Origin of the sequence: Pseudomonas sp. D3-10, assembly GCF_051132175.1 — a bacterium.
Lineage (GTDB): Bacteria > Pseudomonadota > Gammaproteobacteria > Pseudomonadales > Pseudomonadaceae > Aquipseudomonas.
This window is the reverse complement of sequence record NZ_CP071668.1, coordinates 1,766,907-1,882,249: the sequence shown is the minus strand read 5'-3', so window position 1 is coordinate 1,882,249 and position 115,343 is coordinate 1,766,907. Positions and strand designations below refer to the sequence as shown.

Genomic DNA, 115,343 nt, shown 5'->3' with positions numbered 1-115,343 from the left:
CATGCGCTCGTAGAAAGTCACCGAGGTCGGGTTCTTGCGCTTGGACAGCTTGCTCTTGTCCGGATTGCGTAGCAGCGGCATGTAGCACAACTGCGGTTGCTCCCAGCCGAAGTACTCGTAAAGCAGGATCAGTTTCGGCGCCGACGGCAGCCACTCCTCACCGCGCAGGACGTGGGTGATGCCCATCAGGTGGTCGTCGACCACGTTGGCCAGGAAGTACGTCGGCAGGCCGTCGGTCTTCATCAGCACTTGCATGTCCATGCGGTCCCATGGGATCTCGACATCGCCACGCAGCATGTCCGGCACCACGCAGACGCCCTCGGTCGGCACCTTCATGCGGATCACATGGGGCTCGCCAGCGGCCAGGCGACGGGCGACTTCTTCCTTGGACAGCAGCAGCGCGCGACCGTCATAGCGCGGGGTTTCGCCACGGGCGATCTGCTCGGCGCGCATCTGGTCGAGCTCTTCGGCGGTGCAGAAACAAGGGAATGCGTGCCCCATGTCCACCAGTTGCTGACAGTACTGCTTGTAGATCTCGCCGCGCTCGCTCTGGCGATACGGGCCATGCGGGCCGCCAACATCCGGGCCTTCGCTCCAGTCGATGCCGAGCCAGCGAAGGGCGTCGAAAATCTGCTGTTCCGACTCGCGGGTCGAGCGCAACTGATCGGTGTCCTCGATCCGCAGGATGAACTCACCACCGTGCTGCTTGGCAAAGCAATAGTTGAACAAGGCGATGTAAGCGGTGCCGACATGGGGATCGCCAGTGGGCGAAGGCGCGATGCGGGTACGGACGGTGGTCATGGCATGTCTCGGAAAGAAGATAAAAGCGAAGATCAAACAGGGGGCGAATGGTAACAGGCGATGGTGGGCGGGCTCCAGTGAGAGGCCGATTTGAGTAAAGCCTGCCAGACCGAGTCGCCCTCATCGCGAGCAGGCTCGCTCCCACAGGAAACCGAGTTGTCTGGACTGGATGCGGTCCACTGTGGGAGCGAGCCTGCTCCGGGCGGCGTTCCGACGATGAGGCCTTCGAAGCCACTGCAAGAGTCAGACAGTCAGCAACCGCTCGCGCAACTTGCCTATCTCATCGCGCAACTGCGCCGCGGCCTCGAACTCCAGGTCACGGGCCAGTTGGTACATCTTCTCTTCCAATTGCCGGATACGCTTGGTGATTTCGCTCGGCGAGCGCAGTTCGGCTTCGTAGCGGGCGCTTTCCTCGGCGGCTTTGGCCATGCCCTTGCGTTTCTTGCTGCGCGAGCCAGGCACCGTGGCGCCTTCCATGATATCGGCGACGTCCTTGAACACGCCTTTAGGCGTAATGCCATTGGCCAGGTTGAAGGCGATCTGCTTGTCGCGGCGGCGCTCGGTCTCGCCGATAGCCCGCTCCATGGACCCGGTGATGCGATCGGCATACAAAATCGCGCGGCCGTTGAGGTTTCGCGCCGCGCGACCGATGGTCTGGATCAACGAGCGCTCGGAGCGCAGGAAACCTTCCTTGTCAGCGTCGAGGATCGCCACCAGCGACACCTCCGGCATGTCCAGACCCTCGCGCAGCAGGTTGATGCCCACCAACACGTCGAAAGTGCCCAGGCGCAGGTCGCGGATGATCTCGACCCGCTCCACCGTGTCGATGTCCGAGTGCAGGTAACGCACCCGCACGCCATGGTCGGCCAGGTAATCGGTGAGGTCTTCGGCCATGCGCTTGGTGAGCGTGGTGACCAGCACCCGCTCCTCTAGCGCCACGCGTTTCGTGATTTCCGACAGCAAATCATCGACCTGGGTCAGTGCCGGGCGCACCTCGACCTGCGGGTCCACCAGCCCCGTCGGCCGCACTACTTGCTCGACCACGCGACCGGCATGCTCGGCCTCGTAATTGCCAGGAGTGGCCGAGACGAAAATCGTCTGCGGGCTGACGCTTTCCCATTCGTCGAAACGCATCGGCCGGTTATCCAGTGCCGAGGGCAGGCGGAAACCATATTCCACCAGGGTTTCCTTGCGCGAACGGTCGCCTTTGTACATGGCGCCAACTTGCGGCACGCTGACGTGGGACTCGTCGATCACCAGCAGGGCGTCAGGCGGCAGGTAGTCGTACAAAGTGGGTGGCGGTGCGCCCGCCGGACGGCCCGAGAGGTAGCGCGAGTAGTTCTCGATGCCGTTGCAGTAACCCAATTCCAGGATCATTTCCAGGTCGAAGCGGGTCCGCTGCTCCAGGCGTTGGGCCTCCACCAGCTTGTTGTTCGAACGCAGGTATTCCAGGCGTTCTTGCAGCTCGGCCTTGATCCCCTCGATGGCGCCCAGCAAGGTTTCCCGTGGCGTTACGTAGTGGCTCTTGGGATAGAAGGTGAAGCGCGGCATCTTGCGGATCACTTCGCCGGTCAGCGGATCGAAGGCCGAGATGCTTTCCACTTCGTCGTCGAACAGCTCGATGCGGATCGCTTCCAGGTCCGACTCTGCCGGGTAGATGTCGATCACATCACCCCGCACGCGGAACGTCGCCCGGGCAAAATCCATGTCGTTGCGGGTGTACTGCAAATCCGCCAGGCGCCGGAGCAAGGCGCGCTGGTCGAGCTTATCGCCCCGATCCACGTGCAGCACCATCTTCAAGTACGTTTCCGGGCTGCCCAAGCCATAGATGCACGACACCGTGGTGACGATGATCGCGTCCTTGCGCTCGAGCAACGCCTTGGTCGCCGACAGCCGCATCTGCTCGATGTGGTCGTTGATCGAGGCGTCCTTTTCGATGAAGGTGTCCGACGACGGCACATACGCTTCGGGCTGGTAGTAGTCGTAGTAGGAAACGAAGTATTCCACCGCGTTGTTCGGAAAAAATGCCTTGAACTCGCCGTACAACTGCGCCGCCAGCGTCTTGTTCGGCGCCAGCACCAGCGTCGGGCGCTGCACCTGGGCGATCACGTTGGCGATGCTGAAAGTCTTGCCCGAGCCGGTCACACCCAGCAACGTCTGGTGCGCCAGCCCGGCCTCGATGCCTTCGACCATCAGGCGGATGGCTTCCGGCTGATCGCCGGCGGGCTGGAAGCGGGTGACTAGCTGGAATTCAGACATAACATAACCCCTGGGTTCACTCCTGTCGGCCAGCCGACGGGAACGAGGAAGACCGAATTGACTGACGTCGGCCGATGAAAAAGCTGGAATTCACACAATGTGGAGGTGAATGCCTTCGCTTTCAAGACGAGCGTCCTACACGCCTTGCAGACTTTGACGCGGCGAAGGGACTAACGATCGGAAAAAAAACGAAAATACTTACGGTAAAGACCGATTAGCCTGTCGCCCTGCCCGGTGATGGCCTCTATACTAGCTCCCCGTTTGTGCACCGCTCTAGTGCATCCGGCTGGAGCGCGACACGTCCCCTCACTCTCCATTCAGAGCCGCGCACTAATGAGCCTGTTTTCCGCTGTCGAATTGGCACCACGCGACCCCATCCTGGGCCTCAACGAAGCTTTCAACGCCGACACCCGTACCAACAAGGTCAACCTGGGCGTAGGTGTTTACTGCAACGAGGAAGGGCGCATTCCATTGCTGCGCGCCGTGGTTGAAGCCGAGACAATTCGCGTGGCTCAGCACGTGTCCCGTGGCTACCTGCCGATCGACGGCATCGCCGCCTATGACCAGGCGGTCCAGACCCTGCTGTTCGGCAAGGACTCCCCGCTGATCGCTTCGGGCCGCGTCATCACCACCCAGGCCGTGGGCGGCACTGGCGCACTGAAGATCGGCGCCGACTTCCTCAAGCAACTGCTGCCAGACGCGGTCGTGGCCATTAGCGACCCAAGCTGGGAAAACCACCGCGCCCTGTTCGAAACCGCCGGTTTCCCAGTACAGAACTATCGCTACTACGACGCCGCCACCCACGACGTGAACCGCAGCGGCCTGCTGGAAGACCTCAACGCCCTGCCCGACCGCTCGATCGTTGTGCTGCACGCCTGCTGCCACAACCCGACCGGCGTGGACCTGAGCCCCGAGGACTGGAAAAACGTGCTGGCCGTGGTCAAGGCCAAGAACCACGTGCCGTTCCTGGACATGGCCTACCAGGGCTTTGGCAAGGGTATTGATGAAGACGCCGCGGCGGTGCGCCTGTTCGCCGAGTCGGGCCTGACCTTCTTCGCCTCCAGTTCGTTCTCCAAGTCGTTCTCGCTGTATGGCGAGCGCGTCGGCGCCTTGTCGATCGTCAGCGAGTCGAAGGAAGAAAGTGCCCGCGTCCTGTCCCAGGTCAAGCGCGTGATCCGCACCAACTACTCCAACCCGCCAACCCACGGCGCCAGCATCGTCGCCGCCGTGCTCAACAGCCCTGAGTTGCGGGCCCAGTGGGAAGAAGAACTGGCCGAGATGCGCCTGCGCATCCGCGGCATGCGCGACCAGATGGTGGACATGCTGGCCAAGGCCGCGCCGCACCACGACTTCAGCTTCGTCGCACGCCAGAGCGGGATGTTCTCCTACTCCGGCCTGACCGTTGAACAAGTGACGCGCCTGCGCAACGAGTTCGGCATCTATGCCCTGGACACCGGCCGCATCTGCGTGGCCGCGCTGAACCAGAACAACATCGATGCGGTAACCAAGGCCATCGTCCAGGTGATCTGACACCCCGGCGCTGGATGAAAAGCGGGAAGCCATCGAGCTTCCCGTTTTTTTTGGGTGTCCCCTGTGGCCAGGGATTTATCCCCTCGCCACAGTGGTCAGCGTCCGGCCGGTAATGTGTGGAGCAGTAACATTTGCTACCTGAACACCTCAACCAGGAAAATCCCGCCCAATCATCAACCCAAGCTTGACTTCTCTTTTCCAATCAGTAACATACGCGTCATTCCGCGATAGCTCAGTTGGTAGAGCAAGTGACTGTTAATCACTGGGTCCCTGGTTCGAGTCCAGGTCGTGGAGCCAGACAGCAAAAATCAAAGCCCTTGAATCGAAAGATTCAGGGGCTTTTTTATGGGCGCCTTTCGGCGGTCAGAGCCCGCTGATGGCCGTAGAGCGCCTGTCTGAGGTCGCTACCAGAACAATAATTTGGCGCCAATGCGGCATCATGGTCTGAATCCTGCTTTGTTTTTCCCAATCCCAAGCTGTCACCTGAGCGTCATGGCCGTGCCGCAAACTGTCCCGGTCCGCCATTGCAGCTTCATAACAACAAGGACGAAGCCATGCCAACACAAAACCCTCACCGCATCGTGGGACTGTGCACCTCGAGCAAGGTGTACAACGCACTGACCGAGCTCAAGCACCTCGAAGGCCACCGCAGCGCCAAGTTCCTCTCGCTGCTCGCGGAGAGCCTGGTCCGCAAGGGCCTGCTCAACGAGCAGGAAGTGGTGCACATGCTGGACCTGGTGGTCGATTGAGCGGCATCGATTCCTACTATTGAAGCCGTTGATTTTTCCCCATCCTTCATGAGACGTAAGGTAGCCCCATCGATTGATGGAGGTTTCCCATGCCCAAGGTTCAAATCATGTCTGTCATTGGCAGCGCCGTCCCCGCCCCGCTCAGGGAACGAGGCCTGCTGGCTTGCTGGTATCTGGTGCAGGACGGCGTGACCATCAGCGGTCCGCTGACTTCACTGCCCGCTGCCCAGGCCATGTCGCAACGCATCGGTCCCTATCTGCTGCGCGCCTAAGGCAATTGCACCCGAGGCGTATTTTCGACGAACAACGCCCAGCACGACAGGAACAGTGCCGCGATCAACGGGCCGATGACGAAGCCGTTCAGGCCAAACACCGCCAGCCCGCCCAGTGTCGAGACCAGGACCATGTAGTCGGGCATCTTGGTGTCCTTGCCCACCAGGATCGGCCGCAGGAAGTTATCCACCAGGCCGATCACGAATACACCGAACAGGGTCAGCACGACGCCCTGCCAGATCGCCCCGGACAGCAGGAAATACACCGCCACCGGCGCCCAGACGATGCCCGCTCCCACGGCTGGCAGCAGCGACAGGAACGCCATCAGCACCGCCCAGGGCAGCACTGTCGGAATGCCAAGCACCCAAAAGATCAAGCCGCCCAGTGCGCCCTGGGTAATCGCTACCAACAGGTTGCCTTTCACCGTCGCCCGCACCACCCGGTTGAATTTCAACTGCAGGCGGCGCTTCTGGTGCTCCGCCAATGGCACGGCAAAGCGAACCTTGCGCACCAGTTCCGGACCGTCGCGCAGGAAAAAGAACAGCAGGTAGAGCATCACGAAAAAGCTCACCAGGAATTGGAACGTCCCCTGGCCGAAACTGAACGCCTGGGTGGCGAAGAATTCGCTGCCCTGCATCGCGCTCTTGACGATCTTGTCCCGCAACCCGCTCAGGTTGCCCAGGCCAAAACGGTCCAGCAGGTGCTGGAAGTACGGGGGCAATGCTTCCTTGAAGCGGGCCAGGTAATCGGCAACGTCCAGCTCGCCACTTTCCAGGCTCTTGTAGAGTGCCGCGCCTTCCTGGACCAGCAAGGTGCTGATGACGATGACCGGCAAGACAGCGATCAGCATGCAACTGGTCAGGGTCAGCAGCGTCGTGAGGTTGCGCGGCCAGTTGAGTTTCAATTGCAGCCGCCGCTGCAGCGGCGCGAAGACGATGCCCAGGATGACGGCCCAGAACACCGCTCCGTAGAACGGCAGTAGGATCCAGACGAAGGCGATGCTGACCAGGATCAGCAGCAACATCTGCGATTTGTTTTGGAGGTTCTTGCGGTTCATTTGCTTTCCATGTCCTTGGCAGATACACATTAGTCCGCCAGGACTCGCCGGAGTGCCGTCGCGTCTGCTGCGCGCCATGAACCCAAATCAACACCGCCTGGCCGGACGTGGCCTACCCCGCCGCTTTTCGACCCGACATTGCGGTGGATGTGCCGTTCGGCGTGTTGATACAGGGTGCGCGAGCCATAGCCCAGGCACTGATCCGGCAATGCAGGCGGCGAAGAACAACTGTGGGAGCGCGCTTGCTCGCTCCCACAGGATGACCGACAGAAACTGCCGAAGGCTGCGATCCTCCGCTTCCGATAGGGCCTGGCGAGCCAGGCGGCACATCTGGATCGAAAGCGAAAGATCGCAGCCTTCGGCAGCTCCTGCTGCCCGGATCAGATCCGGAACTGCCCCACCAGCTTGCCCAGGCGCTGGCCCAGGTCGGCCAGGCTGCGGGAGGTCTGGGCGCCGAGTTGGGTTTCGTCGGCAACGCTGTCCACGGCCACGGCGATCTGGTGAACGCTGCGGTTGATTTCTTCGGCTACCGCGGTCTGTTCTTCGGCGGCACTGGCGATCTGGGCGTTCATCGAGTTGATGGTGCCGATCAGCTGCGCCATGGTGTCCAGTGAAGCGCCGGCCTCATTGGCCCGTTCCGACGTGCCGTCGCCGGCCTCACTGGAACGGCGCATCGCTTCCACCGCCGCATGGGTGCCGGACTGCAACCGGTCGATCATCCCCTGAATTTCCTGGGTGCTTTGCTGGGTCCGGCTGGCCAGGGCACGGACTTCATCGGCGACCACCGCAAAACCGCGTCCCGCTTCGCCGGCCCGCGCGGCCTCGATGGCGGCGTTAAGGGCCAGCAGGTTTGTCTGCTCGGCGATCGAACGAATCACTCCCAGGACACTGACGATCGAGGCCACGTCCTGTTGCAGACTGTCCAAGGACACGCCGCTGCTGCGGATATCGTTCACCAACGCATGGATCTGCTGGATACTGCCGGCCACCACGCGCTTGGCCGACTGGCCTTCTTCGTCGGTCTGCTGGGCCGCGACGGCGGCGCCCTGGGCACTGCGGGCGACTTCCTGGGCGGCGGAGGACATCTCGTTGATCGCGGTGGCGACCTGGTCGGTTTCGTGGCGCTGGCGTTCCATGGCCTGCTCTGAACGCTGGGCTTGCTCGGAGACTTGCGTCACCAGCCCGGTCAGCTGCGAGGTCATGTCGGTGATCTGCCGCACCAGGCCGTGGATCTTGTCGACGAAACGGTTGAACGAACCGGCCAGTTGGCCCAGTTCATCCTGGCTGGTAATCGCCAGGCGCCGGGTCAGATCGCCCTCTCCCGCCGCGATGTCGTCGAGGTTGTCCTTCATCAGGTGCAACGGACGCAGGATGGTGTTGGCGAGCACCAGGCCCACCACCGCGATCACCAGCAACACCACGGCGGCAATCCCGACGATGCTGAGGATCACGCCTTGCAGCCGATCGTGGACCTTGGCTTCCACCAACGCCACCTGACCTTCGATGCCATCCAGATTCACCGAGCTGCCCACCGCCAGGTCCCACTTGGACAAGTATTCGGTGTAGCCGAGCTTCGGCACCAGGTCTTTGCTGCCCGGCAGCGGCGAGCTGTATTCGAGGTAATGCGTGCCGTCCTTGGCGACTTTCACCAGGTCACGGTTGACGTAGACACCGTTCGGATCGCGGTTGTCCTTGAAACTCTTGCCTACACCATCAGGGCTGTTGGCCTTGAACAGACGAATGGTCTCGGAGTCATAGCCGAAGAAATAGCCGTCCTTGCCGTAGCTGATATTGGACAGCAACTTGATCGCCTGGGCACGCGCCTCGTTATCGCCGGGCGCGGCGGCATCGTAGAGCGGCTTGATGGCCGTCAGCCCGACCGCGACATAATTCTGTAGGGTGGCCTTGGCCTCGCTGAGCAGGCGCTCGCGGGTTTGCTGGACTTCTTTGCTGGCCTGTTCCTTCAAGATGAACGCAGTGGTCAGGCTGATGATCACGGCGGACAGCAATACCGGCAGTATTGCCAGGGACAGGACTTTAGCCTTCAAGCTCAGGCGCATGCTGTTCACTCTTGTAGGTTTTATGGTGTGGTTAGCTGGGTTAACGGCAGCCCACGGCAAAACTGTAGGACAAGGTGAACAGTCAGTTGGCAGGGTCGCTGAATTCAAGGGCCCCATCGCGAGCAAGCTCGCTTCCACAGGAAAATGCGATCCAATGTGGGAGCGAGCCTGCTCGCGATGAACGCAACGCGGTCTTGGCCTACAACACCATCGCCGCCACCCAACCAAACACCAGCAACGGCAGGTTGTAATGGATGAAGGTCGGAACCACGGTGTCCCAGATGTGGTGATGCTGGCCGTCGATGTTCAGGCCGGAGGTCGGGCCCAGCGTCGAGTCCGAGGCAGGCGAGCCGGCATCGCCCAAGGCGCCGGCGGTGCCGACGATGCAGACGATCGCCAGCGGGCTGAAACCCAGTTGCAGGCACAGCGGCACAAAGATAGTCGCCAGGATCGGCACCGTGGAGAACGACGAGCCGATGCCCATGGTCACCAACAATCCCACCAGCAACATCAGCAATGCGCCGACGCCCTTGTTGTGGCCGATCCAGGCCGCCGAGGTTTCAACCAGGCTCTGGACTTCACCGGTGGCCTTCATCACCTCGGCGAACCCCGACGCGGCGATCATGATGAAGCCGATCATCGCCATCATCTTCATGCCTTCGGTGAACAGGTCATCGGTCTCGCGCCAACGCACCACACCCGAGACAGAAAAGATCAGGAAGCCGGCCAGGGCGCCGATGATCATCGAGTCGAGCAGCAGCTGGATGGCAAAGGCCGCCGCGATCGCCAACCCCGCCACCAACAGGCTGAGCGGGTTATAGCGCACCGCCACCTGCTCGGCGCGACCGATTTTCTTCAGGTCATAGACGCGTTTCTTGCGATAGGTGATAAACGACAGCGCCAGGCCAAACACCATGCCCAGCGCCGGGATGCCCATGGCGTGGGTGATGTTGATGCCGCTGACGTCCACGCCACTTCTCGCGACGTTGGCCAACAGGATTTCGTTAAGGAAAATATTGCCGAAGCCCACCGGCAGGAACATATAGGGCGTGATCAGGCCGAAGGTCATGACGCAGGCGATCAACCGGCGGTCCATCTGCAACTTGGTCAGTACATATAAAAGTGGCGGCACCAGCAGCGGGATGAAGGCGATGTGGATCGGCAGGATATTCTGTGAAGCGACCGCGACGGTACCCAGCAGGCCGATCAGCACCCACTTGACGCCCGTGCCGCCGGCGGCGTCCTGGCGGTCGACCATGGCCAGGGCTTTGTCGGCCAAGGCGTGAGCCATGCCGGACTTGGCGATCGCCACGGCGAAAGCACCCAGCAATGCGTAGGACAGCGCCACCGTAGCGCCGCCACCCAAGCCTGCATTGAACGCCTTGAGCGTCGCCTCGATCCCCAGGCCGCCCGTCAGGCCGCCCACCAATGCGCCGACGATCAGCGCGATCACCACATGCACGCGGGACAGGCTGAGCACCAGCATGACGCCAACCGCCGCAATTACTGCATTTATCATCGTTACCTCAAAGCACAGCGATGGAAAGCCACCGGACAAAAAGGTCGCGACTTTGCAGGAAGCGGCGGCAAGCTGCAAGGGTCATGCGGCGGGTTTCGCATTCACTGCCGATCCAGTGTGGGAACGAGCTTGCTCGCGATGGCGGTGGGTCAGTTGATATTCATTTGGCTGAACTGACGCTATTGCGAAAAAGCTCGCTCCCCCAGGGCTCAGCGGCACCATTAGCGTGTTTCAGCGCTTGGGCAAGTCGATCACGACCTTCAAGCCGCCCCACTCGCTGTCACCCAGCGCCAGCGTCCCGCCCCAGGTGTCGACGATGTCGCGCACGATGCCCAGCCCCAGGCCGTGGCCGTCGGTTTGCTCATCCAACCGCGTGCCTCGGCTGAATACCTGGTCGCGGCGCTCCGCGGGGATGCCCGGCCCATCGTCTTCCACCACCAGGCTGAAGCCCTCGACCGTCTCGCTCACGCTCAGGCGCACTTCGGCGTCGGCCCATTTGCACGCGTTGTCCAGCAGGTTGCCCAGCAGTTCCAGCAGGTCTTCACGATCCCAAGGCAGGTGCAAGCCGGGCGGCCCGACGTAGGCCAGATGCAGATGCTCGCCATGGATCATGTTCAGCGTCGCCAGCAATCCCGGCAGTTCGGCGTCGCAGTCCAGGTGCGCCCCGGGCAACGCATCACCGGACAACCGGGCGCGATTGAGTTCGCGGTTCAAGCGCTGGCGAACCTGCTCCAGTTGTTCGAGCAGCAACTTGCGCAGTTCCGGATAAGGGTCGAGCTTTTCGTTCGACGCCAGGCTTTGCAGCACCGCCAGCGGGGTCTTCAAGGCATGGCCCAGGTTGCCCAGGGCGTTGCGTGAGCGCTTGAGGCTGTCTTCGGTGTGGGCCAGCAGATGGTTGATCTGCGCCACCAGTGGCTCCAGCTCCCTGGGCACTTGCTCATCGAGCTGCGAGCGCTGCCCGCGCTGCAACTGGGCAATCTGCTCCCGAGCCTTTTCCAACGGACGCAACGCGCGATGTACCGTGAGGCGCTGGAGTAACAGGATCAGCAGCAACCCGGCCAGGCCGAGCCCCAAGCCGACCTGCTGCATCCTCAGGAAGCTGTCGCGCACGGGCGTGTAGTCCTGGGCCACGCTGATGGAAATCGCCTGGCCCAAGCGCCGATAGTCGGTGCGCAGTACCAGCAGCCTCTGGCCTTCGGGGCCCAGTTGCAGATTGCTGTGCAGGCCCGGATGGTCGAGCCGGGGCAGTTCCTGGTCCCACAGGGAGCGGGAGCGCCAATGCTCGTTGGCGAAATCGATGCGGAAATAGTGCCCGGAAAACGGCCGCAGATACGCCGGTGACAAGCGCCGCTCGTCCAACTGCAAACCTTGCGGGCCACGGACCAAAGCCACCAACAGGTTCTCGCTGTCGTTACGCAGCCCCGCTTCCAGATAACGCTGCAAGCCCAGTTCAAACAGCCACAGGCTAGTCTGCGCCAGGACGAGGCCGACCACGACCATCACACCGATCAGCCCAAGGCTCAGGCGCCGTTGGATGGATCTCACTGCGTTTGCCCGCCGAACAGGTATCCCTGGCCGCGACGGGTTTCGATCACGCTGCGCCCCAGCTTGCGCCGCAAGTGGTTGACGTGGACTTCCAGCACATTGGAATCGCGCTCGGTTTCTCCGTCATACAGGTGCTCGGCGAGATGACTCTTGGAGAGGATTTGCTCGGGGTGCAACATGAAATAGCGCAACAAGCGGAACTCGGCGGCGGTCAGCTGGATCTCCGCTCCGTCACGAATCACGCACTGGCGCCCTTCATCCAGGTGCAACCCGGCCGCCTGGAGCGTCGGTTGATTGGCCTGGCCGTGGGAACGACGCAGCAGCGCCTGGATGCGCAAGTGCAGTTCTTCGGGGTGAAAGGGCTTGGTCAGGTAATCATCGGCCCCGGCCTTGAGCCCTTCGATGCGCTCGGCCCAGGAGCCGCGGGCGGTGAGGATCAACACCGGCGTGGCCAGGCCACCGGCTCGCCATTGCGTCAGCACCTCAAGCCCAGGAACGCCCGGCAGGCCCAGGTCCAGAATGATCAGGTCGTAGGGCTCGCTGCTGCCCTGATAGATCGCATCACGACCATCGGCCAGCCAATCCACCGCATAACCCTGCCGCGCAAGCCCGGCCATCAGCTCATCGGCCAGGGGAACGTGGTCTTCCACCAGGAGCAGGCGCATCAGTCTTCCTTATCTTTGAGTAAACGGCCGGTAGCGGCCTCCAGGTCCAGTTCGCGCACTACGCCGTCGGTATCCAGCAGCTCGACCTCATAAATATAGACGCCGTGCTTTTCCTCCAGCTCGGCCTCCAGCAACTTGGCGCCAGGATGGCGGTCCAGCGCTTGTTGGAGCAATTGCTCCAGCGGCAGGATCACGCCCTGTTGGCGCAGTTGCAGGGCCTCGTCCTGGTCCAGGTCCCGGGCCATGGCGAGTGAACAGAACGCCAGCAGCGCCAGCGCCCAGCGGCTGCGGGCGCGTAAACTAAGCTTCATTACGTATCCTGATGATTCTTGAGCACCTTGCCGCTGACGGCGTCGAGTTCCAGTTCCCATTCGATGCCATCCGCATCGCGCAGGTCCACCTTGTAACGGTACTTGCCGTATTCATCTTCCAGCTCTGAATCAATCACGGTGCCGTCAGGGTGTTCGGCCAGGGCCGCTTCGTTGAGCTTGTCAAAAGGCAGGATGGTACCAGCGTCCACCAGCTTTTTGATCTCATGGCGATGGAGATCTCGTGCTTGAGCCAGGCCAGCGCCAAAGGCCATGAGCGTCACGAGAATAAAGGCAGTCAGGCGGTTCACGGATTATCTCCTTCTTATAATCTTCACCGGGAAACTTTATCGGGATGAACTTAACTGAAACTGAATTGCCATCATTGGACACACATCAATTGAGAGCGAGCCTGCTGGCAACAGCGGTTTTTGCGTTGCCATCGATGCAACTGGGCTGACGCTATCGTGAGCAAGCTCGTTCCTACGGGGTTTTGTGTCGTTATAATTCATCGCTTGCCAGTATCAGAGACCGGTATGACCGCCATCCATATCAAATTCCCAGCCCTCACCGTCAAGGCCGGCTCCCGCGCCTTCAAGCGTATCCGCGAGGCGGGCCTCAAGGCCGCCGATGTTGGCATCCTGCCGGGTGCCGCCGGTGGCCCGAAAGCCTTGGGCATCCAGGGATTGGACCTGGCCCTGTTCGGCGAATGGCTCCCCGCCGCGCCGCGAGAGCGGTCGCTGATCGGCGCTTCGGTTGGCTCCTGGCGCTTTGCCAGCGCCTGTCTGCCGAACGCCGCCGAGGGTATCCGGCGCCTGGGCACTTTGTATAACGAACAGAGCTTCGCCAAAGGCGTGACCATGGCCGGCGTCAGCCAAAGCTCCCAGCGCATGCTCGACGACCTGCTGGAAGGCCGGGACCTGACGATCCTCGACAACCCGCTCTACCGGCTCAATATCATGGTGGTCAAGAGCCACGGCTTGCTGGCACTGGACCACCGTGGCCGGCTGGGCCTGGGCTTGTCGTCGGTGATTGCCGACAACTTGCGGGGCCGCGCACGCTTGTCGCGGCATTTTGAGCGGCTGATCGTACACGATCCTCGGTTGGCGCCTCCGCTGAATCCGCTGACAGACTTCCCGTCGCGCTTCGTGCCGCTGGCCGCCGATAACCTGCGCCAGGCGTTGCTGGCGTCGGGCTCGATCCCGATGGTAATGGAAGGCGTGCGCGACCTCCCCGGCGCCGGCGCCGGCACCTACCGCGACGGCGGTCTGCTGGACTATCACCTCGACCTGCCCTACAGCGGCGACGACATAGTCCTCTATCCACACTTCACCGATCGGGTCATTCCCGGCTGGTTCGACAAGGGCCTGCCATGGCGCAGGGGCAACGCCGAACGCCTCCAGAACGTGCTGTTGCTCGCGCCATCGCGCGAATACCTGGCTCGCCTGCCCTACGGCAAACTGCCGGATCGCAACGACTTCAAGCGCTTCATGGGCGATGACCCGAGCCGCCGTAAATACTGGCGCACGGCGATGGACGAAAGCCGCCGGCTCGGCGATGAGTTCCTTGAACTGACGGCCAACGGTGGATGGGGCGAGCGTTTGCTGACCCTTTAGTCAGCATGCTCGCGCATCACACGGATCAACCTGATAAACTCCGCCGCCTGCCTCGCGACCGCTACCTTAAAGAGCCTGAACCTGTGGAAATCTTCAAAGAATTCACCTTCGAATCCGCCCACCGCCTGCCCCACGTACCCGAAGGCCACAAGTGCGGCCCGTCTTCACGGTCACTCGTTCAAGGTGGCTATCCACCTCAGCGGTGACATCGACCCGCACACGGGATGGATTCGCGACTTCTCGGAAATCAAGGCGATCTTCAAGCCGCTCTACGAGCGCCTGGACCACAACTACCTCAACGACATTCCTGGCCTGGAAAACCCGACCAGCGAAGTCCTGGCCAAGTGGATCTGGAATGAGTTGAAGCCGCTGCTGCCGGAACTCAGCGCCATTCGCATCCACGAGACCTGCACCAGCGGCTGCATCTATCACGGAGAGTAACCAAACCTGCTGTGGCGAGGGAGCTGCAGCTTTTGTGTCTATGCTCTCTGGCTTAAACATGCCAAGAGGATACGATCATGACCCATTGGCCGCTGGATCAGGTCTACCAGTTCAACGGACACCCCGTCCGCTACGCCATCCACGGCGACGGCCCGCCGCTGGTGTTTGTCCACGGCACGCCCTTTTCTTCCCATGTGTGGCACCGCATCGCCCCGCTCTTCTTCGCCACGCACAAAGTGCACTACTTCGACCTGCTGGGGTATGGCCAATCTGCGCAACCGGACGCCGACGTGTCCCTGGGCGTGCAGAACACACTGCTTGCCCAATTGCTGGAACACTGGAACCTGGAGCGTCCAGACGTAGTGGCCCATGACTTTGGCGGCGCCACCGCGCTGCGTACACATCTGCTCGATGGCAAGGATTACCGAAGCCTGACCCTGATCGACCCGGTGGCCCTGTCGCCCTGGGGTTCGCCTTTCGTCCAGCATGTGCGCCAGCATGAAGCGGCGTTCAGCGGCCTGCCCGATTACATCCAGCGCGCTATCGTGCCGACCTATGTCCGCGGCGCGATGAAACGAGACATCTGCGACGCAGAACTGGCGCCCTACGTGAAGCCGTGGCTTGGCGATCCGGGCCAGGCGGCCTTCTACCGGCAGATTGCGCAGATGGACGAGCGCTACACCCGTGAGGTCGAAGGGCTGTACCCCAGCGTACGCTGCCCGACCCAGATATTGTGGGGTGAAGATGACCAGTGGATCCCCATCGAGCGTGGCCGCGCGCTGCACAAAATGATTCCGGGGGCGCTGTTTCAGGCCGTGCCGAACGCTGGACATCTGGTTCAGGAGGATGCGCCGGAAGCCATCGTCGCGGCGGTGTTGCGGTTCTTAGGGCCGCTTTCCCCTACCTGAAATCTTTACGGTGTGGGAGCGAGCTTGCTCGCGATAGCGATTCGTCAGTTGATGGGAATGTGGCTGACCTGACGCTATCGCGAGCAAGCTCGCTCCCACACGGCCCCTCCGTGTTCCAACGTGAACCATCCCTGCACCACTTTTGTTCCTCGAAACCCACCCAACCCAACGGGATTGTCTATAAATAACCGGCGATCGCTCGCTTGGCACGGCCGCTGCACGCTTGCGCTTTTTCTCTCTCCGCAAGGACCCGCCACATGACCCAGAACGATCCCGGTAATGACTACCCCTTGAGTGAAGTCCCGATGAGCGCACGCAAGGGCCTGGCTTCCACGGCCATGGTGCTGCTGGGCTTTACGTTTTTCACCGCCACCATGTTTGCCGGTGGCAAGCTGGGCGTGGCGTTCGGTTTCGCGGACATGCTCGGCGTCATCGTCATCGGCAATCTGTTGCTGGGCCTTTATGCCGCGGGCCTGGGTTACATCGCGTTCAAGAGCGGGCTCAATTCAGTGTTGATGGGCCGCCTCTGTTTTGGCGAAGTAGGCAGCAAGCTCAGCGATCTGATCCTGGGCTTTACCCAGATCGGTTGGTACGCCTGGGGCACGGCCACCGCTGCGGTGGTGCTGGGCAAGTACTTCGAGTTGGGCCAGGGCACGGTGCTGGGGCTGATGGTGCTGTTCGGCCTGGGATTCTGCGCCACGGCTTATATCGGCTATCGCGGGCTGGAGATCCTGTCGTACATCGCCGTACCGGCCATGCTGTTGTTGCTGATGCTCTCGATGTGGGTCGCGACGCAGAAGGTCGGCGGCCTCGATGGCCTGCTGGCGGTTGTGCCAACGGGTAATCTGGATTGGTCTACGGCAATCACCCTGGTTTTCGGCACGTTCGTCAGCGGCGCCACGCAGGCGACCAACTGGACACGTTTTTCCCGCTCGGCGAAGGTCGCGGTGCTGGCGAGCCTGATCGGCTTTTTCCTGGGCAATGGCCTGATGGTGTTGATCGGCGCATACGGTGCCATCGTCTACCAGCAGCCCGACGTCGTCGAAGTCCTGTTGTTGCAGGGCTTCGCCATGGCCGCGATGGCAATGCTGCTGCTCAATATCTGGAGCACCCAGGACAACACCATCTACAACTTCGCCGTGGCCGGTTGCAACCTGCTGCGCACTCGCCGACGCAGGGCGGTCACGCTGGTCGGCGCCGCGATCGGCACCCTGTTGGCGTTGCTGGGCATGTACGATTTGCTGGTGCCTTACCTGATCCTGCTCGGCACCGTGATTCCACCGATTGGCGGGGTCATCATGGCCGACTTCTTCTTCCGCTGGCGTGGGCGCTATCCTCGCTTGGCGCAGGCGCAACTGCCTGCGTTCAATTGGCCTGGGCTGGGTGCCTATGCCGTCGGCACCGTTGCGGCGTTCAATTCGCCATGGATCGCACCGCTGGTAGGAATCGCCACCGGCGCGCTAACGTATGTGCTATTGATCGGCGTAACAGGCACTCGCACCGCTGACGCGCCCCTACAAGACCTCTAAAGGATTCGCCTGATGCACATCATCAACGCCCGCCTGCGCAACCGCGAAGGCTTGCATGAATTGCACCTGGAAAACGGCCTGATCGCCAGCATCGCCCGCCAGACCGAAGCCCCCAGCCTGGGCCCCGAAGACATTGATGCCGGAGGCAACCTGGTGGTGCCGCCTTTCGTCGAGCCGCACATACACCTGGACGCCACACTGACCGCCGGTGAACCGCGCTGGAACATGAGCGGCACGCTGTTCGAGGGCATCGAATGCTGGGGCGAACGCAAGGCCACCATCACCCAAGAAGACACCAAGACCCGCGCCAAGAAGACTCTCCAGGCCCTGGCCGCCCATGGCATCCAACACGTGCGCACCCACGTCGACGTGACCGATCCGGCGCTCACGGCGCTCAAGGCAATGCTCGAAGTGCGCGAGGAAAGCCGCCATCTGGTCGACATGCAAATCGTCGCGTTCCCCCAGGAGGGCATCGAGTCCTACCGCAACGGCCGCGAGCTGATGGAAGAAGCGATCCGCATGGGCGCCGACGTGGTGGGGGGCATTCCGCATTTCGAATACACCCGCGACCAGGGTGTCAGTTCGGTGAAGTTCCTGATGGACCTGGCCGAGCGCACCGGCTGCCTGGTGGACGTGCATTGTGATGAAACCGACGACCCACACTCGCGCTTCCTCGAAGTGCTCGCCGAAGAAGCGCGCAGTCGCGACATGGGCGCGCGGGTGACCGCCAGCCATACCACGGCGATGGGCTCCTACGACAACGCCTACTGCGCCAAGCTGTTCCGCCTGCTCGGCCACTCTGGAATCAGCTTCGTATCGTGCCCGACCGAAAGCATCCATTTGCAAGGACGCTTCGACAACTTCCCCAAGCGTCGCGGCGTCACCCGGGTCAATGAACTGCTCGAAGCCGGAATGAATGTGTGTTTCGGCCAGGATTCGATCGTCGATCCATGGTACCCGCTGGGCAATGGCAACATCTTGCGCGTGCTCGAAGCCGGGCTACACATCTGCCATATGCTCGGCTATCGCAACCTGCAAAGCGCCCTGGACCTGGTCACCGACAACAGTGCCAAGGCCATGGCCCTGGGCGAGCGCTACGGGCTGGAGCCTGGGCGTCCGGCGAACCTGCTGGTCCTTTCGGCCGACAGCGACTACGAAGTGATCCGCAGCCAGGGCCTGCCGCTTTACTCGATTCGCAAAGGCGAAGTGCTGATGAAGCGGCAGATGCCGGTGGTAGAGTTCGGGCCGCAGTAGACCTGAAATCCCCTATACCTGTGGAAGCGAGCCTGCTCGCGATAGGGGGCTGTCGGTTGATATCTATGCGGCTGAGCTGACGCCATCGCGAGCAGGCTCGCTCCCACAGGGGATTGGTGTGATACCTGAAATCTGCGCCCGCTGGAGATCTACTGTGGGAGCGAGCTTGCTCGCGAAGACGTCATCGGCCGCGCCGCGCCAAACAACCTGACCCGCACCAGCTCGCCTGCCTCTTCCTCCAGCAGGATCGGCGCCGTACCGCCGGGCATCACCACCCTCACCACCCCCGCCCTCACCCACCCCAACCGCCAGGCGGCACTGGCCACGGCGCTGGCGCTGGTGCCTGATGACGCGGTAGGGCCTTCGCCCCGCTCGAACACCCGCGCCGCGACTTGCCCTTCGCCCGCGCGCCACGCCCATTGCAGATTGATCCCCGCCGGACAAGGATCGCCCGCCCCGCCGGGGGTGGCATAGGCAATGGCGGTCAGGCTCTGCGACAGCATCGGCGCGCGCATCTGTGAAAGATTCGGCAATGCCTCCACGTCATCGACCAACGTCACGCAGTGGGGGTTGCCGATGCGCACGAACTGGCTATTGCCCCACGCCGGATCCAACGCATGAAGCGCAGGCACCCGGCTTGTTTCGCACCGGCCGGACGTTACTTTTTCCACCCCTTGGGCAGCGACGGCGCGGGGTCCGAACAGCGGTTTGCCCAGATCCAGCCAGAACCCTTGCACGCCTTCGAACTCGGCGGCGCGAACCGTCGTTTGCAGCGGTGAGACACCTTCGGGTTTGTCGTGATGGACCCTTAGCAAAAAGTCCATGTCCTCCGGCAGCAGACCTCGCTCTTGCAGGGCCAGGGAAAAAATCGTCAAGCCATTGCCACTGCGCTCGGCCAGCGTTCCATCGGTATTAACGATCAACACATCGAATGGCGGCTCGTCCTGGAACGGGCCAATCAGCAGGCCATCACTGCGATGGGCCTTGGCATCCGGCGGCGCTTCGCCCGGCGCCCATGCGCAAAAATCCTGCACCGCGGCACAACTCCAGGCTTGGCGCGTTCGCGCTGCCTGGACGGCAGACGGCGGAAGATCGATCCCCTCGGCACGGATTTGCTGCGGGGAAACGACTCCATAAACATTGCCGCGTGCGTCGTAGAACTGTGCCATGCGTCGGTCCGGAATAAGCCTGGGGAAGTCGCTACTCTAGGCCAATCCACCGACCGAGCACACACGGATATAGCATCAATAACCCTGTCATCGGTTCTGCACATCCTCCAGCGCCAATCGGATCTGCCGATGGAAATGCTGCAATGCCGGTTCGGTACACGCAAAACACCGGGGCGTCACCTGTAAGGTCCGACAGGTGCGACTTGGCTGGCTAGCTCGTAACGTAGGCAAGTCACGCCCGGACAAGGACTCATCATGAAAGACAAGCGCACCTCAACGCCCATGGCAGAGCTCTACAGCGAAGGCCGAAAACACTTCATCGAACTGGTACCCGACGGCGGCGCGCGCCTCGACGCGTTGTTCCACGCTGCTCCGGCGCTTGGCGAACTCGCCGTCGGTGTGGTGTACGGTCATTTGCAGAGTCGTCCCGGCCTCGACCCGCGCCTGCGAGAAGGCGCAACGCTGGCCGCCATCGTGGCGGCCGGAATGGTCGGTCCTCCCCTTAGCGTGCATTTGATAACCGGGCTCGCATCAGGGTTGGCGCCGGGAGAGATGATTGAGCTGGTGGTACAGGCCTCGGCGTTCGCGGGTTTTCCGCGAGCCGTCTCCGCGGCCGATCAGCTCAATCGGTTGTTCGCAGAAGCGGGCCTCGCCTCGCCACCGCCACCCACGCCCCGGGAAGCGACGCTGGACTTTTGGGAACGGGTGCGCAAGGGCCGTCCGCCCATCCCGGTCCAACCTCAGATCAAGCGGTTGCTGCGCAAAGCCCTACGCTTGTCGGTTCATGGAACGTCGGCCCGGAATGTGGTCGTCGAATGCTTCGATGCAGAATCCGACGTCCCCACCGCCCTGGTGTAATTCGAGGTGGAGGCTGACCATGTGATCAGCCTCAGGTTGTATCACGCGCGATGACTCGCGCGGGTTCCGACAGGACACGTCCAGTGCCTTGGCACGTTGGGGTCGCGGTGCGGTCAGTGGATATGCAAGCATAGGCGCCTCCCTGCCCGCTTGACCGCACCGCACGAACGCCAAGGACGATTCATGACCGCTATCACCCCTCCACCTACCTTTGTTCCAGGGCGCCTGGAGCAGATGTCCACCCGTGTCGCCTACCTCATCGCCGGAATCGGCATCGCCGCGTGGGCACCGCTGGTGCCTTATGCCAAGGTGCGGGCGAACCTCGATGAAGGCACCCTCGGTTTGCTGCTGCTATGCCTTGGAGTCGGATCGATCCTGGCGATGCCGATTTCCGGCGCGCTGGCGACACGGTTCGGTTGCCGTCGAGTACTCAGTGGCGGCACGCTTCTGGTCTGCCTGGCGCTGCCATTGCTGGCGACCATGAGTTCCTTGCCGTGGCTGGTGGCGGCGTTGTTCCTGTTTGGCGCCGGGCTCGGCACCGTGGACTCGACGGTGAACCTGCAAGCGGTCATCGTCGAGCGCGCCAGCGGCAAGACCATGATGTCGGGTTTCCACGGCATGTTCAGCCTCGGCGGGATCATTGGCGCCGCCGGTGTGAGCGCCCTGCTCGGCCTGGGACTTTCGCCGCTGGCGGCGACGCTTGTCGTCAATGGCGTGCTGTTGGTGGCGCTGTTCAAGGCAGCGCCGCACCTGCTGCCCTATGGCAGTGAAAGTGCTGGGCCGGCGTTTGCCATTCCCCACGGCGTGGTGCTGTTTATCGGCATCCTGTGCTTTATCGTGTTCCTGGCCGAAGGCGCGGTGCTGGATTGGAGCGCCGTGTTCCTGACCGCCGAACGCGCAGTGGATACCGCTTATGCCGGGCTGGGTTACGCCGCGTTTGCCTTGACCATGACCATTGGCCGGCTGACGGGCGATTCGGTGGTGCATCGACTGGGGGCCAAGCGGGTGATCATTTACGGCGCAACGATGGCCGCCGCGGGATTTCTGATGGCGACCGTCGCGCCCATGTGGCAAGCCGCGCTGCTGGGTTATGCATTGGTCGGTGCCGGGTGCTCCAACATCGTGCCGGTGCTGTACACCGCCGTTGGCAAACAGACGCTGATGCCCGAAGCCATCGCCGTGCCGGCTATTACCACCATCGGTTATGCCGGCATTCTCGCAGGGCCGGCATTGATCGGCTTCGTCGCCCATGGCAGCAGCCTGGGCATCGCGTTCTGCTTGATTGCGCTATCGCTGGTGGCGGTGGCGTTTAGCGGTAAGGTGTTGAAAGTCTGAAGCCTTGAGACGTCCCCGTGGCGAGGGAGCTTGCTCCCGCTCGGCTGCGAAGCAGTCGTAAACCGGTGAACGCGCTGTGCCAGGGGCTTCGCATTCGAACGAGCCTGCTCGCGATGGCGTCGGGTCAGTCGACATCGAGGGATGACTGACAATCTGCCATCGCGACCAAGCTCTCACAGGGCGCGGCTTACGTCACGTATCGGTCAGAACCGGCACACCGCGGCTGCCCCGGTGTCGGTCGGCATGACATGCTCGGGCGGCACCACGACCACTTCAGCGCCTTGACGCGTCACCGCGAGGATCAGTTCGTCCAGCACATCCGGAGCCTGTTCATCGCCCGTCTCGTCGATGATCAACCGGCCTTTGTCCGGGTCCAGCTGGCCGGGAACCTGGCGCTCCGCCTCCACCAGCAACATCGCGACACGGCCCTCCCAAGCGGCCTTGGCGATGTCGGCCAGCTTGTCCAGGGCGCGTCCCTGGCCGACCGCGACGCCATAGCGATTCAGGCTATCGACCACTTGGTCGGCGTGACTGTGGGCCATGAGCTTGGCGCATTGGACCCGCAACTCTTCGACGCTCAACCGCGAAGGATCGCCCTCGATACCCTGCGTCAGCAGGTGCTGGTTATGACTGACGGCACGGAACACTGCCTGGTTTTCCGGCAAGGCCACCAGGATCATCGGCAGGCCCGAAGGCTGCGAGTGATGTTGCAGGATGGCTTTGTCCACCGCGCGGAAAAACCGTTCGCGATCCAGGTTGATTTCGTCCTGCTTACCGCCACCGGCGGACTCATGCATCATCGCATCGCCACGCTCGCCGCTGCGGCTGAAACCATTGGGGAAGCCCTGCTGGTCACCAGACGTCAGCTCATCGCCCAACGCCTCGTTCTGGTTGCGCGGGACCGGTTCGGCCAGCTCGATTTTCTCCAACTGCTCGCTGGAACCTTCATACAACCAGATCTCATTGCGGGTCAGGCACAACGCCTGGTAACGCTCGGTGGACTGCACCAGACGCAACAACGGCTTGAGATAAGGATGGCTGTTGGCGAACGCGCATTCCGGCAAGCGCTGGCTCACCGAAACGACTTTGAAATAGTCACGGGCACCGAACACCGCGATGCCGTCGCGGTTGGAATTCCAGAAACCCTGGTCCTCCACCAAGGCCAGGAACGGAGCCAGCAACGGCGCGCAGTCCATGCCAGGGTGCTGTTGTTCAAGTTGGGTTTGCAGGTCACGCACCAGGTTCTTGTAGCGGATCGGGTCCTGGCTACGCTCGGGGAATGTGCGATGGGTGGGCATGTACAACGAAAGGCTCGGCTGTTCGTCGAACGCCAGGAGCTCGGCCAGCACCTGCCGGCTGAAGGGTTGATGAGCGGTCATGATCGTCTCCTTTATTCTTTACCACGAGCCTCTTGGTTTTCGAGGAAGTCCTCCTCCAGCATGGCGTCCACCATCTCCGGCGGCGCCTCATCGACGGGTGCGGTCACGCGGCCCATCGATTCGACGGCGGGGTTGAGCTTGCCGATCTGATGATCGAGCGCGTGCAGCATTTTCTCGGCAGCGCCCTCCACGGCCAGCTCCAGGCTCTCGGCCTTGTGACTGACCGACAATGATGAATGGCCCTGTACGCGTGCCTCGATCTGGCAACGCTTGTCAGCGGCACCGCCCTTCTGGGCATTTTCATCACTGACGTGAATCTCGACGCGGGCCAACTGATCTTCGAAACGCTGCAACGCGTCCACCACCGTACTGCCAACCCATTCCTGCAAACGGGCACTGCCTTCAATATGGTTGCTGTTGACTTGAACTTGCATGATCGACTCCTTTGCAAAAGACGGCTGACGCCGCCTGTTGTAGGTAGAAGAAGATCAAACGGGCGAAGTTCCCGGCGCGGGATGACTGGAGCCTGAGAGGCTGTTGATTACCCTTTGTGGGAGCCGGTATTACCTCGCTTTTCAGACCTCCGGCATTTTTCGGAAGCCCACCGCCAAGCGGTTCCAACCGTTGATGGCGTTGATCGCCACGGTCAGGTCGACCATTTCCTTGGGCGTAAAGTGCTCGTTCAGCAGCTCGTAGTCGGCGTCGGGCGCATGGGTCTCGCTCAGGCGCGTCAGGGCTTCGGTCCAAGCCAGCGCGGCGCGTTCACGGCCGGTGAAAAACGGCGCCTCGCGCCAGGCGGTCACGGCATACAGGCGCCGCTCGGTCTCGCCGTCCTTGCGCGCATCGGCGGTGTGCATATCGATGCAGAACGCGCAGCCATTGATTTGCGAAGCGCGCAGCTTCACCAGCTCGATCAGGGACTTTTCAAGGCCCAATCTGGAGACCGCGTTCTCCAGGGCCAGCATGGCTTTGTAGGCATCAGGGGAAGCGGCATAAAAATCGATACGCGGTTGCATGGGGGAACTCCTGAACAATTGGGTGTGGCGCTACGTTAGCCCTGCACTGGCGCAGGACAAATAGCCAATTGTGGGGAAGTTCGAGTGACCAATGAAGCGTCGTTGCCTGCCGGTGGAGATAGGTCAGGCCCGGCTGCGCAACCATTGCAGAAAGCGCTTCTTGGCGACCGGCTTGGGTATGTCACGGGTCAGGTTCTGAGCCAGGTGGATGCGTACGTCCAACAGGTTTTTCATGGCGTCGCCGATGTCGCGACGGGCCTCGAGACAGGGTTTGAGGTAACTGTTCTCGATGCGATACAGGGTGCAGAACGTCTTCGCGGTGAAACTCGCCAACGCCGCTTGCTCGGCGACGACCCCGGCTTCGCCGATGACTTCACCCGGCCCCATGCGCCCGCCCTCGATGGGCTGGCCATTACGCATGAGGCTCGCGCTGACCACGCCGGACTCAATGATGAACAGGTGGTCGCTGACCTCTCCGGCTGCCAGGATCACGTCGCCGGCGCGGAACGTCTGCAGGGTCATGTTCTGGCTGAACGTGTCTTTCTCGTCCGGGCGCAGCGTGGAAAAGATGCTGGAGCTTTCCAGCAATGCCCGAGGACGCGACACCGCCACGGCCGCCGCGCTTTCGCCAGTAGACAGCAGGCTCACGCCCGATGCATGCAGATGCCGGAACGCCAGATCGAACAGTTGGTTGCGGACTTCGCGTTTTTGCCCCATCGAGGCCACAAAACCGCTGATCTCGTATTCCGCTCCGGCGCTGCCGGCGCTCTTGAGCGTGACGCTGGGCGCCGGGCTGGCGAGCAGCGCCCGGCAGCCGATCATTGCCCGCTCCAGCGCTTCGATCACTTTTTGTGGGCGCGCATGCGGGCTGATCTGGAGGCTGATGGACAAGCCATGCATGTCGCTGGGACGGCTGAAGTTGACGATCTTGGCTTTCGCCGCCAAGGAGTTGGGAATCACCGCCATGCTGCCCTGGGAGGTCTGCAATCGCGTGGCCCGCCAGTCGATGTCGGTGACCCGGCCCTCGGTGCCGTCGATGGAAATCCAGTCATCGACTTGATAGGGCTTGGTGGTGTTGAGCACGATGCCGGAAAACACATCGCTGAGGGTGCTCTGCAAGGCCAGGCCGACGATGATCGCCATTGCGCCGGACGTCGCGAGCACGCCCTTGACCGGCAGATCCAACACATAAGCCAGCGCCGCGATGACAGCGACCAAGAAAATCACCGCCCCCAGTAGATCCTGCAACAGCCGTCCCGTATGGCCGACCCGTTGCATCATGACCGCGCCGATCATCACCGTCAGGGTTCGCGCGGCGAACAACCACCACGCAATCTGCAGGCCGGTCGCCGCCAGGTGCCGAGGTACGTCGTCGACCCACTGTGCGGTCTGCATGGGGTTGAGGCCTTCGTTGAACAGCAGCATGCTGAACAACATGAAAATCGCCAGCCGCACGCCGATTTTCCAGTACGTCCGTTCGGCACTGACCAGCCGCCACGCCAGCAAATCGAGCACGAGCAATGCCAGGGCACACAGCAGCGGATGGTCGGTGATCGGGGCGAGCATCGGGACAGCTCCAGGAAGGCGATTGGCGAAGATTGGCACAGATTCAAGCGGCTGTAGAGATCACCCCCACAATGGTTTCGCGTTGCTGCTTGACTAGCCATCCATCCGGCCGAAGCGCCCGGAATGGAAATCCTCGAAGGCCCGGTGGATTTCCTGCTCACTGTTCATCACGAACGGACCATGGCCGACGATGGGCTCATCGATCGGCTCGCCACTGAGCAACAGCAGTACCGCGTCGTTGTTGGCTTGCACCCTCAACTGGTCGCCTACCCGATCAAACAGTGCCAGTTGCCCGGCTTCGACCCGTTCGCGGCCGTTGGCCTGGATCGAACCTCGCAGCACGACCAACGCGCTGCTGTGGCCGTCATGCAGGTCCAGGGTCAGCTCTTTCCCGGCGTTCAGTCGGATATCCCAGACGTCGATGGGTGTAAAGGTTTTCGCCGGGCCTTGGTGCCCCTCGAAGCGCCCGGCGATTACCCGCACGCTGCCGGCCGCATCTTCTAGCGTGATGTTCGGAATGTCCTGCTTGAGAAGGGTCTGGTAGCCGGCCGGCGCCATCTTTTCCTTGGCTGGCAGGTTGACCCATAACTGGACCATCTCCATGAAGCCACCCTGCCGGGCGAACGCTTCGGAGTGAAATTCCTCATGGATGATTCCTGAGGCAGCGGTCATCCACTGCACGTCGCCGGGGCCGATCTTGCCGCCACTGCCGGTAGAGTCGCGGTGCTCCAGTTCGCCCTGGTAGACGATGGTCACGGTTTCGAAACCCCGATGAGGATGCTGGCCGACGCCACGGCGCTCGGTGGTGGGCGTGAATTCGCTGGGGCCGGCGTGGTCCAGCAGCAGGAACGGGCTGATGTGCTTGCCCAGGTTGTCGTAGGAAAACAGCGTACGGACCGGGAAGCCGTCGCCAACCCAATGCGGCCTTGGACTGGTATAGAGGCCTATGATTTTTTTCAAGCTGCGTCTCCAAATCAAAGGTTGAGATTCGATGGACACAGCTTAAAACCCATACCAATAACGCACCAGACTGCAAAAACCGGCCTTAGCGTTCTACCTATGGAACGACGATCGACACTGCGAGGGCGAACTCGGTTCTGACGCTCAAAGCTGATTGCGCTTGGCAAATTCCGACAGGCCCACCAGGGAACTCAAGCCGAGCTTTTCCAGCAAACGGGTCTTGTAGGTGCTGACTGTCTTTGGGCTCAGGAACAAAGTCTCGGCGATGTCCTTGCCACGCATGCCCATCGCCAGCATCCGCAGGATGGATAGCTCCCGGGTGGAAAGACTCTCGAGTGCTTTCTGCTCGGAACGTTGTTGAAAGTCCAGCCTGACGGACATCTGCGGAAAATAGGAATAGCCGGACTTCAAGGCGTGGATGGCCTTTATCAGCTCCTTCAGGTCACTTTTCTTGGTCACGAACCCCCTGGCCCCGGCAGAAATGCAGCGGTTGCAGAAATGCTGGGCATCCTGGGAGGTGAACACCAGCACAGCGCAACCGGGAAATTGGCCGGTGATCCAGACAAGCAGGTCCAAGCCATCGAAACCATTCATGACCAGGTCCAGGATCACCACGTCCGGGATATCCTGCTTGATACATGCCCGAGCATCGGCCACGCCGCTGACATCAGTGACCTGGCTGAATCCCTCGTTCTGGCATACAAGCCGCAGCGCCCCCCGGATGACGGGGTGATCGTCCACAATCAATACGTTTTTCAAGGCAACTCCCCGGGGACAATGCAAACGGCGCCGACGCCATGACCGCATCGACGGTGACACAAATGGCTGACCCAGCCACCTGTAAGATCTGACAGTGCGGACTAACGGTGCCGTCAGGTTCCGTGACGCTGTCCAACGGTGCGAGCCCAGGACGGAACCGGTTCGTTGGCCGCTGGATCGACGCTTTTCATCAAGCGCTGCACGGAAATCGCATCGGGCAGTCGGGCGTTGCTTACCTGGAGAAAAGGCTGGCGAGTCGCCGGGGTGCCCTGCTGGGCGTTGTAGATCAAAGCATGACGAACCAGAGGGTTGTCGAGGAAGAATCCGGGCAGGTCCAAGGCGTCATCCGCCACGCTGGCATTGACGATGACCAGGTCGAACGGCTCACAGCCGCAGTCCACCAACGTCAGGAGTTCATGCACGTCGCTCACCGGAGCGATGCGGAAATAGCCTTGGTGATTAAACAGGCGTTCTAGTTGCAGTCGATGATAATGCTCAGGATCGGCAATCATGATGCGTAGAGCTTTATTTGGCATGGCAGGCATTCCAATGGCAACGCGGCAGGTACGAACCGGCTCGGGAACGTTAAGTCGCGTCAGGCTAGAGGAAGGTCTTTAGGCACGCTGTAGGACAAATCTCAAAAACAGGAAGAAAAATCGCCTGTCGACCTGCGGCAGTGTGCGTTTTCTATCAATGCCGGTCGCGCGCAGGGTCGATGGCGCCGGCGTCGCCTTGCGCAATGGGCTTGCTTGTCATGTAAGCCTGGAGCCGCCCAGTCAGGTGCTCCATCACCTCGTGCAACTCATCCGCCGCAGCAGCGAGCGATGACGTTTCGCCCGCGCGGCAGGCGTTTTCCAGTATTTCGCAAGCGGCAATCAAGCGCTGTGCCTGGATCAACCTGGCCCCGCCCTTGATCCGATGCGCCAGATCGGACAGCCCGGACACGTCATGGCGCGAAAATAATGTCTGCAACCGCGCCTTGTCCTGTCCATTGCTGTCGATCAGTTCCAGCAACAGGCCCTGGGTGGAAACCCAGTCGCCGCCGGTCAGTTGTTCCAGGCTGGTCAGGTCGAAGTCTGCGTCAGCAACACGCGGTTCCACCGCACCGTTGGGCACGACCGATGCCAGACGCGCGTTCAATTGGTTCAAGCCGATGGGTTTGAACAGACAGTCGTCCATTCCCGCCGCAAGGCAACGGGCCTTTTCCTCGGGCTGGGCATTGGCCGTGAAGCCGAGAATCGTGGTCGGCGCCAGGCCTCGGTCCCGCTCGTCGTCGCGAATGGCGCGGGCCAATTCATAACCGCTCATCCGCGGCATGTTGCAATCGGTGATGACGGCGTCGAACTGCCCGGCGCGCCACGCCCGCAACCCCTCGGCACCGTCCTCGGCCTCCCGCAGCCGGTGGCCCAGGTAGTTTATTTGCTGGACCAGCAACAACCGGTTGGCCGGGTAATCATCGACCACCAGGATGTTCAACGGCCGTGCGGGCATCACCGGCTCGGTCTGCACCACCGGCGCTTCGCCCACCGTTTCAGGCAATGGCAACTCCAGGCGGATCTCGACCTGCGTACCCTGTCCCGGCACGCTATCGAGCAGCAATGTGCCGCCCATCATGCCGCATAAGGTTCGGCTGATGACCAGCCCCAACCCCGAACCGCTGCGCGCCGCCTGGGTGCTGTCGCCGACTTGAGCGAAGGGGCTGAACAAGCGTTGCTGGTCGTGGACTGAAATTCCGCGGCCGGTGTCTTCGACCCGCAGACGGATGGCCAGGCGCTGCCCTCCCTTTCCCGGTTCGGCTCGCAGCACCAGGCGCACGTGGCCCTGCTCGGTGAACTTGATGGCATTGCTCAGCAAGTTCGAGAGCACCTGCTTGAAGCGCATCGGGTCGATCAATACGTCCTGATTGCTCGCCGCGTCCACATCCAGTCGCAGGTTCAATTGTTTTTGCCGGGCCAGGCCCTCGAACATCCTCGCCACGGCCTCGACCATCGTGCGCAGGTTGGCGCGCTCAGGTGTCAGCGACAGCCGCCCCGACTCAATGCGGGCGATGTCGAGAATGTCGCCGATCAAATCCAACAAGCCTTGGGCGGCGCTCGACGCGACTTCAAGGGCGGCCCGGTCCATGACGCCTTGCTCGGCTTTTTTCAGCGCCATTTCCAGCATGCCGATCACGGCGTTCATCGGCGTGCGGATTTCGTGGCTCATGGTCGCCAGGAACGTGGTCTTGGCCCGGTTGGCATCATCGGCGCTGGCCTTGGCCACGCGCAATTGCTCGAGCAGGCGCCGCAGGTAGACAACCCAGCCCAATGCCAGCAGCAACAGCAGCGCGGCGATGGCGAAACCCTGGACAATCGCGGTGCGATGGCGCAGCCAGTAGCTGTCATCGATTACCACTTCACTGCGCCAACGGTTGGTCAGCTCATCCATTTCCTCGGGGGAAATACTCAGCAGCGCCTTGTCCAGGATCGAATAGAGCTGCGCTGCGTCATGACTGGTCGCCAGCGCGACGCGGGCGGGCACCGTGCCGACGGTGCTGGTGACTTGCAGCTTCTCGCGGTACTGGCGAGAAATCATGTAGCGAGCGCTGATCAGCGAACTGATCGCGCCGTCCGCCGCGCCTGTGGCGACCATGGACATGGCCTCGGCCAGGTTCTGCGCCGGCACCAACTGCACCGTGGGAAACTGCTCCAGCAGGTATTCGCGCAGCATGTTCCCGCGCACCAGCGCCAGCCGTTTGCCGGCCATCCGATCCATCGTCAGCGAGTCATTCGCCTTGACCGGCACCACCAGCACGAAGGGGTTCGTCAGGTACGGACGGGTAAAGCGCAACTCGTCTTCGAGTTCCGCGCTGGGAATCGCGGTTGCCAGAACGTCGGCCTTGCCGCTGGTGATCCTGCCGACCAGGTCATCCACCGAATCGCCATGCTGGACGTCGAATTTCAGGCCGGTGCGCAAGCTGATCCTGGCCAGCACATCGGCCCCGATGCCGCGGAGTTGGCCGTGCTCATCGAAAAACGTCAACGGCAGGAAATTTTCGCTGACAGCCACCTTGATTCGCGGATGGGCATCGAGCCAGCGCTGTTCATTCACACTGAAATGCAACGCCTGCTGGCCCGGCACGCTTGCCCCGCCGGCATTCCAACGCCGCAGGATGCCCATGCGTTCGCCGATGGGGATGGCCTGTAACGCGGCATTGACGATGCGCAACAGCTGCTTGTTGCCACGACTGACCGCGAAGGCGAACGGTTGCACTTCCATGCGGGAAAGATCCACCAGCTGGACATTGTTCAGGTAGTTCTTGCTGATCAGGTAGTGGGCGCTGATCGAATCCCCCAGGTAGACGTCGGCCTGGCCGAACGCCACGGCGCCGATGGCGCTCAAGGTCGAGGGAAACAACTGCAAAGTGGCGTCGGGATAAAAAGCCTCGACCTTGTCCGGGGGCAAGTAGTGATACAGCATCGCCACCCGTTTGCCCGCCAGGTCCGCGGGCAGTTCGTCGCCGGCATCGACCCTGGCCACCAGCGTAGGAATGTCATCGGCATAGGCCTGGGACATCGCCAGCCCCGGATCGCTGGCCTCGAAGCCATTGGCGGTGCCGAGCATATCGATTTCCCCGCTGCGCAGGGCCTGGAGCGATGCATCCCGCGAGGCGTACCGCTGCACCCGCACCTCGACGTGCAACAACTGCCCCATCAACCGGGCGTAGTCAGCGGTCAAGCCTTCGTAATCGTTGCCATTGCCGGTGATGCTGAACGGCGGATAATCCGGTGCCGAGGTGCCCAGCAGCAACGTGCCCTTGCGCCGCAGCCAGGCCCAGTCGGCTTCGTCCAGGCTCACCGAATAATCGCTCACAGTGGATCGTCCGAGCACCTGCAGCGACTCGGGTTTAGCGCCCACCTGTGGCGCCATACAGGATAGACCCAGCCATATCGCCGCCAGGCCCGTGCGCAGCAACAGCATCATTCGATCAGGTTTCGCTTGGCGAAATCGGCCCGGAACGCTACTTCAGCGACCGGCTGATCGGTTCGGACTGCCAATGCGAGGGAACAGCGAACCGTTTACGTTCCTCCCGGGGCTACCGAGAGGGACGTAAGATGAGTGTAGGAAGTTTCTCAAGAATTTCCTGAGGAATGTGCAAGCTCGGTGAGACTTAAGCCGTGGCCAGCTTCAGGTCTCGCACCGAATGCCCCTGGCCACGATGCCTTGCGTGCTCATAGAGCGAGCCGGCGATCTCATCGGCGCGCACCGGCAGGATCGAAAGCAATGTGTCGCTCAGGCCATGGCTGGCCTGGCAGAAGCCCTGCATATAGATCGCGGCCTTGCAGCGCTCATCGGTGATCAGCTTGTAGTTGCGATCCACCTCGAAATCCCCCAGGTATTGCGCCAGCGGCTCCAGCAAGGTGCGATGCATCTGGCGTTCGTAGCCGGTGGCGAGCACCACCGCGTCATAGCAGCGTACCGTCAGCTCGCCGGTGGCGTTGTTGCGCACCGCCAGCTCCACGCCCGCGTCGGTGGCCGTGGCTTTCTCAATGGTGGTGAGGGTGCGGAACGCATGACGGGCGATGCCAGAGACTTTCTGGCGGTAAAAAATCCCGTAGATGCGTTCGATCAAATCGATGTCCACCACCGAATAGTTGGTGTTGTGGTACTCGTTGACCAGGCGCTCGCGCTCGCTGTGGGGTTGCTGGAACACCAGGTCGGTGAACTCCGGCGAGAACACTTCGTTGACGAACGGGCTGTCATCCGCCGGCTTGAGGGCCGAGCCCCGCAGAATCATGTCGACCTGCACCGACGGGAAGCTGTCGTTGAGGTCGATGAAAGCCTCCGCCGCGCTCTGTCCGCCGCCGATGATGGCGACCTTCATCGGCTGACCGCTCACGCAGGCCTGGTTCGCCATGCGCGCCAGGTACTGCGAATGATGAAATACCCGGGCGTCGTTCTGGAACGACTTGAACGCATCGGGGATGCGCGGCGTGCCACCGGCACTGACCACCAAAGAGCGCGTGGCGCGCACCAGCTCTTCGCCCTGGGCACCGCGGGAAATCACCCGCAGTGCTTCGACCTGCTGGTCATGCAGCACCGGCTCGATGCGCAGCACTTCTTCGCCATAGCGGCTCTGCTCGGTGAAGTGCCCGGCCACCCAGCGCAGGTAGTCGTTGAACTCCATGCGGCACGGATAGAAGGTGCCAAGGTTGATGAAATCCACCAGGCGGCCGTGGTGCTTGAGGTAGTTGACGAACGAGTACGGGCTGGTGGGATTGCGCAGGGTCACCAGGTCCTTGAGGAAGGAAATCTGCAGTTCGCTCTGGGTCACCAGGGTGTTGCCGTGCCAACGATAATCGGCCTGTTTGTCGAGGAACAGCACGTCCAGTTCACCCTGGACCGGCCCTCGTTCCTGTAGCGCGATGGCCAGCGCCAGGTTCGAAGGGCCGAAGCCAATGCCGATCAAGTCGTGAACGATGGGCGATGCAATTGCCTGTGTCATGTCCAGTGTCCTCTGGAAAAGTCCCTCAACAGGGCGCGGAAAGCCTGGGGAACCGGCCGGCATTTCAAGCGCCGGCGAGTCGTCTGTTGAGTGGAACGAGGACAATGAAAAAAAATTTACCGCCTTGCGACCGGCGAGGGACGAATCAGGTCGCGTCCCACTGCCGCACACGAACGCGGCAATGCTTCATGGCGTTGACGATGTGTTTCTCCACCAACGCCCTGGAAATGCCCAGGCGCTCGGCGATTTGCGGGTGGGACAGGCCTTCGAGCTTGCGCAGCAGAAAGCTCTCGCGGCACATCGGTGGCAGCTCGGCCAGGGCGCGTTGCAGCATGTCCAGGCGCTGGCCATGGTCGAGGCTGGTGTGGGGCGATGGCGTGAAGAAGCGTTCTTCACTGTCCAGGACATCGAGGGACTCGACCTGGCGCAAGGTGTTGCGCCGATGCCCGTCGATCACCAGGTTCAACGCGGTGCGATAAAGGAACGCACGGGGTTGCTCGATGGGCGTATCGCTGACGCGCTCCAGCACCCGCACATAAGCGTCATGCACCACGTCTTCGGCCGCCTGGCGGTTGCCTAGCCTGGCGTTCAGGAAACACACCAGTTCGCGATAGTAGTTTTCCAACATGACTCCCGTGCGCAATGACTGCGCCAGCTATCCCTGTGCCACCCCGGCATGCCTGAAACGGACATGGCACGATGGTGGCAGATTCAATTGCGTAATTTATAGTAATTCTCATATAGATTTAAAGCTTTGGTTTGTATCGGGGCTCAATCGTTCAGGTCATCGGGCATCGGAACCCGCATTTGTGGCGAGGTAGCTTGCTCCCGCTGGCCTGAGCAGCAGGCCCAGGGCAGGCGACACATTTCAGGGGGAGAACTCAGGTTTTTGGCCGCTTCGCGGCCCAGCGGGAGCAAGCTCCCTCGCCACGGGGTGGGTGTCGTTCAAGCGCTACCAGGTGTTCCCCTCGTTAAATTCCCGCCCACAACGCTCGTTTACCAGAACAGCCACCCGTCCCGGCCTTCCGTGCGATGGGCCCGATATCACCGGCCGGAACCCTGCATGAAACGTCCCCGCCCTACCCGACGCGCCTGGCTTCTCACCTTCGCCCTGCTTCCGGCCGTGGCTTTCGCTGCGTGGCAAGTGGTTGTGCCGGACCGCGCGCCGCTCGACACCGTCCCGGTCACCCGTGGCGACATCGAAAACAGCGTAACGGCCCTGGGCACCTTGCAGCCCCGGCGCTACGTGGACGTCGGCGCCCAGGCGTCCGGGCAGATCCAGAAGATCCACGTCGAAGCCGGCGACGAAGTGACTGAAGGCCAGCTACTGGTGGAAATCGACCCCTCCACGCAAAAAGCCAGGCTCGACGCCGGGCGATTTTCCATCGAGAACCTCAAGGCCCAGCTTCAGGAACAGCGCGCCCAGCACGACCTGGCGCAGCAGAAATTCCGTCGCCAGCAACAGCTCAAGGCCGGCGGCGCCACCCGCGAAGAAGATGTGCAGACTGCCCAGGCCGAGGTGCGCGCGACCCAGGCGCGCATCGACATGTTTCAGGCCCAGATCCGCCAGGCCCAGGCCAGCCTGCGCAGCGACGAGGCGGAACTGGGCTATACGCGCATTTATGCGCCCATGGGCGGCACCGTGGTCGCGGTCGGCGCCCGGGAAGGTCAGACCCTCAACGCCCAGCAGCAGACGCCGTTGATCCTGCGCATCGCCCGGTTGTCGCCGATGACGGTCTGGGCCGAAGTCTCGGAAGCCGACATCGGCCACGTCAAGCCGGGCATGACCGCGTATTTCACCACCCTGGCCGGCGGCAGTCGCCGCTGGAGCAGCACCGTTCGCCAGATCCTTCCCGTGCCGCCGCGCCCATTGGAAGCCAGCCAGGGCGGCAGCCCCACTGGCGGCCGCAGCGGCAGCGAGCGGGTGGTGCTCTATACCGTGCTACTCGACGTGGACAACGCCGACCGCGCCTTGATGGCCGACATGACCGCACAAGTGTTTTTTGTCGCCGCCCAGGCCAAGGACGTGCTGACCGTGCCCATCGCCGCCTTGCAAGAGGCCGACCAGGTACGCGTGCTCGCCGACAATGGTGATGTCCAGCCGCGCACCGTCCGTACGGGCGTCAGCGATCGCCTGCGCACCCAGGTCCTCGACGGCTTGAGCGAAGGCGAGCGCGTGCTGATCGGCCCATCCAGCGCAAGCGGAGGCTGAGTGGACACGCCCCTGATCGAACTGCGGGACATTCGCAAGGCCTATGGCGGCGGCGACAGCCCCCGGGTGGAAGTGCTGCGCGGCATCGACCTGTCCATTCATGCCGGTGAGTTCCTGGCGATTGTCGGGGCGTCCGGCTCCGGCAAATCGACCTTGATGAACATCCTCGGCTGCCTCGACCGTCCTACCAGTGGCGAGTACCGCTTCGCCGGCGAAGACGTCGCCGGCCTGGGCAGCGACGAACTGGCCTGGCTGCGGCGCGAAGCATTTGGCTTCGTGTTCCAGGGCTACCATTTGATTGCTTCCGGCACCGCCCAGGAAAACGTCGAGATGCCCGCAATCTATGCCGGCACCTCCGCCGCCGAGCGCCACGCCCGGGCCAGCGCCCTGCTCGACCGCCTCGGCCTGGCCAGCCGCACCGGCAACCGCCCCCATCAACTCTCCGGCGGGCAGCAGCAACGAGTGTCGATTGCCCGGGCCTTGATGAACGGCGGCCACATCATCCTCGCCGACGAGCCCACCGGCGCCCTCGACAGCCAGAGCGGGATTGAGGTGATGGCGTTGCTCGACGAACTGGCGAGCCAGGGGCACGTGGTGATCCTGATCACCCACGATCGTGAAGTGGCGGCCCGGGCCAATCGCATCATCGAGATCCGCGACGGTTTGATCATCAGCGACACCGCTACGGCCGCACCGCAGGCCAATCCGAACGCCTTGCACGCCGTGGACCTGCGCCAACGCCTGAGTGCCGGCAGCGAACACAACGGCGCCTGGAAAGGCGAGCTGGTGGACGCGGTGCAGGCCGCGTGGCGGGTGATGTGGATCAATCGCTTTCGCACCGCCCTGACCCTACTCGGCATCGTCATCGGCGTGGCCTCGGTGGTGGTCATGCTGGCCGTGGGCGAAGGCAGCAAGCGCCAGGTCATGGCCCAGATGGGCGCCTTCGGCTCGAACATCATCTACCTCAACGGCACGGCCCCCAACCCGCGGGCCGCCAAGGGCATCATCAGCGAACAGGACATTGCCGCCCTCGCTGCCCTGCCCGAAGTGCAACGCATCATGCCGGTCAACGGCAAGAACGCCAGCGTGCGGTTCGGCAACCTCGACCACACCAGCTACGTGGGCGGCAACGACACCCACTTCCCGATCATCTTCAATTGGCCAGTGGCCGAGGGCGCCTACTTTAGCGACGCCGATGAACGAGGCGCCGCGGCAGTGGCGGTGATCGGCCACAAGGTCCGGCAAAAACTGCTCAAGGACGTCGCCGACCCCATCGGCCGTTACATCCTGATCGAGAACGTGCCGTTCCAGGTGGTCGGCGTACTCGCGGAAAAAGGCGCCAGCTCCGGGGATTCGGATGCCGACAATCGCATCGCCATCCCTTATTCCGCCGCCAGCGTTCGGCTGTTCGGCACCCGTCATCCCGAGTACGTGGTGATCGCCGCCCGGGATGCGGGCAAGGTCAAGGAGGCCGAGCAGGCGGTCTCCCGTACCCTGTCGCGCCTGCACGACGGCAAGCGGGATTTCGAGCTGACCAACAACGCCGCGATGATCCAGGCCGAAGCTCGCACCCAAGGCACGCTGTCTTTGATGCTTGGGGCCATTGCGGCGATTTCGCTGTTGGTGGGTGGCATTGGCGTGATGAACATCATGCTCATGACCGTGCGCGAACGGACCCGGGAGATCGGCATCCGCATGGCCACCGGCGCCCGCCAGCGGGACATCCTGCGCCAGTTTCTCACCGAAGCGGTGATGCTCTCGGTGGTCGGCGGGCTGGCCGGTATCGGCCTGGCCCTGCTGATGGGCGGCGGCCTGCTGCTGGGCAAGATCGCCGTGGCCTTCGAATGGCTGGCGGTGTTCGGCGCCTTCGGCTGCGCCCTGGTCACCGGCGTCGTCTTCGGTTTCATGCCCGCCCGCAAGGCCGCCCGCCTCGACCCGGTCGCGGCCCTCACCAGTGAATGAACCCCTCCTTATGAAAGCGCACCTGACTCTCCTGGCCGCCAGCCTGATGCTGGTGGCCTGCGCCACGCCGGTGTCGGCACCGGACAGCGGCATCCAACCGCCCGCAGCCTGGCAGAGCCTCGATACGCCCGGTGTCCGAGCGGATAACCAACAATGGTGGACGCAGTTCGCCAGCCCGTCATTGAACCGCTTGATCGAACAGGCGCGTCGGGACAGCCACGACCTGGCCGCCGCGATGGCTCGGGTTCGCCAGGCCCAGGCCAGCGCGGTGATCGCCGGGGCGCCGTTGCTGCCGGAAATCACCGCCGGGCTCAACGGCAATCGCCAGCAATTGCTGCGGGGCCAGGGCTATAGCCAGTTGGACGTGGATCGGGACAACCGCACCATCGATTACTACGACGCCAACCTCAGCGCCACTTATGAGCTGGATTTCTGGGGCGGTAAACGGGCGGCCCGGGACAGTGCGCTGAGCACGCTGTCGGCCAGCCAATCCGACCGCGCGACCGTGGAGCTGACCCTGCTCAGCGGCGTCGCCAACAGCTACACCCAGGCGTTGTCCCTGCGCGAGCAACAGCGCATCGCCGAATTGAACTTGGGCAACGCCCGCAGTGTGCTGGACCTGGTGCAGACTCGCTACGACGCGGGCAGCGCCACGGCCCTGGAACTGTCTCAACAAAAGAGCCTGGTGGCGGCCCAGGAACGCCGCCTGCCGCAAGTGCAGCAACAGGCCCGCGAGGCGTTGATCACCCTCGCGGCATTGTTGGGCGAACCGGTGCAATCGCTGCAACTCGACGATGAACCATTCGACGCATTGCGCTGGCCCGCCATCGATGCCGGCGTGCCCAGCGATCTGCTGCTGCGCCGCCCCGACATCGCCGCCGCCGAAGCGCGCCTTGCCGCCGCCCAGGCCGACATCACTGTCGCCCGCGCCGCCATGCTGCCCTCCGCCACCCTCGGCCTGAGCCTGGCCACCGGCGCCGACATCGCCGACCAGTTGCTGCGCAACAACGTCTACAACCTCGGCGCCGGGCTGGCCGCGCCAATCTTCAACAATGGTCGCCTGAAGGCTGAGCGAGCCCGGGCTACCGCGCGCCAGGAAGAACTGCTGGAGGCCTACCGCGCCGCCATCATCAACGGCTTCGCCGACGTCGAAAAAGCCCTGAACGGCATCCACGGCCTGGACCGCCAACGGCAATGGCAAAGCGAAGAACTGCACCAGGCCCAGACTGCCTTCGACATTGCCCAACGCCGCTACCAGGCCGGCGCTGAAGATTTACTCACGGTACTGGAAACCCAACGTACCCTCTTCGCCGCCCAGGACATGAACGTGCAGTTGCGACTGGCGCGGGTGCAGGCGAGCGTGGCGTTGTACAAGGCGTTGGGTGGGGGTTGGCGGGTGAAGCAGATCTGAAGAGGAGCACCATCGTGGCGAGGGAGCTTGCTCCCGCTGGGCTGCGCAGCAGCCCCAGAACCAGCCGCCTCAAAACACCTGACCCACAGAGGCGCTCGTCATTGGGGCGCTTCGCAGCCCAGCGGGAGCAAGCTCCCTCGCCACAAAAGCAGTCATTGCACACGGCCCCAGGTTCGGTCGGTTCGAGCCTGGGCTCACACCACCTTGGCCTTGAGATTGCGCGCATACCAAGGCCTCTGCGGTACGCGGCGAAACAGTTGAGCCAGCTTGTCGTCATCACTGCCAAACGTAATACGCAACGCCAACTTCATGGTTTCCGGGTCCATCTCCACCGAGCGCCCGACCTGCAAACCCGGCGTGGTGCTGCAGCCATGGGTGTCCGGGCCGAGCCAGGGGTCGGCGATTTCGACCCAGCGGCCCGGGGCGAACCAGGACACGCCGTTGACTTCGAGCCGGCTCACTTCTCCCGGATGAAAGCGTTCGTGGGTGCGAAACCAGTCTTCGAGGCGATCGTCGATCCAGCCGTGAAAAGCCCAGAACACCGGGTTTACATGGGAGGAAAACGGATCGCCTAAAAAGTCGTTTTCCGGTTCGAACCAGCGCTGGGCGAAGTCGGCCTGATCACGGGCGAATGGCACCGGATGGCCGTTTGACGGATCTCGCGGCACCGAGGCCCAGCGCATATGCAGCCAGTCATGCAGCCCCAATTCCACTTCCGAACCGAACTGGCCCAGGGTCAGTTTGGATAAATAGCGCGGGTCGCGGTAACGGGATTCCCAGACCTGGAAATTGCTGTGATAGGTCTCGGCGGTCTTGATGTCGCTGACCCATTGGGCGTATTGCTCGTCACCACGGGCGAGCCACGTTGGTGGCAGTGCCGTCCCGTCGACGTTGTCGAAATACCGGGCAAAGCCCAGGCGATCACGCTCCAACTCGGGTTGCGGCAATGGAAAACGTGGCCATGACGGCAACGGCTGGAAAGAACGCGCCGTGCCGAGCATATGCCGGTGCATGAAGAAGAAATCCACGCCCGAGCCGTTGCGATCTTTGCGCGGCCCGCGAGCATCACGTTCGTTGTCCCGCGGCCCGGGTTGCCAGCCGATGCCACGCAGGGCGTCGCGCTTGTCTTCGTCGAGGGTGTGCCATTTGTCTCGCGTGGCATGCCAGAGTTGATGGAACAGCCGGTGCTCGGGCGACACCAGCCAGTCCAGCAACTTCGGGCTCAGCGGCGTACGTTCCCGGGCTTCGGGGAACCGCTGTTTGACGGCGACGAACTGATTGTCGAGCTCCGGCAACGCCAAAGGGCGATCCAACCGCAACACCCGGCCGCTGAGGGTGGCCGTGCCGGCGTTGCCGAAACCGGCCCAGACTTCGTCCAGGGTCATGATGAATTCGTAGTCTGGCGTGCCATGCCCGGCACCGATCAATCGCCAGCTCAATTGCTTTGGGTCGCTGCCGGCCAGGTCGCCCAGCACCCGATAACGCGGTTCATCTCCACCGCGCAGGCGTTCGGCGATGTCGAGGTAACCCACCAGGCCACGGCCCTTGTGGGCGATGTCGAGAAACATCTCCAGATTGTCGCCCGGCAAGCCGTCGAGGCCGGCATCGCGCCCGCTGAAACGGATCGTCCAGATTCCCCGCAACGTGTTCGCCCGCCGCTGTCCGGCGACGTCCGCCACATCGAAGGAAGCTTCGCCGGGTGTGATGGTCGGGTCCGGCCGGGTCAGTTCGCGATGCCCGTAGTACACCGCAGGCACGGCGGCACCGGTCAGCGCCAGGCCTGCCATGAACCATCGTCGAGAAATCGTCATTGCCTTACCTGTATTCGCCCTGGGGTGGGCTTTATCCAAGCTAGAACGATGGCTGGGGCGACAAATTTATAGGCAGCCATGAGGCCGCCTTCGCGAGCAGGCTCGCTCCCACATGGGAACGCGATCCTCTGTGGGAGCGAGCCTGCTCGCGAAGAGGCCCTTGAGAACACCTAAATTTCCCGCCCGATCACTCGTTCCCCCCAGATAGCAAAGGCCCCCGCGCCTGTCCTTCCAAGGCGAACCAGACTGAGATCGGCAATGACAACACCACGTTCGAAAAAGGCTCTTTTCACCGGCGTGCCCCTGGCCCTGGCGCTGGTCGTCGGGGCTGGCGTCGCGGCCTGGGACCATTGGTGGCGGGACAACCCCGGCTACCCGGTCAAGGTGATGAAAGAAGCGCGCGAGCTGCACGAACGCCTGCTGTCCTTCGACAGCCACATCACCGTGCCGCTGGATTTCGGCACCGCCGGCAACGAAGCGGACAAGGACGGCGAGGGCCAGTTCGACCTGGTGAAAGCCAATCGCGGCCGCCTCTCCGGCGCCGCGCTGACGATCTTCGGCTGGCCCGAACTGTGGAACGGGCCCAACGCGCCACACAAGCCCACCGCCGGGTTCGTCGAGGAAGCGCGCAACCAGCAAGAGGTGCGCTACAGGATCATCACCGGCATGGTCCGGGACTTCCCCAACCAGGTCGCCATCGCCTACACCCCGGACGATTTCCGGCGCCTGCATGGCGAAGGCAAGTTCGCGATTTTCATCAGCATGCTCAACGCGTATCCCCTGGGCCATGACCTGAGCCTGCTGGACCTATGGACGGCGCGGGGCATGCGCATGTTCGGCTTCAGCTACATCGGCAACAACGACTGGGCCGACTCCTCGCGCCCGCTGCCGTTCTTCAACGACTCGCCCGACGCCCTTGGCGGCCTATCGGACATCGGCAAGCAAGCGGTGACGCGCTTGAACGACCTGGGCGTGATCATCGACGTGTCGCAGATGTCGACCCTGGCCCTGGAACAAGTCGCGCAACTGAGCCGCACGCCGCTGGTGGCGTCCCACTCCGCGCCACGGGCGATGGTGGACATCCCGCGTAACCTCAGCGACAAGGAAATGCAGCTGATCAAGGCCAGCGGCGGCGTCGTGCAGATCGTTGGTTTTTCCCAGTACCTGCGCCCGCTGACGCAAAAAACCCAGGACAAACTCAATGCCCTGCGCGAGCGCTTCGACCTGCCGCCACTGCCCAACCTGGCGATGGCCTTGATGCCCGGCGACCCGATCATCGCCGCATGGCCGGAACAGAAGTTCGGCGAATACGCCGGCCAGCTCTACGGCATTCTCGACGAGGAACCCAAGGCCAGCCTCAAGGACCTGGGCGATGCCATCGACTATGCCGTGCGCAAGATCGGCATCGACCACGTCGGCATCAGTTCGGACTTCAACGAAGGTGGCGGCGTGAAAGGCTGGCAGAACGTCAGCGACATCCGCAACGTCACCGCCGAACTGCTGACCCGCGGTTACTCCGAAGCCGACATCGCCAAGCTGTGGGGCGGCAATTTCCTGCGGGTCTGGGATCAGGTGCAGAAGGCCGCCCGCCCTGCCATCGCCTCGGCGCAGAAGGCCGCTCAGCCATGATCGAGCGCCGCGCCTTCCTCAAGCACGCCGGGATTGTCGCCGCCGGCCTGCCATTGGCCGCAAACCTGCCTTCGAGTGCCGCGGCCGACTCTCCGCCGCCGCTGTCCCGGGACAAATGGGCACAGCTGCGCTCGCTGTTCAACCAGGACCCGAACTACCTGCACTTCTCCAATTTCCTGGTCACCACCCACCCGCGCCCGGTGCGCGAGGCCATCGAGCGGCACCGCGCCGCCCTGGATAAAAACCCCGGGCTGTTGATGGACTGGGACTTGGGCGTCACCGAAGCGTGCGAAGAAAACGTGCGGACCTGGGCCGGTCGCTACCTGCAAGCGAACCCGAAGCAGATCGCCCTCACCGGCAGCACCACCGAAGGCCTGGCGATGATTTACGGCGGGGTCCATGTCCGGCCCGACCAGGAAATCCTCACCACCGCCCACGAACACTACGCCACCCACACCATTCTCGATCTGCGCAAGCAACGGGACGGAACACGGGTGCGCAAGATCAAGCTGTTCGAGAACGCCCATGGCGTCAGCGAGGCGCAAATCCTCACGGCCATCGACCGCAACATCCGTCCCGAAACCCGCGTGCTGGGCATGACCTGGGTGCACTCAGGCAGCGGCGTCAAGCTGCCCATCGGCAAGATCGGCGCCCTGGTGGACAAGCACAACCAGGGCCGCAGCGATGAACAGCGCATCGTGTACGTGGTGGACGGCGTGCACGGTTTCGGCGTCGAGGATTTGAGTTTCCCGGCGATGAATTGCGACTTTTTCATCGCCGGCACCCACAAGTGGATGTTCGGCCCACGGGGCACCGGCGTGGTGTGCAGCCGCAGCGAAGAGGTCAGGTACGTCACGCCGATCATCCCGACCTTCTCCGAAGCCACGGCGTTTTCCACCACCATGACCCCGGGCGGCTACCACGCCTTCGAGCATCGCTGGGCGGCGGACGAAGCGTTCAAGCTGCACCTGCAACTGGGCAAGGCCGAGGTGCAGGCGCGTATCCACGCGCTCAACACTTACCTGAAAAAACACCTACTCGCGTTGCCGCAGGTCGAGCTGGTGACGCCGCTGAGCCCAGAACTGTCCGCTGGCTTCACTTTCTTCCGGGTCAAGGATCGCAAGAGCGACGAGATCGCCGCCTACCTGATGCAAAACCGCGTGGTCGCCGATGCCGTGCACCGCGATGCCGGACCGGTGATCCGCACCGCGCCGGGGCTGCTCAACACCGAAGCCGAGATTGATCGCTTCCTGGCGCTGTTGGGCAAAACACTCTGATGACTGATCGAGAGCAATCGATGAACCGCTTTTTATTGAAGACACTCCCGGCGTTGGCCCTCGCCGCCCTGCTGCCCTCCGATGCCCAGGCCTCGCAACCGGGCCAGGTGTTTCGCGACTGCAAGGACTGCCCGGAAATGGTCGTGCTGCCCACCGGCACCTTCCAGATGGGCACCCCGGAAGACGAAGTGGGCCGCGAGCCCGACGAAGGCCCGCTGCACCCGGTGACGTTCGCCAAGCCCGTTGCGATCAGCCGTTTCCAGGTGCTCAAGGGTGAATGGTTCGCCTACCTGCGCGATACCGGCTACGTGATGCCCGACGGCGACAAGCGCCCCGGCCGCGCGTGCCGGGCCGGCGTGCCGGACTACCAGGGCAGCGACCCGCGCAAGCAATACACCGACCGGCACCCGGCGGTGTGCATGAACTTCCAAGAGGCCACTGCCTACGTGGCGTGGCTTTCGAAGAAGACCGGTAAGCCGTACCGATTGGTCAGTGAATCCCTGCGCGAATACGCCGCACGTGGTGGCAGCAACGGCCCATTCCCCTTCCCATTCGACGAAGGCAAGGACTACAGCATCGCCCAGCACGCCAATACCTATGGCGCCGCCGACGGCTTCAACTTCACAGCGCCGGCCGGCAGCTTCGCGCCCAACGCCTTTGGCGTGTACGACATGCACGGTAACGTCTACGAATGGACCGCCGATTGTTTCAACGAAAACTACACCGATGCGCCGAGCGACGGCAGCGCCGCGCCGGTGGGCAACTGCAAGGTGCGACGCATCCGCGGCAACGACTGGGGCGAAGCGCCGGTTTTTTCCCGTTCGGGCAATCGCAATGCGGTGTTTTCCGATGCCCGCGGTGACTGGCTGGGGTTTCGGGTCGCCCGGGATATGTAGCTCAACCGGACCATCTGAAGATCCGCTTTTTGTGGCGAGGGAGCTTGCTCCCGCTGGGCTGCGAAGCGGCCCCTAGATTTTGCGGTCGCTGCGCAACCGAGCGGGAGCAAGCTCCCTCGCCACAATAATGTGTGTCAGGAGACTCTGGTTAAATCCCCTTCCCCTCCAATCGTTCCATAGGTGGGCGCGCCCCGACCGGCGTGCCGCTGTCCTCCAGCCCTTGCGGTGAAAGCCCGCGATGGCCTTTGCCTTTTTTCATCTAGCAGGGAAACCTCATGAGCCAACCAAAACGCGGGGTGATCACTGAGCTGTTCATTCTGCTCAAACCCTTCCGGCTGATTGTCGCAGGCTCCATTCTCCTGGGCATGCTGGGTGGCTTGAGCATCACGGCCCTGCTGGCAACCATCAACGGCGCCTTGAACGCCGATGCGGGGCCCACCCCCCAAGTGTTGGCGACCTTTGCCGGCCTGTGCGTGGCAGCGCTGCTGACCTCGATCCTGTCGGACATCGGCACCAACCACGTCGGCCAGAACATCATCGCCAGCCTGCGCAAATCCCTCGGCCAGAAAGTCCTGCTGGCGCCCATCGAGCAGATCGAGCGGTTCCGCAGTCATCGGCTGATCCCGATCCTGACCCACGACGTCAACATGGTCAGCAACTTCGCGTTTTCCTTCGCACCGCTGGCGATTGCCTTTACCGTCACCCTCGGTTGCCTGGGCTACCTGGCCTACCTGTCGTTGCCGATGTTTGCGCTGCTGTTGGTGGCGCTGGTGATCGGCACGGTCATCCAGTACGTGGCGCGCGCTCGTGGCATTCGTGGTTTCGAAGCCGCCCGCGAGGCCGAAGACGCCCTGCAAAAGCACTACAGCGCCATCGCCGCGGGCGCCAAGGAGCTGCGCATCCACCGCCCGCGCCGCCAGCGCATGTTCAGCCAGCGCATCGAAGCCACCGCCGAGCAGATCTGCGACACCAACATCCGCGCGGTCAATACCTTCGTGGTCGCCAAGACCTTCGGCTCGATGCTTTTTTTCGTGGTCATCGGCCTGGTCCTGGCCCTGCAATCACTGTGGCTGGGCACCGACAAAGCGGTGCTCAGCGGTTTCGTGCTGGTGTTGCTGTACATGAAGGGGCCGTTGGAATACCTGGTGATGACGTTGCCGGTGATCAGCCGCGCCAACATCGCCTTCAAGCGCATTGCCGAATTGGCCGAGCAGTTTTCCTCGCCGGAACCGCACCTGCTGCTCAACGACAAAAGCGTCCCCAAGCCGACAATTCAGCGGCTCGAATTGCGTGACGTGCATTACGCCTTCCCCGCGGTCGACGGCACCCAGCCCTTCGCCCTTGGACCGGTCAACCTGACCATCGCCCAGGGCGACATTGTGTTTATCGTCGGTGAGAACGGCGGCGGCAAGACCACGCTGATCAAATTGCTGCTGGGCCTTTATGCGCCCCAGGGCGGCGAAATTCTCCTGGATGGCGAGCCGGTATCGGCGGCGCGACGTGACGATTATCGCCAGCTTTTCACCACCATCTTCGCCGACTATTACTTGTTCGATGAACTGGTGCAGGGCGATCAAAACGTACCCGGGGATGCCAACCGCTACCTGGATCGCCTGGAGATCGCCCATAAAGTCAGCATTCGCGACGGCGCTTTCAGCACCACCGATCTTTCCACCGGGCAGCGCAAGCGCCTGGCCCTGCTCAATGCCTGGCTGGAAGAACGTCCCGTGCTGGTCTTCGACGAATGGGCCGCCGACCAGGACCCGGTGTTCCGGCGCGTGTTCTACACCGAACTGCTGCCGGAGCTGAAGGCCCTGGGCAAAACCATCATCGTCATTTCCCACGACGATCGTTACTTCGACATCGCCGATCAACTGGTGCGAATGCAGGCCGGCCGGGTGGTGAGTGAAAAGGTCCCGGCAGCCTTCGCCTGAGCCTGCCCGACGCCAATGCTGTTTTACCGCGAGAACACCATGAACGAACTGCTAGATGATGATCTGTTGGCGCTGTTGCTCGATGAGGTCGCCGATGACAGGCACGCCCTGGCCAGCCGCGGCAGGCCGGATCGCGCGCCCCTGTCTTTCGCCCAGCAACGCTTGTGGCTGGAGCAGCAGCGGGACCCGACCCGTTCGGCCTACAACCTGCCACGGGCCTTGCGCCTGAGCGGCGAACTGAACGCCGATGCCTTGGAAGACACCCTGAACCGCGTCATTGATCGACACGACATCCTGCGCACCGCGTTCATTGAAATCGACGGCGCCGCCACTCAGGTAATCGAGCGCAGCGCCTGCCTGACCCTGCATCGCGAAGACCTTGCCGGGCTCGACCAGCCGGCACTTTCGCAGCGCATCGAGCAACACGCCCGGCAACCGTTCGATCTCACCCAGGCGCCGCTAATACGGGCCACGTTGCTGAGATTGAGCCGTACCGAACATGTGCTGCTGCTCAACATGCATCACATCGTTTCCGATGCGTGGTCCAATACTATCCTCATGCAGGACATGACCCAGGCGTACCGCCGGGCGGTGCTGGGTGATTCGTCTGCGCTGCCACCGTTACCGATGCAATACGCCGATTACGCGATCCACCAGCGCGGCGACTATCTGCAAAGCGCTGCCCGCCTGCGCAGTGGCGAATACTGGAGCGAGTACCTGGGCCGCGACTTGCCCACCCTGGAGTTGCCCCAGGACTTTCCACGCAACACAAGCCAACAACACAGGGCCGGTCGCGTGCACGTATCGCTGGCGCCGTCGTTGGCGCGAGCGCTGGACGCTTTTTGCCAACGCCAGGGGCTCACGCCGTTCGTGGTGGCGCTGGGTGCGTGGCAATTGCTGCTGGCCCGCTACAGCCGCCAGGACGATTTTGCCGTCGGTGTCCCCAACGCCAATCGCAACAGCCATGAAAGCCAGGCGTTGGTTGGATTTTTCGTCAGCAGCCAGGTGTACCGGGCGCGGATCGACTCGAGCCGCAGCGCATTGGATTACCTACGAGCGCTGCGCGGCCAATCCCTCGCCGCGCTGGAGCATGCCGATTACCCGCTGGAACTGATCCAGGATCAATTGGGCGCCAACCCGTTGTTCAAGGTCCTGTTCAACTGGCGCACCGGGTCACGGACGGCATCGCTGCCAAGCCTGGATCTACTGACGCTGGAGTTCCTCGACACCGGTGAAGGCCAGGCCAAGTTCGATGTGTCACTGGATGTCGACTATTCACAGCAGCAGATACTCGCGACGTTCGAGTACAGCCGTGACCTGTACCGCGCGGACACCATCGAGCGCATGGCCGAGCATTGGCAGAACCTGTTGCGGGGGCTGATCGAGACGCCCGAACGCGCCCTCGGCGAATTGCAATTATTGAGCGCCGAAGAACGGCGGCTGACCCTGGACGACTGGAACCGCCAACCCACCCGGCTGCATAGCGAAGAATGCCTGCATCGCATGATCGAAACCCATGCCGCCAACACAGGTGAGGCGATAGCGCTAACGTTCGACGGGCAGCACATGAGCTATGCCGAGCTTAACCGCCACGCTAACCGATTGGCCCATCGATTGATCGAGCAAGGCGTCGGCCCCGATGTGCTGGTGGGCATCGCCGTGGAGCGGACGCCGCAAATGATCATCGGCCTGCTGGCGATTCTCAAGGCCGGTGGCGCCTACGTGCCGCTGGACCCGGCCTACCCGGCCGACCGACTGACCTACATGATCCAGGACAGCGGCGTCAGGCAGATCCTGACTCAGGCCCATCTGCTTGAATCGCTGGCGTTGCCGGCCGACATCGACTGCCTGCTGCTGGATACGAGCGATGCCGACAACGCCTGGCCTGAGCACAATCCCGATGTGCCAATGGATCCGGACAACCTGGCGTATGTGATCTACACCTCCGGTTCGACCGGCAAGCCCAAAGGCGCGCTGCTCGCGCACCACAACGTCAACCGCCTGTTCCAGGCCACTGAACAGTGGTTCGGTTTCGACCACCGGGACGTGTGGTGCCTGTTTCATTCCTATGCCTTCGATTTTTCCGTGTGGGAGATTTTTGGCGCGCTGCTGCACGGGGGGCGGCTGGTCATCGTGTCCCACGCCGTGAGCCGGTCGCCAGAGGATTTCTACGCCCTGCTCTGCCAGCAAAAAGTCACGGTGCTCAACCAGACGCCTTCGGCGTTCAAGTCGTTGCTGCGAGTTGCATGTAAGCCTGGACAGCCCCTCATCCATCGGTTGCGGCAGGTGATTTTCGGCGGCGAAGCAGTTGATGTGCACAGTCTGCGCCCCTGGTTCGAACGTTTCGGCGATCAGGCGCCACAATTGATCAACATGTATGGCATCACCGAAACCACCGTCCATGTCACCTGGCGACCACTGTCGATGGCGGACTTGCACGGCGAAGCCGCGAGCCCCATCGGCGAGCCCATCGTCGACCTGTCCTGGTATCTGCTCGATGCGCACCTGAACCCGGTGGCCAAGGGGTGCAGCGGTGAGCTGTATATTGGGCGCGCCGGCCTGGCCCGTGGTTATCACCAGCGTGCCGACCTCACCGCCAGCCGTTTCATTCCCGACCCGTTCGACCCATCGCCAGGTGGACGCCTGTACCGCACCGGGGACCTGGCCCGCTACCTCAGCGACGGCAGCATTGAATACATCGGGCGCCTGGATCACCAGGTCAAGATCCGCGGCTTCCGCATTGAACTGGGCGAGATCCAGGCGCGCCTGCAAGTACTGCCGGGCGTGCGCGAGGGCGTGGTGCTGACCCACGACGGCCCGGGCGGCCTGCAATTGATCGCTTACGTCATCCCGACACAACCGGCCACGGTCGAACTGCGGGATAACCTGCTGATCGCGCTCAAGGCGCATCTGCCGGATTACATGGTGCCCAGCCATCTGTTGTTCATCGATCACCTGCCGCTCAACGCCAACGGCAAGCTCGACCGCAAGGCCTTGCCCGAACCCGACCTCACGCTTCGGCATTCGAACCACGTGGCGCCCCGCACGCCGTTGGAGCAGGCGTTGGCGCAACTCTGGCGGCAGTCCCTCAAAGCCGAGCGCGTGGGTATCAGCGACAGTTTCTTTGAACTGGGCGGGCATTCGATCCTGGCGATCGAGCTGATCGCCAAGCTCAAGGCGAACCTGAACATCACCGTGCGTCTGCAAGAGTTGCTGGCCAACCCGACCATCGCCGAGTTGGCCCTGTTCATCTCACAGAAACACCGTGAACAGACGCAATGCCTCGTTGCCCTGAATAACGCGCCCGCCAGCGCACCGCAGCTGTTTTGCCTGCACCCCAGCGGCGGCATCGTGTTCTGCTACCAACCGCTGGCACGCAAGCTGCAAAACCGGGCGCGCACTGTCGGCATCATGCACCGCGGCTTCAGCGAACCCCATGCGGGCCCCGAGGCCTGGCAGGAGATGATTGCCGACTACAGCAAGGAAATCGTCAGGGCCCAACCTGAAGGTCCGTATTACTTGATGGGCTGGTCCCTCGGCGGCGCGATCGCGTTCGACATCGCGGCGATGCTGGAAAGCCAGGGGCACACGGTTGATTTCCTCGGGTTGGTGGACAGCACGATTCCAGAACACCTGTATCCCTCAGGACTGCCGCGCCATCGGCATCTGGCGGGTAACGAAAAAGACGATGCGGCCTCCCAGGATCTACTTGAAGCAATTGAATACTTCGACTTGCTGTTCCCTTCGCTGACGGAGCGCACGGCGGCTTATCGACGGGAGCGACCGGACAGTTCGCTCAAGGCGTTCCATGAGTGGGCAGCCGGACAGATCGAGCCTGAGCGAGGCGACCTGTTGTCGATCGTGCAGAGCGTCAAGGAAGAGGTCATGAATGCCCAGGCGTTCTCGGTGCATGATCGGTTGCTGGAGGCATTTGCGGGATTCACTTTCAAGCCTGTGAGGGTTCGACCGAGCTGCTGGTGGACACAGGCGGAGAAAACCCCGCAAGAGCTGGCTTTTTGCGAGGCACTGGTTCGAGAGCATAGCTTGACGGGGGCGTTGCGGTGTTCGGTGCATTCTCCGCTGGGTCATCGCAGCATGATTTTTGATGAGGGGTTGCTTGGGGAGTTGGTCGAGGTTTTTCTGGCCAGTACGGTAGAGAAGCTTTCTTGAGCAAAAAATGACCCTGTGGCGAGGGAGCTTGCTCCCGCTCGGCTGCGCAGCAGACGCCGTTTTTCAGTTCAGGAACTCTGGGGTCGCTTCGCGGCCCAGCGGGAGCAAGCTCCCTCGCCACGGGGGGCTGCGGTGCTGCGGCTAGCGTGGAGGCTGGGGCAGCTCGATGTCATCCAGTGCCCGATTGGCCAGTAGCGTTCCTAGCTCGATCAATTGCTGAAGCCCCAACGCTACATGCCGCCGCGAGCCTTCCAGGTCGAAGGCCAGGTCGTTGGCCATGGCATTAGCGCAAGCCAGGGTCTCGCTGAGGGTGGTCAGTATGGATTCGGTGTTGAGCCCTTTGACCACGGTAAAGATCTGGCCGTCCTGGGTGTCGGGCTTGGCTGGCTTGTTGGGCGATAAGTGGATGTCTAGTGCTCGATCGGCCGCTTCGCGACGCTCTGCTGAGTCGAGGCTGGTGTAGGCGGAGAGATCTTTGGCTTTTTTTGGAGGGTTGGGGGTGTTCTTGACCATCTTGAAACTCCTGACTTGATAGTGAGCTTAACCACCTCGTGACCAAACGAGGGTGGTGGGCTATACGCAGGTTGGTCAACCGGGAAGTCAGGCACCCGGCGCACTCGAGAGTGCCCCGCGCACAGCCCGCCGCAAAGCATAACGGCAAAAGCGCCGAGATGCTGAGTTGCGCATGTGCGCCTGACTTCGGACAGGTGACCAAACCCGGTCGCTGATTTTGCAGCGACGGACAAAGCCTATCCCCATCGCTTCCGAACCACCAACCGACACGACTCGTCAGAAATGTCCGGCTCGCCACATTTTTTGTAGGACACAGGTTCCTGTGGCGAGGGAGCTTGCTCCCGCTCGGCTGCGCAGCAGACGCCGTTTTTCAGTTCAGGAACTCTGGGGTCGCTTCGCAACCCAGCGGGAGCAAGCTCCCTCGCCACGGGGTTTGCGTTTTCAGCGAAATTAATCCCATAAAAAAACCGACCCGCGTAAGTGGGTCGGTTTTTTTTCTTTGCAGGCAATCAGAACTGCGGCGTGTACTTCACTGTGAACATCAAATTACGCGGATCGCCAAAGTTGTTGTTGCCATTGAGTTGGTTGTAAGCCGGCGTTATGTAGGTCTTGTCGAACAGGTTGTTGGCGTTGACCGCCAGATCGATCTCAGACGTCAACTTGTAGCCGACACGGGCGTTCCATACGGTGTAGCCCGGGATTTCACGGTCATAGTCGTAAACCAGCGTGTGGCTTTGGGTGGTGAAGCCCAGGCCGGTGCTGACACGGCTCCAATCGCCGGTGAACTGGTAGTTGCCCCACACGCGCAACATGTGTTTTGGCGTCCAGGTGCTGAAAACCTTGCCTTCCTTACTGTCGATACCGCCCGTGTCTTCCAGGTACTTGGTGGTGTTATAGGTGTAGCCCGCGAACAACTGCAAGTTTTCTACCACTTCACCGCTGATTTCGGCCTCGATGCCTTGGCTGCGCACTTTCCCGGAGGCAGAAGAGCAGTTCACCCCAGTGCAGCTAGGGATGTTGACGGCGCGGTTTTCGTGGTCGTAGCGGAACACAGCCAAGGAGGTATTGACCCGTCCATCCATCAACTCGCCCTTGAGGCCGACTTCGTAGTTTTTGCCAACAATGGGCTTGAGTACCGAACCACTGGGATCGACGTTGGTCTGCGGTTGGAACACGTCGGTATAGCTGGCGTAAACCGCCCACTCACGGCTCAGGTCATAGACGACACCGGCATAGGGCGTGACCACGCCGGTTTCGGTTGAGTAGCTTGGCGTGTTGCGTGTAATTCCGGCTGCGAGTTCATTTTTCGACTTGTAGCTGAAGTCGTACCAGCTGACCCGGGAACCCAGGATCAGTGTCAGGTCATCCACCGGCTTGACGCGCCAGGTGCCGTATATGCCTTTCTGGCGCACGTCGTACTTGCTGAGGACGCCCATGCCACCCGCAGCGATCAAACTGTCGTAGCTGATGTCCGGGCGGTCATTGTCAAGGTCGAAGATCGAGTCGCTGGTGCTGTTGAAGGTACGGGCATATTTATCATCCGTCTCCAATTGGGAGAAGTTGCCACCCAGCATGACCTCCTGTTCCATCGACAAGGCTTCGAACTTGCCGGTCAGGTTCATGTCGAGACCGGCCTTGGTAGACTGGAAGTCGGTCAGGAAGTCGGCATATTGCACGCCACTGCCATCGGGCAAGAGACCACCGACTCTTTGGACGCGCTGGTTCTTCGCCTGGTTATCCTCGGTCATATACACGCCCCCCACCTTGAACGCCCAATCCTCATTGAAGCGATGCTCCAGATCGGCATAGTAGGTGGTGACATCGATTTCCGAACGGTTCCAGCGCGCGCCGGTGTAGGTGGAGCGCGACACGTCCGGCATCGAGCCATCGGCGTAGCGCGGCAAACCACGGATGTTGCCGCGCGATTCGCCATTGGATTGGCTGACCGCCAAGCCCAGGGTGGTGTCTTCGCTCAGGTCGATGTCCAACGAGCCGTACAGCGAGTGGGTTTTGGTCCACGCGTGGTCGATGAATGAGTTGCTCTGGTCTTCGTCGGCAACGATACGGCCGCGGATGTTGCCAGCGTCGTTCAGCGGACCGCCAGCGTCCAGCTGCAAGCCGTAGTGGTCCCAGGAACCGGCCTTGCCCGTCAGGGTCACGGTCGGTGTGCTCTGGCCACGCTTGCGCACCAGGTTGACAGCGCCGCCGGGGCTGCCGGTGCCTTGCAGCAAGCCGGACGCGCCACGAAGGATCTCCAGGCGGTCGTAGAAAATCAGGTCTTGGGTCGCCCAGTTGCCCAGCGAGTAGGTATTACGCGGGATCGGCACACCGTCGTACTGCCAATCGTCGATCTGGAAACCGCGCGACGACAGGATCATGCCCTGCCCCACGCCCTGGAGGCCAACGATGCCGGTGGTCTGGTTGACAGCGTCCTTGAGGTTGACCAGGTTCTGGTCATCCATCTGCTTGCGCGTCATCACGGTAACCGACTGGGGAATTTCCTTGAGGGTGTGGGTGCCCTTGCCGATCGTTACGGCGTTGCTGGTGTACGAGTTGCTGCCTTCGGTCGTTGCAGCCAACTGTTCGGCGTTGATGGTCGTTGCGCCCAGTTCCAGGCCCGCGGGGGAGCCCTTCACCAATATCAGGGTGTTGCCCTCGAGGCTGTAGCGCACGCCGGTGCCCTTGAGCAACTCGGTGATGGCCGCCTGCGGGCTCATCTTGCCGCTGACCCGGTTGCTTTTCAGGCCGGCCAACTCGTCGACGTTGTAGATCATTTGTTGGTTGGTTTGCTGGCCGAACGCTTGCAGCGCCTGCGGCAGCGGTTGCGCTGGGATGTTGACACTGACGTCTTCGGCCATCACCTGGGTGCTCAACGGCAACACACAGACCAGACCCAAGCCCGTCAACACCCGCCGCGAACGCAGGCCGCGGGACATGACAAGTGCCTTGAACAGCGGTTTCAACTCATGAATTGCCGACATCGTGCTCTCTTATTGATAGAAGTGAAAAGTCCATGGGGCCGAAGGGCCTGCCGTTCGCCAGCGCGGATTACCTGCTGACCGACCCCTCCCCGGGCACGGTCATCCGGCTGAACGACAGCGACATGTTTTCTGGACACAACCGGCGCCTGGGCTGCCTTGCCCGAGCCGATTCGCCCGCATTCCTTAGTAAGACGAAGCACCTGGGAAAAACCGGAATGAGTTTATTTATCATTTGCACGAAAGTTACAAAAAAGGCCGACGCTTGCTGGCGTCGGCCTCTTGTTGGTTGAGTGATCGTTCCCAGGCCTTCGCGTGGAAACGCCGCCAGGGACCCTCTGCATTGCGTTTCTCTCAGATCAACGACCCTGCGCCGCTTTGGCCGCCTGCTGTTGCCGAGCCTGTTCGGTCAGTCGAGCCTTTTCTTCGGGACTCATCGCCTCCAAGCGCAGGCGGGCCTGGGCGATTTTCTCCAGTTGTCCCGGGCTGTTCTCCTCCGCCCGCAAGGCCGTCGCCAGCGACGCCACGGTCGGATGATCGAAGACCAGTCCCGGATGGATGTCGCACTGCAACAGCTTGCGAATGCCGGCCACCAACTTGATCACCAGCAGCGAGTGACCGCCGGCCGCGAAGAAGTCGCGATCGATGCCCAACCGTTCGAGCCCAAGCAATTGGGCCATGCGCGCAGCGAGCAATTGTTCGAGTCCATCACGGGGTGCGACGCCCTCTTCATCGCTCGTCGCGACGGCCAAGTGCTGCAACGCCTGGCGATCGATCTTACCGTTGGCCAGCCGTGGAAAGCGTTCGATCAGGTGCCAATGCTGCGGCACCATCACGCCGGGCAAGCGTGCGCTCAGCTCGGCGCGCACGGTGTCCAGCACATCCGTAGGCAAGCCTTGCGCTGCCACAATAAATGCCAGCAAACCTTGCTCGGCCGAGGTGGCTGGCACCACCAGCGCCTCGGTTACTTGTGGCAGGCGCAGCAGCTGGGCTTCGATTTCCGCCAGTTCGATACGGAAGCCCCGCACCTTGACCTGCTGATCGCGCCGCCCCTGCAGTTGAATGCCGCCGTCCGGGCGATAACGCGCCAGGTCACCCGTGCGGTAGAGGCGCTGCGCCGGATCGAACGGGCTCTGGATGAACGTCTGTCCATCGGCCCCGGCGTTCAAATAACCCCGGCACAGTTGCGCCCCGCCCAAGTACAACTCACCCGGCACGCCCACCGGTGCCAGGCGTAAATCAGCATCCAGGATATAAACCTGATTGTTGCCCAACACCTGGGTCAGCGCCGAACAATCCTCAGCGGCACCCTCCAGCGACACCGGATGGATCGACACCGGATGGATCATCACCCCGACCGTGGCTTCCGTCGGCCCGTAGTGGTTGAACACTCGGCAATCGCTACGCAACCGAGCGATGCGCTCGATCAATGTCGGCGCAATCGGCTCACCGCCGAGCACCAGGGTACGCGGCAATGTCGCCTGCTCGCTGTCGAGCAATGCCGCGAGGTGCGATGGCACGATTTTCAGGCAATCGATCTGTTGCCGCCGCATGAACGTGGCAAACAACGCGCCGTCCTGCATCTGCTCGTCATTGGCAACGTGCAGCGTCGCGCCATTGAACAGCGCGCCAAACAGCGCCGTGTTGCCCAGGTCCGCCGCCACGGTGGAGCTGAAGGCGACATGTGTGCACTGATCCAGCGCCAACGTCTGGCTGGCCTGGGCGGTGTAGTTGAGCAATTGCCGATGTTCGATCACCACGCCTTTGGGCACACCGGTGGAGCCGGACGTAAACAACACATAGGCGGTGTCGTTGCCCTTGGTCGCCAGCGCCGGCAAGGGCTCGCTCGACGGACTCAGCCCGGCCAACGTCAGCACGTTACATGGCGGGTCCTGCCACGCCGGCAGGTGCGCCGCATCGGTGACCACCACTGCGGCGCCCGCCTGCTCCAACATCAACGCCTGACGGGCCTGGGGCCATTGGATATCCAGCGGCAGATAGGCCGCACCGATGCGCCATGCCGCCAGCATCGCGATCACCAGATCCGCCGAGCGCGGCAAGGCCAGGGCGACGATCGAGCCCTTACTCAGGCCTTGCTCTTGGAGGCCGAGGGCCACGCGTTCGACCTGCTCATTCAACTGGCCGTAGCTCAAGGACTGGTGGGCGTCGGTCAGCGCGATGGCCTCCGGCGTCCGTAGCGCCAGGTCCGCGATGCGTTGCGGCAGATAGCGCTTATCGCCCAATACTTGCATCGGCGGGTTGATCGCGCGCAAGCGCTGTTCCTCGCTGTGGCCCAGCAGGTTGAGCTGCGCCAGCGGCGTTTGCGCATCCGCCAGGATAGAGGCCAGCAGCACGTCGTATTGTTCCAACACGGTGCTGGCGGTGGCTTTCGAATAACGAGCGTCGGCGTATTGCAGGTCGATCGCGGCGAGCTGCTGGGCATCCTCCAATCGAACCTGCAGCAGTAGCTCAAGCGGATCGGTCCGGACAGGCAAAGACTCCTTCCACTTCAAACCGGCGTCGCTGTGGACGAAACTTGCTCGACCGATCGCAAAGCCATAGGCCGGATACGCCGCGTAAGGTGCCAGTTCCGGCACCCAATATTCCTGCCAGGTGCGATGCGCCTCAAGGCCCGCCGCCAACTGCACCAGCCACTCACTGAACGGCGCGTTGGGGGGCAACGGCACGCAAAGCGGCAGGGTCTTCTCGAACACGCCAATGGCGCTGGCGAAGTAGTCATAATCGCTGCGGCTGTCGTGACGCACGCCCACCAGTGCCTGATCGGAACCGCTAAGGCGTCCCAGCAGCACCCACCATGCGCCCTGTAATAACGTCTCCAACGGTTGCCCGAGCTCATCGGCCAAGCGCTGCAAAGCATCGCGCCGGACCGGTTCCAGCTCCAATGAAACACGGGCATCGGCGGTCCCGCTGCTGGCGCGGCGTGCCGCCAGCCATGGCGTGTCGATCTGCGCCTGCAAACCTTGCAGATGTTGCTGCCAATAGGTTCGCGCGGTGGCGGCATCTTCATCCAGGACCACTTCGCTGCGCCATTCCAGATACTGGGCGAAATCTCCCGGCGCTTCGTCTTCCGAACACTGGCCCGCATACGCCTGCCCTACCTGTCCAAGCAGCAGGTTCATCGATGGCGCATCGGCACTGTAGCGGGCGATGCCCAGCAGCAGTTGCCATTGCCGTGGCGCCAAACGATAAAGCACCGCCTGGACGCCAGCCGATTCGCCGACCACGAACGCCCGGCCGAGGGTTTCGTTGAACTGTGCCTGGACCTCTTCAACGGGCTGTTCGCTTGCGTTTATCGTCAGCGGGAAGCGCCCGGCCTGGGCAACCTGACGCAAGCCGTGGAAACCTGCGACCTTAACCAACCGCGCCAGCAGCATCGGCTGCTGCGTCGCCAGCCTGTCGAAAGCGCCCTGCAATCGCTGCGGGTCAAGGTCGCCGTCGATAGCCACGCTTACCCAACGCAAGGCATCGCCAGTGGTCACCGTGCCCGACAATTGCTCAAGGACCCGTTGCTGCTCGGGCGCCAGGGCGAAACCCGCGTCCTGCACGTCCATCATCACCTCGTTCATGCTCCGGTTTCCTCGGTACTGAATACGCCCCGGGCGGATTGCCCGACGGTCGCGGGCCGTTGCAGGCTGGCGTGGTCGTACATATCACCCATGGCGACCACGATCTTGCGTGGCCCTTCGAACGGGTCGCGGGCATGGGCCACCAGCATGTTGTCCAGCAGGATCACATCGCCTTTGCGCCAGTCGAAACGCACCGCGCAGGCTTCGTACAACTCACCGATACGCGCCATCACCTCGTCTTCGATCGGTGTGCCGTCGCCGTAGTAGACATGCCGGGGCATGCGGTCCAGGCCGTACATCGACAACAGGTCCTGGCGCACGTCCGGCTCCAGCCAATGGATGTGATGCAACTGCACTTGGTTGAAGAAAGATTTTTCCCCGGTGATCGGGTGCGTGATGATTGCCGGCCCTGGCGTACGGGTTTGCAATTCATCGTTATCGAGCCAACGCCACTGGATGCCGCCGGCCCGGCAACGGGCCTCCACTTCGCGGCGATCCTCGGTCTTGAAGAAGTGCTGCCACGACACGTCGAGTTTGTCGGTGAAGGTGCGTACGTAGAGCAGCCCCTTGTCCTCGAATTTTTCGCGCAGGTCCGCCGGCAGTTTTTCGTACATCAGGCGGCAGTCCACCACCGGGGTCGCGCCGCCCACGGGCGCCGCTTGCTCGCAATAGAACATCTGCTTGCGCGGCCAGCGATCCTGGTGGGAGCTCTCGTTGTGGAACAGGATCATCTTGCGTTCCGGGTATGGCGTGGAACGGTAGGTGTTCTTGCCGCCTTCCTTTTTCGGCAAATCGCCGTACTGGCCGTACAACCCCGGTTGAATCGCTTCGGCGAACGCTTCGAAACCCTGGATGCCGTCCAGCTCGAAACCACGGAAGAGGATGCCAGCGTGTTCGGCCAGCTTCTGCTCGATCAATGGCCGGTTTTGCCGGATCCACTCGATAACGTCGAGGTGCGGGTCGCCGGGCTCCAGCATCAATGGGAACCGCTGTGGCGCTGCCACCAGGGATTCACGCACCAGCGCCGGACGCGGCCGCGCGGCCGGTGTCGCCGATCGCTTGAGGAACTTGCCCAGTTTGTCGGCCTTGGGCCCCGGGACGTTGGCAGGCGTGGCGGCTGTCGCCACGTTGTCGACTGGCATGCTGATAGCTCCCAATTGAATATCCTGATCAGCGACGATCTGTTCCAACAGGGTCGTCCAGGCCCCGATCAGGTACTGGACGCGCCCATGTCCGAACAAGCGTGTGGCGAACTGCCAATTACCGCGCAATTGCCCTTCTTCTTCGTCAACGAACAATGCCATGTCGAATTTAGAATGGTTCTGCAGCGCTGGCAGGAACTCCACGCTCAAGCCCGCCATGGAGCGCGTGCGCACCGGCACGTTGTTCATCACGAACAGCACCTGGAGCAACGGGTTCATGCCTTTGTGACGAGGCACGCCCGAGGCATCGACGATCTGGTCGAACGGCAAGTCCTGATGCTCCAACGCGCCGAGCAAGTCGTCCTGGGTCTGGGCCAGGAACCGCGTGAACGTCATGCCCGCATCGAAGCGCGAGCGCAGCGGCAATACGTTGACGAAGAAGCCGATCAAGCGCTCCAGCTCCGGTTGCTCGCGCCCCGCCACGTCAGCGCCCACCACCAGATCCTGCGCGGCGCAGAGGCGATGCAACAACACTTGGAACGAGGCCAGCAGCGTGCTGTACAGCGTGACGCCGGCTTCGCTCGATAACCGCCGCAATGCCGCGCTGAGTCCGGCAGACAGTTCGAACTGCAACGCATCGCCCTCATACGACGAGGTCTGCCCGCGAGGGTTGTCCAGCGGCAGGTCGAGACGCCCGTTGTAGCCATCGAGCCGTTGCTTCCAATAGTCGGCCTGGCGCGCCAGTACGCCTTGCTCTTCCAACGCCTGTTGCCAGAGGGCGAAGTCATGGTATTGGACCTCCAGCGGCGCCAGCGGCATCGGTTCATGGCGCGAAGCGGCTTCGTAGATCTGCACCAGTTCGTTGATCAACAGCCCCATCGACCAGCCATCGGAAATGATGTGGTGCATGGCGTACAACAACACGTGTTCGGTGGGGTTCAGGCGCAGGATTCGCCCACGCAGCAGCGGCGCCTGCTCCAAGTCGATCGGCGTGCGAGCATTGTCCAGCGTCGCCTGGGCCACCTGTTCCAACTGGGCACCGGGCGATAGATCGCAGAGATCGACCAGCGGGAAATCCAACCGGACTTCGTCGGCAATCAGCGCCAGCGGATCGCCTTCGTCGTCCTGGACGTACGCGGTGCGCAGTACGGCGTGACGGCGCGTCACTTCGGCAAAACTGCTCATCAGGCGTTCGACCGATAACTCGCCGCACAAGCGCAGGGCCATGGGCATGCCATACGCCGAAGTGCCACCGGACAGCTGCTCGGCGATCCACAACCGCCGTTGCACCAGCGACAGCGGAGCCGATTGCCTTGGCCCGTGGGCCTTGAGCCGGACCTTGCTGGAGTCGCCGGCGCGCACGCTTGCATCACCGGTCCCGCTCATCAGCGCCGCCAATGTGCTGAGGCGTGGATGATCGAACAGATCACGCAAGCTCAGCGGATAGCCCGTGAGTTTGCGCAGCCGAGAGATGGCCTGGGTCGCCAGCAATGAGTGACCGCCGCGCTCGAAGAAATGATCGTTGCGACCGACCTGTTCCACTTCCAGGACTTCGCGCCAGACGTCGGCGATCTGTTGCTCCAGTTCGCTTGCGGGTGGCGCGTAACCGTTTTGCGTCGCCCCGGTTTCCACAGCCGGCAACGCCTTGCGGTCGAGTTTGCCGTTGGGGGTCAACGGCAGGTGATCGAGGAACAGCCAGTGCGCCGGGATCATGTAGTCGGGCAGATGCTCCTTGAGGCGGGCCTTGAGTGGATCGCGCAGGGTGTCGGCGTCCAGCGAGGCCACCACGTAGGCGACGAGTTGCTGCCCGCCCGGCCCTTCCTGGGCCAGCACGGCGACTTCGTTGACCTCGGGCTGCTGCAACAGTCGCGCCTCGATTTCCCCCAGCTCGATACGGAAACCACGGATCTTCACCTGATGGTCGATGCGGCCCTGGTATTCGAGCGCACCGTCGTCGCGATAACGGCACAGGTCGCCGGTGCGGTAGAGGCGTTCGCCGGTGGTGGAGAACGGGTTGGGCACGTATTTTTCGGCGGTCATCGCCGCGCGGCCAAGGTAACCCCGGGTGATGCCCGCGCCGCTCAGGTACAGCTCAGCGGACACGCCTTGGGGGACCGGTTGCAGGTTGGCGTCCAACAGGTAGCTGGCGGTGTGCTTGAGTGGGCGGCCGATATTGGCCGTGCCGCCTTGGGTGCGGCGGGTCCAGGTTGAATAGGTGGTGTCTTCCGATGGGCCATAAAGGTCATAGACATGCTCAATCCCCTGTGGGAGCGAGCCTGCTCGCGAAGGCGTCCTGTCAGTTTGCATCGGATTGCCTGACCCACCGCTTTCGCGAGCAGGCTCGCTCCCACAGGTTAGGGGTGTTGGGTAGAGGGCATCCACCAGGCTTTGCTTCAGCGGCTCACCGGCCAGGTTGATGATGCGCACGCTCTGCGGGATATCCCCACTGCGCTGCAACGCCGCGATGGCCGAGGGCACGGTGTTGATCAGGCGCACCTGGTCGCGGGCCGGCAGGTGCGGCAGTTCCAGGGCATTGCGGGCGATGATCAGCGAACCGCCGTTGGCGAGGGTCACGAACAGCTCCCACACCGACAGGTCGAAACACACCGAGGTCGAGGCCAGCACGCCTTGGATGTCGTCGCGGCTGTAGACGGTTTTGGACCAGTCGATCAGCGCCAGAACGTTGCGGTGGGCGATGGCCACGCCTTTGGGTTTGCCGGTGGAGCCGGAGGTGTAGATGACGTAGGCGAGGTTGTCCGCTGAAACGTGAGTAACCGGTGCGCTCAATGGATAACGTGAAAGGTCGAGTTGATCGAGCATCAATACTCGGGTTCCGGCCGGCTCCGTCAAAGCCACAGCCTGCTCGGTCAACAGCACCTTCGCCCGGCTGTCGTCGAGCATGTAGGCCACGCGTTCGGCCGGGTAATCCGGGTCAAGCGGCACGTACGCGCCGCCAGCCTTGAGCACCGCCAGCAAGGCGATCAGCAGTTGCTCGGAGCGCGGCATCGCCACGCCCACGCGCACTTCCGGGCCGACGCCCAGCTCGATCAGTTTATGGGCCAGACGATTGGCGCGGCCGTCGAGTTCGCTGTAGCTCAGGCGAATATCATTGAACGTCACCGCCAAGGCGTCCGGGGTGTTTTCCGCTTGGCGGGCAATCAATTGATGGATGCATAGGTCTTGCTCGAACGGCGCATCCACCGAATTCCAGTCATGGGTCAGGCGCTGGTGTTCATCGAATTCCAGCATCGACAGTTCACCCAAGCACAGCTCGCCATTAGCCGTCATCTGTCCGAGCAACTGAGCCAGATGCGCCGCCAACCGCTCCACGGTAACCGCCGAGAAACTCGCCCGCTGATAACTCATATGCACCGACAACTGCCGCTCCAGCCCCACCAACAGCGTCAACGGATAGTTGGTCTGTTCCTGGGTGATCGGCGAACCAAAACGCAAACCGTCCGGTGCGCCCTGCTCCAGGGCCTCGGCGATCGGGTAGTTCTCGAACACCAACAAACTGTCGAACAACGCGTCGCCGCCCTGCCCGGCCCAGCGTTGGATGTCCAGCAACGCGGTGTGCTCGAACTCGCGCAAGGCGAGGTTCTGCGCTTGCACCGCTTGCAGCCAACTGTCCAAAGACTGCTCGGCCCGAGGGCTGGCGATCACAGGCAAGGTGTTGATGAACAAACCGATCTGCTGCTCGATGCCAGGCAGGTCCGCCGGACGACCGGCCATCGTCGCACCGAAGGCAACCGTTTCCCGACCGGTGTAGCGCTGCAACAGCAGCAACCAGGCGGCCTGCACCAGCGTGTTGACCGTGACCTTCGAAGATCTGGCAAAGGTTTCCAGGCGACGGGTCAGCACTTCGTCCAGCACCTGCACATGATCGCCATAACCAACACCAGCGTCCGTGGGTTTGGCCACCGCGTCGGCCAGCCGCGTTGGCACTTCCAGGCGTTTCAGCAAAGGTTTCCAGAACGCTTCGCTGACCGCCGCGTCCTGGCGTTGCAGCCAGGCGATGTAGTCCCGATAACGACCGCCCAATACGGCGACGGACTGCCCGCTGTAGCGTTGCAGCACTTCGCCGAGCAACTGCGAGTTGCTCCAGCCGTCCATGAGGATGTGATGGCAGGTGTAGATCAGGTGATAACGATCGTCCGCCACGCGCACGACCACCAACCGCAACAACGGCGCCGCGTCCAGGGCAAACCCTTGTTGGCGCTGGGCCGTTGCGAGGTTTTCCAGACAGTGAGCCAGGTCAGCATTTGCGCGCCCGTCCTCAAGCTGCAACGCAACGTCGACGCGCTTGTACACCACCTGCAATGCATGCTTGAAATCGCCGTCCCAGACAAACCCGCTGCGCAGCACGTCATGGGTATCCGTGGCCGCCTGCCAGGCCAGGCGGAAGCGTTCGACGTCCAGCCCTTGGACCTCCACGCGCATCTGGTTGATGTAGTGGCCGGCCTGTTGCTCGTACAGCGTGTGAAACAGCATGCCCTGCTGCATCGGCGACAGCGGATAAAGGTCCTCCACCTCTCGCGCCACCAGCGGCAACGCGTCCAATTGCGCCTGGTTCAGCCCGGCGAGGGGGAAGTCCGACGGCGTGAAGCCGTGGCGTTCGGTCTGGCAACAGTGGTCGATCAGCGCCCGCAATTCCCGAGCGTAATCCTCTGCCAGCGCCTGGATCGTCGCTTCGTCGAACATCTGCGTGCTGAAGCTCCAATCGATGCTCAACTCGCCGGCATAGACGCTGCCATTGAGTGTCAACCAGTTATCCAGCGGTGCCAACGGACTTTGCGCCGCGCCCGCCGATTCGCTGGCCGGGACAAACAGCCCATTGGCCGCTTCGTTGAAGCCGCTGTCGAACTGCCCCAAGTAATTGAAGGTGATGCGCGGCACCGGCAGTGCCGCGAGGGCACGACGCGTCGGTTCATCGCCCAGATAACGCAGCACGCCGAAGCCAAGCCCTTTGTCGGGGATCGCCCGCAGTTGCTCCTTGATCGCCTTGATCGAGCCTTCGGCGGTCGCCGTCGGGGTCAGACGCACCGGGAACAGGCTGGTGAGCCAACCCACGCTGCGGCTCAGGTCCACATCATCGAAGAGGGCCTCGCGGCCATGGCCTTCCAACTGGATCAAGGTCGACGCCTGGGAAGTCCAGCGGCCGATCACCCGGGCCAGCGCCGTCAATAGCAGGTCGTTGACCTGGGTGCGATAGGCCGCGGGGGCTTGCTGCAACAATCGTTGTGTCAGTGCTTTGTCCAGCCGCGTCTGGACTTGCGTCCCATGACACCGACTCAAATCACCTTGCGGGTAGTCGCAAGGCAGGTCGGGGCGAGCGCCGTCCAGTTGCGCCTGCCAGTAAGCGACTTGGCCTTGCAACGCCGCACTGCTGGCATGGGCCTGCAACCGTTGCGCCCAAGTCTGTGCAGACGTGGTCTTGGCCGGTAACGTCGGCATCTGGCCGGCCTGCAATTGGTCGTATGCCTGTTGCAAATCTTCCAGCAGCACCCGCCAGGACACGCCGTCCACCACCAGGTGATGAATCACCAACAACAACCGCTGGCTGCCATCAGCCAGGGTCGCCAGGACACCGCGCAGCAGCGCGCCACTGCCCAGTCCAAGACTGCGCTGGGCGTGTTCGACCAGGCGTTCGAGGGCCGGCGCATCGGGAACCTCGGCGGCCCACAACAGCGGCGAGCGTTGCGACAACGCACGTTGATCGGCCAGGGTGTTATGGCGAGCGATCCAGGCGCCATCCTCATGGGAGAAGGCCAAGCGCAACGCATCGTGATGTTCGACCACGGCCTGCAACGCCTGCTCCAGATGCCCGGCGTGCACCGGCCGCACGCCTTTGAGCAGTACCGACTGGTTCCAGTGATGGGGCTCGGCCATGGCCTGCTCGAAAAACAACTGCTGGAACGGCAGCAGCAGCGCCTCGCCTGTCACCGGGCCCTGGTCGATGACCGGCCCGCCGTCTCCCGTTGTCGCCACGCCGGCCAAACCCTGGATGGTCTGGTGCAGGAACAGGTCCTTGGGGCTGAAATGAAGGCCGGCCTGCCGGGCCCGGCTCACCACCTGAATGGAGATGATCGAATCGCCGCCCAGCTCGAAGAAATTGTCGGTCACACCCACGCGCTCGCGTCCAAGCACGCTTTGCCAGATATCCACCAGCGTCTGCTGCTGCGCCGTCATGGCTGCGATGTAGGCCTGGGGATGGGCGCTCGGCTCGGCCTTGGGCAGTGCCTTGCGCTCGAGCTTGCCGTTGGGGCTGACCGGCATTTTTTCCAGCCACACCCAGTGTTGCGGCACCATGTAGTCGGGCAAGGATTGGCTCAGATGTTCCCTGAGGCGTGCTTGCAGCGCCTGGCGAACGGCGCCATCGGCGGCGAGCAGCTCGGCGCGCGCCGGCACCAGATAAGCCACCAGCAGCGTGCCGTCCTGGGCCAGGACCACGGTTTCGCGCACGGCATCGTGTTCGGCCAGGCGCGCTTCGATTTCACCCAACTCGATGCGCAGGCCACGGATCTTCACTTGATGGTCGATCCGCCCGGCGTATTCGATCACGCCGTCGGGGCGATAGCGCGCCAGATCGCCGGTCCGATACAAGCGCTGACCATGGCCGAACGGCCCGGTGACGAAGCGCTCGGCGGTCAACGCCGCGCGTCGGTGGTAACCCCGCGCCAGCCCTTCGCCCGCCAGATACAACTCGCCGGTCACCCCCACCGGAACCGGCGACAATTCATCGTCGAGAATGTAGGTGCCGAGGTTGGCGATCGGTTGGCCGATGGGCACGCTGTCGCGGCCCTCCTCGACACAGGTCCAGTGAGTGACGTCGATGGCCGCCTCGGTCGGGCCGTAGAGGTTGTACAGGTTGGCGTTCGGCAATTTGGCGAACACCTGCTGCTGGGCATCCACCGGCAGCGCTTCGCCGCTGCAGACGATCCGCTTCAAACCGCTGCATTCGGCCACGCGCGGGTCCTGCATAAACGCCTGGAGCATTGACGGCACGAAGTGCAGCGTGGTGATGCCTTGGGCCGTGATCAAGTCGATCAACTGCGCCGGGTCACGGTGGGCGCCCGGCGCGGCCACCACCAGCGTCGAACCGGTCAGCAGCGGCCAGAAAAACTCCCACACCGACACGTCGAAACTGAACGGTGTCTTTTGCAGCACGCTGTCCGAGGCATCGAGGCCATACGCCTGTTGCATCCAGCACAGCCGGTTGACCAGGGCGCGATGGCGATTGCCCGCACCCTTGGGCTTGCCGGTGGAGCCGGAGGTGTAGATCACGTAAGCCAGGTTTTCGCCGTGGACTTCGACGCCTGGATTGCCGACGCGGTTGGCATACAAGCCGTCATCGGGCAGGTCCAGCACCAGGCTGCGCAGCCCTACCGGAATCGGTAAGGAATCGATTAAATGTCGCTGAGTCAGCAGCAAGCCGATGCCGCTGTCGTCGAACATGTAGGCCAGGCGATCGCGCGGATATTCGGGGTCCAGGGGCACGTAGGCGCCGCCGGCCTTGAGGATCGCCAACAGCCCCAGCACCATCTCCACGGAACGCTCCACGGCGATGCCCGCCAGCACGTCGGGGCCGACGCCCTGGTCGATCAACCGATGGGCCAAACGGTTGGCCCGGGCGTTGAGTTCACGGTAGCTCAGGCGCTGCTCGCCGAAGACCAGCGCAGGCGCGTCCGGGGTCCGGCGCACTTGCTCCTCGATCAGGCTTTGCACGCTGCGGTCGAGCGGGTAATGCTGCGCCGTGGCGTTCCAGTCGCTGAGCATGTGCCTGCGCTCGTCCTCATCCAACAGCGACCACTGCACCACCGGGCGATGCAGGTCGCGCACCAGCTCGTGCAACAGGTTGAGCCAATGCCGGGCCATGCGCTCGATGGTCGCCGGCTCGAACAGATCCGTCGCATAGGTCAGGGCCGCGTGCAAGCCCTGCGGGCCCTCGACCGTGTCCAGGCTCAGGTCGAACTGCGCGGTACGCTGCGTCCAGCCCAGGGGCTCGACGCAAAGGTCCGGCAAGGCATTGGCGAACGCCGAATCGGTTTCGTTGCGGTGGTTGAACATCGCCTGGAACAACGGGCTGTGGCTGAGGTTGCGCTGCGGCTGCAAAGCATCCACCAGTTGCTCGAAAGGCAGGTCCTGGTGCATCTGCGCGGCCAGGGCCGTCTGCTTGAGCTGCTGCAACAGAGCGGCGCCGGTCAGCCCATTGTGAAACTCGCTGCGCAGGACCTGAGTGTTGACGAAGAAACCAATCAGTCGCTCGGTTTCCAGTCGTTGACGGTTGGCGATCGGCACGCCGACGCGGATGTCGGCCTGGCCGCTGTAGCGGTGCAGCAGCGCCTGGAAAGAGCCGAGCAACAGCACGAACAGCGTGACGTTTTCCCGTCGCGCCAGGGCCTTGAGGTTCGCGCTCAAGGAAGCGTCCAGCCTGATCGGCAGGCGTGCGCCGCGCAGGCTTTGCTGCGCCGGGCGCGGACGGTCGGTGGGCAGTTCCAGCAGCGGTTGCTCACCGCCCAGTTGCCCGGACCAATAGGCCAATTGGCGATCCCGCTCACCGGCCGCCATCCACTGCCGCTGCCAGACGGCGTAGTCGGCGTATTGCATCGCCAATGGCGGCAGATGCGCTTGCTGGCCTTGGACGAACGCCGAATACAGGCTCATCAGGTCATCGACCATCACCTGCAAGGACCAGCCATCGGAGACGATGTGATGCAGCGTCAGCACCAGGATGTGATCCTGCTCATCCACCTGCAGCAGTGCCACGCGCAGCAATGAATCAGTCAACAGATCGAAGGGGCGCTGTGTCTGCTGTTCGACAAAGGCCTGGATCTCATCCTCTTCCAGGCGCTGCTCGACGAAGTCGACCTCACCCTGTTCGCGAATGACTTGGCAGGTGTGCCCATCCTCTTCGACGAATACGGTGCGCAAACTTTCGTGACGCGCCACCAGCGCGGCGAAACTCTCGCGCAGCGCATCCTTGTCCAGCGTGCCGCGCATCCGCAGGGCCGTGGGGATGTTGTAGGCGGCGCTGTCGGGGTCCATTTTCCACAGGAACCATTGGCGTTCCTGGGCAAACGACAGCGGCAGCGGCGCATCGCGGGGCACCGGTACCATCGCCGGGGCCTGTTCGCCTGGCGTGGCCTCGAAGGATGCGACAAACGCCTGCAAGGTGCTGTGTTCGAACAAGCTGCGCAGCGGCACCTCGATGCCCAGCACCCGACGGATTCGCGAGACCACTTGGGTCACCAGCAGCGAATGCCCGCCCAATTCGAAGAAGTTGTCCTCCAGGCCCGCGCGCTCAAGCTTGAGCACGTCCTGCCAGATCGCCGCGACTTGTTGCTCGACCTCACTGCGAGGCGCCACGTAGGCCTGTTGCAGATCGCTGGCGTCGGGCGCCGGCAAGGCCTTGCGATCGATCTTGCCATTGGGTGTCAGTGGCAATCGGGCCAGGAACAACAGGTGCGCCGGGACCATGTAGTCCGGCAACTGCGCCTTGAGGGCTGCCTTGAGCGCGACGCGCAACGGCGCATCGGGCTCCGGCACCGCGCCGCTGGCAGGCACGACGTAGCCCACCAGTTGCGCACCGGTCGGGCCCTCGTGGGCGACCACCACGGTTTCGCGCACGCTGTCCTGGGCCAGCAGCGCGGCTTCGATTTCCCCGAGTTCGATGCGCAGGCCGCGGATCTTCACCTGATGGTCGATGCGGCCGAGGTATTCGACCACGCCTTCGGGGCGATAGCGGGTCAGGTCGCCGGTGCGGTACAGCCGTTCGCCGGCGGTGGAAAACGGGTCCGGTACGAAGCGTTCGGCGGTCAGCCCCGGGCGCTGGAAATAACCACGGGCAAGGCCGGCGCCGCCGATCAGCAGCTCACCCGGCGCGCCGGGCGGATTGAGGGTCAGGTCGCCGCCGACGATGTACAGCGCGGTATTGTCCAGCGGCTGGCCAAGGAACGGCCGGTCGCGCTCGGGGCTCAATGGATGCGCGGCCGACCAGATGGTGGTTTCGGTAGGGCCATAGAGGTTCCAGAGCTTTGGCGAAAGCGCCAGCAGTCGCTGCGCCAGTTCCTGGGGCAAGGCTTCGCCGCCGCACAGGAATGTCCGGCCGGCGAGCACCGATGCCCGCTCATGGTCGAGCAGCATGCGCCAGCTCGACGGCGTGGCTTGCAGCACGCTGATGTCGTGATGCTCGACCAGCGCCAGCACCGCTTGCGGATCCTGATGCACGTTCTGCCCGGTCAGGACGATGCTGGCCCCGCCGCAGAGCGGCCCGTAGATTTCCAGGCCGAAAATATCGAAGGAGAAGGTCGTCAGCGACAACATGCGATCGCTGGCCGCGAGCCCCGGCTGGGCGATCATGCTGGTGATGAAATTGCTCAGCGCACCATGGCGCACCATCACGCCCTTGGGCTTGCCGGTGGAGCCGGAGGTGTAGATGACGTAGGCCAGGTGCTCGCCGGTCGGCGATACGGCCGGGCAGGTTTTCGGAGCCTCTTGCAGCGCGGCGTCCCGCTGATCGAGCAGCAGGGTCCGGAGCGTCGACGGGATCGGCAATCGCGCCTGCAAACGGGCCTGGGTCAGCAGCAACCCGATGCCGCTGTCTTCGATCATGTAGGCCAGGCGATCCTCGGGATACGCCGGGTCCAGCGGTACGTAGGCGCCGCCGGCCTTGAGGATCGCCAGCAGGCCGACAATCATCTCAATGCTGCGCTCCACCGCGATGCCCACCAGCTCGCCAGGGGACACGCCCAGATCAATCAAGCGGTGGGCCAGTTGATTGGCGCGGGCGTCCAATTGCCGGTAGCTCAGGGATTGTCCGTCCACGGTCAGTGCCAGTGCGTCGGGGTTCTGCTGCGCCTGTTCAGCGATGCGCTGGTGCACGCACACGGCTCCGGCGCCGTGGTCGGCGACGCGCAGCCATTGCTGTTGCGTGAATCGCTGTTGCGCCGGGTCGAGCAGCGGCAGTTCGCCGACCCGCTGGCGGGGTGCATCGACAATGCCTTGCAGCAGGTTTTGCCAATGCGCGGCCAGGCGCTCGATGGTCTGCGGTTCGAAGAGGTCGGTGGCGTAGGTCAGCTCCGCAACGATGCCCTGCTCGGTTTCGTAGGTACCGAGGGTCAAGTCGAACTGGGCGGTGCGCCCTTCCCACGTCAGGTCCTCGACGCGCAGTTGCGGCAGGTGCGTCTGCCGGCGACCCTTAGCATCGGCGTTCTGGTGGTTGAACATCACCTGGAAGATCGGGCTGTGGCTGAGGCTGCGCTCTGGTTGCAACGCCTCGATCAGTTGCTCGAAAGGCAAATCCTGATGGGCCTGGGCCGCCATGGCCGCTTGCTTGACCTGGGCGAGCAAGCCGTCGAATGGCTGCTGCCCATCGACGTGGGCGTTAAGCACCTGGGTATTGACGAAAAAGCCGATCAGCCCTTCGGTCTCGACCCGGTTGCGGTTCGCCGTCGGCACGCCGACGCGGATCTGCGGCTGGCCGCTGTAGCGGTGCAGCAACGCCTGGAACGAGGCGAGCAAAACCATGAACAGGCTGGCGCCTTCTCGCTGGGCCAGTTGTTTCAGCGAGGCAGCCAGCTCCGGCGCCAGTGTCAAATCCAGCCGCGCGCCACGAAGGCTTTGCACCGGGGGACGCGGATGATCGAACGGCAGCTCCAGCACCGGTTGCTCGTCGCCCAGGGTCTGCACCCAATAGGCCAACTGGCGCTCACGCTCGCCGGCTTCCAGCCAATGGCGCTGCCAGATGGCGTAGTCGGCGTATTGCACCGGCAGCTCCGGCAATACAAGCGGCTGGCCGTCTGTGTCGGCGGCGTAACAGCGCACCAGTTCGTCTACCAACACGCGCATCGACCAGCCATCGGCAATGATGTGATGCTGGATCAGCACCAGCACGTGGTCGTCCTCGGCGGCTTTCAACAGCGAAACCCGCAGCAACGGCCCCTGGCGCAAATCGAACGGACGCGCGGTTTCGCCTTCGACGTATGCCTTGATGCGCGCGTCCTCGCTGATCGGTGAACCAGCAGGCAGCGCCTCGACAGCGATGCTCAGGGGCATCTGCCGGTGGATAACCTGAACGGCTTGCTCGCCGTGCTCGCTGAACGTGGTGCGCAAGCTTTCGTGGCGCTCGACCAAAGCGTTGAAGCTGCGTTCCAGCGCCGGCACATCCAATCGACCTCTGAGGCGCAGGGCGCTGGGGATGTGGTAGGCCGAACTGTGCGGCTCCATTTGCCAGAGGAACCACTGACGCTCCTGGGCGTAGGACAGCGGGATATGCTCGAACCCGGAACGCACCTCGGGGATCGGCAGGTTGGCCGGCGAGACGCCCTCTTCCAGCATCTTCTCAAGGTACAGCCTGCGTTTGTCCAGCGGCAGAGTGATAAAGCGCTTGGCGACCCTCAAAGCAACACTCTTGTCCATCAGACTTCCTCCATTTCATCAAGCAGGGCGTCCAGCTTGTTCAGTTTCTCTTCATTGATTGGCCCGTCCGTGCTGTCGAGTCGGGCGATGAAATCCTGCAGGACGGGGTACTGGAACAGCAGTTGCGGGGTCAGGCTCAACCCCAGTTCGAGGGCCATGCGCGAGACGGCGGTGACCGCCAGCAGCGAGTGGCCGCCCAGCTCGAAGAAGTGATCGTTCAGGCCCACGCGCTCGACGGTGAGCACCTGAGCCCAGATCGCCGCGACTTGCTGTTCCAGTTCGCTGACCGGTGCTTGGTATGCGTTTTGCGATCGCCCGGCCTCGATGCCCGGCAACGCCTTGCGGTCAAGCTTGCCGTTGGGGGTCAACGGCAGGTGATCGAGGAACAGCCAGTGCGCCGGGATCATGTAGTCGGGCAGATGCTCCTTGAGGCGGGCTTTGAGTGGATCGCGCAGGGTGTCGGCATCCGCCGAAGCCACCACATAGGCCACCAACTGCTGCCCGCCCGGCCCTTCCTGGGCCAGCACGGCGACTTCGTTGACCTCGGGCTGCTGCAACAGCCGCGCCTCGATTTCCCCCAGCTCGATACGGAAACCACGGATCTTCACCTGATGGTCGATGCGGCCCTGGTATTCGAGCACGCCGTCGGCGCGGTAACGGCAGAGGTCGCCGGTGCGGTACAGGCGTTCGCCGGTGGTGGAGAACGGGTTGGGCACGTATTTTTCGGCGGTCATCGCCGCGCGGCCAAGGTAACCCCGGGTGATGCCCGCGCCGCTCAGGTACAGCTCAGCCGACACGCCCTGGGGGACCGGTTGCAGGTTGGCGTCCAACAGGTAGCTGGCGGTGTGCTTGAGTGGGCGACCGATATTGGCCGTGCCACCTTGGGTGCGGCGGGTCCAGGTTGAATAGGTGGTGTCTTCCGATGGGCCATAAAGGTCATAGACATGCTCAATCCCCTGTGGGAGCGAGCCTGCTCGCGAAGGCGTCCTGTCAGTTTGCATCGGATTGCCTGACCCACCGCTTTCGCGAGCAGGCTCGCTCCCACAGGTTAGGGGTGTTGGGTAGAGGGCATCCACCAGGCTCTGCTTCAGCGGCTCACCGGCCAGGTTGATGATGCCATGGACATGCTCCCCCCCTTGTGGGAGCGAGCCTGCTCGCGAAGGCGTCCTGTCAGTTTGCATCGGGTTGCCTGACCCACCGCTTTCGCGAGCAGGCTCGCTCCCACAGGTTAGGGGTGTGGGGTAGAGGGCATCCACCAGGCTTTGCTTCAGCGGCTCACCGGCCAGGTTGATGATGCGCACGCTCTGAGGAATTTCCCCACTGCGCTGCAACGCGGCGATGGCCGAGGGCACGGTGTTGATCAGGCGCACCTGGTCGCGGGCCGGCAGGTGCGGCAGTTCCAGGGCATTGCGGGCGATGATCAGCGAACCGCCGTTGGCCAGGGTCACGAACAGCTCCCACACCGACAGGTCGAAACACACCGAGGTCGAGGCGAGTACGCCTTGGATGTCGTCGCGGCAGTAGACGGTTTTCGACCAGTCGATCAGCGCCAGAACGTTGCGGTGGGCGATGGCCACGCCTTTAGGTTTGCCGGTGGAACCGGAGGTGTAGATGACGTAGGCGAGGTTGTCCGGTGTGACCGCTGTGTCCGGCGCTTTCAAGGGATATGAGGTCAACTCAACCCGATCCAGCATCAGCACTTCGGTTCCAGCCGGAACGGTCAACGTCTGCGCCACAGCCTGCTCGGTCAACAGCACCTTCGCCCGACTGTCGTCGAGCATGTAGGCCACGCGCTCGGCCGGGTAATCCGGGTCCAGAGGCACGTACGCGCCGCCAGCCTTGAGCACCGCCAGCAAGGCGATCAGCAGTTGCTCGGAGCGCGGCATCGCCACGCCCACGCGCACTTCCGGGCCGACGCCCAGCTCGATCAGTTTATGGGCCAGGCGATTGGCGCGGCCGTCGAGTTCGCTGTAGCTCAGGCGAATATCATTGAACGTCACCGCCAAGGCATCCGGCGAGGCTTCGGCTTGGCGGGCAATCAATTGATGGATGCATAGGTCTTGCTCGAACGGCGCATCCACCGGATTCCAGTCATGGATCAGGCGCTGGTGTTCATCGAATTCCAGCATCGACAGTTCACCCAAGCACCGCTCGCCATTAGCCGTCATCTGTCCGAGCAACTGAGCCAGATGCGCCGCCAACCGCTCCACGGTAACCGCCGAGAAACTCGCCCGCTGATAACTCATATGCACCGACAACTGCCGCTCCAACCCCACCAACAGCGTCAACGGATAGTTGGTCTGCTCCTGGGTGATCGGCGAACCGAAGCGCAAACCGTCCGGCGCCCCCTGCTCCAAGGCCTCGGCGATCGGGTAGTTCTCGAACACCAGCAAACTGTCGAACAACGCCTCGCCGCCCTGCCCGGCCCAGCGCTGGATGTCCAGCAACGCGGTGTGCTCGAACTCGCGCAAGGCGAGGTTCTGCGCTTGCACCGCTTGCAGCCAGCTGTCCAGGGACTGCTCGGCCCGAGGGCTGGCGATCACCGGCAAGGTGTTGATGAACAGGCCGATCTGCTGCTCGATGCCGGGCAGGTCCGCTGGACGACCGGCGACCGTCGCACCGAAGGCAACCGTTTCCCTACCGGTATAGCGCTGCAACAGCAGCAGCCACGCCGCCTGCACCAGCGTGTTCACCGTGACTTTCGAGGAGCGAGCGAAGGCTTCCAGGCGACGTGTCAGCGACTCGTCCAACACCTGAATATGATCGCCATAACCGACACCAGAGTCCGTCGGTTTGCCAACCGCATCGGCCAGCCGCGTGGGCGCCTCCAGGCGCTGCAAGACAGGCTTCCAGAACGCCTCGCTGGCCGCCGCATCCTGGCATTGCAGCCAGGCGATGTAGTCCCGATAACGACCGCCCGATACGGCAACGGATTGCCCGCTGTAGCGTTGCAGCACTTCGCCAAGCAGTTGCGAATTGCTCCAGCCGTCCATGAGGATGTGATGGTGGCTGTAGATCAGGTGATAACGCTGCTCGTCGAGACGCACGATCATCAGCCGCATCAGGGCCGGCGCACTCAAGTGAAGTTGCTGGCGTTCGGCATCGGCCAGGGCCCGCAGGGTCTGGTCAGGCGATAACTCACCGCGCAGATCCTGCACGTTGTAAGGCAGTTGTAGGTACTTGCTGACCACTTGCACCGGCGCCGGCAAATCACCCTGCCAGACAAACCGCGTGCGCAGGATGTCATGGGCATCCACCGCCGCTTGCCAGGCCTGGCGGAAGCGTTCCGGGTCCAGCCCTTCGACGTCCAGGCGCAGTTGGTTGATGTAGTCGCCGCTCGCGTCGCCATACACACCATGGAACAGCATGCCTTGTTGCATCGGTGACAACGGATACAGGTCGACGATCTGCGCTGGAGGCAGCGCCAGTCCGTCCAGTTGCTGCTGGTTCAGGCTCGCCAGCGGGAAGTCCGACGGCGTCACGCCGCTGTGCTCGCCCCGGCAGCAATGCTCGATCAGCCGCTGCAGTTCCATTCCATAATCGTCGGCCAGCGCCTGGATGGTGGACTCGTTGAACTGCTCGCGGCTGAAGGTCCAGCCCAGGTCCAGTTCGCCGCCGAACACCTGGCCGTTCAAGGCCAGCGCATTGGACAGCGGTGCTTCGGCGTCCAGCTCATCGCCGGCGGCTTCGTCGGCCGGCACGAACAAAGCGCCGTCGGCTTCGTTGAAGCTGGCGTCGAACTGGCCCAGGTAGTTGAAGGTCAGGCTGGGCGTCGGCAGCCCGGCCAGGATCGCCCGCGTCGCGTCATCCGCCAGATGGGCCAGGGCGCCGAAACCGAGGCCCTTGTCGGGCATCGCCCGCAGTTGTTCCTTGATCTGCTTGAGGCAATCGCCCAAGTCCGCCCGAGGCGTGAGCCGCGCCGGGTACAGGCTGGTGAACCAGCCGACGGTGCGAGTCAGATCGACGTCGTCGAACAAGGCTTCGCGGCCATGGCCTTCAAGCTGGATCAGCGCACTGTCGCTGCCGGTCCAGCGCACCATCACCCGCGCCAGCGCGGTGAGCAGCAGGTCGTTGACCTGGGTGCGATAAGCCTTGGGCGCGTCTTGCAGCAGTTGCCGGGTCAGCGTGGCGTCGAGTCGTGTGCGCACCGTCACGGCCAGGCGGTTCTGCTGGCCGCCCGCCGGGTTATCCATCGGCAACGAGGCATCGACGTCTTCGAGCTGGGCTTGCCAGAACGCCAGTTCCTGCGCCAGCCGGTTGCTGCCGGCATGCGCTTGCAGGCGCTCGGCCCAGGCCTGCGCGGAGGTGGTCTTCAGCGGCAGTCGCAGCGCCGCACCGCTGGACAACTGACGATAGGCGGTTTGCAGGTCCTCGAACAGGATTCGCCACGACACGCCGTCGATCACCAAGTGGTGCACCGCCAGCAACAACCGCTGGGTACCATCGCCCAGCGTCGCCAGGACTGCCCGCAGCAACGGCCCATCTTGCAGGTCCAGGCTGCGTTGGGCCTCATTGGCGATGCCTTGCAAGGCCTGCGCATCAGGTGCGTCCACAGTCCAGAGCAGGTCTTGGCATTGAATGTCGGCGAGACGGTAAACCGCCCTCCAGCCTTCGGCCTGCTCGGTGAAGCTCAAGCGCAGGCCATCATGATGCTCTAACAACGCATTCAAAGCCTGGTTCAAAACCGATGCATCCAGGCGTTCGGTCGCCTTGAGCATCACCGCCTGGTTCCAGTGATGACGCTGCGGTATCGCCTGTTCGAAGAACACCCGCTGCACCGGCAACAGCGCCAGTTCACCGGTCACCGGACCCTGATCGATGACTTGGGCGGCTTCACCCTGGCGAACCACGGTGGCGAGTGTTTCCAGGGTCTGGTGCTGGAACAGGTCCTTGGGCGTGAAGTGCATACCGGCCTGGCGGGCGCGGCTGACCAACTGGATCGAGACGATGGAATCGCCGCCCAGTTCGAAGAAATTATCCCGCAGGCCCACGCGTTCAAGCTTGAGCACGTCCTGCCAGATCGCCGCCAGTTGCTGTTCCAGCGCAGTGCGCGGCGCCAGGTAGGCGTGTTGCGATTGGCTGGCGTCGGGCTTGGGCAGGTTCTTGCGGTCGAGCTTGCCGTTGGGGGTCAGCGGCAGGCATTCGAGCAGCAGCAGATAGGCCGGAATCATGTGCGCCGGCAACGTCGCCTTGAGCTGCTCACGCAAGTGCTCGGCGAAGTCTTCACGGGCAGGTTCTGCCGCCACCACATAGGCGACCAGACGCTTGCCGCTGCCGGCGGTGCCTTCCTGGGCCACGACCACCGCTTCGCGCACGCCATCGAGGGCTTGCAGACTGGCTTCGATTTCACCGAGTTCGATGCGGAAACCACGGATCTTCACTTGGTTGTCGATGCGGTCCAGGTAATCGAAAGTGCCGTCGGCGCGCTGGCGCACCAGGTCTCCGGTGCGATACAGCAAGCCGCCGGCGCTGAACGGGTCGGCGACAAAACGCTCGGCGGTCAGCCCCGGTCGGTTCAGGTAACCGCGAGCCAATCCCGTGCCGCCCAGATACAGCTCACCGGCCATGCCTTGGGGCAACAGGTTAAGGTTGGCATCGAGCACGTAGGCACTGCGGTCGCCGATGCGGCTGCCGATGGGCGCGTAGGCAGCGCCACAACACGCCTCGCGACCGGCCTTCCAGATCAGTGGCGTGACCACCGTTTCGGTCGGACCGTAACCGTTGATGATGTACTCAGGACGCAAGGCGCGCTTGACCCGCTCGAAACTGGCGTTGGGCACCGCGTCGCCGCCGAAGCAATAGATGCGCACCTTCGGCGGGTTGCCTTCACGCTCGGCGTGCTCGGCCAGTTGTTGCAGGTACACCGGCGGGAACGCCACCACCGTCACACCGTGCTCGTGCATGGCGTTGTAGGTTTGCTCCGGGGTCCACAGGCTGTCGTCGCGAATCAGCAGCGACGCACCGTGGGTCAGGCTGGTGAGCCAGCGCTCGTGGGCGCCGTCGAACGCGAACGACATGAAATGGAATTCGCAATCGCTGTCGCGCATTTCATAACGCTCGCCAATGGCCTGGCAGTGCATCGCCAGCGGACCGTGGGCCACGCTGACACCCTTGGGGTTGCCAGTGGAACCGGAGGTGTAGATCACGTAGGCCAGGTTGTGCGGGTCGGGTTGGACGTCGGGCGCGCTGGTCGGCAGTTCGCGCAGATCGATACGGTCCAGTTCCAGCAACGGCAACGACTCATCCACGGGCAACTGGGCCGATACCGAGGAATCGCTGACCAGCAGCGCCAACCCGGCGTCCTTCATCAAATAAGCCAGGCGTTCGCGGGGATAGCTGACGTCCAACGGCACGTAGGCAGCGCCGGCCTTGAGCACCGCCAACAGCGTGACGATCACCTCTTCGCTGCGCGGCAGGGCCACGCCGACTCGGGTTTCCGGGCCGACGCCGCGGCTGATCAAGGTGTGGGCCAGTTGGTTCGCGCGCCGATCGATCTCGCCGTAGCTGACGTGTCGGTCGTTGAAAATCACCGCCGTGCGTTGCGGGCCCTCGGCGGCCAGCGCGGCGATGCGCTGGTGCACGGGGATGTTTACCGGGTACGGCTGCGGGTGGTTGTCGGCACGTTGGCGCGCATGTTCGGCACCGCTGGCCAGGGCGATTTCACCCAGATTGCGTCCGGCGTCCTGGCTGAATTGCTCAAGCAGATGCAGCAGATGAGTGCCGATGTGATCAATCATCTCGTCGGCGAACTGCCGACGCTCGTAACTGAAGTGCAGCGCCAATTGTTCGCCGAGGGTAACCGCCACGCTCAGGGCGTAATGCGTCTGCTCACGGTTGGCAACGTCGCCGAATGTGACATCGCTGGCAGTGCCTTGCTGCAAAGCCTGGGCAATCGGATAGTTTTCGAATACCAAGAGGTTGTCGAACAGCGCCTCGCCGCCCTGCCCGGCCCAACGCTGGATGTCCGCCAGCGGCGTGTGTTCGAACTCCCGCAGGCTCAGGTTCTGGTCCTGCACCGTTTGCAGCCACTGGCCGACCGTCTGGTCCGGACGCGGGCTGCCGATGACCGGCAAGGTGTTGATGAACAGGCCGACCTGCTGCTCGATCCCCGGCAGATCCGCCGGGCGACCGGCAACCGTCGCGCCAAACGTCACGGTCGGGTGCCCGGTATAGCGTTGCAGCAACAGCAGCCAAGCCGCTTGCACCAGCGTGTTTAGGGTGATTTTCTGCTGGCGGGCAAACGACTCCAGTGCCTGGGTGCGCGGCATGTCGAGGATCAGGAAATGATCGCCGTGACCGCTCTCGCCGCTGTCCGAGGCCGCGCGGGCGAGTCGGGTCGGCTCTTGCAACGGGGCCAGCTGTGCGCTCCAGAAATCCTGGCTGAGCTGGCCGTCCTGGCGTTGCAGCCAAGCGATGTAGTCGCGATAACGCCCAACAGTGCTGGCCGGGGCGCGGCCGTTGTAGCGCTGCATCACCTCGCCGAGCAACTGCGAGTTGCTCCAGCCATCCATCAGGATGTGGTGATGGGTGTAGATCAAATGCCATTGCGCCGCTCCGGTCTGCACCAGCACCAGGCGCAACAGCGGCGCCTGGCTCAAGTCGAAACCTTGGGCACGCTCGGCCTCGGCCAACGCGGCGAGGGCGTGGGCCGGGTCGGCATGCTCGCGCCAGTCCAGCACCGTGAACGGCAACTGCACCTGCTTGTGAACGATCTGCAGCGGTTGCGGCCATTCACCTACCCAGACGAAGCCGCTGCGCAAAATATCCTGCGCCGCGACAGTGGCCTGCCACGCCGCACGGAAGCGCTCGGCATCCAGGCCTTGCACGTCCACCCGCAATTGATTGACGTATTCGCCAGCCGCCTGCTCGTACAACGTGTGGAACAACAAGCCCTGCTGCATCGGCGACAGCGGATAGACATCATCCAACTGACCGGCCGCCACTGGCAGATGATCGAGTTGCGATTGGGTGATCCGCGCCAGCGGAAAGTCCGACGGCGTGGCTTGCGGTTCAGCCAGGTTGACGCAATGGTCGATCAGCGCCTTGAGCTCGACGGCGTATTGATCGGCCAGTTGCTGCACGGTCGTGCTGTCGAACATGTCACGGCTGAAGCCCCAGCTCATCGCCAGTTCGCCGCCATGCACCTGCCCTTCCACCGTCAGCCAGTTGGCCAGCGGTGCCGTCGGGTCCTGGGCGACGCCACTGCCTTCGCCGGACGGCAGGAACAGCGCCGCCTCATCGAACTGGCGGTCGAACTGGCCGAGGTAATTGAAAGTGATGCGCGCAGGCGCCAGATCCGTCCATTGAGCTTGCACCGACGTCGCTGCCAGATGACGCAGCACGCCGTAGCCCAGGCCCTTGTCCGGGACGCTGCGCAGTTGCTCCTTGATGGTCTTGATCGAGCCGCCGATGTCGTCGGTGGCGGTCAGCTTGACCGGGAACAGGCTGGTCAGCCAACCCACCGTGCGGGTCAGGTCGATGTCATCGAAAAGGTCTTCGCGGCCATGACCTTCGAGCTCGATCAATGTGCTTGGCTGCCCGCTCCAACGGCTGATGGTGCGGGTCAGCGCGGTGAGTAGCAGGTCGTTGACCTGGGTGCGATAGGCAGCGGGCGCCTGTTGCAGCAGTTGCCGGGTCAGTTCGGCCTCCAGGCGCCATTGGATTTTCTCGCCGTGGATGTTTTGCAAGCTGCCCTGCGGGCGTTCGCATGGCAGGTCCCACGCGGCCTCGTGCTGGTTTTTCCAATAGGCCGACTGGTCATCGAAGCGCGATGCTTCGGCCCTCAGACGCGCCGTCCAACTCTGGAAGGCGCTGGTCTTGGCCGGCAACGTAACGCCGCCACCGGCCGCCAGTTGCTCGTAGGCCTGCTGCAAATCTTCCAGCAGCACGCGCCATGACACGCCGTCCACCACCAAGTGATGGATAACCAGCGCCAGGCGCTGGCTGCCGTCGGCCAGGTTCACCAGCATGGCGCGCACCAGTGGCCCGTCTTGCAGGTCCAGGCTGCGCTGCGCCTCGTCGCACAGCGCATTCAGGTGCTCGATGGATCGGGCATCGCGTTGCCACAGGTCGGCGCTTTGCAAAAACGCGGCATGGCTCTGCCGCCAACCGTCGGCGTCTTCGACGAAGCGCAGGCGCAAGGCGTCGTGGTGGTTGATGACGCAGGTCAGCGCCGCGTCGAGCCATTGTGCATTCATCGGTTCGCGTGGGGTCAGCAACAGCGATTGGTTCCAGTGTTCGCGGGCCTGCATCGCCTGGGCGAAAAACTGCTGCTGGATCGGCCCGAGCATGGCATCGCCAGTGACCGGACCTTGGTCCAGGGCGCTGTGGTTGTCGTGGCGGGCGACCAGCGCCAGGCTGCGCACGGTCTGGTACTGGAACAGGTCGCGGGGATGAATATGCACACCAACCTGTCGTGCGCGGCTCACCACTTGGATGGAAATGATCGAATCGCCGCCCAGTTCGAAGAAGTTGTCTTCGAGACCGACGCGCTCAACGCCAAGCACGCTCTGCCAGATTTCAGCCAAGACGGTTTGCAGTGCATCTTGCGGGGCGATGAATGTTTGCCGGGGCGCGGCGTCGGGTTGTGGCAAGGCCTTGCGATCGAGCTTACCGTTGGCGGTCACGGGCAGGCCGGCCAATGGCATCAGGTAGGTCGGCACCATGTATTCCGGCAGGCCGACGAGCAGCCAGGCCTTGAGGTCCTGTTGCCACTGCTCGTGCGGGTCGCCGTTTTCCAGCACCAGGTAGCCCACCAGATGCTTGCCGTCCTGCACCAGTACCACGGCCTCGCGCACCAGTGGATGTTGCACGAGACGGGCTTCGATTTCCCCCAGTTCGATGCGCAGGCCGCGCAGCTTGACCTGATGATCGAGACGGCCAAGGTATTCGATCACACCGTCGGCGCGCTGGCGCACGCGGTCGCCGGTGCGGTACAGGCGCGCGCCGTCATGGAACGGGCACGGCACGAAACGCTCGGCGGTCAGCGTCGGACGCTGGTGATAACTGCGCGCCAGCCCCGCCCCGCCCAGGTACAACTCGCCCGCCACGCCCCACGGTACCGGCGACAGATCGGCGTCGAGCACATGGGTACGCAGGTTGGCGATGGGCTGGCCGATCGGTACGCAATCGGTGCCCTCATCTACGCAAGTCCAATGAGTCACGTCGATGGCCGCTTCGGTCGGGCCGTACAGGTTGTAGAGCGCTGCGTCCGGTAGTTTGGCGAAGACCTGCTGCTGCGCATCCAGCGGCAAGGCTTCACCACTGCAGACGATACGCTTCAAGCTTTCGCAGGATTCCACGCCAGGTTCATGGATGAAGGCCTGCAGCATCGACGGCACGAAGTGCAGCGTGCTGATGCGATGACGGTTGATGCTATCGATCAGTTGCCGCGGATCACGATGGGCACCGGGCGCGGCAATCACCAAGCGTGCTCCGGTCATCAGCGGCCAGAAGAACTCCCACACCGACACGTCGAAACTGAACGGGGTTTTCTGCAACACCGCGTCGCTGCCATCCAGGCGATACGCCTGTTGCATCCAGCACAAGCGATTGACCAGTGCCGCGTGGCTGTTGCCCGCGCCCTTGGGTTTGCCGGTGGAACCAGAGGTGTAGATCACGTAAGCCAAGTTCAGCGGGTCGACCGCGACGTCGGGTCGACTGTCGCTGTAACCGTCGAGCCAACCGTCCGGTTGGTCGAGCGCGATGACCTCGATCCCCTCGGTCGGCAGCTCCGCCGACAGCGCGCGCTGGGTCAGCAGCAAGCCGATGCCGCTGTCCTCGATCATGTAGGCCAGGCGATCCTGCGGATATTCCGGATCCAGCGGCACGTAGGCGCCGCCGGCCTTGTGGATCGCCAGCAGGCCAAGCACCATCTCAACCGAACGCTCGATGCAGATGCCCACCAAGCTGTCCGCTCGTACACCGCGTCCGCGCAGCAGATGGGCCAGACGGTTGGTGCGGGCATCGAGCTGGGCATAGGTCAGGCTCTGGTCGCCAAACATCAGCGCCTGAGCGTGCGGAGTGCGCGCCACCTGGGCTTCGATCAACTGATGCATGCACAGTTCGGTCGGGTAGCGTTGGGCCGTGGCGTTCCAGTCATAAACCAGAGTGGCGTGCTCGTCGGCATCAAGCAGCGCCAGCTCCCCGACACGCCGGGACGGATCGGCAATCATCGCCGCGAGCAATCGCAGCCAATGCCGCGCCATGCGCGCGACGGTCGGCGCCTCGAACAGGTCCTCGGAATAAGTCAGCGCGGCGCGCAACGTGCCTGCTTTTTCGTAAGTGTCCAGGGTCAAGTCGAATTGGGTGGTGCGGGTCTGCCACTCGATCATGTCCAGTTCCAGCCCGGACGCCGTTCGGATCGTGGTGACATCCGCCACTTGGGGCTGATGGTTGTACATCACCTGGAACAGCGGCGTATGGCTGAGGCTGCGCTCCAATTTCAATGCCTCGACCAGGCGCTCGAAAGGCAGGTCCTGGTGGGCCTGGGCACCGAGCGCGGTCTCCTTGACCCGGCGCAGCAACTCGTCGACCCGGATCTGGCCATCCAATTCGGTGCGCAGCACCTGGGTGTTGACGAAGAAACCGATCAGGCCTTCGATTTCGTCGCGGTTGCGGTTGGCAATCGGCACGCCCACGCGGATGTCGGACTGGCCGCTGTAGCGATGCAACAGCACGTTGAACGCGCCGAGCAGCAGCATGAACAGCGTGACGCCCTGCTGCTGGGCCGTGCTGCGCAGTTGCTCCGCCAACCCCGGCTCGATGGCGAATTCATAACGGCTGCCGCGATAGCTTGGCATGGCCGGGCGCGAATGGTCGGTGGGCAATTCCAGCACCGGATGCTCATCACCCAACTGGGCCTGCCAGTACGCCAGTTGTCGGCCCTGCTCACCGGCCTCCAGCCAACGGCGCTGCCACAGCGCGTAGTCGCTGTACTGGATCGGCAAATCGGCCAGTTGCGGCGGCACGCCGGCTTCGTGGGCGTCGTAGCAGCGGATGAACTCTTCGATCAGCACGTTCATCGACCAGCCATCGGAGACGATGTGGTGCAGGGTCAACAGCAGTACGTGCTCCTGCGCATCGAGCTTGAGCAACTCGACCCGCAGCAAGGGGCCGCTGGACAGGTCGAAGGGCCGCATCGATTGTGCTTGCGCAGCCTGGCGCACCGCTTGCTCGCGATTGCATGCCGGCAAGCCGCTGAGGTCCTGATGCTCGATCAGCAGCGGCGCATCGGTCGCCACTTGCAAGAGGCTGTCGTCGGCCTGGCGCCGGAACACCGTGCGCAGGGTTTCATGACGCGCCACCAAACTGGCAAAAGCCTGCTCCAGCGACGACAGACTCAACGCGCCCTTGAGCCGCACCGCCCCGGGCAGGTTGTAGGCGCCGCTGTCGGGATCCAACTGCCAGAGAAACCACATGCGCTGCTGGGCATAGGACAGGGCCTGGCGATCCTCGGCTTCGACGCCCTGGGGAATGGGAAAGCTGCTGAAATCCACGCCCTCCTTGTCCAGCGCCGCCAGGAACATCTGGCGCTTGTCCAAAGGCAACCCGATAAACCGGCGAGCAAGTTTCAAGGCGTTTTCAGCATTCATTTCTGGGTATCCGGAATCAGTGGGCACAAGGCACAGAGGCATGTCGTCCCTATGAAACGAATGCAAACCGGAAAAATTAGCGATTGGGAACAAGTGTCAGGAAGGAAGAAAACCGTGGCGAGGGAGCTTGCTCCCGCTCGGCTGCGCAGCAGTCGTAAACCGGCTGATGCGGTCTGCCTGGGTTAATGCGCCATTCTTTTTGAGGCGGCCCGGCCGCCCAGCGGGAGCAAGCTCCCTAGGTCACGAAAGCGGGTCTTTAACGGGTTATGCGCTGATCGCCAACCCATGCCGCCGATGATGCACGCTCAACTGATCCTTGATCAGCCGCAGCACCTTGGCCTCGTGCTCGTGGATGAAGAAATGCCCGCCGGCCAGCATGTCCACCGAAAAGCTGCCCGTGGTTTCCTGGCGCCAGCCCATCAGTTGCGCCGTGGTGGCCTTGTCGGCGGTGCCGCCGAACACGTGCACCGGGCATTTGAGCAACGGTCGCTGCCGCGGCTGAAAACGTCCGCACAGCAAAAAATCGGCCCGCAGGATCGGCAGGGTCAGGGCCATCAGTTCTTCATTGGCCAGGATCTCCTCGCTCGTGCCGTTGAGGGTGCGCAGTTGCTCGATCAACTCAGCGTCGGTCTTTGCCGTGGCAAAATCGCGATCATAGTCGGCCCGCATCGTCGGCGCGGCGGTGCCGGATGCAAACAGCGCCACCGGTTCCGGGCTGCCGAGTTCACGCAGGGCATGGGCGATTTCACAGGCCAACAGCGCACCCAGGCTGTGACCGAACAAGGCGTACGGCGCCTGGAGCGTCGGGTAAAGCTCCCGCGCCAGCTGCATCGCCAACGGGCCCATCTCGGTGTGCAGCGGCTCGTCGAAGCGCGCCCCGCGTCCCGGCAACTCCACTGGTTGCACGTGCAGCCATTGCGGCAATTTGCGCCGCCACCGGCTGTACACCATTGCGCTGGCGCCGGAATAAGGCAGGCACAGCAGGGTCAGTTGGGTCACTGCGGTTTTCTCCGATCGTTCGAGTCAAAAGGATAACGAGGCCGGGCCGTAAAAAATTAGTCGCCGGCCTCTCCCCTGGATGCGTCTTATACTGCAAACCCCATGGTTCTGGTCCGCCCAAGGAGAACACAATGAGCTGGTCCGCCCAACAATATGTCGCTTTCGAACAGGAACGCACCCGCCCGTCCCGCGATCTGCTGGCGGCGATCCCGCCGGTACAGGCGCGCCAGGTGATCGATCTGGGCTGCGGCCCCGGAAACTCCACCGAACTGTTGGTGGACCACTTCCCCGGCGCGACGGTGCGTGGCCTGGACAGTTCCGCCGACATGGTCGAAGCCGCCCGCAAGCGCTTGCCCGGCGTGACATTCGACACGGCAGACATCGGCCACTGGAATGAAAGCGGCCCCTTCGAGGTGATCTTCGCCAACGCTGTGCTGCAATGGCTGCCGGACCACGCCACCCTACTGCCGTCACTGGTGGACAAGCTCGCGCCAGGTGGCAGCCTGGCGATCCAGATGCCCGACACGCTGCATCAGCCGTCCCACCGCTTGATGCGGGAGATTGCGGCCAACGGCCCCTGGGCCAGCCAACTGGCCGGGGCCGCTGATTCTCGGACCGAGGTGGAGGACGCCAGCACCTATTATTCGATCCTCAAGCCCCATTGCAGCCGGGTCGATGTGTGGCGCACCACCTATCATCATCCACTGGCCGGTGGCGCTTCGGGCATCGTGGAATGGTTCAAGGGCAGCGGCTTGCGCCCGTTTCTCGAACCGTTGGACGAGACGCAACGCGAGCAATACCTGACGCAATACCTCAAGGCTGTCGAACAGGCCTACCCGACCCTGGACGATGGTTCGGTCCTGCTACCGTTTCCACGGGTCTTCATCGTCGCGACACGCTAGGGCGGCGATTGGCGGCACAGGCTAAATTTTCGGTCACGGCCCTCGTTACCTGCTAGACCGAAAACCCGCAAGAGTGACCGCCGTGGACCTGCAAACCATCCTGGGCAAGCTGTTCGCCAATGCCGGCGCCGTTGGTATCGAAGGCGTCTTCCAGTTCGTGTTCGGCCCGCACCAGGCGTACTGGTCCGAGGTCAAGGCCACCAGCCGCACCCAGGCCGGGCGCCACGCCAGCCCCGACGTCACCATCGAAGTGGCGGAAAAGGACTTCCTCGGGATCATGGCCGGCCTGGCCAATGTCGAGGAACTGTTCGCCAGCGGTCGTTTGAAGATCGGCGGCAACATGGGCCTGGCGACGTTGCTGCCACAGATCATCGACCAGGCGCGCCATGGCAGCCGCCCGGTGGAAAAGGTCGACATGAACAAGCGCTACCCCACCCCGTCGCGCTTCAGCGAAAAGCTCACCGCCAGCCTGCCAACCCAACACAGCGTGGAACGTCGGCCGTGCAGCGGGTTGTCAGTCCAGGAATTCAAGGCGCGCTATCTGCCCCATGGCATCCCGGTGGTCATCAGCGATGCGCTGCAGGACTGGCCCTTGTTCAAGCTCAGCCGGGAAGAAACCCTGGTGCATTTTGCCGAGCTGCAAGGCATCACCCGCCACGGCGACTACGTCAAGAAAACCTTCTCAACGGAGCGGGATTTTCGCTCCACCTCCATGGCCGATTTCATCGCCTCCCTCGACAACCCGGTGACCACGGCCGCCAACGGCGAGCCGCCGGCGTACATGGGCAACAACATTCTGCCGGCGCAGTTGATGGAGTTGATCAAATACCCGCCCTACTTCGACGCTTCGCTGTTCATCCCGCCACGTATCTGGATCGGTCCCAAGGGCACCCTCACCCCACTGCACCGCGACGACACCGATAACCTGTTCGCCCAGGTCTGGGGCCAGAAAACCTTCACCCTCGCCGCGCCCCACCACCGCGAAGCCCTGGGCACCTGGTCGACCGCGCCCCAAGGCGGGCTGGACGGCTGCGACTTCAATCCCGACGCGCCGGACTATGCACGTTTCCCCAGCGCCCGGGACGTGACGTTCCTGCGGGTCACACTGGAGGCCGGTGACCTGCTGTTCTTGCCGGAAGGCTGGTTTCATCAAGTGGAATCGGTGTCCACATCGCTGTCAGTCAATTTCTGGGTGAATTCGGGACGGGGTTGGTAGCAGTCGAACTTGCACTCGTGGCGAGGGAATGTGTACGGCAAACCTGTCGCTTACCTCTGCTGGCGATAACTTTGCACCGCCGCCCCCAGCACCACCGCCCCGGCCGCAATCGCCAGCCAGAACCCACTGCGCGCGCCGAACGTATCCACCAGCCACCCCGAACCGGCCGCGCCGATCGCCACGCCGATGCTCAGGCCAGTCACCAGCCAGGTCAGGCCTTCGGTCAGCCGGGCTGGCGGCACGATGCGCTCCACCAAGGCCATGGCGACGATCAGCGTCGGCGCGAAAAATAAACCGGCAACGAACACCGCCAGGGACAATCCGAGGATATTGCTCGCCAACAACAGCGGCAGCGTGGTGACCGCGGTCGCCACGCCGCCATACAGGAACAACCGCGGCAGAGGCAGCTTGGAGCGCAGCGCGCCGAACGCCAGCCCGGCCAGGCACGAGCCGATGGCGTAGACCGACAGCACGATGCTCGCCGCCGCCGGTTGCCCCTGCTGCTGGGCGAACGCGACACTGACCACGTCCACCACGCCTACGATGACGCCCATGGCGACCATCAGTAGGAGCAACAAAAGCACGTCGACTGAACCAATGATCGAGCCCTGATGATGGGGCTGATGCGGATGAACCGGCGGCTCGGTCCCACGTTGCAGCACAAACGCGGTCACGCCGATCGCCAGCAGCAGCACCGAGGCCAGGGGCCCCGCTTCCGGGAACGCCACCACGCACAACCCCACCGACAGCGGCGGCCCAACAATAAAACAGACCTCGTCGAGCACCGACTCCAGCGCATAAGCGGTGCGCAGTTGCGGCTGGCCGCGATACACCTCGGTCCAGCGCGCTCGGACCATCGCCGACATACTGGGCATACAACCGGCCAGGGCAGCGAACAGGAACAGCGTCCAATGGGGCGCCTGCAATCGCGTACACAGCAGTAGCATCAACAGCGCCCCGCCCCCCAGCAACGCCGCCGCCGGCAAGACCCGTCCCTGGCCGAAACGGTCCACCAGCCGCGACACCTGAGGCGCGCAGAACGCGGTCGCCAAGGCAAACGTCGCCGCCACCGCGCCGGCCAGACCATAGCCGCCCTTGAGCTGCGAAAGCATGGTGATCACGCCGATGCCGGTCATGGATATCGGCATGCGCGCGATCATCCCCGCCAGCACGAAGCCGCGGCTGCCAGGGGCAGTGAATAATTCACGATAGGGGTTTGCCATGGGACACGGTCTCAACAAGGGCCTGCAACTTGCCATAAACGACCGGGACGGGGAAAGCGTAAAACTGTGGGTGAAATGTGAAGACTGTTTCCTGCAAATGAACTCTCGGCACCTGGCGCCAGTCAGCAAGTAAGGCCCTCAGTTCAAGGTGCTACCCATGCAGATTTCCCTCGCCCGACAAGTTGCCCTGGTCACTGGCGCCAGCTCTGGCATCGGCGCCGGCTCCGCCCGGGCATTGGCGGCGGCCGGTGCCGCCGTGGTGCTCAACTACCATTCCAGTGCAGGCCCGGCCGAAGACCTGGCCCGCGAGATCAACGACAGCGGCGGCCGCGCCATCGCCCTCGGCGCCGATGTATCGAAGGAGCAGGATGTCGAACGCTTGTTCGCCCAGACCCTCGACGCCTTCGGCACGCTGGACATCCTGGTCGCCAACTCCGGCCTGCAAAAGGACGCCGCCGCCGTGGACCTGACCCTGGACGACTGGAACACCGTCATCAACGTCAATCTCACCGGCCAATTCCTCTGCGCCCGCGCCGCCCTGCGAATCTTCAACCGCCAGGGCATTCGCCAGGGCGTGTCCCGGGCCGCCGGCAAGATTATCCACATGAGCTCGGTGCATCAGCGCATCCCCTGGGCCGGTCATGTCAACTATGCGGCATCCAAGGGCGGCATCGACCAGCTCATGCAGACCCTGGCCCAGGAAACCAGCCACCAGCGCATCCGTATCAACAGCATCGCCCCCGGCGCCATCCGCACGGCCATCAATCGGGAGGCCATGGCAGGCGACAATGAGGACAAAATCCTCGAGCTCATCCCCTACGGTCGGGTCGGCGATGTGGAGGATGTCGCCAATGCGGTGGTCTGGCTGGCATCGGACTTGTCCGATTATGTCGTGGGCACCACGCTGTTCATCGACGGTGGAATGAGCCTCTATCCGGGGTTCCGCGGCAATGGTTGATCATGACGAACCGCAAAGCCCCATCGAGAACCACGGCATCATTGGCGACATGCGCACCGCCGCGCTGGTCAACGATCGAGGCAGCGTGGATTTTTTCTGCTGGCCGGAATTCGACAGCCCGTCGATCTTCTGCTCGCTGTTGGACACTCCCGAGGCCGGCATCTTTCAACTCGCGCCGATCTTGCCGGACGCCCGTCGCCAGCAGATCTACCTGCCCGACACCAACGTCCTGCAGACCCGCTGGCTGAGCGACGGCGTGGTGGTGGAAATCACCGATTTGCTGCCCATCGGCGACAGCGAGGATGACCTGCCGGTGCTGATGCGTCGGGTGCGCATGACCGTCGGCAGCGCGACGTTTCGCATGCGTTGCGCGGTGCGCCATGATTATTCCCGCGCCGCGACAACGGCGCGCCAGGAGGGCGATCACGTCATTTTCGAGGCACCGCAACAACCGAGCCTGCGCCTGTGCGCCGACCAGCCCCTGACGCTGGACGGCCAGGCGGCAGTGACGGAGTTCACCCTGGAGCAAGGCCAGACCGCTGAGTTCCTGCTGGGCAGCATCGACGACCCTCGGCTGGTGGACGATACCAGTGCCCTTTGCCTGGAACGAACCCTGGCGTTCTGGCGCGGCTGGATCAGCCAATCGAACTACCGCGGCCGCTGGCGGGAAATGGTCAACCGTTCCGCCCTGGCGCTGAAACTCCTGACATCGCGCAAACAGGGCGCCATCCTCGCCGCCGCCACCTTCGGCCTGCCGGAATCACGTGGCGGCGAGCGCAACTGGGATTATCGCTACACCTGGATCCGCGACGCCTCGTTCACCGTCTACGCCTTCATGCGCCTGGGCTTTGTCGACGAAGCCAACGCTTACATGCGCTGGCTGCGTGGCCGAGTCAGCGATTGTCGCGACCAACCGACCAAACTCAACATCCTCTATGGCCTGGACGGTCGGCTTGAATTGCCCGAAACCGAACTGACGCACCTGAGCGGCTACGGCAACGCGCAGCCGGTGCGTATCGGCAACCTGGCCTACCAGCAGGTGCAGCTGGACATCTTCGGCGAGCTGATGGACGCGGTGTACCTGGTCAACAAATACGGCGAAGCCATCTCCCACCAGGGCTGGAAACACACCGTCGATGTGGTGGATCAGGTATGCACGATCTGGCGGGACGCGGATGTCGGCATCTGGGAAATGCGCGGTGACAAGCAACATTTCCTGCACTCGCGCTTGATGTGTTGGGTGGCCGTGGACCGCGCCATCCGCCTGGCGAGTAAACGCTCCCTGCCCGCCCCGTTCGCCCGTTGGGATGAGACCCGCCAGGCCATCTACGAAGACATCTGGACGAACTTCTGGAGCGACGAACATCAGCACTTCGTCCAGTGCCTGGGCAGCACCGCCCTGGACGGCTCGATGCTGCTGATGCCGCTGGTGCGCTTCGTCAGCGCCCGCGACCCGCGCTGGTTGTCGACGCTGGACGCCATCGAAAAAGACCTGGTGCGAGACGGCATGGTCTATCGCTACCGCACCGACGACAACCCCATCGATGGCCTCAGCGGCACCGAAGGTTCGTTCGTGGCCTGCTCATTCTGGTACGTCGAATGCCTGGCCCGCGCCGGCCGGGTGGAAAAAGCCCAACTGGAATTCGAACAGCTGCTGCGCTACGCCAATCCGCTGGGCCTGTATGCCGAGGAGTTCGACAGCCACGGTTATCATCTCGGCAACCTGCCCCAGGCCTTGAGCCATTTGGCGCTGATCAGCGCGGCGAGCTTTTTGGATCGCAAGTTGAGCGGGGAGAAAAATCATTGGCAGCCGTGAGCTGCGGTTATGACCAATGACGATTCCGTGGCGAGGGAGCTTGCTCCCGCTCGGCTGCGTAGCAGACGCCGCTTTTCAGTTCGGAAAATTTGGGGTCGCTTCGCCCGAAGCGTCGGACCGTCCCAGCGGGAGCAAGCTCCCTCGCCACGTTGGATTCCAACAAAGCTGAACGCATTTCGCTGGCTGCAGGTTGCCAGTCCTCCAACCCTCTCCTAAGATCGATGCACTCACGGGTGCAGCGGAGCTGCCCGATAAAACCCGATTCAAGGACCTGACATGACGCACATCAAACGCTCCATTACCACCGAGCCCCGAACAGGGCTGACCCGGGGAGAACTCTGGGACGACCACGACAAAGGCTTGATCAAATGCTGGGAAATCGGCCGCGACCGGGCGGCGAGGTTTCCGGAACTGGCTCAACGCTGCCGGGACGGTGAACTGCCGGTGCTGGGCTGGAAAGGCGGGGTCAGCCGCAGTCTGAAGAAAACCGCCAAATTCGGTTGTCTCAAGTACCTGGCCCAATGGCAGGGCCTGCGCGGGGAGGACCTGGACATCGACCTGGCCCAGGAACGAACCCTGACCTGCTCCAGCACGAACATGATCGTGACGTTCACACCGGAGCGGGCCAAATACGTGAACCAGGAGCCCGCCTGACAACAATCGAGCGATGCCGGAGGCAGATATGACAACTGCGCCCAAGGTCAATTTCGCGGTGACGCCACTGCTGCGCATCGCCTATGAAGAACATGGACCCGCCAGCGGCGAGCCAATCATCCTGCTCCACGGTTTCCCCTATGACCCGCGCGCCTTCGACGAGGTGGCCCCGGTCCTGGCCCAACGCGGCTATCGGGTCATCGTGCCCTACCTGCGCGGCTATGGCCCGACCCGGTTCAACAATCCCGCCATCGCCCGCTCCGGCCAACAGGCGGCACTGGCCCAGGACCTGCTGGACCTGATGGACGCGCTCGACATTCCCCGAGCCGCGCTGTGCGGTTATGACTGGGGTGGCCGCGCCGCGTGCATCGTCGCCGCCTTGTGGCCCGAGCGCGTCCGTTGCCTGGTAACGGGCGATGGCTACAATCTGCAGGACATTCCCCATTCAACCCAGCCGCTGAGCCCCGAAGATGAATACCGTCTGTGGTACCAGTATTACTTCCACACCGCCCGGGGCGTCGAAGGCCTGACGCAGAATCGGCGTGAATTGTGCCGATTGCTCTGGCGCCTCTGGTCGCCAACCTGGAAACGCGGCGCCGAGCTGTACCCTCTTAGCGCGCCGTCATTCGACAATCCGGACTTCGTCGAAGTGACGATCCACTCCTATCGCCATCGTTTCATGTACGCGCCGGGGGATCCGACGCTCGAGTGGATGGAGGAAAAACTGACAGAGCAACCTGTCATCAGCGTGCCAAGTATTTCCCTGTGCGGCGGCGATGACGGCGTGGGGCCTGCGACGGAGGACGATGAAGATACAGGCCACTTCAGCGGGTTCTATGAACGCCGCGTACTGCCCGGCGTCGGCCACAACATTCCTCAGGAAGCACCCGAGGCCACGGTCAAGGCGTTGCTTGATCTGCTTGGGCACTGAACCGCTCCCGATAAGCCTGGGGTGTCACGCCCACGGCTCGCAAAAAGCTGCGGCGCAGGGTTTCTTCGCTGCCGAAGCCACATTGCAGGGCGACGCGCTTGACCGGCACCGCACTGTCGGCAAGCAGACGGCGAGCGGTCTCCACGCGGATCAGTTCCACGGCGCGGGCCGGGGTCTGGCCGGTCTCGGCGCGGTAATGGCGGACAAAACTTCGCTCACTCATGCCCGCCTCGGCAGCCAGGCTCGACAGGCCCAGGTCCCGCGTCAGGTTCTCGGCGATCCAGGCGTGCAATTTGTCGAAGCGACCGCCCTGCTTTTGTAGCGCCAGGGTGGCGCTGAACTGCGATTGCCCGCCGGGGCGCTTGAGGAAAACCACCAGATGCCGAGCCACCTCCAAGGCCATCGCCCGGCCCAAGTCCTCTTCGACCAACGCCAATGCCAGGTCAATTCCGGCTGTGACCCCGGCCGACGTCCAGACAGGACCATCCTTGATGAAAATCGGATTGGGTTCGACCCGCAGTTGCGGATGTTGCTGGGCCAACTGTTCACAGCGGGTCCAGTGAGTCGCCACCCGTCGTCCGTCCAGCCAGCCACTGGCCGCCAACAGGAACGCTCCGGTACACACTGACGCGACCCGTCGCGAGCGCATCCCTTGATGTTTGACCCAGGCCACCAGGGCTGGATCCTCGGCGGCTTCGTACACGCCCCAACCGCCCGCGATCAACAAGGTGTCGCTGACGTCGTTGGGGAGCGGCTCGGCCATCAGCGCCAACCCCGCCGACGACATCACTGCCCCGCCACCGGCAGCGACCACGGTCGGCGCGTACGGCGCCGGCAGACCCTGCCCACGAACAAGATCGTTAGCCGATGCAAATACTTGCAGCGGGCCGGTGACATCGAGCACCTGCACATTGGCGAAGGCCAGCACATGAATGGATTTCGGTGTATTTGGCATATCGGCGTGATTCGTGGGCTTATTGGCGAATAAGCCAGATCCTACGAGCCTACAGTAAAACCGTCTACCCCTCGGCCATCATCCAAAGGAGCAAGCCACATGACGTTGCAGATCGGTTTTCTGTTGTTCCCTCAGGTCCAGCAACTGGACCTCACCGGCCCTTACGATGTACTGGCCTCGTTGCCGGATGTAAAAGTGCACCTGATCTGGAAAGACCTGGCGCCCGTCAATTCCAGCACCGGGCTGGTCTTGCTGCCGACCACCACATTTGAGGACTGCCCGAGGCTCGACGTGATCTGCGTCCCCGGCGGCAGTGGCGTCGGTCCACTGATGGAAGACGAGCAGACCCTGTCCTTCATCAAACGCCAGGCGGCCCATGCCAAATATGTCACCTCGGTGTGCACAGGTTCGCTGGTGCTTGGTGCGGCCGGATTGTTGCGTGGCAAGCGCGCCACCACCCACTGGGCCTTCCACAGTTTGTTGCAGCCCCTGGGCGCGACGCCGGTCAAGGACCGCGTAGTACGAGACGGTAACCTGCTCACCGGGGGCGGCATCACGGCAGGCATCGATTTTGCCCTGACCTTGGCGGCGGAGCTGTTCGATCGAGACACCGCGGAACTGGTCCAGCTGCAACTCGAATACGCTCCCGCACCGCCGTTCGCCTCAGGGTGTCCGGACACGGCGCCGACGAAAGTATTGGAAGAAGCCAACCGGCGTTCGGCGGAGTCTTTGCGGGTACGTTCGCAGATCACTCACCGGGCTGCGGCGCGGTTGGAGAAAGTGTAGCGGGAGGTTGAGCCAGGTAAGCGAGCGTTACCTGGCTGGAGCCGATGCTGGATCGATTCGCCTCAGTAAGGGCTTGCCGTCGGCCGCACCACCAGTTCGCTGACGTCGACGTCCGCCGGTTGTTCGATGGCGTAGGCAATCGCCCGGGCGATGGCCTCGGCGGGTATGGCGATCCGACGGAACTCACGCATCTCGGCGCGTCCGCCTTCATCGGAAATGCTTTCGGCCAACTCCGACTCGGTGACGCCGGGGGAAATCACGGTCACGCGAACATCCCCACCGACTTCCTGACGCAAGCCTTCGGAAATCGCCCGCACGGCATACTTCGTGGCGCAGTACACCGCGGCAGTCGGGCTGACTGCGTAGGCACCGATGGAAGCAATGTTGATGAATTGGCCGCTGCGCTGACGCTGCATCAGTGGCAGGCCGGCAGCGATACCGTGGAGCACCCCGCGGATGTTGACGTCGATCATGCGATCCCACTCATCGACTTTCAATGCCTCAAGTTTGGAGAGGGGCATGACCCCGGCGTTATTGACGATCACATCGAGTCGGCCGAATTTTTCGACGGCGAAATCGATTAGGCTCTGCACGTCATCGCGACGGCTCACATCCACGGCTTTGCAAGCAGCCCGTTGGCCGGCGGCCTCAAGCTCCTGCACGAGTGCCTGCAAACGCTCCTCGCGCCGGGCGCCCAATACGACGCAAGCCCCCCGGGCAGCCAGCAAGCGTGCCGCCGCCTCACCAATCCCGCTGCTGGCGCCAGTAATGACCACGACTTTGTTTTGAATATCGGACATGATGAATCCCTCGTCTGGATGTGTTGGCTCCCGGTGGAGCGTTTTGACAGGTCCAGATTAGGGATTCGTTCTGCGCTTCGGTTAGCCGGATTCTCCTGCGCATTTGCACGATCCTGTAACGATAGCGCCTCTGGTCGTCGCAGTTGCAATCGGCTTTACTAGCGCGATCCATTCAATTGGCCAGGGAGATTGATCGGCATGTCGGTATCCACGTCCATCACCATCACGCCTGATAACCGCATAGACGTGCGTCGCGCCGAACTGGCGAACCTGATGAAGCGCTTCGCACCGGAATTTGGTGTCCACGCCACGGCTATTGAAGCGTTGCACCTGATCCGCTGCGACCAACCCACAGAAGCCCTGCACGTCGTGCACAAGCCGGGGCTCTGTGTGATTGTGCAGGGTCGCAAAGAAGTCACGCTGGCCCACGAGCGCTATGTCTACGACCCTCTCAATTACCTGGTGGTCTCGGTGACGCTGCCGCTGGCCGGCCAAGTGATCGTGGCCAGTCCAGAGCAACCGTACCTGTGCATTCGCCTGGACATTGAGCCGGCCCAGATCTGTCGGCTGATTGCCGATGCCAACCCCATCGGTTTGCCGGCTGAAAGAACTGACCGCGGATTATTCCTGGACCGAATTGACGAACCCCTGCTCGACGCTATGCTGCGTTTGCTGCGGCTGCTCGACAGTCCGGACGACATCGCGACACTTGCGCCCTTGGCCCAGCAGGAGATTTTCTATCGACTGTTGCGCGGTGCCCAAGGCCGGCGCCTGCATGAAATCGCAATTCCTGACACCCAGACCCACCGCATCAGCCGGGCCATCGAGTGGCTCAATAGCCATTACGCCGAGCCATTGAGCATTGAGAGTCTGGCGCAAATGATCAATCTCAGCCCTTCGGCGCTGCATCACCGCTTCAAAGCCGTGACCGCCATGAGCCCGCTGCAATATCAGAAACAGCTGCGCCTGCAGGAAGCCCGACGATTGTTGTTGGCCGAGAACTGCGACGTTTCGTCAATTGGCTACAAGATGGGCTATGAAAGCCCTTCTCAATTCAGTCGGGAATACAGCCGCCTATTCGGCGCCTCGCCGAGCAAGGACATCGCTCGTCTGCGGGCGATGGCATTACAGGCCAGCAGCGCCTGATCCGGCATGCAAAACCCGACGCCAGGCCTTATGGAATATCTTTCTCGCAGACGAAAAAAAACCCGCCTAAGCGGGTTTTTCCAAGACCATTACGACTCCCTGTCGATAGCTATCCTTGCAAGGTCGATCATCCCTGATCCTGAGCACTCCCTGTGCTTCAGTGGATGAGCAAAGATTACGCGTCGGATCCAAAGTGAAATAGAGGATATAACTACCAAGCCGTGTAAGACATTCGCTATACCCTCCCCTCCGAATACCCTTAGTCAATCGGGCATCGGATCGATAAAGGCTTCGAAGCCATATCATGCCTTGCTCAGGAATTCCTCGATGTTGGCCATTTGCTCATCCCAACCCCGACTATCCATTCGAAAGGCCTTGAGTCGACGCGCTTCAGGAATACCGTTGAATCCCGACTCCACCACTCTCAACAACGTCCCCCCCTTAAAGTCTTCGAGTTCGAACTCCACCTGAGTCTCGGACTCTTGGGAGTAATCCGTCTGCGGCTCGATAGCGTAGGGATGCCAGCGAAACGAAAACACCCGCTCGGGTTCGACACGCTCCACCATCACATCCCAAACGAGGTGTTCGTAGCCCGGATAAGTAATCTGCCCTTGGGTGCGCTCTCCGGCGACAAACCGTTTCCCGTCGAGATTCACACCAAACCATTGGCCGAAGGTCTCAGCATCGGCCAGTGCGCGCCAAACCTGCGAACGGGGCGCCTTCAATAAGATCTTTCTTTCGATACGGTCAGGTAAATGCATGGGTCACCTCCTTGTTCAACACTAGGCTTGTAAGACCACGAGGCCAACCGGAAAGTTGTGTCAGCGCATTGTTTGGGTACACTCCCTCCGGCAGTTTTACCCGTCAAGGAGAGATTGATAATGTCCAAACGCTTGCTGCTGCCCCTTATTCCGCTGCTGTTCGTCAGCCCCGTCCAAGCTGATGATTGCGCAAACGCCACGACCCAGGGCGAGTTGAACCAGTGCGCAACCCAGGAAAACAGGGCCGCCGATAAAGAGTTGAACCGCTTGTACCAAAAAATCACAGCGCGCCTGAAGGATAACGCTGCGGCCAAACAATTGTTGGTCAAGGCACAGCGCGCCTGGATTGACTTCCGTGACGCTGAATGTAGCTTTTCGGCGTCCGGTGTCGAAGGCGGAAGCGTCCATCCCATGATCCACAATGAGTGCATCACGACGCTGACCAAGGCGCGGATTGACGCGTTCAACACCTATCTCAGCTGCAAAGAAGGGGACCTGAGCTGTCCGGTGCCTGAAGCTTGATTGAGGACAATGAGAGGGATGACAAGCCATCCGGTTTTAATCCAAGCGCAAAAACAAAACCCCTACCTGCATCAGCAGATAGGGGTTTCGGAATTTAATCTTGACGATGACCTACTCTCACATGGGGAAACCCCACACTACCATCGGCGATGCATCGTTTCACTTCTGAGTTCGGGATGGGATCAGGTGGTTCCAATGCTCTATGGTCGTCAAGAAATTCGGTAGCCAGCGCGTGCCTTGCGGTCACGTTCCAGCGAATGGGTATGTGATAGCGTGTTGCTTGTGAGTATCTCGAACTTTCGGTTCGTTTCGTCTTCACAACACCGCAATCTGGCCTCTTTCGAGTCTACAAATTGCTTGGGTGTTATATGGTCAAGCCTCACGGGCAATTAGTACAGGTTAGCTCAACGCCTCACAGCGCTTACACACCCTGCCTATCAACGTCGTAGTCTTCGACGGCCCTTCAGGGAGCTCAAGGCTCCAGTGAGATCTCATCTTGAGGCAAGTTTCCCGCTTAGATGCTTTCAGCGGTTATCTTTTCCGAACATAGCTACCCGGCAATGCCACTGGCGTGACAACCGGAACACCAGAGGTTCGTCCACTCCGGTCCTCTCGTACTAGGAGCAGCCCCTCTCAAATCTCAAACGTCCACGGCAGATAGGGACCGAACTGTCTCACGACGTTCTAAACCCAGCTCGCGTACCACTTTAAATGGCGAACAGCCATACCCTTGGGACCGGCTTCAGCCCCAGGATGTGATGAGCCGACATCGAGGTGCCAAACACCGCCGTCGATATGAACTCTTGGGCGGTATCAGCCTGTTATCCCCGGAGTACCTTTTATCCGTTGAGCGATGGCCCTTCCATACAGAACCACCGGATCACTAAGACCTACTTTCGTACCTGCTCGACGTGTCTGTCTCGCAGTCAAGCGCGCTTTTGCCTTTATACTCTACGACCGATTTCCGACCGGTCTGAGCGCACCTTCGTACTCCTCCGTTACTCTTTAGGAGGAGACCGCCCCAGTCAAACTACCCACCATACACTGTCCTCGATCCGGATAACGGACCTGAGTTAGAACCTCAAAGTTGCCAGGGTGGTATTTCAAGGATGGCTCCACGCAGACTGGCGTCCACGCTTCAAAGCCTCCCACCTATCCTACACAAGCAAATTCAAAGTCCAGTGCAAAGCTATAGTAAAGGTTCACGGGGTCTTTCCGTCTAGCCGCGGATACACTGCATCTTCACAGCGATTTCAATTTCACTGAGTCTCGGGTGGAGACAGCGCCGCCATCGTTACGCCATTCGTGCAGGTCGGAACTTACCCGACAAGGAATTTCGCTACCTTAGGACCGTTATAGTTACGGCCGCCGTTTACCGGGGCTTCGATCAAGAGCTTCGCGTTAGCTAACCCCATCAATTAACCTTCCGGCACCGGGCAGGCGTCACACCCTATACGTCCACTTTCGTGTTTGCAGAGTGCTGTGTTTTTAATAAACAGTCGCAGCGGCCTGGTATCTTCGACCGGCGTGGGCTTACGCAGCAAGTGCTTCACCCTCACCGGCGCACCTTCTCCCGAAGTTACGGTGCCATTTTGCCTAGTTCCTTCACCCGAGTTCTCTCAAGCGCCTTGGTATTCTCTACCCAACCACCTGTGTCGGTTTGGGGTACGGTTCCTGGTTACCTGAAGCTTAGAAGCTTTTCTTGGAAGCATGGCATCAACCACTTCGTCACCCAAAGGGCAACTCGTCATCAGCTCTCGGCCTTGAGATCCCGGATTTACCTAAGATCTCAGCCTACCACCTTAAACTTGGACAACCAACGCCAAGCTGGCCTAGCCTTCTCCGTCCCTCCATCGCAATAACCAGAAGTACAGGAATATTAACCTGTTTTCCATCGACTACGCTTTTCAGCCTCGCCTTAGGGACCGACTAACCCTGCGTCGATTAACGTTGCGCAGGAAACCTTGGTCTTTCGGCGTGGGTGTTTTTCACACCCATTGTCGTTACTCATGTCAGCATTCGCACTTCTGATACCTCCAGCAAGCTTCTCAACTCACCTTCACAGGCTTACAGAACGCTCCTCTACCGCATCACTTACGTGATACCCGTAGCTTCGGTGTATGGTTTGAGCCCCGTTACATCTTCCGCGCAGGCCGACTCGACTAGTGAGCTATTACGCTTTCTTTAAAGGGTGGCTGCTTCTAAGCCAACCTCCTAGCTGTCTAAGCCTTCCCACATCGTTTCCCACTTAACCATAACTTTGGGACCTTAGCTGACGGTCTGGGTTGTTTCCCTTTTCACGACGGACGTTAGCACCCGCCGTGTGTCTCCCATGCTCGGCACTTGTAGGTATTCGGAGTTTGCATCGGTTTGGTAAGTCGGGATGACCCCCTAGCCGAAACAGTGCTCTACCCCCTACAGTGATACATGAGGCGCTACCTAAATAGCTTTCGAGGAGAACCAGCTATCTCCGAGCTTGATTAGCCTTTCACTCCGATCCACAGGTCATCCGCTAACTTTTCAACGGTAGTCGGTTCGGTCCTCCAGTCAGTGTTACCTAACCTTCAACCTGCCCATGGATAGATCGCCCGGTTTCGGGTCTATTCCCAGCGACTAGACGCCCTATTAAGACTCGCTTTCGCTACGCCTCCCCTATTCGGTTAAGCTCGCCACTGAAAATAAGTCGCTGACCCATTATACAAAAGGTACGCAGTCACCCAACAAAGTGGGCTCCCACTGCTTGTACGCATACGGTTTCAGGATCTATTTCACTCCCCTCTCCGGGGTTCTTTTCGCCTTTCCCTCACGGTACTAGTTCACTATCGGTCAGTCAGTAGTATTTAGCCTTGGAGGATGGTCCCCCCATATTCAGACAAAGTTTCTCGTGCTCCGTCCTACTCGATTTCACTTCTAAGATCCTTTCGCGTACAGGGCTATCACCCACTATGGCCGCACTTTCCAGAGCGTTCCGCTAAAATCAAAGAAGCTTAAGGGCTAGTCCCCGTTCGCTCGCCACTACTAAGGGAATCTCGGTTGATTTCTTTTCCTCAGGGTACTTAGATGTTTCAGTTCCCCTGGTTCGCTTCTTGCACCTATGTATTCAGTACAAGATAACCATCTTATGATGGCTGGGTTCCCCCATTCAGACATCTCCGGATCACAGTCTGTTTGCCGACTCCCCGAAGCTTTTCGCAGGCTACCACGTCTTTCATCGCCTCTGACTGCCAAGGCATCCACCGTATGCGCTTCTTCACTTGACCATATAACCCCAAGCAATCTGGTTATACTGTGAAGACGACATTCGCCGAAAATTCGATCTGGCTCTAAGAGCCACTCACAAATTTTACCTTAGCCTGATCCGTTACCAGTGAAAGTAACGTTCAGTCTATCTTTCTATCACATACCCAAATTTTTAAAGAACGATCTAATCAAAAGACTAGAAATCAACATTCATCATCCAGCGGATGGAATGCTCATTTCTAAGCTTTCAGAAGCAGTTTATGGTGGAGCCAAGCGGGATCGAACCGCTGACCTCCTGCGTGCAAGGCAGGCGCTCTCCCAGCTGAGCTATGGCCCCATAACAAAATTGGTGGGTCTGGGCAGATTCGAACTGCCGACCTCACCCTTATCAGGGGTGCGCTCTAACCAACTGAGCTACAGACCCAATTTCGAGCTTGTAACTGTTAGCTGTGAGCTATCAGCTTGGAGCTTAAAGCTGCTTCTATCGTCTTCTTCAATGAATCAAGCAATTCGTGTGGGAGCTCATGGAGCCGCTGCTGTCGTCGATTAAGGAGGTGATCCAGCCGCAGGTTCCCCTACGGCTACCTTGTTACGACTTCACCCCAGTCATGAATCACACCGTGGTAACCGTCCTCCCGAAGGTTAGACTAGCTACTTCTGGTGCAACCCACTCCCATGGTGTGACGGGCGGTGTGTACAAGGCCCGGGAACGTATTCACCGCGACATTCTGATTCGCGATTACTAGCGATTCCGACTTCACGCAGTCGAGTTGCAGACTGCGATCCGGACTACGATCGGTTTTGTGGGATTAGCTCCACCTCGCGGCTTGGCAACCCTCTGTACCGACCATTGTAGCACGTGTGTAGCCCAGGCCGTAAGGGCCATGATGACTTGACGTCATCCCCACCTTCCTCCGGTTTGTCACCGGCAGTCTCCTTAGAGTGCCCACCATAACGTGCTGGTAACTAAGGACAAGGGTTGCGCTCGTTACGGGACTTAACCCAACATCTCACGACACGAGCTGACGACAGCCATGCAGCACCTGTCTCAATGCTCCCGAAGGCACCAATCCATCTCTGGAAAGTTCATTGGATGTCAAGGCCTGGTAAGGTTCTTCGCGTTGCTTCGAATTAAACCACATGCTCCACCGCTTGTGCGGGCCCCCGTCAATTCATTTGAGTTTTAACCTTGCGGCCGTACTCCCCAGGCGGTCAACTTAATGCGTTAGCTGCGCCACTAAGAGCTCAAGGCTCCCAACGGCTAGTTGACATCGTTTACGGCGTGGACTACCAGGGTATCTAATCCTGTTTGCTCCCCACGCTTTCGCACCTCAGTGTCAGTATCAGTCCAGGTGGTCGCCTTCGCCACTGGTGTTCCTTCCTATATCTACGCATTTCACCGCTACACAGGAAATTCCACCACCCTCTACCATACTCTAGCTCGACAGTTTTGAATGCAGTTCCCAGGTTGAGCCCGGGGATTTCACATCCAACTTAACGAACCACCTACGCGCGCTTTACGCCCAGTAATTCCGATTAACGCTTGCACCCTCTGTATTACCGCGGCTGCTGGCACAGAGTTAGCCGGTGCTTATTCTGTCGGTAACGTCAAAACACTAACGTATTAGGTTAATGCCCTTCCTCCCAACTTAAAGTGCTTTACAATCCGAAGACCTTCTTCACACACGCGGCATGGCTGGATCAGGCTTTCGCCCATTGTCCAATATTCCCCACTGCTGCCTCCCGTAGGAGTCTGGACCGTGTCTCAGTTCCAGTGTGACTGATCATCCTCTCAGACCAGTTACGGATCGTCGCCTTGGTGAGCCATTACCTCACCAACTAGCTAATCCGACCTAGGCTCATCTGATAGCGCAAGGCCCGAAGGTCCCCTGCTTTCTCCCGTAGGACGTATGCGGTATTAGCGTCCGTTTCCGAGCGTTATCCCCCACTACCAGGCAGATTCCTAGGCATTACTCACCCGTCCGCCGCTCGCCACCAGGTACAAGTACCCGTGCTGCCGCTCGACTTGCATGTGTTAGGCCTGCCGCCAGCGTTCAATCTGAGCCATGATCAAACTCTTCAGTTCAAACATCTTTGGGTTTTGAGAAAACCCTAAACTTGGCTCAGCAATCGTTGGTTACATCTTTGATTTCTCGCGGAGTAACTTGTGATGCTGATAATCTGTTGACTAGCAGTCTGACTCCACAAGCACCCACACGAATTGCTTGATTCAGTTGTTAAAGAGCGGCGGGTTGAGCCTTTCGTCTCAACCGAGGCGCGCATTCTACAGCGCCCCGTGTATCTGTCAAGCGGTTATTTTAAGAAGTTTTCAAAGTTTCGCTTGGAAATCCTTAACAACTTCAACCACTTGCGCTTTCGATCTCTCGTTAGCGGGAGGCGAATTCTACAGCGTTACTCGCTGCTGTCAACACCTCTTTTTTACCGCTTTCGACCGAGAAGATCGAACCGTCGATAGCGCCCAACAAACCGGCCTACCCACTCCTTCCGTGCTTCGATGAACTGAAGCGAAGCACTTACCGAAACTTGGTTAACTCATTGAAACTCAAGGAGTTTTCCGTTTCGACTGCGCCGGAAGTGGGGCGAATTATAGACATCCAGAATTTGCCGTCAACCGTTATTTTTTCCTTTCTTTATCTTTCCGGCTGAACGGGTCCAAACCCGCCTGATATATAGACTGCGCCGCTTGAAATGCGCACTATATTGCTCAAACCCGTTTCTCTTGCCCTTTTATTGGATGACACCCCGTAATGACTCCAGCCAATCGCAACCTGGTTTCTTCTTTATTCCCGGTTGCCTTGCTAATAATCGCGATGGCCTCGATCCAGTCTGGCGCGGCTCTTGCCAAAAGCATGTTCCCGGTAGTGGGCGCGCAAGGAACCACGACCCTGCGCCTTATCTTCGCCAGCATCATCATGTTGTTATTGCTACGCCCTTGGCGCGCCAAGCTCACCGCTCAATCCCTGCGCACGGTGATGGTCTACGGGATGGCGCTCGGCGGCATGAACTTCCTCTTCTATATGTCTCTTCGTAGCGTTCCGCTGGGCATTGCCGTGGCACTGGAATTCACCGGCCCGCTGGCGGTTGCAATCTACGCCTCGCGTCGGGCGATCGATTTCCTTTGGATCGCCTTGGCAGTGATCGGATTGCTGCTATTGATACCTACCGGGGCAGCCGACACCGGCATCGACTTGGTAGGTGCCGGTTACGCCCTGGGCGCAGGCGTGTGTTGGGCGCTATACATTCTGTTTGGCCAGAAGGCCGGCGCGGACAATGGCGTTCAGACCGCAGCATTGGGAGTCATGATAGCGGCTCTGTTTGTCGCCCCTATTGGTATTGTGCACGCCGGTGCCGCGCTGCTGACGCCGAGTCTGATTCCGGTCGCCATCGGGGTCGCCATCCTGTCCACAGCCCTGCCTTATACCTTGGAGATGATTTCCCTGACCCGGATTCCAGCCCGCACGTTCGGCACGCTAATGAGCGTCGAGCCCGCGATCGGCGCCTTGTCGGGATTTATCTTCCTTCAGGAATACCTGTCGCTGGCGCAGTGGGCCGCCATCACCTGCATCGTCCTTGCATCAGTCGGCGCGACACTGACGATGGGTGATACCGCAAAGCCCGCCATCGCAGCAGATTGAGCAGTTTTTATATAGCTCTGGTATTTACCGCACATTTAGGCCATGTTTAGCCCCGTAACCTAATGCCAGGCATGGATTTTTTTATACAGGACGTCATGAACGCTTCAAGCGAAAGCGAACACAGCCGTACGTAGACACAAGATCCACGACGGCATAAGGACGGGAATGAAACGAATCTTGATCTTGATCGCCGTGCTGGCAGTTGCGGGCTGCGCGGCGACATCGAAAACCGAAATGAAACGCGGTAAAAAGGGCCTTCACATCAATTGCTCCGGTCTGACTTCATCCTGGGACCAATGCGCCGCCACGGCGGCCAATTCATGCGCCCCCAAGAACTACAAGGTGATCGCCAAATCCGGTGATGCCGTCGAGGAACCGGGTGACTATCCCTTCGGGCTCAACCCCGCCGGGTATACCAGCCGCAGCATGATCGTCATCTGCAAATAATCAGCGGATCAGTCAAAGGGTCGCTCGGCGATTCGACGACTGATTTCCTCACGGCTGGATTTGAGGACATCGCGCTGAATCTCAGGCGATGCCAACATGCGTGCCACTACCAATGCCCCGACACATTGTGACAGGACCGCCCATGCCAGGCTGTCACTTCCCATTATCCGCGCCCAGCCTTCATGCAACCGGCAGATCCAAGTCTGTGCCGCCTCCCGTACCTGAATATCCGAGCGCGCGATCTCTGCCCCCAACACGGGCAAGGCACACCCCACCTCCGGTTGCTCCACATGGCTCATGCTCAAGTACTGCTTGAGGCAACGCTCCAGTTTCGTTGAGTCCATGATCCCATCGCCACTCAAGCGGTCCAGGCTGTGGGCCAGCTCTCGTTCGACAATCGCCCTGAAAAGCTCATCCTTGGATGAGAAATGGCTATAGAACGCGCCGCCGCTCAACCCGATCGCCTTCATCAGGCCATCAACGCCCACCGTTGCAAATCCGGATTTCTTAGCGGAGATAGCGCTGCTGGCGAGCAGTTTTTCGCGAGTTTCCATCTTGTGGTTGGCTGAATAACGCATCGTCCTGCCTCTGAATGCACACCTTGACGTTGGCCGGATCTTAACATAACGTCCGTTTAGTTAACGATCGTTTAGCAATGGGACGAACTATGAATAACAAGAAGGTCGTACTGGTTGTGGGTGCTGGCGATGCCACCGGCGGGGCAATAGCCAGGCGTTTCGCCCAGGAGGGTTTCGTTGCCTGCGTCACGCGTCGAAGCGCCGACAAGCTTGAGCCGTTAGTTAACAGCATTCGGGACGAGGGAGGTGATGCTCACGGTTTCGCCTGCGATGCGCGCAACGAAGATGAAGTCATCGGGCTGATCGAGCAAATTGAAGAACAGATCGGGCCAATCGAAGCTTTCATATTCAACATTGGCGCTAATGTGCCCTGCAGCATTCTGGAAGAGACGGCGCGCAAGTATTTCAAGATCTGGGAAATGGCTTGCTTCTCCGGCTTTCTCAATGCTCGGGAAGTGGCCAAGCGCATGGTCAAGCGCCAGCGCGGAACAATCCTGTTTACCGGAGCCACGGCCGGATTGCGCGGAGCGTCAGGGTTCGCCGCGTTTGCCGGGGCCAAGCATGGCGTGCGAGCTTTGGCGCAAAGCATGGCGCGCGAACTGGGCCCGATGAACGTCCATGTCGCTCACGTAATAGTGGACGGCGCCATCGACACGGCCTTCATTCGCGACAACTTCCCGGAAAAATATGCCACCAAGGACGAAGACGGCATTCTCGATCCGGAACACATTGCCGAAAATTACTGGTACTTGCATACCCAGCCCCGCGATGCCTGGACATTCGAGCTGGATCTGCGCCCCTGGAGCGAACGCTGGTAAGCCTCCCCCTCATAACAAAAAAGAGCAGCCCATGAGCAAATTCGTAGAGTTTTTCTTCGATCTCGGCAGCCCCACCACCTACTTGGCCTACACGCAGTTACCTGCGCTTTGCGCACAAGCGGACAGTGAGCTGATCTACCGCCCGATGTTGCTGGGGGGTGTCTTCAAGGCAACCGGCAACGCATCGCCTGTTACCGTACCGGCCAAAGGGCCTTATCTGTTCAAGGATCTGAATCGCTTTGCTACCCGTTATGGCGTTGAGTTCAAGCTCAACCCCTATTTCCCAATCAACACGTTGCTGTTGATGCGCGCCGTAACCGGGATGCAATTGCGCCACCCAGACCGATTCGAGACCTTTATCGATTGCCTGTTCCGCGCCCTTTGGATTGACGCCCGAAATCTCAACGATCCAGCGACAGTTGCGGCGGTTCTGGAAGACGGCGGTTTTGATCCTGGGTATGTACTGGCCTTGACCTCTGATCAACAGGTCAAGGACCAGCTCAAAAACTCCACCGAAGAAGCGATCCGCAGAGGCGTGTTTGGCGCGCCGAGCATGTTTGTAGGCAACGAGCTGTTCTTCGGCCAGGATCGGCTGGACTTCGTCCGTGAAGCCCTAGCCTGACCTTTTTGCATCAGATCGCCGCTGTCCGGGTGTTCAACCATTGCAGCGCATCGCCTTGCAGCAATGGGCTCAACCGACGCTGAACCTCGGCGTGGTAGGCGTTGAACCAGTCCCTTTCATCCTGGGTCAGCAACGCTGGCTCAAGGCAACGGGTATCGATCGGGCACAGCGTCAGGGTTTCGAAGGACAGGAACTCACCGAACTCGCTACTGCCTGCCTCGCGGTTGAGGACCAGGTTCTCGATGCGCACACCCCAGCGACCCGGGCGATAAGTGCCCGGTTCGATGGACGTGATCATACCCGGCTGCATCGCGGTTTGTGGCGCGGCAGCGGCTTGATAGGCAATGACTTGTGGCCCCTCGTGCACGTTCAGGAAATAACCGACGCCATGGCCAGTCCCATGACCGTAATCCACCTGCTCGGCCCAGATTGGCGCGCGGGCGATGGCATCGAGCAAAGGCGATAGAATGCCCCGGGGAAATTTGGCCCGCGATAACGCGATCACACCTTTGAGGACTCGGGTGCAATCACGCTTCTGCTCCGGCGTTGGCGTTCCGACCGGTACCATGCGTGTGATGTCCGTGGTACCGCCGAGATACTGGCCACCCGAATCGATCAACAACAGGCCATCGCCTTCGATAACGGCGTGCGCTTCTTCCGTGGCGTGGTAGTGGGGCATTGCGCCATTGGCATTGAAGGCCGCGATGGTATTGAAGCTCAGGGAGACGAAATCCGGCCGGCGTTTGCGTGCCGCGGTCAGATGTTCATCGATAGTCAGCTCGGTGATGCGCTCGCGGCCCCAGGCGCTTTCCAGCCAGGCGAAGAATTCGCAGAGCGCCGCACCGTCCTGTTCCATTGCCTGGCGGATATGCTCGGCATCCGCCGAGGTTTTGCGGGATTTGGCCAGGGTCGTGGGGTTGAGACCTTCGACCAGCTTGACGCCACTGTCCAGGTTATCCAGCAAGCCGACCGTGACCCGCGCCGGATCGATCTGCAGGCTCGCACCGCTTGGCACTTCACGCAGCGCGGCCGCGGCTTCGCTGTAATCGCGCAGCGTCACGCCATCCTGTTCAAGAGTGGCACGCAATGGCGCACCGACTTTGTCCAAGGCTACGAACAACGTCGCCTGTTGTTGGCCAATCAACGCGAAGGAGACAAACACCGGGTTGAACGACACATCCGCGCCACGCAAATTGAACAGCCAGGCAATGTCATCCAGGGTCGCAATGAAATGCCAATCGGCACCGCGTTCCTTGAGGGATTCGCGCAGTTTGGCAAGCTTCTCTACACGACTCACCGTGGCTTGGGGTGGCAGGTGGGCGTAGACGGGCTGATCCGGAAGGGCTGGACGATCGGTCCAGATCTTATGCAGCAGGTCGACGTCGGTACGCAACCGCGCGCCGCGCGATTCAAGCTTACTGCTCAGCGTGCGGGCCGACGCAACGGCCATGACTGCACCGTCGACCGCCACAACACCACCCTCGGGTGTTTGTTCACCCAGCCAGTCCAATGGGCCGGGCTGACCTGGCATGAGCTTGACCAACTCGATCCCACTGCCCTCCAGTTCCTTCGTGGCCTGTTCCCAGTATCGACTGTCGGCCCAGACCCCGGCGAATTCCCCCGTCACGATCAAGGTGCCGACCGATCCATGGAAACCGGACAACCACTGACGCCCTTGCCAATAGCCTGGCAGATATTCGGACAGATGCGGATCGGCCGACGGGACCAGCAGCGCATGAATGCCCTCCTCGCTCATCAACTGGCGAATTCGGGCCAGGCGCTGGGGCACCTCTCCTGGGGTCAAAGGCTCGGTACTCATTATTACTCCTGCTAATCGATTTTATTGTTCGTTGCAAAAGGTCGGTCGGTTCAAGGGGTCGTCGCCCAAAACGCCGGCGCAGCAGCGCAGGCTTCCTTGATAACCCGCACCGCCTCATCAATATCCTGTTCGCTGGTGAAACGCCCCAGGCTCAAGCGGATAGTCCGCCCGGCCGCACGTGCATCATGCCCCAGGGCCAGCAGGACATGGGAGGGGCTGTTCTGCGCTGAATTGCAGGCCGAAGTAGCCGAAAATGCAATCGACGCACCCAATGTCGCCGAGTTGAATTCACCTTCGTTGAACGTCAGGCTCAACGTGTGGGGAATACGGCAGCTCGCACTACCATTGATACATACGCCGGGTAATGCCAACAGCGGCTCGAGCAAACGATTGCGCAACCGGGCGATCTGGGCAAGCTCCTGATCGAACGACTGCGCCGCCAGCTCGAACGCAGCGCCCATGGCTGCAATCTGATGGGTCGCCAGGGTGCCGGAGCGCAAACCACCTTCGTGGCCTCCGCCATGAATCTGTGCCGATACCCGAGGCCGCGCACGGCCGCCAACATATAGCGCGCCGATACCCTTGGGTCCGTAGATCTTATGCGCGGAAAAGGACATCAGGTCCACCGGCCACCGGGCCAGGTCGATGCCCACCTTTCCCGCCCCTTGGGCGGCGTCCATGTGGAACAGCGCGCCGTGCTCGCGAACGATCTCACCGATGGCAACGGCGTCGTTGACGGTTCCCAACTCATTGTTCACCAGCATCAGCGACACGAGGAACGTGTCTTCGCGCAGGGCCTCGCGAACCGCGCGCGCAGTGATCAGGCCATCGGCGTCTGGCGCCAGCCAAGTCACCTCGACGCCACTTTGCTCTAGTTGCCTGACCGTATCGAGAACCGCCTTGTGTTCGATCAGGCTGGTAATGACATGCCCACCGCCGGCACCGCGCGCCTGCGCCACGCCCTTCAAGGCAAGGTTATTGGATTCGGTGGCACCGGAGGTCCAGATGATTTGATCGGCTCGAGCGCCAACCAACCGGGCCACCTGCTGGCGTGCCTGCTCCACGGTTTGTCGTGCCTCCTGGCCGAACGCATGGGAGCTGGAGGCTGGGTTGCCAAAGTTACCGTCGAAGCCCAGGCATTGGATCATGACCTGGATAACCCGCTCATCCACCGGCGTGGTGGCGGCGTAATCGAAATACAAAGGACGCTTATTCATAAGGAAACTCGCAGAGCCGGTTCCAAGACCAGGGTGCCCTCGTTGGATTCGAGACAAGCATTACCTGATCAAGACCTTTAAAGAAGTCGGACTTCATTTATAAGTGCGTAGGAACGCTCCTGGAACAGCGAGCTTAGCAGGCATCGCGCCGAAGCTCAGCCCTCACTCATGCTTTCGAGCAATAACGGATACAGCGACGCGACCAACAGCAGCGCCATGCCCCAGTTGAACAGGCGCAACCATCGACGATCACGCAACAGGTTTCGCAACAGGCTGCCACAAACGACCCAAAGGCTGACGCTTGGCAGATTGATCAAGGCAAACACCGCCGCGATCACTACCACATTGAAAAAGTAGCCTTGCAGCGGTGTATAGGTGCTGATTGCACCGATGGCCATGATCCAGGCCTTGGGGTTGACCCATTGGAACGCCGCCGCGCCCCAGTAACCGATCGGCTTGTTGTTGCCCGTTGAGCTGTCCGAGACCGGGCCGGAATGGGCGATTTTCCATGCCAGGTACATGAGATACGCCGCGCCTATGTAGCGCAACACGGTGTACAGCAATGGATAAGTCTGGAACACCGCGCCCAGGCCAAGGCCCACCGCCAGCACCAGGGAAAAAAAGCCGCAGGTGATGCCCAGCATGTGAGGGATCGTACGGCTGAAACCGAAATTGACACCCGAGGCCAGCAACATGGTGTTGTTGGGGCCTGGTGTGATCGAGGTCACCAGGGCAAACAGGGCGAAGCCCAGCAGCAGGTCAAGCGAGAGCGTCATGGCAGGTCAATCCGTTGGGGCAGTCAAATGATGACCCTACCCCACGTCCCGGCACGCGCCCATGGACAGTTAGGCAAAACTTCGAGCGGTACAGTCCTTCAGCTTGGTCGGCCAGGCAGTTGAACGGTCCGTTCGGCATTCATTTCGCCACGCTCGTCGAAACCGGTATTTTTCTGCGACGGTCCCAGCAATTCGGCTTTCTTCGCGTGATATTCCTCAAAAGAAAGGCCTCGGCGATTCAGCGCTTCGAGGGCCAGCTCACGAGTTTCCTCAGCTGTGTAAGGACGCAGCTCCGGAGACGACGAGGCGCAACCGCTCAATACGGTGACGGCCAACAGTAGCAAGACAGCAAGGATACGGTTCATGGCGGGCGTCCAATGTTCTGTAGTGGGGCGATGAACAAAGGCTACCCGCCAGCATGGAACGGCAAAAATCAACGGTTTCGATAGTGGGTATCGCCCTCTCGTATCTCTCGTTGCGCTTGGCTGACCCAGGGGCAATGCAGAGCGCCGTCCAGGCTGCGCTCGATAATGCGCAGTAGCTGAAATGAGCCGAACGTCACCGCTTTGGCCCGATGCTTGTGAACCAGCCACCAGAAATTCCCCTCGCCATCTGAAATGACGATTCCTATAAACCTCCACAAGGAGCCCACCGTTGGCCACGTCGCCGCCCGCAGCGGCGTAGCGGTCACGGCGCTGCACTTCTATGAGACCAAGGGGCTGATCAGAAGCACCCGCAACCAGGGCAATCAACGTCGCTACCCTCGGGAAGTGCTACGGCGGGTGGCGCTGATCAAAGTCGCCCAGCGCCTGGGCATTCCCTTGGCGGAGATTGGCGAGGCGCTGAAGAATCTGCCGGAGGATCGCGCTCCGACAGCAGCCGACTGGCAGACCTTGTCGGCGCAGTGGAGCCGGAATCTGGATGAGCGCATCAATCAACTGATCGCTCTGCGCGACCGACTGAACGGCTGCATCGGTTATGTGTGATCGTCCGGGAGCTTGATGGCTCGCCACCCAAACACCAAACCACGCTTATCGCTAACGCGAAACATTTTCTTTCAACTTACTCTTCAGGATTTGAGTGTCTCGTTCGTCTTAATTAGATGCAGCAGGCCGCGTCGGCAAAAGCCACGGCCTGCTTTTCCAGGGTTCAGGCCGTTGCGAAGCCCGCGACACGGAACCTTCCATCGAATCAAGACGTTCAATCATGTCGAAGAAGTCCCGCTCCAAACTCTGGTTTCTCGTTCATAGTTGGTTGGCGTTGCCCATCTGGTTTTTTGTCCTGATCGTCTGCGTCACCGGCACTCTGGCGGTGGTCAGCCAGGAGATCGTCTGGCTGGTCAATCCTGAGATGCGCGCCAGCAAGCCCAGCGATGACGCCCCGTTGCTCAGCTATGACCAGGTCATGGCCGCCATCAAGCAAGCCCAGCCGCTGACACAAGTGCAAAGTATCGTGCGTCCGGATGAGTCGCATTTTGCCCTTGAAGCCAAAGTCACCTACCCCGACGGCCGCCCGGACACCGTCTACGTCAATCCCTACAGCGGCGTCATCCAGGGATCGGCCCCGGCGTTCAATTTCAGGGCTTTTACCCGCGCCCTGCATGGATGGTGGCTGGTGCCGTTCACCAACGGCTACAGCTGGGGCTGGTACCTGGTGTCTCTCCTCGGCCTGCCGATGCTGGCATCACTGGTTACCGGGCTTGTCGTCTACAAACGCTTCTGGAAAGGTTTCCTGCGCCCGACCTTGCGTATCCGTCACGGCGCGCGGATTTTCTGGGGCGATTTCCATCGGCTCAGCGGTATCTGGTCGATCTGGTTCATCGCGGTCATTTCCGTGACCGGCACCTGGTTCCTGATCGAAGCCACACTGGCCGACAACGGCATCTCCATCTCCAGCGCGCCGGTCGTCCCGGTCGTGGCTCGTGAAAGCGTTCCACTGTCAGCCGATGGTATTGCTCCACCACGATTGAACCTGGACCGAGCCATCGAGATCGCCCGGCAGCAAATCCCGGGGTTGGACGCGAGTTTTGTCAGCCTACCCGGCAATGCCTACAGCCACGTCGAAATCGGCGGGCGCGGCTGGTATCCATTGATGTTCCAGACCGCGACCATCAATCCCTACAGCGGCGAGGTGGACGCCACGCGATTGTTGGCGGACCGCACGCCCCTGGAGTTCGTCACCGAATCCATGCGGCCATTGCACACCGGGGACTTCGGCGGCCTCTGGATCAAGCTCATCTGGTTTTTCTTCGGTCTGATCCTGAGCATGATGGTCCTCAGTGGGTTGCTGATCTGGACCAAACGCACCGCCCTGGCCACTGCCAACGCCGTCAAGCGCAGCCAGAAACCTGCCCGGCCCGCCCGGATCGCCCCCCCATTGCAACCCTCCCTCCACCGTGACTCGCCGGAGGGCAGCCTGTGAATCCGTCCACCACAACCCTGCCACCCTCTCGCCTGGGCCGGTTCTGGCATAAATGGCGTTTCCATCTCAATGTGCTGTTGCTGCTGATTCCCCTGGGCTTCATGCCCAAGTATTTCTCGGAAGCTGCGTTGTTCCGTGGCGACGGCGGGCTCGGAGAGCGGGAAGTCGGTGAGATCCAGGTCGGGCCGTGGAGCTTGCGCCTGGCGGAATTTCGCAACGAAGCCCCTCGTACCCAGGGTCCCGCCGGCCCCATGAAGCACTTCAATGCCGCGCTGTGCCAACGCTGCATCAGCCAGGTGAAAGCCACCTATCTGCGCATTGGCAAGCCCCGCAGCCTGCGGGCCGCCGGGGTGATTTTCTTTGGCTCGCCCTATCGCATGGGCGCGTTGTTGCCAGTCCCGCCGAAGACCCAGCCCGATGCCGAACTGTGGATAACCCTCGAGGGTTGGGACGGTTCGATGCACCAGGCCTCGATTCCACTGAACCAGGCCTCCCCGGCCACCGTTGCCTGGCTGAAAACCCAAGGAGCCCGACCATGACCCTCCGCGCCTTCCTCAACAGCATGGCATTGCTCCTTTGCGCAAGCTTGAGCACTAGCGCACTGGCCCATAACCCAATGTGCAAGTGCAAGGCCATCGACGCCGAGCAGATCCAATGCACCGGCGGTTTTTCCGACGGCAGCGGTGCACCCGGAGTGACGCTGGACGTGATTGGCTATGACGAAACCATCCTCGTACCCGGCAAGCTCGGCGCCGACTCAACGCTGACCTTCAAGAAACCGGACGCCGAGTTCTACGTACTCTTCGACGCCGGCCCCGGGCACGTCGTGGAAATCGACCAAGCCGACATCGAGGCCCCATGAGCACACCTACCCTCCACGTCGTTCGCCCCGCTGGCGCGGGCCACGAAACCCTTTATGTCTTGCTGCTGTGCCTGATCATCGTATTGGGAGCCGGGTCGGTGGTGGCCTGGCATGGCGAAACCCAGGACGTCACTCCCGTGCAAAGCAACCAGTTGGATGCCCGTCGCGACCTCAGCGCCGCCGAGCAAGGCATCTATGCCGACCTGCGGGTCACGCTGGACGAGATCCGCATTCTGCGCGAAAGCGAGCTAGCCCTTCCCGGCCCGCAAGCGTTGGCGGACGAAGGTTTTGCCCCGTTCGCCCAAGATGCCAGTTCTGTCACCCGCGGCGGCCACGCCTGGCAACTGCTGGGTGAAAAAGCCTACTTTGGCGCGAGTGCTACCCCGTCAATCGCAGGCTCCTTTCTGATGCGCATCAGCGAAACATCCGACGCGCCCCCGGACATCTGGCTCAACCGCAGCAATCCTGCGACCGCCCCTGCCGTGTTGGACGACGCTGCTTTGTCCGCATCCGGCTGGCAACAGATCGTCGCGCAATTCGATGCCGGCGTGACCCGCCAGCACCGGCATTGACCCCTCGCCCTCATCCAAGAGAAGACCGCTTGCCCATGTCTATCGCCTCTCCACGCCGCCCGTTCCTGTGCCTGCTGTTGCTTGGCCTGCTGGCCTGCCTGCTCGCCCCGATGGCCAGCGCCGAAACGTCCAAGCGCCTGCGCATCGGCATCACCTTGCACCCTTACTACAGTTACGTGGCGAACATCGTCGGTGACAAGGCCGAAGTGGTGCCGTTGATCCCGGCCGGATTCAATCCCCACGCCTATGAACCCAGGGCCGAAGACATCAAGCGCATCAGCGGTCTGGATGTGATCGTGCTCAACGGCGTCGGCCATGACGATTTTGCCGACCGCATGATCGCCGCCAGCGAAACACCAGACGTGAAGGTCATCGAAGCCAACGAAAACGTGCCCTTGCTGGCCGCCACCGGCACTGCCGCCAGGGGCGCGGGCAAAGTCGTCAACCCGCATACGTTCCTGTCCATCAGCGCGTCCATTGCCCAGGTCAACAACATCGCCCGAGAGCTGGGCAAGCTCGACCCCGATAACGCCAAGACCTACACGCAAAACGCTCGCGCCTACGGCAAGCGCCTGCGGCAGATGCGTGCCGACGCCCTGGCCAAGCTGACCCAGGCGCCGAACGCCGAGTTGCGGGTCGCGACTGTACATGCCGCCTACGATTACCTGCTGCGCGAGTTCGGCCTGGAAGTGACCGCCGTGGTCGAGCCGGCCCACGGTATCGAGCCGAGCCCCAGCCAGTTGAAAAAGACCATCGATCAGTTGCGCGAACTGGATGTGAAAGTGATCTTTTCGGAGATGGATTTTCCCTCCACCTACGTCGACACCATCCAACGTGAATCAGGCGTAAAGCTGTACCCGCTTTCGCACATTTCCTACGGTGAATACAGCGCCGGGAAATACGAAAAGGAGATGACCGGCAACCTCGACACCGTGGTCCGGGCGATCCAGGAGTCCGGCGCATGACCGTGCAGCAAACCCTTATCCAGCCAAAGGCCGGCCCGCTGATCGAGTTCATCGACATCAGCCTCGAGCTGGGGCGCACCACGATTCTCGACAACGTGGGCTTGCAGA

72 protein-coding genes, 3 tRNA genes, 3 rRNA genes and 2 pseudogenes (2 of these 80 cut by a window edge) are annotated in these 115,343 nt (G+C 61.9%); 39 read left to right on the top strand and 41 right to left on the bottom strand.

Annotated features, from left to right (window positions below; all coding sequences use genetic code 11):
• Together gltX and uvrB are read right to left on the bottom strand one after the other, a co-directional pair.
• Positions 1-801, bottom strand: partial view of a glutamate--tRNA ligase gene (gene gltX, locus J3P90_RS08330; protein ID WP_039593947.1) — the 5' portion only. The gene continues 681 nt to the left of window position 1, outside the view; only the first 801 of its 1,482 coding nucleotides appear in the window; the start codon lies at positions 799-801; the stop codon falls past the left edge of the window.
• Positions 802-1,044: 243 nt separating this feature from the next.
• A complete protein-coding gene (gene uvrB / locus J3P90_RS08325; RefSeq protein WP_434606894.1) occupies positions 1,045-3,060 on the bottom strand; it encodes an excinuclease ABC subunit UvrB in 2,016 nt (671 codons plus the stop codon).
• 333 nt (positions 3,061-3,393) lie between these two features.
• Here uvrB and J3P90_RS08320 point away from each other — a divergent pair, with 333 nt between their 5' ends.
• From J3P90_RS08320 to J3P90_RS08305, 4 genes are all read left to right on the top strand, one after another.
• Complete coding sequence (locus J3P90_RS08320; RefSeq protein WP_420765675.1) at positions 3,394-4,590, top strand: amino acid aminotransferase; 1,197 nt, start codon at positions 3,394-3,396, stop codon at positions 4,588-4,590.
• Between the two features lie 221 nt (positions 4,591-4,811).
• Positions 4,812-4,887 (top strand) — tRNA-Asn (locus J3P90_RS08315).
• A 257-nt stretch (positions 4,888-5,144) separates the two neighbouring features.
• Positions 5,145-5,339: a hypothetical protein gene (locus J3P90_RS08310; protein WP_420765674.1), complete on the top strand. Its 195-nt coding sequence runs from the start codon at positions 5,145-5,147 to the stop codon at positions 5,337-5,339.
• Positions 5,340-5,428: 89 nt separating this feature from the next.
• A complete protein-coding gene (locus J3P90_RS08305; protein WP_434606899.1) occupies positions 5,429-5,611 on the top strand; it encodes a hypothetical protein in 183 nt (60 codons plus the stop codon).
• On the opposite strand, the gene J3P90_RS08300 is transcribed toward J3P90_RS08305, so the two are convergent.
• The 7 genes from J3P90_RS08300 to J3P90_RS08270 all read right to left on the bottom strand — a co-directional run bounded on the left by J3P90_RS08300 (position 5,608) and on the right by J3P90_RS08270 (position 13,077).
• Positions 5,608-6,669, bottom strand: coding sequence for an AI-2E family transporter (locus J3P90_RS08300; protein ID WP_420765672.1), 1,062 nt, complete (start codon positions 6,667-6,669; stop codon positions 5,608-5,610). The genes J3P90_RS08305 and J3P90_RS08300 overlap by 4 nt on opposite strands.
• 380 nt (positions 6,670-7,049) lie before the next feature.
• Complete coding sequence (locus tag J3P90_RS08295) at positions 7,050-8,729, bottom strand: methyl-accepting chemotaxis protein (RefSeq protein WP_434635516.1); 1,680 nt, start codon at positions 8,727-8,729, stop codon at positions 7,050-7,052.
• 199 nt (positions 8,730-8,928) lie between these two features.
• On the bottom strand, positions 8,929-10,245 hold the full coding sequence (locus tag J3P90_RS08290; protein ID WP_434676552.1) for a Na+/H+ antiporter family protein: 1,317 nt from the start codon (positions 10,243-10,245) through the stop codon (positions 8,929-8,931).
• Between the two features lie 234 nt (positions 10,246-10,479).
• Positions 10,480-11,793 (bottom strand): ATP-binding protein, encoded by a 1,314-nt coding sequence (locus J3P90_RS08285; protein ID WP_420765671.1) that lies wholly within the window; start codon positions 11,791-11,793, stop codon positions 10,480-10,482.
• Positions 11,790-12,458, bottom strand: coding sequence for a response regulator transcription factor (locus J3P90_RS08280; protein ID WP_434559831.1), 669 nt, complete (start codon positions 12,456-12,458; stop codon positions 11,790-11,792). Before J3P90_RS08280 ends, J3P90_RS08285 begins: the two co-directional genes overlap by 4 nt.
• Positions 12,458-12,769, bottom strand: coding sequence for a PepSY domain-containing protein (locus tag J3P90_RS08275; protein WP_420765669.1), 312 nt, complete (start codon positions 12,767-12,769; stop codon positions 12,458-12,460). The genes J3P90_RS08280 and J3P90_RS08275 overlap by 1 nt, the downstream gene beginning before the upstream one ends.
• The gene (locus J3P90_RS08270) at positions 12,769-13,077 is read right to left on the bottom strand and encodes a PepSY domain-containing protein (RefSeq protein ID WP_434559833.1); all 309 of its coding nucleotides are present in this window, start codon (positions 13,075-13,077) and stop codon (positions 12,769-12,771) included. Before J3P90_RS08270 ends, J3P90_RS08275 begins: the two co-directional genes overlap by 1 nt.
• A 225-nt stretch (positions 13,078-13,302) precedes the next feature.
• Here J3P90_RS08270 and J3P90_RS08265 point away from each other — a divergent pair, with 225 nt between their 5' ends.
• The 5 genes and pseudogenes from J3P90_RS08265 (at position 13,303) to codA (ending at position 18,514) form a co-directional block, all read left to right on the top strand.
• The gene (locus tag J3P90_RS08265) at positions 13,303-14,382 is read left to right on the top strand and encodes a patatin-like phospholipase family protein (RefSeq protein WP_420765667.1); all 1,080 of its coding nucleotides are present in this window, start codon (positions 13,303-13,305) and stop codon (positions 14,380-14,382) included.
• 83 nt (positions 14,383-14,465) lie between these two features.
• A pseudogene (gene queD / locus J3P90_RS08260) lies at positions 14,466-14,823 on the top strand (6-carboxytetrahydropterin synthase QueD).
• Positions 14,824-14,900: 77 nt separating this feature from the next.
• Positions 14,901-15,731 (top strand): alpha/beta fold hydrolase, encoded by an 831-nt coding sequence (locus J3P90_RS08255; RefSeq protein ID WP_434648391.1) that lies wholly within the window; start codon positions 14,901-14,903, stop codon positions 15,729-15,731.
• Between the two features lie 257 nt (positions 15,732-15,988).
• Positions 15,989-17,260, top strand: coding sequence for a cytosine permease (gene codB, locus J3P90_RS08250; protein WP_420765665.1), 1,272 nt, complete (start codon positions 15,989-15,991; stop codon positions 17,258-17,260).
• Between the two features lie 12 nt (positions 17,261-17,272).
• The gene (gene codA, locus J3P90_RS08245) at positions 17,273-18,514 is read left to right on the top strand and encodes a cytosine deaminase (RefSeq protein ID WP_434606911.1); all 1,242 of its coding nucleotides are present in this window, start codon (positions 17,273-17,275) and stop codon (positions 18,512-18,514) included.
• Between the two features lie 149 nt (positions 18,515-18,663).
• Here the strand turns inward: codA and J3P90_RS08240 are convergent, their stop codons facing one another.
• Positions 18,664-19,683, bottom strand: a complete 1,020-nt coding sequence (locus J3P90_RS08240) for a diaminopimelate epimerase (RefSeq protein WP_434676101.1) — start codon at positions 19,681-19,683, stop codon at positions 18,664-18,666.
• 255 nt (positions 19,684-19,938) lie between these two features.
• Between J3P90_RS08240 and J3P90_RS08235 the strand changes: the two genes are divergently transcribed.
• Positions 19,939-20,541 carry a carboxymuconolactone decarboxylase family protein gene (locus J3P90_RS08235; protein ID WP_434676100.1) on the top strand — a complete coding sequence of 201 codons (603 nt, stop codon included), beginning with the start codon at positions 19,939-19,941 and terminating at the stop codon, positions 20,539-20,541.
• 183 nt (positions 20,542-20,724) lie between these two features.
• Positions 20,725-21,876, top strand: coding sequence for an MFS transporter (locus tag J3P90_RS08230; protein ID WP_434676099.1), 1,152 nt, complete (start codon positions 20,725-20,727; stop codon positions 21,874-21,876).
• A gap of 203 nt (positions 21,877-22,079) precedes the next feature.
• On the opposite strand, the gene J3P90_RS08225 is transcribed toward J3P90_RS08230, so the two are convergent.
• The 10 genes from J3P90_RS08225 to J3P90_RS08180 all read right to left on the bottom strand — a co-directional run bounded on the left by J3P90_RS08225 (position 22,080) and on the right by J3P90_RS08180 (position 33,669).
• Positions 22,080-23,255, bottom strand: a complete 1,176-nt coding sequence (locus tag J3P90_RS08225) for a hypothetical protein (RefSeq protein WP_434676098.1) — start codon at positions 23,253-23,255, stop codon at positions 22,080-22,082.
• An 11-nt stretch (positions 23,256-23,266) separates the two neighbouring features.
• Positions 23,267-23,689 (bottom strand): HPF/RaiA family ribosome-associated protein, encoded by a 423-nt coding sequence (locus tag J3P90_RS08220; protein WP_420767829.1) that lies wholly within the window; start codon positions 23,687-23,689, stop codon positions 23,267-23,269.
• A gap of 141 nt (positions 23,690-23,830) precedes the next feature.
• Positions 23,831-24,271 carry a carboxymuconolactone decarboxylase family protein gene (locus tag J3P90_RS08215; RefSeq protein ID WP_434648405.1) on the bottom strand — a complete coding sequence of 147 codons (441 nt, stop codon included), beginning with the start codon at positions 24,269-24,271 and terminating at the stop codon, positions 23,831-23,833.
• Between the two features lie 123 nt (positions 24,272-24,394).
• On the bottom strand, positions 24,395-25,837 hold the full coding sequence (locus J3P90_RS08210) for a mechanosensitive ion channel domain-containing protein (RefSeq protein ID WP_420767831.1): 1,443 nt from the start codon (positions 25,835-25,837) through the stop codon (positions 24,395-24,397).
• A gap of 93 nt (positions 25,838-25,930) precedes the next feature.
• Positions 25,931-26,797 carry a pirin family protein gene (locus tag J3P90_RS08205; RefSeq protein ID WP_434676097.1) on the bottom strand — a complete coding sequence of 289 codons (867 nt, stop codon included), beginning with the start codon at positions 26,795-26,797 and terminating at the stop codon, positions 25,931-25,933.
• Positions 26,798-26,941: 144 nt separating this feature from the next.
• On the bottom strand, positions 26,942-27,556 hold the full coding sequence (locus J3P90_RS08200; RefSeq protein ID WP_420767833.1) for a response regulator: 615 nt from the start codon (positions 27,554-27,556) through the stop codon (positions 26,942-26,944).
• A gap of 113 nt (positions 27,557-27,669) precedes the next feature.
• The gene (locus tag J3P90_RS08195) at positions 27,670-28,092 is read right to left on the bottom strand and encodes a response regulator (RefSeq protein ID WP_420767834.1); all 423 of its coding nucleotides are present in this window, start codon (positions 28,090-28,092) and stop codon (positions 27,670-27,672) included.
• A gap of 154 nt (positions 28,093-28,246) precedes the next feature.
• Complete coding sequence (locus J3P90_RS08190) at positions 28,247-31,519, bottom strand: transporter substrate-binding domain-containing protein (RefSeq protein ID WP_434676096.1); 3,273 nt, start codon at positions 31,517-31,519, stop codon at positions 28,247-28,249.
• Between the two features lie 187 nt (positions 31,520-31,706).
• On the bottom strand, positions 31,707-33,041 hold the full coding sequence (locus J3P90_RS08185; protein ID WP_434676095.1) for a lysine N(6)-hydroxylase/L-ornithine N(5)-oxygenase family protein: 1,335 nt from the start codon (positions 33,039-33,041) through the stop codon (positions 31,707-31,709).
• Positions 33,042-33,186: 145 nt separating this feature from the next.
• A complete protein-coding gene (locus J3P90_RS08180) occupies positions 33,187-33,669 on the bottom strand; it encodes a sigma-70 family RNA polymerase sigma factor (protein WP_434676094.1) in 483 nt (160 codons plus the stop codon).
• Positions 33,670-34,104: 435 nt separating this feature from the next.
• On the opposite strand from J3P90_RS08180, the gene J3P90_RS08175 reads away from it, so the two are divergent.
• The 3 genes from J3P90_RS08175 to J3P90_RS08165 are packed head-to-tail and all read left to right on the top strand — an operon-like array spanning position 34,105 to position 38,626.
• Entirely contained in the window at positions 34,105-35,253 is a 1,149-nt protein-coding gene (locus J3P90_RS08175) for an efflux RND transporter periplasmic adaptor subunit (protein ID WP_434676093.1), read from the top strand.
• On the top strand, positions 35,254-37,215 hold the full coding sequence (locus tag J3P90_RS08170) for a MacB family efflux pump subunit (RefSeq protein ID WP_434676092.1): 1,962 nt from the start codon (positions 35,254-35,256) through the stop codon (positions 37,213-37,215).
• A gap of 10 nt (positions 37,216-37,225) precedes the next feature.
• Positions 37,226-38,626 (top strand): efflux transporter outer membrane subunit, encoded by a 1,401-nt coding sequence (locus J3P90_RS08165; RefSeq protein ID WP_434676091.1) that lies wholly within the window; start codon positions 37,226-37,228, stop codon positions 38,624-38,626.
• A gap of 194 nt (positions 38,627-38,820) precedes the next feature.
• Here J3P90_RS08165 and pvdP read toward each other — a convergent pair whose 3' ends face one another.
• Positions 38,821-40,437 (bottom strand): pyoverdine maturation tyrosinase PvdP, encoded by a 1,617-nt coding sequence (gene pvdP / locus J3P90_RS08160; protein WP_434676090.1) that lies wholly within the window; start codon positions 40,435-40,437, stop codon positions 38,821-38,823.
• A 258-nt stretch (positions 40,438-40,695) separates the two neighbouring features.
• Here pvdP and pvdM point away from each other — a divergent pair, with 258 nt between their 5' ends.
• The 5 genes from pvdM to J3P90_RS08135 all read left to right on the top strand — a co-directional run bounded on the left by pvdM (position 40,696) and on the right by J3P90_RS08135 (position 50,343).
• Positions 40,696-42,066 (top strand): pyoverdine-tailoring dipeptidase-like protein PvdM, encoded by a 1,371-nt coding sequence (gene pvdM, locus J3P90_RS08155; protein WP_434676089.1) that lies wholly within the window; start codon positions 40,696-40,698, stop codon positions 42,064-42,066.
• Complete coding sequence (pvdN, locus tag J3P90_RS08150; RefSeq protein ID WP_434676088.1) at positions 42,063-43,343, top strand: pyoverdine-tailoring periplasmic protein PvdN; 1,281 nt, start codon at positions 42,063-42,065, stop codon at positions 43,341-43,343. The genes pvdM and pvdN overlap by 4 nt, the downstream gene beginning before the upstream one ends.
• 20 nt (positions 43,344-43,363) lie before the next feature.
• Positions 43,364-44,239, top strand: coding sequence for a formylglycine-generating enzyme family protein (locus tag J3P90_RS08145; protein ID WP_434676087.1), 876 nt, complete (start codon positions 43,364-43,366; stop codon positions 44,237-44,239).
• A 275-nt stretch (positions 44,240-44,514) separates the two neighbouring features.
• Positions 44,515-46,173 (top strand): cyclic peptide export ABC transporter, encoded by a 1,659-nt coding sequence (locus J3P90_RS08140; RefSeq protein ID WP_434676086.1) that lies wholly within the window; start codon positions 44,515-44,517, stop codon positions 46,171-46,173.
• Between the two features lie 39 nt (positions 46,174-46,212).
• Complete coding sequence (locus J3P90_RS08135; protein ID WP_434676085.1) at positions 46,213-50,343, top strand: amino acid adenylation domain-containing protein; 4,131 nt, start codon at positions 46,213-46,215, stop codon at positions 50,341-50,343.
• A 141-nt stretch (positions 50,344-50,484) separates the two neighbouring features.
• Here the strand turns inward: J3P90_RS08135 and J3P90_RS08130 are convergent, their stop codons facing one another.
• From J3P90_RS08130 to J3P90_RS08105, 6 genes are all read right to left on the bottom strand, one after another.
• A complete protein-coding gene (locus tag J3P90_RS08130; RefSeq protein ID WP_434606950.1) occupies positions 50,485-50,856 on the bottom strand; it encodes a DUF6124 family protein in 372 nt (123 codons plus the stop codon).
• Positions 50,857-51,365: 509 nt separating this feature from the next.
• Positions 51,366-53,837 carry a TonB-dependent siderophore receptor gene (locus J3P90_RS08125; RefSeq protein WP_434676084.1) on the bottom strand — a complete coding sequence of 824 codons (2,472 nt, stop codon included), beginning with the start codon at positions 53,835-53,837 and terminating at the stop codon, positions 51,366-51,368.
• A 356-nt stretch (positions 53,838-54,193) separates the two neighbouring features.
• The gene (locus tag J3P90_RS08120) at positions 54,194-57,421 is read right to left on the bottom strand and encodes a non-ribosomal peptide synthetase (RefSeq protein WP_434676083.1); all 3,228 of its coding nucleotides are present in this window, start codon (positions 57,419-57,421) and stop codon (positions 54,194-54,196) included.
• Complete coding sequence (locus J3P90_RS08115; RefSeq protein ID WP_434676082.1) at positions 57,418-70,980, bottom strand: non-ribosomal peptide synthase/polyketide synthase; 13,563 nt, start codon at positions 70,978-70,980, stop codon at positions 57,418-57,420. The genes J3P90_RS08120 and J3P90_RS08115 overlap by 4 nt, the downstream gene beginning before the upstream one ends.
• Positions 70,980-83,573 carry a non-ribosomal peptide synthase/polyketide synthase gene (locus tag J3P90_RS08110; RefSeq protein ID WP_434676081.1) on the bottom strand — a complete coding sequence of 4,198 codons (12,594 nt, stop codon included), beginning with the start codon at positions 83,571-83,573 and terminating at the stop codon, positions 70,980-70,982. The genes J3P90_RS08115 and J3P90_RS08110 overlap by 1 nt, the downstream gene beginning before the upstream one ends.
• A 264-nt stretch (positions 83,574-83,837) precedes the next feature.
• Positions 83,838-84,572, bottom strand: a complete 735-nt coding sequence (locus tag J3P90_RS08105; protein ID WP_434676080.1) for a thioesterase II family protein — start codon at positions 84,570-84,572, stop codon at positions 83,838-83,840.
• Positions 84,573-84,703: 131 nt separating this feature from the next.
• On the opposite strand from J3P90_RS08105, the gene tam reads away from it, so the two are divergent.
• Together tam and J3P90_RS08095 are read left to right on the top strand one after the other, a co-directional pair.
• Positions 84,704-85,474 (top strand): trans-aconitate 2-methyltransferase, encoded by a 771-nt coding sequence (tam, locus tag J3P90_RS08100; RefSeq protein ID WP_434648452.1) that lies wholly within the window; start codon positions 84,704-84,706, stop codon positions 85,472-85,474.
• Positions 85,475-85,556: 82 nt separating this feature from the next.
• Complete coding sequence (locus tag J3P90_RS08095; RefSeq protein ID WP_434676079.1) at positions 85,557-86,690, top strand: cupin-like domain-containing protein; 1,134 nt, start codon at positions 85,557-85,559, stop codon at positions 86,688-86,690.
• A 50-nt stretch (positions 86,691-86,740) separates the two neighbouring features.
• Here J3P90_RS08095 and J3P90_RS08090 read toward each other — a convergent pair whose 3' ends face one another.
• On the bottom strand, positions 86,741-87,913 hold the full coding sequence (locus tag J3P90_RS08090; protein WP_434648458.1) for an MFS transporter: 1,173 nt from the start codon (positions 87,911-87,913) through the stop codon (positions 86,741-86,743).
• Positions 87,914-88,070: 157 nt separating this feature from the next.
• Here J3P90_RS08090 and J3P90_RS08085 point away from each other — a divergent pair, with 157 nt between their 5' ends.
• The 4 genes from J3P90_RS08085 to J3P90_RS08070 all read left to right on the top strand — a co-directional run bounded on the left by J3P90_RS08085 (position 88,071) and on the right by J3P90_RS08070 (position 92,272).
• Positions 88,071-88,871: an SDR family oxidoreductase gene (locus J3P90_RS08085; protein WP_434606968.1), complete on the top strand. Its 801-nt coding sequence runs from the start codon at positions 88,071-88,073 to the stop codon at positions 88,869-88,871.
• Positions 88,864-90,687, top strand: coding sequence for a glycoside hydrolase family 15 protein (locus J3P90_RS08080; RefSeq protein WP_434559894.1), 1,824 nt, complete (start codon positions 88,864-88,866; stop codon positions 90,685-90,687). Before J3P90_RS08085 ends, J3P90_RS08080 begins: the two co-directional genes overlap by 8 nt.
• Before the next feature lie 276 nt (positions 90,688-90,963).
• Positions 90,964-91,341 carry a hypothetical protein gene (locus J3P90_RS08075; protein WP_434559896.1) on the top strand — a complete coding sequence of 126 codons (378 nt, stop codon included), beginning with the start codon at positions 90,964-90,966 and terminating at the stop codon, positions 91,339-91,341.
• A gap of 28 nt (positions 91,342-91,369) precedes the next feature.
• Entirely contained in the window at positions 91,370-92,272 is a 903-nt protein-coding gene (locus J3P90_RS08070; protein ID WP_434676078.1) for an alpha/beta fold hydrolase, read from the top strand.
• Here the strand turns inward: J3P90_RS08070 and J3P90_RS08065 are convergent.
• Positions 92,241-93,227 carry a GlxA family transcriptional regulator gene (locus tag J3P90_RS08065; protein ID WP_420767862.1) on the bottom strand — a complete coding sequence of 329 codons (987 nt, stop codon included), beginning with the start codon at positions 93,225-93,227 and terminating at the stop codon, positions 92,241-92,243. The two genes, J3P90_RS08070 and J3P90_RS08065, sit on opposite strands and share 32 nt — an antisense overlap.
• 99 nt (positions 93,228-93,326) lie before the next feature.
• On the opposite strand from J3P90_RS08065, the gene inhA reads away from it, so the two are divergent.
• Positions 93,327-94,013, top strand: a complete 687-nt coding sequence (gene inhA / locus J3P90_RS08060; protein ID WP_434606975.1) for an isonitrile hydratase — start codon at positions 93,327-93,329, stop codon at positions 94,011-94,013.
• 62 nt (positions 94,014-94,075) lie between these two features.
• Here the strand turns inward: inhA and J3P90_RS08055 are convergent, their stop codons facing one another.
• Positions 94,076-94,813 carry an SDR family oxidoreductase gene (locus J3P90_RS08055; RefSeq protein ID WP_420767864.1) on the bottom strand — a complete coding sequence of 246 codons (738 nt, stop codon included), beginning with the start codon at positions 94,811-94,813 and terminating at the stop codon, positions 94,076-94,078.
• Positions 94,814-95,011: 198 nt separating this feature from the next.
• Between J3P90_RS08055 and J3P90_RS08050 the strand changes: the two genes are divergently transcribed.
• A complete protein-coding gene (locus tag J3P90_RS08050; protein ID WP_434606980.1) occupies positions 95,012-95,959 on the top strand; it encodes an AraC family transcriptional regulator N-terminal domain-containing protein in 948 nt (315 codons plus the stop codon).
• Between the two features lie 302 nt (positions 95,960-96,261).
• Here the strand turns inward: J3P90_RS08050 and J3P90_RS08045 are convergent, their stop codons facing one another.
• Positions 96,262-96,720: an SRPBCC family protein gene (locus J3P90_RS08045; RefSeq protein ID WP_434676077.1), complete on the bottom strand. Its 459-nt coding sequence runs from the start codon at positions 96,718-96,720 to the stop codon at positions 96,262-96,264.
• Between the two features lie 120 nt (positions 96,721-96,840).
• Here J3P90_RS08045 and J3P90_RS08040 point away from each other — a divergent pair, with 120 nt between their 5' ends.
• Positions 96,841-97,242: a lysozyme inhibitor LprI family protein gene (locus tag J3P90_RS08040; RefSeq protein ID WP_434606983.1), complete on the top strand. Its 402-nt coding sequence runs from the start codon at positions 96,841-96,843 to the stop codon at positions 97,240-97,242.
• 98 nt (positions 97,243-97,340) lie between these two features.
• On the opposite strand, the gene rrf is transcribed toward J3P90_RS08040, so the two are convergent.
• From rrf to J3P90_RS08015, 5 genes are all read right to left on the bottom strand, one after another.
• Positions 97,341-97,456: ribosomal RNA gene (rrf, locus tag J3P90_RS08035) — 5S ribosomal RNA — on the bottom strand.
• A 154-nt stretch (positions 97,457-97,610) separates the two neighbouring features.
• Positions 97,611-100,502, bottom strand: a 23S ribosomal RNA gene (locus tag J3P90_RS08030).
• Positions 100,503-100,743: 241 nt separating this feature from the next.
• A tRNA-Ala gene (locus tag J3P90_RS08025) sits at positions 100,744-100,819 on the bottom strand.
• Positions 100,820-100,829: 10 nt separating this feature from the next.
• Positions 100,830-100,906 (bottom strand) — tRNA-Ile (locus J3P90_RS08020).
• 123 nt (positions 100,907-101,029) lie between these two features.
• Positions 101,030-102,568, bottom strand: a 16S ribosomal RNA gene (locus tag J3P90_RS08015).
• The 16S, 23S and 5S rRNA genes sit together here with 2 tRNA genes alongside, the layout of an rRNA operon.
• A 682-nt stretch (positions 102,569-103,250) precedes the next feature.
• Between J3P90_RS08015 and rhtA the strand changes: the two genes are divergently transcribed.
• Both rhtA and J3P90_RS08005 read left to right on the top strand, forming a co-directional pair.
• Positions 103,251-104,138 (top strand): threonine/homoserine exporter RhtA, encoded by an 888-nt coding sequence (gene rhtA, locus J3P90_RS08010; protein WP_420767268.1) that lies wholly within the window; start codon positions 103,251-103,253, stop codon positions 104,136-104,138.
• A gap of 165 nt (positions 104,139-104,303) precedes the next feature.
• On the top strand, positions 104,304-104,585 hold the full coding sequence (locus J3P90_RS08005) for a hypothetical protein (protein ID WP_420767267.1): 282 nt from the start codon (positions 104,304-104,306) through the stop codon (positions 104,583-104,585).
• An 8-nt stretch (positions 104,586-104,593) separates the two neighbouring features.
• On the opposite strand, the gene J3P90_RS08000 is transcribed toward J3P90_RS08005, so the two are convergent.
• Complete coding sequence (locus J3P90_RS08000; protein ID WP_420767266.1) at positions 104,594-105,163, bottom strand: TetR/AcrR family transcriptional regulator; 570 nt, start codon at positions 105,161-105,163, stop codon at positions 104,594-104,596.
• 89 nt (positions 105,164-105,252) lie between these two features.
• Here J3P90_RS08000 and J3P90_RS07995 point away from each other — a divergent pair, with 89 nt between their 5' ends.
• Together J3P90_RS07995 and J3P90_RS07990 are read left to right on the top strand one after the other, a co-directional pair.
• Positions 105,253-105,981 (top strand): SDR family oxidoreductase, encoded by a 729-nt coding sequence (locus J3P90_RS07995; RefSeq protein WP_434676076.1) that lies wholly within the window; start codon positions 105,253-105,255, stop codon positions 105,979-105,981.
• A 31-nt stretch (positions 105,982-106,012) separates the two neighbouring features.
• A complete protein-coding gene (locus J3P90_RS07990) occupies positions 106,013-106,603 on the top strand; it encodes a 2-hydroxychromene-2-carboxylate isomerase (RefSeq protein ID WP_434676075.1) in 591 nt (196 codons plus the stop codon).
• 10 nt (positions 106,604-106,613) lie between these two features.
• Here the strand turns inward: J3P90_RS07990 and J3P90_RS07985 are convergent, their stop codons facing one another.
• From J3P90_RS07985 to J3P90_RS07970, 4 genes are all read right to left on the bottom strand, one after another.
• Positions 106,614-108,422 (bottom strand): aminopeptidase P family protein, encoded by a 1,809-nt coding sequence (locus tag J3P90_RS07985; protein ID WP_434676074.1) that lies wholly within the window; start codon positions 108,420-108,422, stop codon positions 106,614-106,616.
• Positions 108,423-108,472: 50 nt separating this feature from the next.
• Entirely contained in the window at positions 108,473-109,639 is a 1,167-nt protein-coding gene (locus J3P90_RS07980) for a cysteine desulfurase family protein (protein WP_434676073.1), read from the bottom strand.
• A 155-nt stretch (positions 109,640-109,794) separates the two neighbouring features.
• Complete coding sequence (locus tag J3P90_RS07975) at positions 109,795-110,415, bottom strand: LysE family translocator (protein ID WP_420767261.1); 621 nt, start codon at positions 110,413-110,415, stop codon at positions 109,795-109,797.
• A gap of 98 nt (positions 110,416-110,513) precedes the next feature.
• Entirely contained in the window at positions 110,514-110,780 is a 267-nt protein-coding gene (locus J3P90_RS07970) for a hypothetical protein (protein ID WP_420767260.1), read from the bottom strand.
• 252 nt (positions 110,781-111,032) lie between these two features.
• Between J3P90_RS07970 and soxR the strand changes: the two are divergent.
• The 7 genes and pseudogenes from soxR to J3P90_RS07935 form a co-directional block, all read left to right on the top strand.
• Positions 111,033-111,392 (top strand): annotated as a pseudogene (soxR, locus tag J3P90_RS07965) (redox-sensitive transcriptional activator SoxR); the annotation flags it as partial.
• A 229-nt stretch (positions 111,393-111,621) separates the two neighbouring features.
• Positions 111,622-112,836, top strand: a complete 1,215-nt coding sequence (locus tag J3P90_RS07960) for a PepSY-associated TM helix domain-containing protein (RefSeq protein WP_420767259.1) — start codon at positions 111,622-111,624, stop codon at positions 112,834-112,836.
• Entirely contained in the window at positions 112,833-113,375 is a 543-nt protein-coding gene (locus J3P90_RS07955) for a thiamine pyrophosphate-binding protein (RefSeq protein ID WP_434606995.1), read from the top strand. The genes J3P90_RS07960 and J3P90_RS07955 overlap by 4 nt, the downstream gene beginning before the upstream one ends.
• Positions 113,372-113,698, top strand: a complete 327-nt coding sequence (locus tag J3P90_RS07950) for a hypothetical protein (RefSeq protein ID WP_434676072.1) — start codon at positions 113,372-113,374, stop codon at positions 113,696-113,698. The genes J3P90_RS07955 and J3P90_RS07950 overlap by 4 nt, the downstream gene beginning before the upstream one ends.
• Positions 113,695-114,270, top strand: a complete 576-nt coding sequence (locus J3P90_RS07945; protein ID WP_434676071.1) for a DUF6162 family protein — start codon at positions 113,695-113,697, stop codon at positions 114,268-114,270. Before J3P90_RS07950 ends, J3P90_RS07945 begins: the two co-directional genes overlap by 4 nt.
• A 35-nt stretch (positions 114,271-114,305) precedes the next feature.
• Positions 114,306-115,235, top strand: a complete 930-nt coding sequence (locus J3P90_RS07940) for a metal ABC transporter substrate-binding protein (protein WP_434648474.1) — start codon at positions 114,306-114,308, stop codon at positions 115,233-115,235.
• Positions 115,232-115,343, top strand: the start of a protein-coding gene (locus J3P90_RS07935) for a metal ABC transporter ATP-binding protein (protein WP_434676070.1). Its footprint extends 641 nt past the window's final position; 112 of the gene's 753 nt are visible here — the first part of the coding sequence; its start codon is at positions 115,232-115,234; its stop codon lies beyond the right edge, outside the window. The genes J3P90_RS07940 and J3P90_RS07935 overlap by 4 nt, the downstream gene beginning before the upstream one ends.

What these genes read in the sequence shown, in the direction of transcription:
- J3P90_RS08075 (WP_434559896.1), top strand. Translation starts at nt 90,964, where the DNA reads ATGACGCACATCAAACGCTCCATTACCACCGAGCCCCGAACAGGGCTG.
- J3P90_RS07995 (WP_434676076.1), top strand. Translation starts at nt 105,253, where the DNA reads ATGAATAACAAGAAGGTCGTACTGGTTGTGGGTGCTGGCGATGCCACC.
- J3P90_RS08300 (WP_420765672.1), bottom strand. Translation starts at nt 6,669, where the DNA reads ATGAACCGCAAGAACCTCCAAAACAAATCGCAGATGTTGCTGCTGATC.
- pvdN (WP_434676088.1), top strand. Translation starts at nt 42,063, where the DNA reads ATGATCGAGCGCCGCGCCTTCCTCAAGCACGCCGGGATTGTCGCCGCC.
- J3P90_RS07940 (WP_434648474.1), top strand. Translation starts at nt 114,306, where the DNA reads ATGTCTATCGCCTCTCCACGCCGCCCGTTCCTGTGCCTGCTGTTGCTT.
- J3P90_RS08195 (WP_420767834.1), bottom strand. Translation starts at nt 28,092, where the DNA reads ATGCCAAATAAAGCTCTACGCATCATGATTGCCGATCCTGAGCATTAT.
- J3P90_RS08295 (WP_434635516.1), bottom strand. Translation starts at nt 8,729, where the DNA reads ATGCGCCTGAGCTTGAAGGCTAAAGTCCTGTCCCTGGCAATACTGCCG.
- J3P90_RS07985 (WP_434676074.1), bottom strand. Translation starts at nt 108,422, where the DNA reads ATGAGTACCGAGCCTTTGACCCCAGGAGAGGTGCCCCAGCGCCTGGCC.
- J3P90_RS08190 (WP_434676096.1), bottom strand. Translation starts at nt 31,519, where the DNA reads ATGATGCTGTTGCTGCGCACGGGCCTGGCGGCGATATGGCTGGGTCTA.
- J3P90_RS08065 (WP_420767862.1), bottom strand. Translation starts at nt 93,227, where the DNA reads ATGCCAAATACACCGAAATCCATTCATGTGCTGGCCTTCGCCAATGTG.
- J3P90_RS08040 (WP_434606983.1), top strand. Translation starts at nt 96,841, where the DNA reads ATGTCCAAACGCTTGCTGCTGCCCCTTATTCCGCTGCTGTTCGTCAGC.
- J3P90_RS08110 (WP_434676081.1), bottom strand. Translation starts at nt 83,573, where the DNA reads ATGAATGCTGAAAACGCCTTGAAACTTGCTCGCCGGTTTATCGGGTTG.
- J3P90_RS08255 (WP_434648391.1), top strand. Translation starts at nt 14,901, where the DNA reads ATGACCCATTGGCCGCTGGATCAGGTCTACCAGTTCAACGGACACCCC.
- J3P90_RS08115 (WP_434676082.1), bottom strand. Translation starts at nt 70,980, where the DNA reads ATGGACAAGAGTGTTGCTTTGAGGGTCGCCAAGCGCTTTATCACTCTG.
- J3P90_RS08135 (WP_434676085.1), top strand. Translation starts at nt 46,213, where the DNA reads ATGAACGAACTGCTAGATGATGATCTGTTGGCGCTGTTGCTCGATGAG.
- J3P90_RS08220 (WP_420767829.1), bottom strand. Translation starts at nt 23,689, where the DNA reads ATGCAAGTTCAAGTCAACAGCAACCATATTGAAGGCAGTGCCCGTTTG.
- pvdM (WP_434676089.1), top strand. Translation starts at nt 40,696, where the DNA reads ATGACAACACCACGTTCGAAAAAGGCTCTTTTCACCGGCGTGCCCCTG.
- inhA (WP_434606975.1), top strand. Translation starts at nt 93,327, where the DNA reads ATGACGTTGCAGATCGGTTTTCTGTTGTTCCCTCAGGTCCAGCAACTG.
- J3P90_RS08125 (WP_434676084.1), bottom strand. Translation starts at nt 53,837, where the DNA reads ATGTCGGCAATTCATGAGTTGAAACCGCTGTTCAAGGCACTTGTCATG.
- J3P90_RS08055 (WP_420767864.1), bottom strand. Translation starts at nt 94,813, where the DNA reads ATGTCCGATATTCAAAACAAAGTCGTGGTCATTACTGGCGCCAGCAGC.
- J3P90_RS07960 (WP_420767259.1), top strand. Translation starts at nt 111,622, where the DNA reads ATGTCGAAGAAGTCCCGCTCCAAACTCTGGTTTCTCGTTCATAGTTGG.
- J3P90_RS08280 (WP_434559831.1), bottom strand. Translation starts at nt 12,458, where the DNA reads ATGCGCCTGCTCCTGGTGGAAGACCACGTTCCCCTGGCCGATGAGCTG.
- J3P90_RS08000 (WP_420767266.1), bottom strand. Translation starts at nt 105,163, where the DNA reads ATGCGTTATTCAGCCAACCACAAGATGGAAACTCGCGAAAAACTGCTC.
- J3P90_RS08165 (WP_434676091.1), top strand. Translation starts at nt 37,226, where the DNA reads ATGAAAGCGCACCTGACTCTCCTGGCCGCCAGCCTGATGCTGGTGGCC.
- J3P90_RS08275 (WP_420765669.1), bottom strand. Translation starts at nt 12,769, where the DNA reads ATGAAGCTTAGTTTACGCGCCCGCAGCCGCTGGGCGCTGGCGCTGCTG.
- J3P90_RS08265 (WP_420765667.1), top strand. Translation starts at nt 13,303, where the DNA reads ATGACCGCCATCCATATCAAATTCCCAGCCCTCACCGTCAAGGCCGGC.
- J3P90_RS08140 (WP_434676086.1), top strand. Translation starts at nt 44,515, where the DNA reads ATGAGCCAACCAAAACGCGGGGTGATCACTGAGCTGTTCATTCTGCTC.
- J3P90_RS08240 (WP_434676101.1), bottom strand. Translation starts at nt 19,683, where the DNA reads ATGGCACAGTTCTACGACGCACGCGGCAATGTTTATGGAGTCGTTTCC.
- uvrB (WP_434606894.1), bottom strand. Translation starts at nt 3,060, where the DNA reads ATGTCTGAATTCCAGCTAGTCACCCGCTTCCAGCCCGCCGGCGATCAG.
- J3P90_RS07945 (WP_434676071.1), top strand. Translation starts at nt 113,695, where the DNA reads ATGAGCACACCTACCCTCCACGTCGTTCGCCCCGCTGGCGCGGGCCAC.
- J3P90_RS08120 (WP_434676083.1), bottom strand. Translation starts at nt 57,421, where the DNA reads ATGAACGAGGTGATGATGGACGTGCAGGACGCGGGTTTCGCCCTGGCG.
- J3P90_RS08180 (WP_434676094.1), bottom strand. Translation starts at nt 33,669, where the DNA reads ATGTTGGAAAACTACTATCGCGAACTGGTGTGTTTCCTGAACGCCAGG.
- J3P90_RS08210 (WP_420767831.1), bottom strand. Translation starts at nt 25,837, where the DNA reads ATGCTCGCCCCGATCACCGACCATCCGCTGCTGTGTGCCCTGGCATTG.
- J3P90_RS08225 (WP_434676098.1), bottom strand. Translation starts at nt 23,255, where the DNA reads ATGACCGCTCATCAACCCTTCAGCCGGCAGGTGCTGGCCGAGCTCCTG.
- J3P90_RS08230 (WP_434676099.1), top strand. Translation starts at nt 20,725, where the DNA reads ATGACCGCTATCACCCCTCCACCTACCTTTGTTCCAGGGCGCCTGGAG.
- J3P90_RS08305 (WP_434606899.1), top strand. Translation starts at nt 5,429, where the DNA reads ATGCCCAAGGTTCAAATCATGTCTGTCATTGGCAGCGCCGTCCCCGCC.
- J3P90_RS08130 (WP_434606950.1), bottom strand. Translation starts at nt 50,856, where the DNA reads ATGGTCAAGAACACCCCCAACCCTCCAAAAAAAGCCAAAGATCTCTCC.
- J3P90_RS08175 (WP_434676093.1), top strand. Translation starts at nt 34,105, where the DNA reads ATGAAACGTCCCCGCCCTACCCGACGCGCCTGGCTTCTCACCTTCGCC.
- tam (WP_434648452.1), top strand. Translation starts at nt 84,704, where the DNA reads ATGAGCTGGTCCGCCCAACAATATGTCGCTTTCGAACAGGAACGCACC.
- J3P90_RS07950 (WP_434676072.1), top strand. Translation starts at nt 113,372, where the DNA reads ATGACCCTCCGCGCCTTCCTCAACAGCATGGCATTGCTCCTTTGCGCA.
- pvdP (WP_434676090.1), bottom strand. Translation starts at nt 40,437, where the DNA reads ATGACGATTTCTCGACGATGGTTCATGGCAGGCCTGGCGCTGACCGGT.
- J3P90_RS07990 (WP_434676075.1), top strand. Translation starts at nt 106,013, where the DNA reads ATGAGCAAATTCGTAGAGTTTTTCTTCGATCTCGGCAGCCCCACCACC.
- J3P90_RS08320 (WP_420765675.1), top strand. Translation starts at nt 3,394, where the DNA reads ATGAGCCTGTTTTCCGCTGTCGAATTGGCACCACGCGACCCCATCCTG.
- J3P90_RS07980 (WP_434676073.1), bottom strand. Translation starts at nt 109,639, where the DNA reads ATGAATAAGCGTCCTTTGTATTTCGATTACGCCGCCACCACGCCGGTG.
- rhtA (WP_420767268.1), top strand. Translation starts at nt 103,251, where the DNA reads ATGACTCCAGCCAATCGCAACCTGGTTTCTTCTTTATTCCCGGTTGCC.
- J3P90_RS07970 (WP_420767260.1), bottom strand. Translation starts at nt 110,780, where the DNA reads ATGAACCGTATCCTTGCTGTCTTGCTACTGTTGGCCGTCACCGTATTG.
- J3P90_RS08005 (WP_420767267.1), top strand. Translation starts at nt 104,304, where the DNA reads ATGAAACGAATCTTGATCTTGATCGCCGTGCTGGCAGTTGCGGGCTGC.
- J3P90_RS08090 (WP_434648458.1), bottom strand. Translation starts at nt 87,913, where the DNA reads ATGGCAAACCCCTATCGTGAATTATTCACTGCCCCTGGCAGCCGCGGC.
- codB (WP_420765665.1), top strand. Translation starts at nt 15,989, where the DNA reads ATGACCCAGAACGATCCCGGTAATGACTACCCCTTGAGTGAAGTCCCG.
- J3P90_RS08235 (WP_434676100.1), top strand. Translation starts at nt 19,939, where the DNA reads ATGAAAGACAAGCGCACCTCAACGCCCATGGCAGAGCTCTACAGCGAA.
- J3P90_RS08310 (WP_420765674.1), top strand. Translation starts at nt 5,145, where the DNA reads ATGCCAACACAAAACCCTCACCGCATCGTGGGACTGTGCACCTCGAGC.
- codA (WP_434606911.1), top strand. Translation starts at nt 17,273, where the DNA reads ATGCACATCATCAACGCCCGCCTGCGCAACCGCGAAGGCTTGCATGAA.
- J3P90_RS08050 (WP_434606980.1), top strand. Translation starts at nt 95,012, where the DNA reads ATGTCGGTATCCACGTCCATCACCATCACGCCTGATAACCGCATAGAC.
- J3P90_RS08070 (WP_434676078.1), top strand. Translation starts at nt 91,370, where the DNA reads ATGACAACTGCGCCCAAGGTCAATTTCGCGGTGACGCCACTGCTGCGC.
- J3P90_RS07975 (WP_420767261.1), bottom strand. Translation starts at nt 110,415, where the DNA reads ATGACGCTCTCGCTTGACCTGCTGCTGGGCTTCGCCCTGTTTGCCCTG.
- J3P90_RS08080 (WP_434559894.1), top strand. Translation starts at nt 88,864, where the DNA reads ATGGTTGATCATGACGAACCGCAAAGCCCCATCGAGAACCACGGCATC.
- J3P90_RS08045 (WP_434676077.1), bottom strand. Translation starts at nt 96,720, where the DNA reads ATGCATTTACCTGACCGTATCGAAAGAAAGATCTTATTGAAGGCGCCC.
- J3P90_RS08145 (WP_434676087.1), top strand. Translation starts at nt 43,364, where the DNA reads ATGAACCGCTTTTTATTGAAGACACTCCCGGCGTTGGCCCTCGCCGCC.
- J3P90_RS08215 (WP_434648405.1), bottom strand. Translation starts at nt 24,271, where the DNA reads ATGCAACCGCGTATCGATTTTTATGCCGCTTCCCCTGATGCCTACAAA.
- J3P90_RS08085 (WP_434606968.1), top strand. Translation starts at nt 88,071, where the DNA reads ATGCAGATTTCCCTCGCCCGACAAGTTGCCCTGGTCACTGGCGCCAGC.
- J3P90_RS08185 (WP_434676095.1), bottom strand. Translation starts at nt 33,041, where the DNA reads ATGACACAGGCAATTGCATCGCCCATCGTTCACGACTTGATCGGCATT.